Origin of the sequence: Streptomyces sp. RKAG293, from assembly GCF_023701745.1 — a bacterium.
Lineage (GTDB): Bacteria > Actinomycetota > Actinomycetes > Streptomycetales > Streptomycetaceae > Actinacidiphila.
This window is the reverse complement of record NZ_JAJOZB010000001.1, coordinates 4,997,501-5,109,089: the sequence shown is the minus strand read 5'-3', so window position 1 is coordinate 5,109,089 and position 111,589 is coordinate 4,997,501. Positions and strand designations below refer to the sequence as shown.

The 111,589-nt window shown below is 70.7% G+C and carries 113 protein-coding genes, 1 tRNA gene and 2 rRNA genes (2 of these 116 cut by a window edge); 54 read left to right on the top strand and 62 right to left on the bottom strand.

Annotated elements, in window-relative coordinates:
* A protein-coding gene (gene cdgB / locus LNW72_RS22790) for a diguanylate cyclase CdgB (protein WP_250977095.1) crosses the window boundary here: on the bottom strand, positions 1–1,033 show its 5' portion. Its footprint begins 599 nt before the window's first position; the window shows 1,033 of its 1,632 coding nt (coding positions 1–1,033); it begins with the start codon at positions 1,031–1,033; the stop codon falls past the left edge of the window.
* A 307-nt stretch (positions 1,034–1,340) separates the two neighbouring features.
* Between cdgB and LNW72_RS22785 the strand changes: the two genes are divergently transcribed.
* Positions 1,341–1,844: a flavin reductase family protein gene (locus tag LNW72_RS22785; RefSeq protein WP_250977094.1), complete on the top strand. Its 504-nt coding sequence runs from the start codon at positions 1,341–1,343 to the stop codon at positions 1,842–1,844.
* Between the two features lie 32 nt (positions 1,845–1,876).
* On the opposite strand, the gene arfB is transcribed toward LNW72_RS22785, so the two are convergent.
* Positions 1,877–2,305: an alternative ribosome rescue aminoacyl-tRNA hydrolase ArfB gene (arfB, locus tag LNW72_RS22780; RefSeq protein ID WP_250977093.1), complete on the bottom strand. Its 429-nt coding sequence runs from the start codon at positions 2,303–2,305 to the stop codon at positions 1,877–1,879.
* Positions 2,306–2,479: 174 nt separating this feature from the next.
* Between arfB and LNW72_RS22775 the strand changes: the two genes are divergently transcribed.
* Positions 2,480–3,055 carry a TerD family protein gene (locus LNW72_RS22775; RefSeq protein ID WP_138354105.1) on the top strand — a complete coding sequence of 192 codons (576 nt, stop codon included), beginning with the start codon at positions 2,480–2,482 and terminating at the stop codon, positions 3,053–3,055.
* A gap of 70 nt (positions 3,056–3,125) precedes the next feature.
* On the opposite strand, the gene LNW72_RS22770 is transcribed toward LNW72_RS22775, so the two are convergent.
* Positions 3,126–3,662, bottom strand: a complete 537-nt coding sequence (locus tag LNW72_RS22770) for a heme-binding protein (protein WP_250977092.1) — start codon at positions 3,660–3,662, stop codon at positions 3,126–3,128.
* Positions 3,663–3,936: 274 nt separating this feature from the next.
* Here LNW72_RS22770 and LNW72_RS22765 point away from each other — a divergent pair, with 274 nt between their 5' ends.
* The 6 genes from LNW72_RS22765 to LNW72_RS22740 all read left to right on the top strand — a co-directional run bounded on the left by LNW72_RS22765 (position 3,937) and on the right by LNW72_RS22740 (position 8,659).
* Positions 3,937–5,127: a sensor histidine kinase gene (locus tag LNW72_RS22765; RefSeq protein ID WP_250980269.1), complete on the top strand. Its 1,191-nt coding sequence runs from the start codon at positions 3,937–3,939 to the stop codon at positions 5,125–5,127.
* Between the two features lie 11 nt (positions 5,128–5,138).
* On the top strand, positions 5,139–5,798 hold the full coding sequence (locus LNW72_RS22760; protein WP_250980268.1) for a response regulator transcription factor: 660 nt from the start codon (positions 5,139–5,141) through the stop codon (positions 5,796–5,798).
* 132 nt (positions 5,799–5,930) lie between these two features.
* Complete coding sequence (locus LNW72_RS22755; protein WP_250977091.1) at positions 5,931–6,419, top strand: hypothetical protein; 489 nt, start codon at positions 5,931–5,933, stop codon at positions 6,417–6,419.
* Between the two features lie 55 nt (positions 6,420–6,474).
* The gene (locus LNW72_RS22750) at positions 6,475–6,873 is read left to right on the top strand and encodes an SHOCT domain-containing protein (RefSeq protein WP_250977090.1); all 399 of its coding nucleotides are present in this window, start codon (positions 6,475–6,477) and stop codon (positions 6,871–6,873) included.
* A 135-nt stretch (positions 6,874–7,008) separates the two neighbouring features.
* Positions 7,009–7,998: a zinc-binding dehydrogenase gene (locus LNW72_RS22745; RefSeq protein ID WP_250977089.1), complete on the top strand. Its 990-nt coding sequence runs from the start codon at positions 7,009–7,011 to the stop codon at positions 7,996–7,998.
* A 205-nt stretch (positions 7,999–8,203) separates the two neighbouring features.
* Positions 8,204–8,659 carry a tellurite resistance TerB family protein gene (locus LNW72_RS22740; RefSeq protein ID WP_250977088.1) on the top strand — a complete coding sequence of 152 codons (456 nt, stop codon included), beginning with the start codon at positions 8,204–8,206 and terminating at the stop codon, positions 8,657–8,659.
* A 108-nt stretch (positions 8,660–8,767) separates the two neighbouring features.
* On the opposite strand, the gene LNW72_RS22735 is transcribed toward LNW72_RS22740, so the two are convergent.
* Positions 8,768–9,988 carry an ATP-binding protein gene (locus LNW72_RS22735; protein WP_250977087.1) on the bottom strand — a complete coding sequence of 407 codons (1,221 nt, stop codon included), beginning with the start codon at positions 9,986–9,988 and terminating at the stop codon, positions 8,768–8,770.
* A complete protein-coding gene (locus LNW72_RS22730; protein WP_250977086.1) occupies positions 9,985–10,770 on the bottom strand; it encodes a response regulator transcription factor in 786 nt (261 codons plus the stop codon). Before LNW72_RS22730 ends, LNW72_RS22735 begins: the two co-directional genes overlap by 4 nt.
* A gap of 124 nt (positions 10,771–10,894) precedes the next feature.
* Here LNW72_RS22730 and LNW72_RS22725 point away from each other — a divergent pair, with 124 nt between their 5' ends.
* From LNW72_RS22725 to LNW72_RS22700, 6 genes are all read left to right on the top strand, one after another.
* The gene (locus LNW72_RS22725) at positions 10,895–11,383 is read left to right on the top strand and encodes a hypothetical protein (protein ID WP_250977085.1); all 489 of its coding nucleotides are present in this window, start codon (positions 10,895–10,897) and stop codon (positions 11,381–11,383) included.
* Between the two features lie 124 nt (positions 11,384–11,507).
* Complete coding sequence (locus tag LNW72_RS22720; RefSeq protein WP_250977084.1) at positions 11,508–12,572, top strand: peptidoglycan-binding protein; 1,065 nt, start codon at positions 11,508–11,510, stop codon at positions 12,570–12,572.
* Complete coding sequence (locus LNW72_RS22715; protein ID WP_250977083.1) at positions 12,569–13,342, top strand: ABC transporter ATP-binding protein; 774 nt, start codon at positions 12,569–12,571, stop codon at positions 13,340–13,342. The genes LNW72_RS22720 and LNW72_RS22715 overlap by 4 nt, the downstream gene beginning before the upstream one ends.
* On the top strand, positions 13,339–14,538 hold the full coding sequence (locus LNW72_RS22710) for an ABC transporter permease (protein ID WP_250977082.1): 1,200 nt from the start codon (positions 13,339–13,341) through the stop codon (positions 14,536–14,538). Before LNW72_RS22715 ends, LNW72_RS22710 begins: the two co-directional genes overlap by 4 nt.
* A gap of 68 nt (positions 14,539–14,606) precedes the next feature.
* Positions 14,607–15,020, top strand: coding sequence for an STAS domain-containing protein (locus tag LNW72_RS22705; protein WP_250977081.1), 414 nt, complete (start codon positions 14,607–14,609; stop codon positions 15,018–15,020).
* Positions 15,021–15,123: 103 nt separating this feature from the next.
* Positions 15,124–15,966 (top strand): alpha/beta fold hydrolase, encoded by an 843-nt coding sequence (locus LNW72_RS22700; RefSeq protein WP_250977080.1) that lies wholly within the window; start codon positions 15,124–15,126, stop codon positions 15,964–15,966.
* 119 nt (positions 15,967–16,085) lie between these two features.
* On the opposite strand, the gene LNW72_RS22695 is transcribed toward LNW72_RS22700, so the two are convergent.
* The gene (locus LNW72_RS22695; RefSeq protein ID WP_250977079.1) at positions 16,086–17,603 is read right to left on the bottom strand and encodes an LPXTG cell wall anchor domain-containing protein; all 1,518 of its coding nucleotides are present in this window, start codon (positions 17,601–17,603) and stop codon (positions 16,086–16,088) included.
* Between the two features lie 285 nt (positions 17,604–17,888).
* Positions 17,889–17,962 (bottom strand) — tRNA-Thr (locus LNW72_RS22690).
* 213 nt (positions 17,963–18,175) lie between these two features.
* Between LNW72_RS22690 and LNW72_RS22685 the strand changes: the two genes are divergently transcribed.
* From LNW72_RS22685 to LNW72_RS22675, 3 genes are all read left to right on the top strand, one after another.
* The gene (locus LNW72_RS22685; RefSeq protein WP_250977078.1) at positions 18,176–19,294 is read left to right on the top strand and encodes a sn-glycerol-3-phosphate ABC transporter ATP-binding protein UgpC; all 1,119 of its coding nucleotides are present in this window, start codon (positions 18,176–18,178) and stop codon (positions 19,292–19,294) included.
* Positions 19,295–19,557: 263 nt separating this feature from the next.
* The gene (locus LNW72_RS22680) at positions 19,558–19,971 is read left to right on the top strand and encodes a hypothetical protein (protein ID WP_138354090.1); all 414 of its coding nucleotides are present in this window, start codon (positions 19,558–19,560) and stop codon (positions 19,969–19,971) included.
* Between the two features lie 124 nt (positions 19,972–20,095).
* Positions 20,096–20,821, top strand: coding sequence for a nucleotidyltransferase family protein (locus tag LNW72_RS22675; RefSeq protein ID WP_138354089.1), 726 nt, complete (start codon positions 20,096–20,098; stop codon positions 20,819–20,821).
* A 247-nt stretch (positions 20,822–21,068) separates the two neighbouring features.
* Here the strand turns inward: LNW72_RS22675 and LNW72_RS22670 are convergent, their stop codons facing one another.
* From LNW72_RS22670 to LNW72_RS22645, 6 genes are all read right to left on the bottom strand, one after another.
* Positions 21,069–22,625 (bottom strand): DoxX family membrane protein, encoded by a 1,557-nt coding sequence (locus tag LNW72_RS22670; protein WP_250977077.1) that lies wholly within the window; start codon positions 22,623–22,625, stop codon positions 21,069–21,071.
* A 341-nt stretch (positions 22,626–22,966) separates the two neighbouring features.
* Positions 22,967–23,923, bottom strand: a complete 957-nt coding sequence (rlmB, locus tag LNW72_RS22665; protein ID WP_138354087.1) for a 23S rRNA (guanosine(2251)-2'-O)-methyltransferase RlmB — start codon at positions 23,921–23,923, stop codon at positions 22,967–22,969.
* A 137-nt stretch (positions 23,924–24,060) separates the two neighbouring features.
* The gene (cysS, locus tag LNW72_RS22660) at positions 24,061–25,455 is read right to left on the bottom strand and encodes a cysteine--tRNA ligase (RefSeq protein WP_250977076.1); all 1,395 of its coding nucleotides are present in this window, start codon (positions 25,453–25,455) and stop codon (positions 24,061–24,063) included.
* 193 nt (positions 25,456–25,648) lie between these two features.
* The gene (ispF, locus tag LNW72_RS22655) at positions 25,649–26,173 is read right to left on the bottom strand and encodes a 2-C-methyl-D-erythritol 2,4-cyclodiphosphate synthase (RefSeq protein WP_250977075.1); all 525 of its coding nucleotides are present in this window, start codon (positions 26,171–26,173) and stop codon (positions 25,649–25,651) included.
* Positions 26,163–26,876, bottom strand: coding sequence for a 2-C-methyl-D-erythritol 4-phosphate cytidylyltransferase (ispD, locus tag LNW72_RS22650; protein ID WP_250980267.1), 714 nt, complete (start codon positions 26,874–26,876; stop codon positions 26,163–26,165). Before ispD ends, ispF begins: the two co-directional genes overlap by 11 nt.
* 223 nt (positions 26,877–27,099) lie before the next feature.
* Complete coding sequence (locus tag LNW72_RS22645) at positions 27,100–27,582, bottom strand: CarD family transcriptional regulator (protein ID WP_033174074.1); 483 nt, start codon at positions 27,580–27,582, stop codon at positions 27,100–27,102.
* Between the two features lie 510 nt (positions 27,583–28,092).
* Between LNW72_RS22645 and LNW72_RS22640 the strand changes: the two genes are divergently transcribed.
* The gene (locus LNW72_RS22640) at positions 28,093–28,737 is read left to right on the top strand and encodes a DUF461 domain-containing protein (protein WP_250977074.1); all 645 of its coding nucleotides are present in this window, start codon (positions 28,093–28,095) and stop codon (positions 28,735–28,737) included.
* Between the two features lie 103 nt (positions 28,738–28,840).
* Here LNW72_RS22640 and LNW72_RS22635 read toward each other — a convergent pair whose 3' ends face one another.
* Together LNW72_RS22635 and LNW72_RS22630 are read right to left on the bottom strand one after the other, a co-directional pair.
* Positions 28,841–29,521, bottom strand: coding sequence for a response regulator transcription factor (locus LNW72_RS22635; protein WP_138354082.1), 681 nt, complete (start codon positions 29,519–29,521; stop codon positions 28,841–28,843).
* Positions 29,518–30,807, bottom strand: coding sequence for an ATP-binding protein (locus LNW72_RS22630; protein ID WP_250977073.1), 1,290 nt, complete (start codon positions 30,805–30,807; stop codon positions 29,518–29,520). Before LNW72_RS22630 ends, LNW72_RS22635 begins: the two co-directional genes overlap by 4 nt.
* Positions 30,808–30,989: 182 nt before the next feature.
* Between LNW72_RS22630 and phoU the strand changes: the two genes are divergently transcribed.
* A complete protein-coding gene (phoU, locus tag LNW72_RS22625) occupies positions 30,990–31,670 on the top strand; it encodes a phosphate signaling complex protein PhoU (protein WP_138354080.1) in 681 nt (226 codons plus the stop codon).
* A gap of 438 nt (positions 31,671–32,108) precedes the next feature.
* Here phoU and LNW72_RS22620 read toward each other — a convergent pair whose 3' ends face one another.
* Positions 32,109–32,867 carry a phosphoglyceromutase gene (locus LNW72_RS22620; RefSeq protein WP_250977072.1) on the bottom strand — a complete coding sequence of 253 codons (759 nt, stop codon included), beginning with the start codon at positions 32,865–32,867 and terminating at the stop codon, positions 32,109–32,111.
* Between the two features lie 124 nt (positions 32,868–32,991).
* Here LNW72_RS22620 and LNW72_RS22615 point away from each other — a divergent pair, with 124 nt between their 5' ends.
* Positions 32,992–34,257 (top strand): MFS transporter, encoded by a 1,266-nt coding sequence (locus LNW72_RS22615; protein WP_250980266.1) that lies wholly within the window; start codon positions 32,992–32,994, stop codon positions 34,255–34,257.
* Here the strand turns inward: LNW72_RS22615 and LNW72_RS22610 are convergent.
* The 3 genes from LNW72_RS22610 to mshA all read right to left on the bottom strand — a co-directional run bounded on the left by LNW72_RS22610 (position 34,241) and on the right by mshA (position 37,966).
* On the bottom strand, positions 34,241–35,926 hold the full coding sequence (locus tag LNW72_RS22610) for a glycoside hydrolase family 55 protein (protein ID WP_250977071.1): 1,686 nt from the start codon (positions 35,924–35,926) through the stop codon (positions 34,241–34,243). The two genes, LNW72_RS22615 and LNW72_RS22610, sit on opposite strands and share 17 nt — an antisense overlap.
* Positions 35,927–36,057: 131 nt before the next feature.
* Positions 36,058–36,603 (bottom strand): YbjN domain-containing protein, encoded by a 546-nt coding sequence (locus LNW72_RS22605; protein WP_250977070.1) that lies wholly within the window; start codon positions 36,601–36,603, stop codon positions 36,058–36,060.
* A complete protein-coding gene (gene mshA, locus LNW72_RS22600) occupies positions 36,596–37,966 on the bottom strand; it encodes a D-inositol-3-phosphate glycosyltransferase (RefSeq protein WP_374117312.1) in 1,371 nt (456 codons plus the stop codon). The genes LNW72_RS22605 and mshA overlap by 8 nt, the downstream gene beginning before the upstream one ends.
* A gap of 155 nt (positions 37,967–38,121) precedes the next feature.
* On the opposite strand from mshA, the gene LNW72_RS22595 reads away from it, so the two are divergent.
* From LNW72_RS22595 to LNW72_RS22585, 3 genes are all read left to right on the top strand, one after another.
* Positions 38,122–38,946 carry a class I SAM-dependent methyltransferase gene (locus LNW72_RS22595; protein WP_250977069.1) on the top strand — a complete coding sequence of 275 codons (825 nt, stop codon included), beginning with the start codon at positions 38,122–38,124 and terminating at the stop codon, positions 38,944–38,946.
* A 206-nt stretch (positions 38,947–39,152) separates the two neighbouring features.
* Positions 39,153–40,202 carry a C40 family peptidase gene (locus tag LNW72_RS41250; RefSeq protein WP_285369688.1) on the top strand — a complete coding sequence of 350 codons (1,050 nt, stop codon included), beginning with the start codon at positions 39,153–39,155 and terminating at the stop codon, positions 40,200–40,202.
* A 263-nt stretch (positions 40,203–40,465) separates the two neighbouring features.
* The gene (locus tag LNW72_RS22585) at positions 40,466–41,749 is read left to right on the top strand and encodes a response regulator (protein ID WP_250977068.1); all 1,284 of its coding nucleotides are present in this window, start codon (positions 40,466–40,468) and stop codon (positions 41,747–41,749) included.
* An 18-nt stretch (positions 41,750–41,767) separates the two neighbouring features.
* On the opposite strand, the gene LNW72_RS22580 is transcribed toward LNW72_RS22585, so the two are convergent.
* From LNW72_RS22580 to LNW72_RS22560, 5 genes are all read right to left on the bottom strand, one after another.
* Positions 41,768–42,109, bottom strand: a complete 342-nt coding sequence (locus LNW72_RS22580) for a DUF2516 family protein (RefSeq protein ID WP_250980263.1) — start codon at positions 42,107–42,109, stop codon at positions 41,768–41,770.
* Positions 42,110–42,245: 136 nt separating this feature from the next.
* Positions 42,246–42,803 carry a hypothetical protein gene (locus LNW72_RS22575; RefSeq protein WP_250977067.1) on the bottom strand — a complete coding sequence of 186 codons (558 nt, stop codon included), beginning with the start codon at positions 42,801–42,803 and terminating at the stop codon, positions 42,246–42,248.
* Between the two features lie 75 nt (positions 42,804–42,878).
* The gene (locus LNW72_RS22570; protein WP_250977066.1) at positions 42,879–43,331 is read right to left on the bottom strand and encodes a helix-turn-helix transcriptional regulator; all 453 of its coding nucleotides are present in this window, start codon (positions 43,329–43,331) and stop codon (positions 42,879–42,881) included.
* A 94-nt stretch (positions 43,332–43,425) separates the two neighbouring features.
* Complete coding sequence (locus tag LNW72_RS22565; RefSeq protein WP_250977065.1) at positions 43,426–44,739, bottom strand: RNA polymerase sigma factor; 1,314 nt, start codon at positions 44,737–44,739, stop codon at positions 43,426–43,428.
* A gap of 76 nt (positions 44,740–44,815) precedes the next feature.
* The gene (locus LNW72_RS22560; RefSeq protein WP_250977064.1) at positions 44,816–45,169 is read right to left on the bottom strand and encodes a YciI family protein; all 354 of its coding nucleotides are present in this window, start codon (positions 45,167–45,169) and stop codon (positions 44,816–44,818) included.
* Positions 45,170–45,377: 208 nt separating this feature from the next.
* Between LNW72_RS22560 and soxR the strand changes: the two genes are divergently transcribed.
* Together soxR and LNW72_RS22550 are read left to right on the top strand one after the other, a co-directional pair.
* A complete protein-coding gene (gene soxR / locus LNW72_RS22555; protein WP_250977063.1) occupies positions 45,378–45,833 on the top strand; it encodes a redox-sensitive transcriptional activator SoxR in 456 nt (151 codons plus the stop codon).
* Between the two features lie 107 nt (positions 45,834–45,940).
* Positions 45,941–46,495, top strand: a complete 555-nt coding sequence (locus LNW72_RS22550; protein WP_250977062.1) for a DinB family protein — start codon at positions 45,941–45,943, stop codon at positions 46,493–46,495.
* A gap of 45 nt (positions 46,496–46,540) precedes the next feature.
* Here the strand turns inward: LNW72_RS22550 and LNW72_RS22545 are convergent, their stop codons facing one another.
* Positions 46,541–47,575: an aspartate-semialdehyde dehydrogenase gene (locus LNW72_RS22545; protein WP_250977061.1), complete on the bottom strand. Its 1,035-nt coding sequence runs from the start codon at positions 47,573–47,575 to the stop codon at positions 46,541–46,543.
* Positions 47,572–48,486, bottom strand: a complete 915-nt coding sequence (locus tag LNW72_RS22540; protein WP_250977060.1) for a dihydrodipicolinate synthase family protein — start codon at positions 48,484–48,486, stop codon at positions 47,572–47,574. Before LNW72_RS22540 ends, LNW72_RS22545 begins: the two co-directional genes overlap by 4 nt.
* 149 nt (positions 48,487–48,635) lie before the next feature.
* Between LNW72_RS22540 and LNW72_RS22535 the strand changes: the two genes are divergently transcribed.
* A complete protein-coding gene (locus LNW72_RS22535) occupies positions 48,636–49,058 on the top strand; it encodes a GNAT family N-acetyltransferase (RefSeq protein ID WP_250977059.1) in 423 nt (140 codons plus the stop codon).
* Here LNW72_RS22535 and LNW72_RS22530 read toward each other — a convergent pair.
* The 3 genes from LNW72_RS22530 to LNW72_RS22520 all read right to left on the bottom strand — a co-directional run bounded on the left by LNW72_RS22530 (position 49,018) and on the right by LNW72_RS22520 (position 51,911).
* Positions 49,018–50,079 (bottom strand): phosphotransferase, encoded by a 1,062-nt coding sequence (locus LNW72_RS22530; protein WP_250977058.1) that lies wholly within the window; start codon positions 50,077–50,079, stop codon positions 49,018–49,020. The genes LNW72_RS22535 and LNW72_RS22530 overlap by 41 nt on opposite strands.
* 207 nt (positions 50,080–50,286) lie before the next feature.
* Positions 50,287–50,937: an HAD-IA family hydrolase gene (locus LNW72_RS22525; protein ID WP_250977057.1), complete on the bottom strand. Its 651-nt coding sequence runs from the start codon at positions 50,935–50,937 to the stop codon at positions 50,287–50,289.
* A gap of 65 nt (positions 50,938–51,002) precedes the next feature.
* Complete coding sequence (locus tag LNW72_RS22520) at positions 51,003–51,911, bottom strand: GntR family transcriptional regulator (RefSeq protein WP_250977056.1); 909 nt, start codon at positions 51,909–51,911, stop codon at positions 51,003–51,005.
* A gap of 234 nt (positions 51,912–52,145) precedes the next feature.
* Here LNW72_RS22520 and LNW72_RS22515 point away from each other — a divergent pair, with 234 nt between their 5' ends.
* Complete coding sequence (locus LNW72_RS22515) at positions 52,146–52,304, top strand: hypothetical protein (protein ID WP_187144965.1); 159 nt, start codon at positions 52,146–52,148, stop codon at positions 52,302–52,304.
* A 23-nt stretch (positions 52,305–52,327) separates the two neighbouring features.
* On the opposite strand, the gene LNW72_RS22510 is transcribed toward LNW72_RS22515, so the two are convergent.
* The 3 genes from LNW72_RS22510 to LNW72_RS22500 all read right to left on the bottom strand — a co-directional run bounded on the left by LNW72_RS22510 (position 52,328) and on the right by LNW72_RS22500 (position 55,398).
* Positions 52,328–53,572: a GNAT family N-acetyltransferase gene (locus LNW72_RS22510; protein ID WP_250977055.1), complete on the bottom strand. Its 1,245-nt coding sequence runs from the start codon at positions 53,570–53,572 to the stop codon at positions 52,328–52,330.
* A gap of 118 nt (positions 53,573–53,690) precedes the next feature.
* Positions 53,691–54,647: an asparaginase gene (locus LNW72_RS22505; protein ID WP_250977054.1), complete on the bottom strand. Its 957-nt coding sequence runs from the start codon at positions 54,645–54,647 to the stop codon at positions 53,691–53,693.
* Between the two features lie 118 nt (positions 54,648–54,765).
* Positions 54,766–55,398 carry an ABC transporter substrate-binding protein gene (locus LNW72_RS22500; protein ID WP_374117311.1) on the bottom strand — a complete coding sequence of 211 codons (633 nt, stop codon included), beginning with the start codon at positions 55,396–55,398 and terminating at the stop codon, positions 54,766–54,768.
* A gap of 198 nt (positions 55,399–55,596) precedes the next feature.
* Here LNW72_RS22500 and dtd point away from each other — a divergent pair, with 198 nt between their 5' ends.
* Positions 55,597–56,022, top strand: coding sequence for a D-aminoacyl-tRNA deacylase (gene dtd, locus LNW72_RS22495; RefSeq protein ID WP_250977053.1), 426 nt, complete (start codon positions 55,597–55,599; stop codon positions 56,020–56,022).
* 47 nt (positions 56,023–56,069) lie between these two features.
* Here dtd and LNW72_RS22490 read toward each other — a convergent pair whose 3' ends face one another.
* The 7 genes from LNW72_RS22490 to LNW72_RS22460 form a co-directional block, all read right to left on the bottom strand.
* Entirely contained in the window at positions 56,070–57,038 is a 969-nt protein-coding gene (locus tag LNW72_RS22490; protein ID WP_250980261.1) for a glycine cleavage T C-terminal barrel domain-containing protein, read from the bottom strand.
* A 19-nt stretch (positions 57,039–57,057) separates the two neighbouring features.
* On the bottom strand, positions 57,058–57,495 hold the full coding sequence (locus LNW72_RS22485) for a Fur family transcriptional regulator (protein ID WP_250977052.1): 438 nt from the start codon (positions 57,493–57,495) through the stop codon (positions 57,058–57,060).
* A gap of 109 nt (positions 57,496–57,604) precedes the next feature.
* Positions 57,605–58,168, bottom strand: a complete 564-nt coding sequence (locus tag LNW72_RS22480; RefSeq protein ID WP_250977051.1) for an FABP family protein — start codon at positions 58,166–58,168, stop codon at positions 57,605–57,607.
* 371 nt (positions 58,169–58,539) lie between these two features.
* Positions 58,540–59,556, bottom strand: a complete 1,017-nt coding sequence (locus tag LNW72_RS22475; RefSeq protein WP_250977050.1) for a hypothetical protein — start codon at positions 59,554–59,556, stop codon at positions 58,540–58,542.
* On the bottom strand, positions 59,553–60,440 hold the full coding sequence (locus tag LNW72_RS22470; protein ID WP_250977049.1) for a hypothetical protein: 888 nt from the start codon (positions 60,438–60,440) through the stop codon (positions 59,553–59,555). The genes LNW72_RS22475 and LNW72_RS22470 overlap by 4 nt, the downstream gene beginning before the upstream one ends.
* Entirely contained in the window at positions 60,437–61,285 is an 849-nt protein-coding gene (locus LNW72_RS22465) for a hypothetical protein (protein WP_250977048.1), read from the bottom strand. The genes LNW72_RS22470 and LNW72_RS22465 overlap by 4 nt, the downstream gene beginning before the upstream one ends.
* A 55-nt stretch (positions 61,286–61,340) precedes the next feature.
* Positions 61,341–62,084, bottom strand: coding sequence for a hypothetical protein (locus LNW72_RS22460; RefSeq protein ID WP_250977047.1), 744 nt, complete (start codon positions 62,082–62,084; stop codon positions 61,341–61,343).
* A 162-nt stretch (positions 62,085–62,246) separates the two neighbouring features.
* On the opposite strand from LNW72_RS22460, the gene LNW72_RS22455 reads away from it, so the two are divergent.
* Complete coding sequence (locus LNW72_RS22455; RefSeq protein WP_250977046.1) at positions 62,247–62,609, top strand: DsrE family protein; 363 nt, start codon at positions 62,247–62,249, stop codon at positions 62,607–62,609.
* 10 nt (positions 62,610–62,619) lie between these two features.
* Here the strand turns inward: LNW72_RS22455 and LNW72_RS22450 are convergent, their stop codons facing one another.
* The 8 genes from LNW72_RS22450 to LNW72_RS22420 all read right to left on the bottom strand — a co-directional run bounded on the left by LNW72_RS22450 (position 62,620) and on the right by LNW72_RS22420 (position 68,053).
* Positions 62,620–62,940, bottom strand: a complete 321-nt coding sequence (locus LNW72_RS22450) for a DUF3099 domain-containing protein (RefSeq protein ID WP_250977045.1) — start codon at positions 62,938–62,940, stop codon at positions 62,620–62,622.
* Between the two features lie 154 nt (positions 62,941–63,094).
* Positions 63,095–63,385 (bottom strand): DUF1416 domain-containing protein, encoded by a 291-nt coding sequence (locus LNW72_RS22445; RefSeq protein ID WP_138354054.1) that lies wholly within the window; start codon positions 63,383–63,385, stop codon positions 63,095–63,097.
* A gap of 45 nt (positions 63,386–63,430) precedes the next feature.
* Positions 63,431–64,270, bottom strand: a complete 840-nt coding sequence (locus tag LNW72_RS22440; protein ID WP_250977044.1) for a sulfurtransferase — start codon at positions 64,268–64,270, stop codon at positions 63,431–63,433.
* A 135-nt stretch (positions 64,271–64,405) separates the two neighbouring features.
* A complete protein-coding gene (locus LNW72_RS42125; protein WP_358789501.1) occupies positions 64,406–64,486 on the bottom strand; it encodes an Ms5788A family Cys-rich leader peptide in 81 nt (26 codons plus the stop codon).
* Positions 64,487–64,646: 160 nt separating this feature from the next.
* The gene (locus LNW72_RS22435) at positions 64,647–65,357 is read right to left on the bottom strand and encodes a DUF2993 domain-containing protein (RefSeq protein ID WP_250977043.1); all 711 of its coding nucleotides are present in this window, start codon (positions 65,355–65,357) and stop codon (positions 64,647–64,649) included.
* A 137-nt stretch (positions 65,358–65,494) separates the two neighbouring features.
* On the bottom strand, positions 65,495–66,787 hold the full coding sequence (locus LNW72_RS22430; protein WP_250977042.1) for a hypothetical protein: 1,293 nt from the start codon (positions 66,785–66,787) through the stop codon (positions 65,495–65,497).
* A 1-nt stretch (position 66,788) separates the two neighbouring features.
* Positions 66,789–67,082 (bottom strand): MoaD/ThiS family protein, encoded by a 294-nt coding sequence (locus LNW72_RS22425; RefSeq protein WP_250977041.1) that lies wholly within the window; start codon positions 67,080–67,082, stop codon positions 66,789–66,791.
* Between the two features lie 119 nt (positions 67,083–67,201).
* Positions 67,202–68,053 (bottom strand): alpha/beta fold hydrolase, encoded by an 852-nt coding sequence (locus LNW72_RS22420; protein ID WP_250977040.1) that lies wholly within the window; start codon positions 68,051–68,053, stop codon positions 67,202–67,204.
* Positions 68,054–68,262: 209 nt separating this feature from the next.
* On the opposite strand from LNW72_RS22420, the gene LNW72_RS22415 reads away from it, so the two are divergent.
* The 6 genes from LNW72_RS22415 (at position 68,263) to LNW72_RS22390 (ending at position 73,835) form a co-directional block, all read left to right on the top strand.
* Positions 68,263–69,042 (top strand): response regulator transcription factor, encoded by a 780-nt coding sequence (locus LNW72_RS22415; RefSeq protein WP_138354048.1) that lies wholly within the window; start codon positions 68,263–68,265, stop codon positions 69,040–69,042.
* 32 nt (positions 69,043–69,074) lie between these two features.
* The gene (locus tag LNW72_RS22410) at positions 69,075–70,097 is read left to right on the top strand and encodes a LacI family DNA-binding transcriptional regulator (RefSeq protein WP_138354047.1); all 1,023 of its coding nucleotides are present in this window, start codon (positions 69,075–69,077) and stop codon (positions 70,095–70,097) included.
* Positions 70,098–70,219: 122 nt separating this feature from the next.
* The gene (locus LNW72_RS22405; protein ID WP_250977039.1) at positions 70,220–71,341 is read left to right on the top strand and encodes a S1C family serine protease; all 1,122 of its coding nucleotides are present in this window, start codon (positions 70,220–70,222) and stop codon (positions 71,339–71,341) included.
* Between the two features lie 43 nt (positions 71,342–71,384).
* Complete coding sequence (locus tag LNW72_RS22400) at positions 71,385–71,633, top strand: hypothetical protein (protein ID WP_250977038.1); 249 nt, start codon at positions 71,385–71,387, stop codon at positions 71,631–71,633.
* Positions 71,634–71,676: 43 nt separating this feature from the next.
* Positions 71,677–72,411, top strand: coding sequence for a response regulator transcription factor (locus LNW72_RS22395; RefSeq protein ID WP_250977037.1), 735 nt, complete (start codon positions 71,677–71,679; stop codon positions 72,409–72,411).
* Entirely contained in the window at positions 72,408–73,835 is a 1,428-nt protein-coding gene (locus LNW72_RS22390) for a HAMP domain-containing sensor histidine kinase (RefSeq protein WP_250977036.1), read from the top strand. Before LNW72_RS22395 ends, LNW72_RS22390 begins: the two co-directional genes overlap by 4 nt.
* A gap of 22 nt (positions 73,836–73,857) precedes the next feature.
* Here LNW72_RS22390 and LNW72_RS22385 read toward each other — a convergent pair whose 3' ends face one another.
* Together LNW72_RS22385 and LNW72_RS22380 are read right to left on the bottom strand one after the other, a co-directional pair.
* Complete coding sequence (locus LNW72_RS22385; protein ID WP_250977035.1) at positions 73,858–74,013, bottom strand: hypothetical protein; 156 nt, start codon at positions 74,011–74,013, stop codon at positions 73,858–73,860.
* A 362-nt stretch (positions 74,014–74,375) separates the two neighbouring features.
* Positions 74,376–76,187 carry a bifunctional metallophosphatase/5'-nucleotidase gene (locus LNW72_RS22380; RefSeq protein WP_250977034.1) on the bottom strand — a complete coding sequence of 604 codons (1,812 nt, stop codon included), beginning with the start codon at positions 76,185–76,187 and terminating at the stop codon, positions 74,376–74,378.
* A 208-nt stretch (positions 76,188–76,395) separates the two neighbouring features.
* On the opposite strand from LNW72_RS22380, the gene LNW72_RS22375 reads away from it, so the two are divergent.
* The 9 genes from LNW72_RS22375 to pstB all read left to right on the top strand — a co-directional run bounded on the left by LNW72_RS22375 (position 76,396) and on the right by pstB (position 87,419).
* Positions 76,396–77,748 carry an MFS transporter gene (locus LNW72_RS22375; protein WP_250977033.1) on the top strand — a complete coding sequence of 451 codons (1,353 nt, stop codon included), beginning with the start codon at positions 76,396–76,398 and terminating at the stop codon, positions 77,746–77,748.
* 104 nt (positions 77,749–77,852) lie between these two features.
* Entirely contained in the window at positions 77,853–78,782 is a 930-nt protein-coding gene (mshD, locus tag LNW72_RS22370; protein WP_250977032.1) for a mycothiol synthase, read from the top strand.
* Between the two features lie 404 nt (positions 78,783–79,186).
* On the top strand, positions 79,187–81,391 hold the full coding sequence (locus LNW72_RS22365; protein WP_250980260.1) for an RNA degradosome polyphosphate kinase: 2,205 nt from the start codon (positions 79,187–79,189) through the stop codon (positions 81,389–81,391).
* Positions 81,372–82,595: a CHAD domain-containing protein gene (locus LNW72_RS22360; protein WP_374117310.1), complete on the top strand. Its 1,224-nt coding sequence runs from the start codon at positions 81,372–81,374 to the stop codon at positions 82,593–82,595. Before LNW72_RS22365 ends, LNW72_RS22360 begins: the two co-directional genes overlap by 20 nt.
* 6 nt (positions 82,596–82,601) lie before the next feature.
* Positions 82,602–83,045 (top strand): NUDIX hydrolase, encoded by a 444-nt coding sequence (locus LNW72_RS22355; RefSeq protein ID WP_250977031.1) that lies wholly within the window; start codon positions 82,602–82,604, stop codon positions 83,043–83,045.
* A gap of 284 nt (positions 83,046–83,329) precedes the next feature.
* Positions 83,330–84,457 (top strand): phosphate ABC transporter substrate-binding protein PstS, encoded by a 1,128-nt coding sequence (gene pstS / locus LNW72_RS22350; RefSeq protein ID WP_250977030.1) that lies wholly within the window; start codon positions 83,330–83,332, stop codon positions 84,455–84,457.
* Between the two features lie 93 nt (positions 84,458–84,550).
* Positions 84,551–85,531, top strand: coding sequence for a phosphate ABC transporter permease subunit PstC (gene pstC, locus LNW72_RS22345; RefSeq protein ID WP_250977029.1), 981 nt, complete (start codon positions 84,551–84,553; stop codon positions 85,529–85,531).
* The gene (gene pstA / locus LNW72_RS22340) at positions 85,528–86,601 is read left to right on the top strand and encodes a phosphate ABC transporter permease PstA (protein ID WP_250977028.1); all 1,074 of its coding nucleotides are present in this window, start codon (positions 85,528–85,530) and stop codon (positions 86,599–86,601) included. The genes pstC and pstA overlap by 4 nt, the downstream gene beginning before the upstream one ends.
* A 41-nt stretch (positions 86,602–86,642) precedes the next feature.
* Positions 86,643–87,419, top strand: coding sequence for a phosphate ABC transporter ATP-binding protein PstB (gene pstB / locus LNW72_RS22335; protein ID WP_250977027.1), 777 nt, complete (start codon positions 86,643–86,645; stop codon positions 87,417–87,419).
* A 232-nt stretch (positions 87,420–87,651) separates the two neighbouring features.
* On the opposite strand, the gene LNW72_RS22330 is transcribed toward pstB, so the two are convergent.
* Positions 87,652–88,644: an inorganic phosphate transporter gene (locus LNW72_RS22330; protein WP_250977026.1), complete on the bottom strand. Its 993-nt coding sequence runs from the start codon at positions 88,642–88,644 to the stop codon at positions 87,652–87,654.
* Positions 88,645–88,650: 6 nt separating this feature from the next.
* The gene (locus tag LNW72_RS22325; protein ID WP_138358477.1) at positions 88,651–89,271 is read right to left on the bottom strand and encodes a DUF47 domain-containing protein; all 621 of its coding nucleotides are present in this window, start codon (positions 89,269–89,271) and stop codon (positions 88,651–88,653) included.
* Between the two features lie 194 nt (positions 89,272–89,465).
* On the opposite strand from LNW72_RS22325, the gene LNW72_RS22320 reads away from it, so the two are divergent.
* Complete coding sequence (locus LNW72_RS22320; RefSeq protein WP_250977025.1) at positions 89,466–89,828, top strand: metal-sensitive transcriptional regulator; 363 nt, start codon at positions 89,466–89,468, stop codon at positions 89,826–89,828.
* Positions 89,829–89,991: 163 nt separating this feature from the next.
* Here the strand turns inward: LNW72_RS22320 and LNW72_RS22315 are convergent, their stop codons facing one another.
* Both LNW72_RS22315 and LNW72_RS22310 read right to left on the bottom strand, forming a co-directional pair.
* Positions 89,992–90,192, bottom strand: a complete 201-nt coding sequence (locus LNW72_RS22315) for a hypothetical protein (protein WP_250977024.1) — start codon at positions 90,190–90,192, stop codon at positions 89,992–89,994.
* A 133-nt stretch (positions 90,193–90,325) separates the two neighbouring features.
* Positions 90,326–91,192, bottom strand: a complete 867-nt coding sequence (locus LNW72_RS22310; RefSeq protein ID WP_250977023.1) for a hypothetical protein — start codon at positions 91,190–91,192, stop codon at positions 90,326–90,328.
* A gap of 196 nt (positions 91,193–91,388) precedes the next feature.
* Between LNW72_RS22310 and LNW72_RS22305 the strand changes: the two genes are divergently transcribed.
* On the top strand, positions 91,389–91,550 hold the full coding sequence (locus tag LNW72_RS22305) for a hypothetical protein (RefSeq protein WP_250977022.1): 162 nt from the start codon (positions 91,389–91,391) through the stop codon (positions 91,548–91,550).
* A 238-nt stretch (positions 91,551–91,788) separates the two neighbouring features.
* Positions 91,789–93,339: an FAD-binding oxidoreductase gene (locus tag LNW72_RS22300; RefSeq protein ID WP_250977021.1), complete on the top strand. Its 1,551-nt coding sequence runs from the start codon at positions 91,789–91,791 to the stop codon at positions 93,337–93,339.
* 48 nt (positions 93,340–93,387) lie between these two features.
* Here the strand turns inward: LNW72_RS22300 and LNW72_RS22295 are convergent, their stop codons facing one another.
* Both LNW72_RS22295 and LNW72_RS22290 read right to left on the bottom strand, forming a co-directional pair.
* Complete coding sequence (locus tag LNW72_RS22295; protein ID WP_250977020.1) at positions 93,388–94,062, bottom strand: phosphatase PAP2 family protein; 675 nt, start codon at positions 94,060–94,062, stop codon at positions 93,388–93,390.
* A gap of 186 nt (positions 94,063–94,248) precedes the next feature.
* On the bottom strand, positions 94,249–95,256 hold the full coding sequence (locus LNW72_RS22290; RefSeq protein WP_250980258.1) for a bifunctional lytic transglycosylase/C40 family peptidase: 1,008 nt from the start codon (positions 95,254–95,256) through the stop codon (positions 94,249–94,251).
* Between the two features lie 321 nt (positions 95,257–95,577).
* Between LNW72_RS22290 and LNW72_RS22285 the strand changes: the two genes are divergently transcribed.
* The 6 genes from LNW72_RS22285 (at position 95,578) to LNW72_RS22260 (ending at position 102,856) form a co-directional block, all read left to right on the top strand.
* Positions 95,578–95,886 (top strand): hypothetical protein, encoded by a 309-nt coding sequence (locus tag LNW72_RS22285; RefSeq protein WP_138358463.1) that lies wholly within the window; start codon positions 95,578–95,580, stop codon positions 95,884–95,886.
* 80 nt (positions 95,887–95,966) lie between these two features.
* A complete protein-coding gene (locus tag LNW72_RS22280) occupies positions 95,967–96,794 on the top strand; it encodes a hypothetical protein (RefSeq protein WP_250977019.1) in 828 nt (275 codons plus the stop codon).
* Positions 96,784–98,121 carry a hypothetical protein gene (locus LNW72_RS22275; RefSeq protein WP_250977018.1) on the top strand — a complete coding sequence of 446 codons (1,338 nt, stop codon included), beginning with the start codon at positions 96,784–96,786 and terminating at the stop codon, positions 98,119–98,121. The genes LNW72_RS22280 and LNW72_RS22275 overlap by 11 nt, the downstream gene beginning before the upstream one ends.
* Positions 98,118–99,662: an SCO6880 family protein gene (locus tag LNW72_RS22270; protein ID WP_138358457.1), complete on the top strand. Its 1,545-nt coding sequence runs from the start codon at positions 98,118–98,120 to the stop codon at positions 99,660–99,662. Before LNW72_RS22275 ends, LNW72_RS22270 begins: the two co-directional genes overlap by 4 nt.
* A 19-nt stretch (positions 99,663–99,681) precedes the next feature.
* On the top strand, positions 99,682–101,085 hold the full coding sequence (locus LNW72_RS22265) for an ATP-binding protein (RefSeq protein ID WP_164295100.1): 1,404 nt from the start codon (positions 99,682–99,684) through the stop codon (positions 101,083–101,085).
* A 1-nt stretch (position 101,086) separates the two neighbouring features.
* A complete protein-coding gene (locus LNW72_RS22260) occupies positions 101,087–102,856 on the top strand; it encodes a type IV secretory system conjugative DNA transfer family protein (RefSeq protein WP_374117309.1) in 1,770 nt (589 codons plus the stop codon).
* 47 nt (positions 102,857–102,903) lie between these two features.
* Here LNW72_RS22260 and LNW72_RS22255 read toward each other — a convergent pair whose 3' ends face one another.
* The 4 genes from LNW72_RS22255 to LNW72_RS22240 form a co-directional block, all read right to left on the bottom strand.
* Positions 102,904–103,986, bottom strand: a complete 1,083-nt coding sequence (locus LNW72_RS22255) for a LacI family DNA-binding transcriptional regulator (protein WP_250977017.1) — start codon at positions 103,984–103,986, stop codon at positions 102,904–102,906.
* 122 nt (positions 103,987–104,108) lie between these two features.
* Complete coding sequence (locus tag LNW72_RS22250) at positions 104,109–105,764, bottom strand: extracellular solute-binding protein (protein WP_250977016.1); 1,656 nt, start codon at positions 105,762–105,764, stop codon at positions 104,109–104,111.
* An 87-nt stretch (positions 105,765–105,851) separates the two neighbouring features.
* The gene (locus tag LNW72_RS22245) at positions 105,852–106,739 is read right to left on the bottom strand and encodes a carbohydrate ABC transporter permease (protein WP_250977015.1); all 888 of its coding nucleotides are present in this window, start codon (positions 106,737–106,739) and stop codon (positions 105,852–105,854) included.
* Positions 106,736–107,590, bottom strand: coding sequence for an ABC transporter permease subunit (locus LNW72_RS22240; RefSeq protein ID WP_250980256.1), 855 nt, complete (start codon positions 107,588–107,590; stop codon positions 106,736–106,738). Before LNW72_RS22240 ends, LNW72_RS22245 begins: the two co-directional genes overlap by 4 nt.
* A 309-nt stretch (positions 107,591–107,899) precedes the next feature.
* Here LNW72_RS22240 and LNW72_RS22235 point away from each other — a divergent pair, with 309 nt between their 5' ends.
* Positions 107,900–108,904: a hydroxyacid dehydrogenase gene (locus LNW72_RS22235; RefSeq protein WP_250977014.1), complete on the top strand. Its 1,005-nt coding sequence runs from the start codon at positions 107,900–107,902 to the stop codon at positions 108,902–108,904.
* Positions 108,905–108,925: 21 nt separating this feature from the next.
* Here LNW72_RS22235 and LNW72_RS22230 read toward each other — a convergent pair whose 3' ends face one another.
* The 3 genes from LNW72_RS22230 to LNW72_RS22220 form a co-directional block, all read right to left on the bottom strand.
* Positions 108,926–109,435, bottom strand: a complete 510-nt coding sequence (locus LNW72_RS22230; protein ID WP_250977013.1) for a GNAT family N-acetyltransferase — start codon at positions 109,433–109,435, stop codon at positions 108,926–108,928.
* A gap of 90 nt (positions 109,436–109,525) precedes the next feature.
* Positions 109,526–109,642: ribosomal RNA gene (gene rrf / locus LNW72_RS22225) — 5S ribosomal RNA — on the bottom strand.
* A 78-nt stretch (positions 109,643–109,720) separates the two neighbouring features.
* A 23S ribosomal RNA gene (locus LNW72_RS22220) occupies positions 109,721–111,589 on the bottom strand (it continues 1,255 nt past the right edge of the window).

Sequence of the window (111,589 nt, the reverse complement as noted above, 5' to 3'; positions counted from 1 at the left end):
GCAGCCCGGTCAGCGAGTCGTGGCTGGCGCGGTGGGCGAGCTGCATCTCGCGGCCCTTGCGCTCCTCGATGTCCTCGACGTGGGTCAGCAGGAAGCGCGGCCCGTCCGCCGTGTCCGCGACGACGGAGTTGCGCAGCGAGACCCACACATAGGTGCCGTCACGGCGGGCCAGGCGCAGCTCGGCCCGGCCGCCCTCGGCGGAGGTCCGCAGCAGCAGGCCGACGTCCTCGGGGTGGACGAGGTCGGAGAACGAGTAACGCCGCATCACGGAGGCGGGGCGGCCCAACAGCCGGCACAGCGCGTCGTTGGCGCGCAGCAGCTTGCCGTGCTGGTCGCCGCCCATCTCGGCGATGGCCATACCGCTGGGCGCGTACTCGAACGCCTGCCGGAAGCTCTCCTCGCTGGCGCGCAGCGCCTGCTGGTCGCGCTCCAGCCGGACCAGCGCCCGCTGCATGTTGGCCCGCAGCCGGGCGTTGCTGATGGCGATGGCGGCCTGGAAGGCGTACATCTGGAGCGCCTCGCACCCCCAGGGGCCCGGGTGCCGGCCGTTGGTGGGCTTGTCGACGGAGATGACGCCGATCAGCTCGCCGCCGATGTTGGCGGAGGCGTACATCGGGGCGTAGAGCCGGTCGTTGGGGTGCCACTCGTCCGGAAAGCGGGGCGGCGGGCCGTCGGTGTGCCACTGCGGGACGTCGTCGTCGACCAGGACCCAGCCCTCGGTGTGCGGTATGAACCGCAACATCCCCCAGCGCTCACCCATGTTCAGCCGGCGCTCCCACGAGGAGCGGGATCCGACGCGGCCGGCGAGCAGTGACTCGGCGGCGGCACTTCCGGCGAAGGCGGCGACGACCAGGTCGCCGTCCGGGCGCACCAGGTTCACGGCGCAGAGTTCATAGCCCAGCCCGTTGACCACCCCGTCGGCCACGGCCTGCAGAGTGTCGGCGAGACTTCGTGCCGTATTGAGGTCTGCTACGACCTGGTGCAGCTGACGCAGGGTCGCGAGACGGACATACGGCTCCGACTCGGTGTCCATGCCTCTCTCCGAGCCCTCGACAGCAACTCCTGGGATTTCTTGTCGTCCGATTGCCACGGCAACTGAATCACAGCGAGCAGTTCGGCCGGTACACAGGGTCAACAATTCCTGCCCCTTGTGACTCAAGTCACAGGAGTTTGTCCGGGCTTGACCACGGAGCGTATGGCTTTGGGCCTAGGACCCGGCTAGTACCGGCCTAGGCCGGGCCCGGGCCGGTCCTGGTCCTGAAGCCCGATGCGCGGGGCCAGAACGGGGACGTACCGTCCTTGGTGTGCTGCAGACATCCGCTGTCCCCCATCCTGGGATCATGGCCCACCCCGACGACTTCCGCGCCGCGATGGCCCGCCTCGCGGCCGGCGTCGTTCTCGTCACCGCTCACGACCCGGAGGACGGGCCCCGGGGCGAGGACGTCGGTATGACGGCCACCGCGTTCCTGTCCGTCTCGCTCGAACCGCCGATGGTACTGGTGAGCGTTCGCACGGACTCGCGAATGGACGATCTGCTGGAACGGCAGCCGCTGTGGGCGGCGTCCGTGCTCAGCGAGAGCCAGCGGCACATCGCGGGGCGCTTCGCGATGCGCGGCCGGATCAGCGACCGGCTGCTCTTCGAGGACGTCGCCTACTACCGGGGCACCCGATCCGGTGCACCGATACTCGGCGGGGCGCTCTCGGTGCTGGAGTGCGAGACGGAGCAGCGGATCACGGCCGGGGACCACACCCTCGTCATCGGACGGGTGCTCGCCGCGCAGACGCCGAGCGCCGCCGGCTCACCGCTCGTCTACTTCAAGGGCCGCTACCGGCAGCTCGACTGAGCCGACGGCCCAACGGCCCGGAGTTCCGGGGGTCAGTCCCAGGAACGCTGATCGCGGCCGCGCTTGGTCTCGCCGCGCTGCTTCTTGTGCCGCAGCCGCCGCTCGTTGATCCCACGCGGGATCTTCGTCGGACGGCGCGGTTTGGGCGGCGGAGCGGTGGCCGTCGCCAGCACCGACGCCAGCCGGACGAGCGCCGTCTCCCGGTTGCGCCACTGCGAGCGGTGCTCGGAGGCCTTGACCGTCAGCACGCCGGAGACGAGCTTGCCCGCGAGGCGCTCCAGCGCCCGGTCCTTCCAGACCGGCGGCAGGGATTCCGTACCGGCGAGGTCGAAGCGCAGCTCGACCTGGCTGTCACTGGTGTTCACATGCTGCCCGCCCGGCCCCGACGACCTGGAGAAACGCCACAGGAGCTCGGTCTCCGGGACGGAGACGGAGCCGCGAATGACAAGGGGACCGGACATGCGTCCTATGATCCCGTGTTCCGACGGCTCCCGTCACAGGGTTTTCCACGGTGGTTTCGGCCGCCGTGGCCAATCGTGAATCCTTCGAAGGGAACCAGACAGTCCTCTGACGGCGTTGTGACGGGTGACGGTAGCTTCGTCGGCAACAACCCATCTCCATGGAGGGGACTCCCAATGGCTGTAAGCCTGTCCAAGGGCGGCAACGTCTCGCTGACCAAAGAGGCGCCTGGCCTGACGGCGGTCACGGTCGGTCTCGGCTGGGACGTCCGTACCACTACCGGTACCGACTTCGACCTCGACGCGAGCGCCATCGCTGTGAACACCACCGGCAAGGTCTACTCGGACGGCCACTTCGTCTTCTTCAACAACAAGGCGACGCCGGACCAGTCCATCGTGCACACCGGCGACAACAAGACCGGTGAGGGCGAGGGCGACGACGAGCAGATCAAGGTCAACCTGGCGGCGCTCCCGGCCGACATCGACAAGATCGTCTTCCCGGTCTCGATCTACGACGCCGAGACCCGCAGCCAGAACTTCGGCCAGGTCCGCAACGCCTACATCCGCATCGTCAACCAGGCCGGCGAGGCGGAGATCGCCCGCTACGACCTGAGCGAGGACTCGGCCACCGAGACCGCGATGGTCTTCGGCGAGCTGTACCGCAACGGCGCGGAGTGGAAGTTCCGCGCGGTGGGCCAGGGCTACGCCTCCGGCCTCGTGGGTATCGCCACGGACTTCGGCGTCAACCTCTGACACCGGCCGCACCTCCCGACGGCCTCCGGATCGCACGCCGATCCGGAGGCCGTCGGCGTTCGTCCGGCGGTCACTTCCCGAGAGCCGCCACCCCGGCCCGCGCGAACTGCTCGTCCAGGTCACCGCTGGGCGCACCGGCGACCCCGATGGCCGCGATCGGCGCACCGCCGTCGGTGACGGGAGCGGCGCCGGCCAGGAAGAGGGTGCCGGGGATGTCCTTGAGGTTCGGGGCCTGGGCCAGCCGCTTGGCCAGCTCCGAGGTCGGGGCGTTCCAGGAGACCGCGGTGTACGCCTTGCGCTCGGCGGACTCGTAGGACTGCGGGCCCGCGCCGTCGCCGCGCAGGGTGACGACGGTGTTCCCGTTGCGGTCGACGACCGCGACGGTGACGTGCTGACCGGCCTTCTCGGCGGCGTCGAGCGCTGCCTGGGCGCCCTTGGCGGCGGCGTCGATCGTCAGATGCGTCGTCCGGACGGTCTGCGACGGCCGGACGTCGGCGGCCTTCGCGGCGGGCGCCGGGGCGGCGGACGCCGACACGCTGCCGAAGACGCCGGCGCCGAGAGCGGCGGCGGCGAGGGACCCGGCCAGAACACGAGCGGAAATCTTCACGGTCACTCCTCATCGGGGGAACTCGGACCCGTTCAGGCCCGCCCTCCGATCCTCATCCCGGCCAGGGCCGCCGAGGGTCGGCGAGCCGGCCCCTCACCGAGGGCATGATGGATGACGGGGCCGTCAACCGATCGGATGATGCGGGGCCGGCGGGGCCGGGCGATAAAGGGAGACGGGGGCAGGAGCGGCCGACGACGAGGAGATCCACGTGAGCACCACCCCGCGACCGGCGGCGGAGACCGCCGACCCCGATGCGGGCTGGCTCACCCTCGTCATGCACTCCGCGTTCGTCCTGCTGCTGGGTGCCTCGCTGACCCGCTTCGTGGTGCACCATCCGGGCGCCGCGCGGGTGCCGTGGGTGATCGGTCTGAGCGTCGCGCTCGCCGTCCTGTACGCGCTCGGTCCGGCCGCCGGACGGGCCGGGCCCTCGGCCCACCGCCTGTGGCTGGCGGCCGTCGTCGTCGCCTGGGTGGTGATCGTGCTGCTGGCGCCGAGCTTCGCCTGGTGTGCGATCCCGCTCTTCTACACCGGGCTGCGGACCCTGCCGGCACGTGCCGCGATCATCCTCGTGGCCGCTCTCACCGTCCTGGTCGTCATCTCCCAGCTGCGGCTGGCCGACGGCTTCGACCCCAACCTCCTCCTGCTGCCGCCCGCCGTCGCGGGCCTCGCCACCGCCGTCTTCCTGCACATGCAGCGGCAGGCCACCCGTCAGCACGCGCTCATCGACGACCTCGTCAGGACCCAGCGGGAGCTCGCGGCGACCGAGCGGCGCGCGGGCGCGCTGGCCGAGCGGCAGCGGCTGGCGATGGAGATCCACGACAGCCTGGCGCAGGGCCTGTCCAGCCAGCAGATGCTGCTGCAGGCCGCCGCCCGCACCTGGGACACCGACCCGGCGACCGCCAGGACGCACCTCACCACCGCGACGTCGATCGTCGCCCGCAACCTCGCCGAGGCCCGCGCCTTCGTGCACGACCTCGCGCCCGCCGACCTCGCCGACGGCGGCACCCTGCACGACGCGCTGCGGGCGCTGGCCGAACGCGAGTCGGCGGAGAGCGGCCTGCCGGTCCGCTTCCACCTGGACGGAAGCCCTGACGGGACGGCCTCAGCGGGCTCGGGCGGGACGGGCTCGGGTGGGCTGCCGGCCGCCGCGCAGGCCGCGCTGATGCGGATCGCGCAGGGCGCGCTGGCCAATGTGCGCGAGCACGCCGGCGCCTCGGCCGCCGTGATCACCCTGTCGTACCTCGGCGACCAGGCCGTCCTGGACATCGCGGACGACGGCCGCGGCTTCGACCCCGCCGACCGCGCGGGCCCCACCTCCGGCACCGCCGCCGAAGGGGCGGGCCGCGGCCACGGCCTGCCGGCGATGCGCGCCCGGCTCCGCCAGTTCGGCGGCACCCTGACCGTCGAGAGCGGCGCGGGCGAAGGCACCGTCGTCACCGCCACGATCCCCCTGGAGCACCAGTGACCGCCGCCGCCCTGCCGGAACCCACCCCCGCGCCCGCCCCCGTGCGGCTGCTGGTCTGCGACGACCACGCCGTCGTACGCGCCGGGCTCCTCGCGCTGCTCGCCAGCGCGGGCGACATCGAGGTGATCGGCGAGGCCGGGACGGGCGAGGAGGCGGTCGTCATGGCCGCCCGGCTGCGCCCGCAGGTCGTGCTGATGGATCTCCAGCTGGGGGCCGGGATCGACGGCGTCGAGGCCACCCGGCGGATCACCTCGGCCGTCGAGGCGCCCGACGCGGCCCCGCACGTCCTGGTGCTGACCACGTACGACACCGACGCCGACATCACCCGCGCCATCGAGGCCGGGGCGACCGGCTATCTGCTGAAGGCGGAGCGCCCCGAGGAGCTGTTCGCCGCGATCCACGCGGCGGCCCAGGGCCGCACCACGCTCTCGCCGCCGGTCGCCAGCCGCGTCATGGCCCGGATGCGCGCCCCGCGCCCGAACCTCACGGAACGCGAGCTGGACATCCTCGCCCAGCTCGCGCAGGGCCTGGGCAACCGCGACATCGCCCGCGCGCTGTTCATCAGCGAGGCGACCGTCAAGACGCACCTGGGCCGCATCTACGACAAGCTCGGCGTCGACACCCGCGCCGGAGCGGTGTCCGTGGCCAAGGAGCAGCGGCTGCTGCGCTGACCCGGAGCGGGCGGCGGTTGCTGCGCCGACCCGGAGCGGGCGGCGGTTGCTGCGCCGACCCGGACCGGGCCGCGCCCACGCGTCCATCCGACGCGTCATTCCGCGGTCGTACCGCGTGCGACGATCGACAGTGTGATCGACCTCGGCTACGCCCTCTCCCGCCGCTTTCCCGACCCCCCGCAGACGGACTACCGCACCGCGACCGTCCACTCCCTGCGTCACGACCTGTTCTGCGGCGATGTGTACCTCGCGAAGGGCGAGCGCGAACTGTCCACAGCCTGGGGATGGGTCCCGGTGCTCGACTTCGCGTGGGCGATGTGCGACATCGTCGAACGGCTGGACCAGGACCCGCGCGGCAGCCGCGCCTCCCGCTCGCAGTACGCCGAGTTCGACTTCACCGAGTCCACGGACCGGCTCCGCTTCGCGCGGCGCTTCGGCTACGTGGACGTCGTCGCCGACTGGGCCGAGGACGAGCCGCCGCTGTCGCTGCACCACACGACGTTCCGCCGCGAGGCACGCGATTTCCTGCACGACCTGATCGCGGATCTGACCGACATGCACGACGGCCTCGGCGACAACCCGGCCGTCTGGGACCTGCGGGCCCGCTTCCCGCGCGTGTGACCCATTCGGGTCAACCCCGGATGCGCCAGCTCTGACCAGGGCTTCTCCTTGAGTCATGGAAAACTACCCGATGCTCGACCTCTTCTGGACGATGCTTCTGCTGTTCTTCTGGGTGCTCTGGTTCTTCCTGCTGTTCCGGATCATCGGCGACCTGTTCCGCGACCGCGAGCTCGGCGGATGGGCCAAGGCGGGCTGGATGATCCTGGTCATCGTGCTGCCGTTCGTCGGCGTGCTGGTCTACGTCATCGTGCGCGGCAAGGGCATGAGCCAGCGCGACGTCAAGCAGGCGGAGGCCCAGCAGACGGCCTTCAAGCAGTACGTGCGCGAGGCGGCGGGTTCTTCGGACGACAGCGTGGACCAGCTCCACAAGCTGTCCGAGCTGAAGAGCCGCGGCGACCTCACCGAGGATGAGTACGCCCAAGCCAAGCAGAAGCTCCTGGCCAGGTCGTCGTAACGCGGTACGGCAGACGTCAGGGCCTCCCGGCTTCCTCCGGATCTCCGGCCTTGACTTGAACCTAGGTTCAAGTCCAAGGATGAGCGGTGCTGCGCCATCAGGCGCCCGCACCGCCCGAAGATCCGGAGAAACGCCATGCGCGCCGCCCGTCTGCACGCCTTCGGCCCCGCCGAGAACCTGACGTACGAGGAGACGGCGACCCCGGTGCCGGGTCCCGGGCAGGTGCGGATCGCCGTCCGCGCGGCCGGGGTCCACGTGATCGACACCGTCTTCCGCCAAGGCGACCCGAAGAGCCCGTACCCGCTGCCCGAGCTGCCGACGATCCCCGGCCGCGAGGTCGCCGGCACGGTCGACGCGCTCGGCGAGGGCACCGACGCCCGCTGGCTCGGCCGCCGCGTCGCGGCCCACCTCGGCATGGTGCCCGGCGGCTACGCCGAGACCGCGGTCACCGACACCGGCAAGCTGCACGAGCTGCCGGAGAACGTCGACTTCGCCGAGGGCATCGCCATGATCGGCACCGGCCGCACCACGCTCGGCATCCTGCGGTTCGCGGACCTGACCGACCAGGACGTGGTGATCGTCACCGCCGCGGCGGGCGGTATCGGCACCCTGCTCGTCCAGTACGCCAGGAACCTCGGCGCGACCGTCGTCGGAGCGGCGGGCGGCCCGGCCAAGGCCGAACGGGTCCGCGGCCTGGGCGCGGACGTGGCCGTCGACTACAACGCCCCCGGCTGGACCGACCAGGTGCGTACCGCCCTCGGCGGCCGGTCCGCGACCGTCGTCTTCGACGCCGTCAGCGGCCCGCTCGGCCGCGCCGCCGTCGACCTGCTCGGCAAGGGCGGCAGGCACCTCGTCTACGGCTGGTCCGCCGGCGGTCCGCTGGACCTCGGCGAGGAGGAGCTGGCCACCCGCGGGATCACCTCGCGGACCGTGATCGGCCCGGCGATGATGAAGGCGATCGGCGGCCCCGAGGGCCTGCGCGCCCTGGAGGAGGCGGCCCTCGCGGAGGCCGCGGCCGGCCGTCTCGTACCGGCGGTGCAGCGCTTCCCGCTGGCGGAGGCCGCCGCGGCGCACCGGGCGCTGGAGACGCGCGCCACGATGGGCAAGGTCGTGCTGGTCCCGTAGCCGCCGCGACCTGCGCCGCCGCATTCTTCGCCGTCGCATCCTTTGCCGTCGCATCCTTTGCCGTCGCATCCTTTGCCGCAGGTCCCGCGCGCTCCCCGGTGCTCCCCTGGCGGGAGCCCTGCCGGGGAGCACCGGGGAACTCCATGGGGTCCCCGGGGAGTTCCCTGGGCGAGATCGAAAGCCAATGCGTCGAGGAGACACCACCATGGCCCTGTGGAACCGCTTCAAGGAGTCCGCGCAGACCATGCAGACCCAGCTCACCGCCAAGAAGAACGACCTCAAGAGCGGGGCGTTCCGCGACGCGAGCATGGCGATGTGCGCGCTGGTCGCCGCCGCCGACGGTCAGATCGACCCGTCCGAGCGGCAGCGCGTGGCGTCGCTGATCGCGGGCAACGACGTACTGCAGAACTTCCCGGCCGAGGACCTGCAGCGCCGGTTCGACGCCTACCTCGGCAAGCTGACCGCCGACTTCGACTTCGGCAAGGTCGGGATCCTGCAGGAGATCGGCAAGGTCCAGAAGAAGCCGACCGAGGCCCGCGCCGTCATCCAGATCGGCATCGTCATCGGCGGCGCCGACGGTGACTTCGACAAGACCGAGCAGGGTGTCGTCCGCGAGGCGTGCTTCGCGGTGGGCATCGACCCCAAGGAGTTCGACCTCTAGGAGCCCCAGGGCGCCAGAGCCTCGAGGACCTCGGGTCCTCCAGAGTCTCCGGGGCCTCCAGGACCCCGGGTCCTCCGGGGTCTCCGGGTCCTCCAGGTCCCCCAGGCCTCAGGTCGGATTCCAGCCGGCCACGCGGACCGTCAGGCCGCCGCCGGGATTCGCGGCGGCGGTGGCCACGGCTCCGTGCGCGCGGGCGATCGAGGCGACGATGGACAGCCCGAGTCCCGCCCCCTCCCCCGGCCGGTGCCGCCGGGCCTGCATCCGGCGGAAGGGCTCGAAGAGCTCGGGCACCGCCGCGGCCGGCACCTCGGGGCCGGTGTTGGTGACCTCCAGGCCGTCCGCGCCGACCGTGACCCGCACCTGCCCGCCCGGGTGGTTGTAGCGGATCGCGTTGCTCACCAGGTTGTGCACCAGATGCCCGAGCAGCACGGCCTCGCCCTGCACGGTCAGCGGCCGCAGTTCGGTCCCGACGGTGACCCCGTGCTCGCTCGCCTGGTCCGCGAGCGCCTTCGCCACGCTCGCCGCGGTCGCGTCGAGCGCGATCGGCCCGACCCGCTCCAGCCCCTGGTCGCTGGCCGAGAGCAGCAGCAGTCCGTCGATCAGCTTCTCGCTGTCATCGGCGACGTCGATGAGTTTGCCGCGCAGACGCGCCAGCCGTTCCGGATCCAGGTCCGGGTCCGCCAGTCCGATCTCGGCCGCGGCACGCTGCACGGCCAGCGGCGTCCGCAGCTCGTGGGCCGCGTTGGCGACGAACCGCTGCTGGGCGGAGACCAGCTGCTCTATCCGGTCGAGCATGGTGTCGAACGTGTCGGCGAGCTGCTTCAGCTCGCCGGGCGGCGCCTTCAACTTGATGCGCTCGTGCAGGTTCTCCCCGGACAGCCGGCGGGCGGTGGACGTGATGACGCCCACCGGGCGCAGCACCCGTCCCGCCATCCACCAGGCCAGCGCCACCGACAGCACGGCGAAGACGGCGAGCGAGACGAGGGAGACGGTCAGCAGTTTGCTGAGGGCCGCGCTCTCCGCCGCCGTCGTGATCATCTTCGTCGCCGCGTGCACGTTGGCGGGATCGAACGTCACCCCCGGCATCGGCACCGCGGGCTGGGCCTCGGCGAACTGCCTGGTCGGCAGGGCGTACGGGGCGCGCACACCGTTGCTGGGGACGGCCGTGGTGACGGCGAGGCTGATGGTGGAGTAGAGCCCGCTGCGCACCAGCGAGTACACCAGGGCGATCAGCACGCCGCCGGCCAGCACCAGGAGCCCGCCGTACAGACTCGTCAGCCGGGCACGTTCACTGCTCAGCCGCCACAGCCGCAGTCGCAGCCGGCTCATGACCGCTCCCCGGAGGCGGAGTTCGGGTTCTGGTCCCCGGAGGCGGGACTGGGGTGCCGGTCCAGGGAGGCGGGATCCGGGTCATGGCCCCCGGAGGCGGGGCCCGGGTTCTGGTCCACGGGAACGTCGGCGATCCGGTAGCCGACGCCCGGCACCGTCTCCACCACCTGCGGCTCGCCCAGCTTGGTGCGCAGCTTGCTGAGCGTCACCCGGACCGCGTTCGTCCGGTAGCTGGTGTCCTCCTCCCACACCTGCTCGATCAGGTCCTCTCCGCTGACGACCGCGCCGTCCGCGCGCATCAGTACCTCCAGCACCGCGAACTCCTTCCGGGACAGGCTCAGATACCGGCCGTCGCGGCTCGCCTGGCGGCGCGCGCCGTCCATGACGAGGCCGGCGCGTTCGATCACCGGGGGCAGCGCGGGGTGTACGCGGCGGCCCAGCGCCAGGACCCGGGCGAGCAACTCGTCGTAGGCGAACGGCTTGGTGAGGTAGTCGTCGGCGCCCAGGCCGAGCCCCGCCACCCGGTCGCGGACGGTGCCCGCGGCGGTGAGCATCAGCACCCGGGTGAGCAGCCGCTGCTCCACCACCCGGCGGCAGACCTCGTCGCCGTGCACCCCGGGCAGATCGCGGTCCAGGACGAGCACGTCGTAGGCGCCGAACCGGAGTTTCCGCAGCCCTTCCGCGCCGTCCGACGCCACGTCCACCGCGATGGCGTCACGGCGCAGCCCGTCGGCCACCATTTCGGCCAGGAATTCCTCGTCCTCCACCAGCAGAACACGCATGTGCCCCTGTTTACCCGATGGGGACCTTTCGGCGTTGTAAAGGACCTCGCTTAGAGAAACGAGAGCTCTGCGGCTGTCAATCTCTTCCCGTCACTATCCGGAACCGTCGAAAAGTGAGAATCCCATGAGAAATCGTCACCGTGTTTCCGCCGGCGCCGCGGCACTGGCCGCTCTCGCCCTGTTCGCCTCCGCCTGTTCTGGCTCCGATTCGGACTCCGACGCGAAGGGATCGCCCGGGAAGAGCTCGGCCGACACCGCCGCCGACAAGGCGCTCAAGTTCCGCAAGTGCCTGCGGGACAACGGCATGGACGTGCAGGAACCCAAGCCGGGCGAGGACCCGCGGGGCATGACGATCGGCAGCAACGGCAGCGAGGCGTCCATGAAGAAGGCGATGGACGCCTGCAAGCAGTTCAGCGCGAATCCGTCGGGAGAGATATCCCAGGCGGACAAGGACAAGGCTCTCAAGTTCGCCCAGTGCATGCGTAAGAACGGTGTCGACATGCCCGATCCGAACTATGGCGGCGGTGGCGGGATGCAGAAGGCCATGCCGATGCCGCAGGGCGCGGAGAAGGAGAAGTTCGACAAGGCCAACAAGCTCTGCTCCGTCGACTGACGGCCGGCGGAACCGACGCCATGCGCAAGAACACGCACGGAACGCACGGAACGCACGGAACGCACCCAACGCACGGAACACAGAGCACGCCGCAGAGCACGCAGGGACGGACGGGAATACGTCGATGAAGCGCAAGAGAATCGTTCTGGCCGCCGTGGCGGTGGTCGTGGTCGTCGCCGGGGGCGGCGTGGCGGTCACCGCGCTGGCCGCCCCCGACAAGGGGGTGACCCAGCAGAACTCCGGCCTGCCGCCGGCGACCGCCCCGATCGCGCGCGGCGATCTCAGCGACAGCACCCAGAAGCAGGGCACGCTCGGGTACTCCAAGGAGCGCAAGATCAACGCGGGCGCCATGGGCACCATCACCTGGGTCGCCGGCGCCGGCTCCTCCGTCGCCCGCGACGGCAGGCTGTACGAGGTCGACGGCAAGCCCGTACGGCTGATGTACGGCACGACCCCCATGTACCGGACGCTGAAGACCGGCGACAAGGGCGACGATGTCCGGCAGTTGAAGGAGAACCTGCGCGCCCTCGGCTTCGGCTCCGGTCTGGCCGACGACGACAAGTTCACCGCCGGCACCGCCGATGCCGTGAAGCGCTGGCAGAAGGACCACGACCTGCCGAAGACCGGCACGACCGGCCCCGACCAGATCGCCTTCTCCGCCGGTCCGGTACGGATCAAGTCGGCGGACTCCACCGTCGGCGACCAGGCCGGCCCCGGCAAACCGGTGCTGACCACGACCAGTTCCGAGCGGATCGTCGAGTTCAAGCTGGAGGTCGCCGACGGTCAGCTGGCGCGGACCGGCACCAAGGTCACCGTCGACCTGCCGGGCGGCGGGACCGCGCAGGGCAAGGTCTCCTCCATCGGCAAGACCGTCGAGGAGGGCGAGGACCCGCAGGACAAGACACCCAAGATCTCCGTCACGGTCACCTTCGACGACCCGTCCAAGGTCGGCGGCCTCGACAAGTCCCCGGTGACGGTGAACCTGACCGGACAGACCCACAAGGGCGTCCTGTCCGTACCCGTCAACGCCCTGCTGGCGCTGCCCAGCGGCGGCTTCGGCGTCCAGGTCGTGGAGAACGGCAAGGCGCGCGATGTCGCCGTCGAGCTCGGCATGTTCGGGCAGGGGCGGGTCGAGGTCAGCGGCGGCGGGCTGCGCGAGGGCATGAAGGTCGGGGTGCCGTCGCTGTGAGTCCCATCCGTACCGCTCCGAACACCGTCGTGGAACTCGTCGGCGTCGGGAAGGAGTACCCGGGCGGCGTCGCGGCGCTGCGCGGCGTGGACCTGACGATCGACGACGGTGAACTCCTCGCCATCGTCGGCCCGTCCGGCTCCGGCAAGTCCACCCTGCTGCACATCGTCGGCACCCTCGACCGGCCGTCCTCCGGCTCGGTCGCCATCGCGGGCCACGACGTCGCCACGCTCTCCGACCGCAGGCTCTCCGCGCTGCGCGCCCAGCATGTCGGCTTCGTCTTCCAGGCGTTCCATCTCGTGCCCGGCATCAGCGCCCAGGACAACGTGGCCGAGGGGCTGCTCTACTCGGGCCTGCCGCGCGCCGAACGCCGCCGCCGGGCCGCCGCCGCACTGGAGCGCGTCGGCCTCGCGGACCGGATGGACCACAAGCCGCACCAGCTGTCCGGCGGGCAGAAGCAGCGCGTCGCCATCGCGCGCGCCGTCGTCGGCGAACCCGATCTGCTGCTCGCCGACGAGCCCACCGGCGCCCTGGACTCCGCCTCGGGCGAGGCGGTCATGGAGCTGCTGCACGACCTCAACAAGGAAGGCGCGACCATCGCCGTGATCACCCACGACAGCGAGATCGCCGACCGGCTGCCCCGCCAGGTGCGGATCCGCGACGGCCGGGTCGTGGCGGACACCAGGCAGACCCCTACGAGTGGCGGGACGGGCAACGCACCCGACTCCGCGCCCGGCACCGGGACCGACGCCGGAGCGGTCGCCGTATGAGGCGCACCGCACTCTCCCCCGCCCGGCTCAGCGCCCGCGATGTGTTCCACGTCGGATCCGCCGGACTGCGCGGCCGTCCCCTGCGCGTCGTCCTGTCCGCGCTGGGCATCGCCCTCGGCATCGCGACGATGATCGCGGTGGTCGGGATCTCGTCCTCCAGCAAGGCCCAACTCATGCGGGAGCTCGACCGGTTGGGCACCAACATGCTCGTCGTGACCCCCGGCGACGCGCTGTTCACCGGCCAGGACGCCCGGCTGCCGAAGGAGGCCCCCGGCATGATCGGCCGGATCCCGGGCGTCGAGCAGGTGGGTGCCACCGGCGACATCAAGCAGTCGGTACGCCGTTCCGAGAAGATCCCCGAGGGCGACACCGGCGGCATCGCCGTCAAGGCGACCACGGAAGAGCTGCTGAAGACCCTGCGCGGCTCGGTGCGCAGCGGCAGCTGGCTCAACAAGGCCACCGGCAGGTACCCGTCCGTCGTGCTCGGCAGCGTCGCCGCCGACCGCCTCGGCATCACCGCCCCCGGGCAGCAGGTGTTCATCGGCGGCCGGTACTTCACCGTCACCGGCATCCTCGACCCGCTGCCGCTCGCCCCCGAGATCGAACGCTCCGCCCTCGTCGGGTGGGACGCGGCAGAACGGCTGCTGGGCTTCGACGGCCATCCCACGTCCGTCTACGAACGGTCCACCGACGCCGCGGTCGCCGCCGTACGCGACCTGGTCCCGCGCACCGCCAACCCGCAGAACCCGCAGGTCGTGAAGGTCACCGATCCTTCGGCGGCACTGCAGGCGAAGGCCGCCACGGACGGCGCGTTCACCAATCTGCTGCTCGGTCTCGGCGGGGTCGCCCTGCTGGTCGGGGGCGTCGGGGTCGCCAACACCATGATCATCTCGGTGCTGGAACGCCGTTACGAGATCGGCTTGCGCCGCTCCCTGGGCGCGACCAGGGGCCAGATCCGCATCCAGTTCGTCACCGAGTCCCTCATGCTCTCCGGGCTCGGCGGCCTCGCGGGCATCGCCCTCGGCTCACTCGCCACCTTCGTCTACGCCACCACCGGCGGACTGCCGTGGGTGGTGCCGCCGTGGGCCGTCAGCGGCGGCTTCGGCGCCACGCTCATCATCGGCACCGTCGCCGGCCTCTATCCGGCGGTCCGCGCGGCCCGCCTGTCGCCGACCCTGGCCCTGCACGCCGCGTAGGGCCTGTCCGGCCGAGCCCGTACGCCTCGCGTACGCCTCCCGTGGAACCTCACCGGAAGGAAGCCCCCGTGCATCTCATACCCCCGGATCACCCGAGCCCCGCCTTCGCCGTCCACATCCGCACCGGCACCCGCGGCACCGCGCCGATCGTCGAACTCCACGGCGAGATCGACCTCATGGCCGCGCCGTACATCAGCCGACGGCTGGACGGACTCGCCCGCAGGGAGCGCGGGGGCGGGGGCGGAGGCAGGGCCGTCCACCCTCCCGACCTCGTCATCGACGTCACCGGCGTCACGTTCATGGACTGCCGCGGGCTATCGGTACTCGTCCACGCCCACAACCTCATCAGCGCACAGCACGGCCGGCTGCACCTCACCGGCGTCCGCCCGCACCTCCGCAAGCTCCTGCACCTCACGGGCCTGGACGGGACCTTCGCCGTCCAGGACGCTCGCGTCGGCCGCGTATCAGCGCCCTGTCGGTGACGCGGGCCACAGTGGGGTCGTTGCCCGGATCCGCCAGGGGCCACCAAGACCTGACGGATCCGGGCGGCGCCGGCCAGGACCCCGGAACGCCTCAGGAGGACCGATGAACGCGCCGTCGACGAACGCGCCCAGGACCGACACGCTCAAAGTGCCCGGAGCCACCCTCCACTACGAGATCCGCGGCTCCGGTCCCGTCCTGCTCATGATCCACGGCGGCTCCGGCGACGCCGGCGTCTTCGAGGGCGTCGCCGGAGCCCTGGCCGACCGCTGCACCGTCGTCACCTACGACCGGCGCGGCAACTCCCGCAGCCCGGTGGACGGCCCGCCGCAGGACATGAGCGTCGAAACCGACAGCGAGGACGCCCGCCTCCTCCTCGCCGCCCTGACCGACGAGCCCGCCGACGTGTTCGGCAGCAGCTCGGGCGCCATCGTCGCCCTCGACCTGCTCACCCGGCACCCGGACCGCGTCCGCATCGCCGTCCCCCACGAACCCCCGTTGTTCGGTGTGCTCCCCGACGCCGAGGAGCACGTCGCCTTCCTCAGGAACGTCCACGCCATCTACCTCCGCGACGGCGTCGGCCCCGCGATGGAGGTCTTCGGCGCCCGCATGGGCCTGGACACCGAAGGCCCCCTGCCCCACACGGGGCTCCCCCCACGGATCCGCGACCTCGTCACCCGGATGTCCGCCAACACCGACCACTTCCTGGCCCACGAGCTCCTGCCGGTCACGAATCACCTCCCGGACCTGACCGCCCTGGCCGCCGTGACCCCCCAACTGGCCCTGGCCGGCGGCCGCGACTCCCGCGGCTTCCTCCCCTACCTCCCCAACACCGTTCTGGCCACCCGCCTGGGCATCTCCATCACCGACTTCCCGGGCAACCACGCCGGCTACCTCCCCCACGCCCCGGCCTTCGCCACCCAACTGGCCACGCTCCTCACCCGCTGACCGCTTCGCGGCGGCCCGGGTGGCGCCCCGGGTGGCGGCCGTGGTGAACGCGAGAGGGGCCCAGCGCCGAAGCGCTGGACCCCTCGATCCGTTCCCGGATCCGCCTTCAGCGGGATCCGTCAGTTGTGGCGCGCCTTCCGCCGCCGCGCGACGACCAGAGCCGCGGCCCCCGCGGCCAGCAGCGCGGAGCCACCGAGGGCGAATCCGGTGGCGTCACCGGAACCGCCGGTCTCGGCCAACTCCGTGCCGCCCGTGGCCGGGGAAGCGGACGGCTTGACGCCGCCGTTCGGGACCGTGCCCGCGGGACGGGGGTCCACGATCCGGACCATTCCGGTCGACAGGTCCTGCGGGTGCTCGAAGCGCGGATCGACGACCATCGCCGTCAGCACGGCCTGCACCGACCGGGACGCCTTCGCCGTCGCGCGGACCGTGAACGTCAGAGTGCTACGCCCCTTGCGCACCGGGCAGGTGACGTCCGGATCGGCCGGGACCGTCCCGGCCTTGCAACCGGCCGGCAGTGTCACGGTGACCCCGGCCGGAAGGCCATGGGCCGCCGGGTGCTTCTTGTCGGCGCGCTGCCCCAGGTCCAGCAGGACCGATCCGTCCTGGACCGCGTTCACCGTGACGGGGAACGCGGCGCTCCCGCCCGCCGGGACGCTGATGTCGCCCACCGAGATCGTGCTCAGCGGCCCGGTCGACAGATCGTGGCCCACAAAGATGTAGTCGTAGCCCGTGGAGGCCTGTGCGGCACCGGGGCCGCTGTACGCCGAGCCGTAGTCGGAGTTCAGGGCGAACCGGGCGCCGACCGGCGCCTTGGCGTCGACGGTCAGCGTCTCCGTCACCGTGACGTCGCCTCCCACCGGAAGTTCGCAGGAGGAGACCAGGGGCGACCCGTTGGCCTCCGCGGGTGTCAGGACCCTGCACGAGGCGCGGGCGGATGACGCGCTCACCTTCAGATGAGCCCAGGAGGGCAGCCCCCACCCTCCTTCGTCGCGACCGACGGAGAAGTTCATGAATTCGTAGACGGAACCGGCCTGGGAGGCCCGCAACTTGGTGGTGTAGACGACGGACTTGCCCGGCTGGACATCACGCAGTCCGCTGTGGGTGAGTGTGGCGGCCGAGTTGCCCGAGAAGAGCCGCACCATGCCGAAGCTGGGGTCGGACTCAGCTCCACCCCCGGTACTTCCGTAACTGGCCTGCGGCAGGACCCAGGTGCTGTCGGGGACGGTGGCCGCGACGTCCAGTCCGAACGCGAACGTCTGGTCGCCCGCCGCCGTGACACACGAGAAGGAGTCGGGCTCGGTCCCACTGGCGGCATCCTTCGTGCACCCTGCGGGCACGACCACCTTCACACCCCGGGGCAGTCCGGCCAGCCGGTGCTCGGGCTCACCACCGGGCGTCGCCTGACTGAAGCTGACCCACGTCGTCCCGGGTCCGGGAGCGTCCTTGACGGAGACCGGTACCGCGATGACGCCGCCGGTGAGCCCGGCGGCCGGCATCCCGTGCTCATCCGGCTGGCCGACGGAAACGACCGGCCCAGGAGCCGCGAGCGCGCCTCCCGCCCAGATCAGCGAACTTGCTGCGAGAGTGCCGCCGGCCACGGCGGCCACCGCCAGGCGGCGTAAGGACAAGGACATGAAGCTTCCTGCCAGGGTGTCAGATGGTGCCCGACGTCTCCCAGCCGACGCCCATGCGATCAACTGTTCGACACGAAGAAATCAATATCTAGCACACGCCACGAATCGCCCGCCCCGATTTCCCCAACAGAGCACCCACGGCACCTCGGCCCCACGCCCTCGCACAACCACGGCCGGCGGACACCGCGCACGCAGACGGCCCCGGACAGGGTGTCCGGGGCCGTCCGTGGCGCTTCTGCAGAGCCGCGGGGCCACTGGGTGCGGCTCGGGCGGGGTGGTACGGGGAGCCCCCTGTCGGATTCGAACCGACGACCTTCGCTTTACAAGAGCGGTGCTCTGGCCAGCTGAGCTAAGGGGGCACGGGTCCGCGGCCGGTGGTGCGGGTGCGGGGCCAGGAGAAGTGTACTCAAGGCGGGGGGTGCCGGGTGTGGGGAAAGTCGGGGACCGGGGGCTACTGACAAAGGGGCAGGCGGCGGGTAGCGTCACCGTCAGTTCGCATATGGCGGACTAGACCAATCCTTCCTTTACTCGGATCGTCCGGCACGTTCCTGCCGGTGAGGGGTGCAACAGCTATGGCTACTGTCACGTTCGACAAGGCGACCCGTATCTACCCGGGCTCGGAGAAGCCCGCGGTGGACGGCCTGGAGATCGAGGTCGGGGACGGCGAGTTCCTGGTTCTGGTCGGTCCGTCCGGCTGTGGGAAGTCGACCTCCCTGCGCATGCTCGCGGGTCTCGAGGACGTCAACGGCGGAGCGATCCGCATCGGTGACCGCGACGTCACCCACCTGCCGCCGAAGGACCGGGACATCGCGATGGTGTTCCAGAACTACGCGCTGTACCCGCACATGACCGTCGCGGACAACATGGGCTTCGCGCTCAAGATCGCCGGCGTGAACAAGGCGGAGATCCGCAAGCGCGTCGAGGAAGCCGCGAAGATCCTGGACCTGAGCGACTACCTGGCGCGCAAGCCGAAGGCGCTCTCCGGTGGTCAGCGCCAGCGTGTCGCGATGGGCCGCGCGATCGTGCGTGAGCCGCAGGTGTTCCTCATGGACGAGCCGCTGTCGAACCTCGACGCGAAGCTGCGTGTGCAGACCCGTACGCAGATCGCCAGCCTGCAGCGCCGCCTGGGCGTCACGACGGTCTACGTCACCCACGACCAGGTCGAGGCCATGACGATGGGCGACCGCGTGGCCGTCCTCAAGGACGGGCTGCTGCAGCAGGTCGACACCCCCCGCAACATGTACGACCGCCCGGCGAACCTGTTCGTCGCCGGCTTCATCGGCTCGCCGGCCATGAACCTCGTCGAGGTCCCGATCACGGACGGCGGCGTGAAGTTCGGCAACTCGATCGTCGCCGTCGAGCGCGACGCCATCGCGGCCGCCGCCGACAAGGGCGACCGCACGGTCACCGTCGGCGTCCGTCCCGAGCACTTCGACATCGTGAACGGCGAGGCCAAGTCGCTGTCGAAGGACGAGCCGGCCGGCCTGGCCGTCACGGTCAACGTCGTCGAGGAACTGGGCGCGGACGGCTTCGTCTACGGCAGCGCCGAGGTCAGCGGCGAGCACAAGGACCTGGTCATCCGGGTCGGCGGCCGCGAGATCCCGGAGAAGGGCTCCGTGCTGCACGTCGTGCCGCGCGGTGGCGAGGCCCACGTGTTCTCGACCTCCACCGGCGAGCGCCTCAGCGACTGACGCCGGTCCGGGGCACCGATCAGTCCGGGCTTATAAGCAGTACGGAACGGCCGTTCGCGCAACCTGCGGGCGGCCGTTCCGCGTTGCGTCGGCGGTGCGTCCGCGGTGCGTCCGCGTCGATCATTCCGGTGTCGACAAATACCTGCACACACCGGTCCTTTCGACCCTGTTCGTCAACCGGCCGCACCCGTATCAGCGATTCCCCTCACCCGGCAGGGTGACTAAATGTCGCCAAATCATCACCCATCGCTACGATCGCGAGCGTGAACCAGGTAGCTCGCCGCATCGGCAAGACATTCGCGCTCGTACTCCCGGTCGTCCTCGTGCTGTCCGGGACCCTCGCCGTCACCCGCGTCCCGTGGGCGACCTCGGCCTCCGAGGCCCAGGTGCTCACGGCCTCGCACGACAAACCGGAGATCGTGCCGTCCTCGAAGGAGCCGCAGGAGGTGCTGCGCACCCGACTGCTGGACGAGCTCCAGGACAAGTCCGCGAGCACGGTACTGACCGACCTGCAGGCGGAGATGGCCACCAGGCCGTCACTGGCAAAGTACTGCACCTCGATCGCCCGGTCGCTCGGCCGCGCCGCCGTCGCCAAGTACGGTCCGGTCCGCGCCCAGTCCTTCTCGCGTCCGGTGTGCGACACCTCGTTCGCGACCGGCGTCGCCTCCGTCTACTGACCATGACAGGCGTCCCCTGCCGCCCGGGGACGCCGTCATCACGAGATCGGCCAGATCCACTGGATCCACGAGTTCCCCGACATCCACAAGATCCACGAGTTCGAGGTCCCGTAGGGTGCCCAGCATGACGAACGGCGCTCCTACCGTGACCCAGGCCGTCCTCCTCGCCGGAGGGCAGGGGTCGCGACTGCGGCCCTACACCGACGACCGTCCCAAGCCGATGGTCGAGATCCCGGGCACCGGGACACCGATCATCGGCCACCAGCTCGACTGGCTGGCCGCCGAGGGCGTCACCGACGCCGTCGTCTCGTGCGGCCACCTCGCCGAAGTGCTCCAGGAGTGGCTGGACGCGGCCCGGTTGCCGCTGAACGTCACCACCGTCGTCGAGAAGGAACCGCTGGGTCGCGGCGGCGGGCTCAAGTACGCCGCCGCGTCGCTCCCGCGCCCCGACGAGCCCTGGTACGCCACCAACGGCGACATCTGGACCCGCTTCTCGCTGCGCGAGATGGCCGCGTTCCACCACGAGCGCGCCGCGGTCGCCACGCTGGCGCTGGCCCGCCCCCGGATCCCGTGGGGCGCCGTGGAGACCAACGAGTTCGGGCAGATCCTGGACTTCATCGAGGCGCCGCCCTCCCCGTTCCTGATCAACGCGGGCGTGTACGTCTTCGATCCGGAGTTCACCGGGCTGCTGCCGGACCTCGGCGACCATGAACGCACCACGTTCCCCCGGCTCGCGCGCGAACGCCGCCTCGCCGGCTTCCCGATCCCGCAGGGCGCGTACTGGCGGGCCATCGACACGGCGAAGGACCTCACCGAGGCCGCCAAGGAGCTGGCCGCCCTCAGCCGTTGAACGCGGCTCTCAACCGTTGAGCGTGGCTCTCAGCCAGCCGCCGCAGCGCTGGTTGAGCGTGGCTCTCAGCCAGCCGCCGCGGCGCTGAGCGGGCTGCTGCGGCCCTTGCGCACGTTCCACCACCTCCGGGCCGTCCTGGCCGCCCGCTTCCCTCCACGGCGCCCACAGGCCCTCCTACGCACATGGCGGTGGCCCGCACCCCCGAAGGGTGCGGGCCACCGCCATGTCGTCCTGCGAACCCGACCCGTCAGGCCGAGCCGCCGGTGCCTCCGCCGTCGCCGACCGGACCGGACCGGCCGAGCAGCAGGCCGGCGGGCGATCCGCTGCCCAGGAGGCCGCCGATCGGGTCGTGGACGGTACCGCTGCTGGTCGTCGGGGACGTCGTCGGACGGTGCGACTGGTGCGGGGAACTGGGCTGCGTCGGCCGCGAGGAGGACTCGCGCGGCTTGCTGCTGCTGCCGCTGCCGCTGCCCGTGCTGCCGCTCTTGTGGGTGCTGCTCGGCGACGCCGAGGGCGACTTGGACGGCTTCTTCTTGTTGGCGCCGGCGGACTTCGACGGCTTCGGGGTGGGCTTGTGCTTGCCGGGGGTGGCCGTGCCCGACACCTCGGGCAGCGGCGTGCCCGGCAGGTTGTTGACGGGGATGCGCGCCGGGGTCGGCACGTCCGTGTGCGTGCTGGACGACCGCACCGCGGCACCCAGCACCGATCCGCACAGCAGCGTCAGGCCGACGAAGATCGTGGCCAGCACCACACCGCGGCGCAGCACCCGCCTGCGCAGGTCCCACAGTTCGGCGCGCGGCCCGAGCCGCCGCCACGCCTCGCCCGCGAGGCGGCCGTCCACGGAGTATACGGGGGCGCCCGCGATGATCAGCGGGCTCCAGGCGGCGAGGTAGATGAAGTCCGGCGCGTCGTAGACCGGGACCGTGCGCCAGGTCACCGTCACCAGCAGTGCCACGGAGAGCGCGGCGGCGAGGGACGCGGCGACCCGCTGCCACAGCCCGCAGATCGTGAGGACGCCGACGATGACCTGGAGGAAGGCGATGGTCAGCCCGGCGCCCACGGGGTGGGTGAGCGCGAGGTCGCGCAGCGGCGCCGCGGCGGCCCACGGGTGCAGTGACGTGAGCCACTTGACCATCGAGCCGCGCTCGCCGCCGTCGAAGTACACGGGGTCGCAGAGCTTGCTCATGCCGGCGTAGACCGAGATGAAGCCGAGGAAGACGCGCAGCGGGAGCAGGACGACGCCGAGGTTCATCCGGTGCCCGGGGTACCAGGCGTGCCGGATCGGTTCGGCATTGCGGCCGCGCCGGATGCCGTCCTTCTCGCCGGGTCCGGCCGCGAGGCCCTTGCCACGGCCGTCACCGCGCCCGTCACCGAACTGGTCGTCGTAGCCGTCGTAGTCGTCGTCGAAGGCGCCACGGGCCGGCCGGACGCCGCGCAGCAGCTCGGGTTCCGGCATGCGCGGGCCGACGACGCCTGGCGTCGCCGCCTCGTCGATGTCGATCCGCGGCAGCAGCTGCGTCGAGCCGGCGGGCGTGTCGGGGCCGGAGCGTCCGGAGCCGGATTCCGCGCCCGCGTGGCCCGCGTGGCGGACCGCCTGCAGGAGCCGGCCGGCAGCCGGGTCGCCGGGCTCGGTCCGGCCGGACCACACCACTGGTGCGGCCCGTCGCCTGACGGAGCTGGGAATGACGGGGATCCGCGCGGTCTCGTCGAGGCTCAGGGCACGGGCCGAGGTCACGCCGAGCCGGACGCGGAAACTCGCGTGGTTGACGATGACCTGGGCCGGGTCGCTCGGGACCTTGAGCATGCTCAGGGCAGGTTCGTCGAACCCGGGCGTCCCACCCCCCGTAGGAGTGCGGGGTGTTCTGGTGTCCACACTCCACTAACCGAGTGACAGACGTTTAGGACACTGCCGACGCACCGATGGATGTCCGAGACCCGTCAAGATCAACAGCATCGGGGCGCTGGCCGGGAAGGATGCGGGGCCGACCCGAAAAGATCGGGACCCGGTCCGGAAGTGATCCGGACCGGGTCCACGTCGGCGTCCACGCAGGTCGGTCACGCACGAACAACCGCGCACGTGACGTCACCCACAAGAAGTCACCGCAAGAAGTCACCCGCAAGGGGTCACGCGCGGCGGCCAGGGGGTCACGCGCGGCGGCGGGCCGCCTCGTACAGGACGATGCCGGCGGCGACGCCCGCGTTGAGGGACTCCGCGCCACCCGGCATCGGGATGCGCACCAGGAAGTCACAGGTCTCGCCGACGAGGCGGGACAGGCCCTTGCCCTCGGAACCGGCGACGATCACGACGGGACCGGCGAGCGCGTCCAGCTCGTGCAGGTCCGTCGCACCGTCGGCGGCGAGGCCGACGACGACCAGACCGGCCTTCTGGTAGGCCTCCAGCGTCCGGGTCAGGTTGGTGGCGCGGGCGACCTGGACGCGGGCGGCGGCGCCCGACGAGGTCTTCCACGCACCGGCGGTCATACCCGCCGCGCGGCGCTCGGGGACGACGACGCCGTGACCGGCGAACGCGGCCATGGAACGGACGACCGCACCGAGGTTGCGCGAGTCGGTGATGCCGTCGAGCGCCATGATCAGCGGGGCCTCGTGGCTGTTGGCGGCGGTCTCCAGCAGGTCTTCCGGGTGCGCGTACTCGTACGGCGGGATCTGCAGGACCATGCCCTGGTGGTTCAGGCCGTTCGTCATCCGGTCCAGCTCGGGGCGCGCGGCCTCCATGAGCGGGACACCGCGGTCGGTCGCGAGCTTGATGGCCTCGCGCACCCGGTCGTCGGTGTCGATGTACTGCTGGACGTAGACCGCGGTCGACGGGATCTCGGCGCGCAGCGCCTCGACCACCGAGTTGCGGCCGACGACCAGCTCGGCCGTGGACTTCGCGCCACGGCCCGACGGGCGGCGCGACTGCGAGGAGACGGTCCGCTTGGCCACGGCCTTCGCGACGCGGTTCTTCTTGTGGCCCTTGCGGTCCGAGGCGGGCGGGGTCGGGCCCTTGCCCTCCAGAGCCTTACGCCGGTGACCGCCGGTGCCGACCTTCATGCCCTTCTTGTTGGAGGTACGGCGGTTCCTGCGCTGGCTGTTCCCGGCCATGGGGCACTCTCACTTCTTCGCTGCTGAAAAGGTACTGACGTATATGGGGACTGGGCTGTTCGGGCGGAGCTGGTACGGCGGACGGGTCTGGTACGCCGGCGGACGGCACGGTGACGCGCTCGGGCACGGTGACGCGCTCAGCGCGAGCCGAGCGACCACCGGGGTCCGGACGCGGTGTCCTCGATGTCCAGCCCCGACTGCTGGAGCTGGTCGCGGATGGCGTCGGCGGTCGCGTAGTCCTTACGCTCCCGGGCCGCCTGCCGCTGTTCCAGCACCAGCCGGACGAGTGAGTCCACGACGCCGTGCAGGTCGTCACCGTGCCCGCCGCCGGCCCACTGCTCGTCGAGCGGGTCCAGTCCCAGTACACCGAGCATCGCACGGACCTCGGCCAGACGCGCGATCGCGGTTTCCTTGTCGTCCGCCGTGATGGCCGAATTGCCCTGCCGGACGGAGGTGTGGACGATGGCCAGCGCCTGCGGGACGCCCAGGTCGTCGTCCATCGCCTCGCCGAACGAGATCGGCACCTCGGAGGCCGGCGCGACCGGGCCGCACTTCTCGACGACCCGCTGCGCGAAGCCCTCGATGCGCGCGAACGCGGACTCCGCCTCGCGCAGTGCTTCCTCGCTGTACTCGATCATCGAGCGGTAGTGCGGGGTGCCGAGGTAGTAGCGCAGCACGATGGGGCGCCAGCGCTGGACCATCTCGGAGACGAGCACCGAGTTGCCGAGCGACTTGCTCATCTTCTCGCCGCTCATGGTGACCCAGGCGTTGTGCACCCAGTAGGCGGCGAAGTCGTCGCCGAAGGCCTTGGCCTGGGCGATCTCGTTCTCGTGGTGCGGGAAGATCAGGTCGATGCCGCCGCCGTGGATGTCGAACGCGGTGCCCAGGTACTTGTGGGCCATCGCGGAGCACTCCAGGTGCCAGCCGGGCCGGCCGCGGCCCCACGGGGTCTCCCAGGAGGGCTCGCCGGGCTTGACCGACTTCCACATGGCGAAGTCGCGCGGGTCGCGCTTGCCGGTCTCGACGACGTCCTGGGCCCCACGCAGTTGGTCCAGGTCCTGGTTGGACAGCGACAGGTAGTCGGGGAACGAGCGCACGTCGAAGTAGACGTTGCCGTCGGCGACGTAGGCGTGACCCCGGTCGATGAGCTCGCGCATCATCTCGACCATCTCGGGGATGTGGCCGGTCGCCCGCGGCTCGTAGGTGGGCGGCAGGCAGCCCAGCACGTCATAGCCGCTGTTGAAGGCCCGCTCGTTCTCGTAGCCGATCGCCCACCACGGGCGGCGCTGCTCGGCCGACTTCCAGAGGATCTTGTCGTCGATGTCGGTGACGTTCCGGATGAAGGTGACGTCATAGCCGCGGTAGGCGAACCAGCGCTGCATGATGTCGAAGTTCAGGCCCGACCGGATGTGCCCGATGTGCGGGGCCGCCTGCACGGTGGCACCGCAGAGGTAGATCGAGACACAGCCCGGCGTGAGCGGGGTGAAATCACGGATCTGCCGAGCGCTGGTGTCGTACAGGCGAATAGTCACGCCAACAAGGGTAGTGGGCGAAACGCCGTGCCAAGTGCGCTCCGCGCGGGTTGCCGGGGGGGAGCGGGCCGGACGATCTTCCGGACGTGGCTCCTGCCTGCGGGGGTAGCCCCCTCAAGGCCTGGTCGGACCCGGAATCCGGTCCGGAACCGGCTCCGGATCCAGCACTGGATCAGCCCCGCGGAGGCCCGCTTCAGACCACCCGGGCCGGGTCCGCCCGCAGCACCAGCGCGGTGGCGATGGCCGCCAGGCCCTCGGCGCGGCCGGTGAGGCCGAGTCCGTCGGTCGTCGTGCCGGAGACCGAGACGCGGGCGCCGATCGCCTCGGAGAGGACCTTCTGGGCCTCGTCGCGCCGCTTGCCGATCTTCGGGCGGACGCCGATCACCTGGATCGCGACGTTGCCGATCTCGAAGCCGGCCTCGCGGACGATGCGGGCCGCCTCGGCGAGCAGCGTGACGCCGGACGCTCCGGCCCACTCGGGCCGTCCGGTGCCGAAGTGTGCGCCGAGGTCGCCGACCCCGGCCGCGGAGAAGAGCGCGTCGCAGGCCGCGTGCGCGGCGACGTCGGCGTCCGAGTCGCCGGCCAGGCCGTCACCGGCGTCCGGCCAGTACAGGCCCGCGCACCACAGTTCGCGGCCGGCCTCGAAGGCGTGCACGTCCGTGCCGATGCCGACGAGCGGCAGCCGCAGTGACGGGAGCGGGTTCGGTTCAGAAGCCATCGGTGGCCCTCCTGCGGGCGAGTACGGCCTCGGCGAGCACCAGGTCCAGCGGCCTGGTCACCTTGAAGGCCTCTTCGTGGCCGGGCACGACCACGACCTGGACGCCGGTCCGCTCGACCATGCCCGCGTCGTCGGTGGCGCCCTCGCCGTCGCCCGGCACCGTCGCGTGCGCCGTGGCCAGCACGTCCCGCCGGAAGCCCTGCGGGGTCTGGACGGCGCGCAGCAGGGCGCGCTCGGGCGTGCCGGTGACGACGTTCGTGCCGGGGTCGATCTGCTTGACGGTGTCGGCGAGCGGCAGTCCGGGAACGACGGCCGGGGCCCCGTCCCGTACGGCGGCCACGACCGCGTCGACGATCTCGACGGGCACCAGCGGGCGCGCGGCGTCATGGACGAGGACGATGTCGACGTCCTCGGGGAGCGCGGCCAGGCCGAGCCGGACCGACTCCTGGCGGGTCCCGCCGCCGGCGACGATCCGGATGTCCTTGCCCTCGGGCAGCCCGTGGCTGTCGAGCATGGCCTGGACCTCGGCCACACCGTCGGACGGCGCGACCACGACGACGAGGGAGACGGCGCGGGAGCGGGTCATGGCGCGCACGGCGTGCACCAGCATCGGGATGCCGCCGAGGGAGCGCAGCGCCTTGGGGGTGCCGGGGCCGAGGCGGACGCCTCTTCCGGCGGCGGGGATGACAGCTGCGGTACTCAGAGGTTTGTGTCCTTGGCCGAGGTGGGTATCGGCTCAACGTGTGACGCTGCGGACCCCTTCCGTGAGAAGTCCGCAGGGTTGCGCACGCCGAGACGTCGGAGCAGAACAAAAGCAGAAGACGGTGAACAGCGGTAACAGCGGAACAGAACGATCAACGATCCGCGTCAGGACACAAGCATGCCGCAGCACCCGGCCGGAACCGGGTACCGCGGCAGAACTCGCGTCAGGACGCGAGGACCTCGTCGAGCAGAGCCTCGGCCTTGTCCTCGTTGGTGTTCTCAGCGAGCGCGAGCTCGCTGACCAGGATCTGCCGCGCCTTGGCGAGCATGCGCTTCTCGCCGGCGGACAGCCCGCGCTCACGCTCACGACGCCACAGGTCGCGGACCACCTCTGCGACCTTGATGACATCGCCGGAGGCGAGCTTTTCCAGATTTGCCTTGTAGCGGCGGGACCAGTTGGTCGGCTCTTCGGTGTACGGCGCGCGAAGCACCTCGAAGACCCGGTCCAGCCCCTCCTGACCGACCACGTCGCGCACGCCGACGAACTCCGCATTGTCCGCGGGTACGCGTACCGTCAAGTCGCCCTGGGCGACCTTGAGCACCAAGTAGGTCTTGTCCACGCCTTTGATCTGGCGAATTTCGATAGCCTCGATCAGCGCGGCCCCGTGATGGGGATAGACCACGGTGTCGCCAACCTTGAACGTCATGTGACAGGTACCCCTTCCGTGGCTATCCAGGGTAACACGTGAACGGCCTCTTCTGAATGGCGTTTTCGCAGGTCAGGGCATATCTCGGGGCTTGACAACCCCTACCGGAACGTGCTGGAGGGGCGTACCGAGCAGGGGTATTCGCAGGTCGGAGCCGGTATACGACGGGGGTGAAACGCACCCGTTACACCCAACGGCGCGCCGACGGAAGGGGTGTTACATCCCCATTTGTCGATCTCCGAAGAGTGGATCTTCGCTACTCCGTTCGGACCTCGTTGACGCGATGATCCAATTTTCCGAAGTCGCGGAACGGACGCGATCGGTGCACGATAAATGGATCTTGCCCGGTCCGCCGGAATCCCGTGGCGGAATGCCGGAATGCAATCCCGGCCACCCCGGTCGGGTGAGACCGCCCCGCCGAGGGGCGGCCCGGTGCGGAGGCGGGACGAAGGCTGAGTAATGTAAGCCCGCTGGAAGATCTTCCCTACCTGTCTAGGAGATGCCGCCGCCGTGAGCAGCAGCCTTCGACGCGGTGCCCTCGCCGCCGCCCTCGCGCTCTCGATTGCCCCGCTCGCCGCCTGCGGCGCCGGCAACAACGCGCAGACGCACGAGGTCCGCCCCGACAATGCCGCGACCACCGTCGGCGACATCCAGGTGCAGAACGCCGTGATCCTGACGGAGAAGGCCGGTTCCGGCCCCGCGTCGGTCTCGGCCCGCATCTACAACAACGGAAACGGTGACCAGACGCTCCAGTCGCTGAAGGTCGGCGACGCCCTGACGGCGACCCTGTCCGGCACCGCCGGCAGCAAGACCGTCACCGTCCCGGCGCACGGCTCGGTGCTGCTCGGCGGGGAGGGCAACGCCGCCGCGACGATCCCGAACAGCAACGAGGCGTTCAAGGACGGCGACTTCCAGCGCATCGCGCTGACGTTCAGCGCGACCGGTGAGGTCGCCCTCGATGCGAACGTGCTGCCCGCCGCCGGCTACTACGAGCAGTACGGCCCCAGCAGCGCCCCGTCGCCGGCCGCCGAGCCGTCCGCCAAGACCACTCCGACGTCCACCGGGACCCCGGAGAACAGCGGGAAGGCCACCCCCACGGGCACCGCCACCGGGACGGGCACGCCGACCGGTACGGCCACGCCGACCAAGAGCTGACCGCGCGATCCGCGCACGACGACGGGCCCGGCAGCGTGTGCTGCCGGGCCCGTCGTGATGTGCGGGGAAGCGGGCGGGTCCGCGGAACGGCCCGCCGGCGAGGCTACGGCTCGAACTTGTAGCCCAGGCCACGGACCGTGACCAGGTAGCGCGGCGCGCCCGGGTCCGGCTCGATCTTGGCGCGCAGCCGCTTGACGTGGACGTCGAGCGTCTTGGTGTCGCCCACGTAGTCGGCGCCCCACACCCGGTCGATGAGCTGCATACGGGTCAGCACGCGGCCCGCGTTGCGCAGCAGCATCTCCAGCAGGTCGAACTCCTTGAGCGGGAGGTCGACCTTTCCGCCGGAGACGGTGACCACGTGGCGGTCGACGTCCATCCGTACCGGGCCGGCCTCCAGGGCGGCCGGGGACAGCTCCTCCGGCTCGCCGCGGCGGCGCAGGACGGCCCGGATGCGGGCCACCAGCTCGCGGGAGGAGAAGGGCTTCGTCACGTAGTCGTCAGCGCCTATTTCCAGGCCGACGACCTTGTCGATCTCGCTGTCCTTGGCCGTCACCATGATGACCGGGACATTGGACTTGAGCCTGAGCTGGCGGCAGACCTCGGTGCCGGGCAGGCCCGGCAGCATGAGGTCGAGCAGTACCAGGTCGGCGCCGTTGCGTTCGAACTCGTCCAGCGCGTCGGGCCCGGTCGCGGCTATGGCGACCTCGAAGCCCTCCTTGCGGAGCATGTACGACAGCGCGTCGCTGAAGGACTCTTCGTCCTCTACGACGAGTACACGGGTCACGGAAGGACCTCCGGGGCAGGGATGTGATCGGAATAGTTCTCGTAGAACTGCTGGTCTCCGGCGGGGCGGCCCCCGCCACCGGGGGACTCGTCGTCCTCCGGTTCGGTGCCGAGCAGGGCGTGATCGCGTGCCACGCCGGCCTCGGGCAGCCGCAGGGTGAAGGTGGAGCCCTGTCCCTCGGCGCTCCACACGGTGACCTCCCCGCCGTGCGAGGCGGCCACGTGCTTGACGATGGACAGGCCCAGACCCGTGCCGCCGGTGGCGCGGGAGCGCGCCGGGTCGACGCGGTAGAACCGCTCGAAGATCCGGTCCCGGTCCTTCTCCGAGATGCCGATGCCGGCGTCGGTGACCGAGATCTCGATGAGGTCGCCGCCCGGGGAGGGGATCCGACGGCCGGCTATCCCTACGCGGGTGCGGGCCGGGCTGTAGTTGACGGCGTTCTCGACGAGGTTGCCGAGAGCTGCCGCGAGCTGGCCGCGGTTGCCCCAGATGTGCAGGTCAGGGGCGGATCCGGTGGCCATGGTGATCTGTTTGGCGTTCGCCTGGTGGCGGCAGCGGTCTATGGCCTCGGCGACGAGATCGTCGACGTCGACCGGTTCCGCGTCGTCCAGCGGGTCGTCGTTCTGGACCCGGGAGAGATCGATGATCTCCTGGACGAGGCTGGTGAGGCGGGTCGCCTCGATCTGCATCCGCCCTGCGAAGCGGATGACGGCCTCTGGGTCGTCGGAAGCGTCCATCACGGCTTCGGAGAGCAGTGAGAGCGCGCCGACCGGGGTCTTGAGCTCATGGCTGACGTTCGCGACGAAGTCACGGCGTACGGCCTCGATCTTGCGGGCCTCGGTCAGGTCCTCCACGAGGAGGAGGACCAGCCGGGAGCCGAGCGGTGCGACTCTGGCGGAGACCGCCAGGCCCTCGCCGCGACCGGCTCCTCTTCGTGGCAGATCCAGTTCGACCTGGCGTATCTCGCCGTCCCGCCGGGTCTCACGGGCCATCTGCAGCATCTGGTCGACGGCCAGGCGGCCGCCGCGGACCAGTCCGAGGGCATACGCCGCCGAGCTGGCCTTGACCACCGTGTCGCCCTCATCGAGGACGACCGCCGAGGAACGCAGTACGGAGAGGACGGTGTCCACTCCGGGCGGCAGTACGCCGGCGCCATCGGGTCGCAGGGCCGTGCGGGTGGGGCGGGCTTGTTCCCGCTCACTCCAGCGGAACGCGAGCACAGCGATCACACCGGTACACAGACCGGCTATCGCACTGGCTGCGGCAAGAGCCGCGTTCACGTCCATACCCCCAGGTTAGGCGGCCATAAGGGGTGCTCCACAGCCTTGAGAGCTACCTCTCGAACGCCCGTTGCCAAGAGTTCACCTTGACGTAGGCGCTGATTCACTCGGGATGCTCGAGCGGTACGCGTACGCCCATCAGCGTGGGAGCGTGGAGGAGACGCCTCTGTTTGGACGGAAGGACAGCGATGCGGGACGCATATCACGAGGAGCTCGACTCGATCGGTGAAGGGCTGGTCGAGATGGCCCGGCTCGTCGGATCCGCCATCGGCCGGGCCACCACCGCGTTGCTGGACGCGGACCTGAACATCGCCGAGAGCGTGATCGCGGCCGATGAGAAGGTCGACGCGCTGCAGCGCGACCTGGAAGCACGGGCGATCACCCTGCTGGCCCGGCAGCAGCCGGTCGCCACCGACCTGCGCATCGTCGTCACCAGCCTGCGGATGAGCGCGGACATCGAGCGGTCGGGCGACCTCGCCCGGCACATCGCGAAGGTGGCCCGGCTGCGCTTCCCCGAGTCGGCCGTACCGAACGACCTGCACAGCACCATCCTGGAGATGGGCCAGCTCGCGCAGCGCCTGATGGCGAAGGCCGCCGAGGTCATCGTCACCAAGGACGTCGACGACGCGCTGCAGCTGGAGGCGGACGACGACCGCATGGACGAGCTGCACCGCACGCTCTTCCAGCACCTGCTGGACGACCGCTGGAAGCACGGCATCGAGACGGCGGTCGACGTGACCCTGTGCGGCCGCTACTACGAGCGGTTCGCCGACCACGCCGTATCGGTCGCCAAGCGCGTCGTCTACCTGGTCACCGGTGAGCACGCCGACGAGCTGACGCCGCCCGCGACGCAGGTCGACGGGGTCTGACGGCCGAACGGATCAAGGTCCGGGGTTCGGGACCGTCGGGCGGGGGGCCCGAACGGTCCCGCCCCGCGCCCTGCCGTGCCTCCGCGCGCCGTTGATGCGCCCGCCTCCGGGCGCGTTCAATGGGTGCTGATGCGCCCGCACGTGGCGGCTTCGACTGCGTGCGGTAGCCCAGCCGAGGAGGGTACTTATGCAGGATTCCCCCACCCCGCCGACCATCCGGGACCAGCCGTCACTCGACCGTCCCCCGCAGCTCGTGCGGGTACAGCTGCCGGTGCTCGGAGCGTGCGGCTGCGGTGCGAGCTGCGGGTGCGGGTGCCAGTCCGGCGGCGCCTGCCAATGCGGCGGCTGCACCTCCTGAGGCCCTGACGACCACCCCTAGCGGGACGAAGGGCCCCACCCGGATCCGGGTGGGGCCCTTCGCGCGTCCGGCGTCCTTCGCTACTTCTTCTTGCCTTGATTCTTGACGGCCTCGATGGCGGCCTTCGCGGCGTCCGGGTCGAGGTAGGTGCCGCCCGGGTTCAGCGGGCGGAAGTCGGCGTCGAGCTCGTAGGAGAGCGGGATGCCGGTCGGGATGTTCAGACCGGAGATGTCGGCGTCGGAGATGCCGTCGAGGTGCTTGACCAGACCGCGCAGGCTGTTGCCGTGCGCGGCGACCAGGACGGTGCGGCCGGCCAGCAGGTCCGGGACGATGCCGTCGTACCAGTACGGCAGCATGCGCTCGACGACGTCCTTGAGGCACTCGGTGCGGGGACGGATCTCGCTCGGAATCGACGCGTAGCGCGGGTCGTCGCTCTGCGAGAACTCCGTGCCGTCCGCGAGGGGCGGCGGCGGGGTGTCGTAGGACCGGCGCCAGAGCATGAACTGCTCCTCGCCGAACTCGGCGAGGGTCTGCGCCTTGTCCTTGCCCTGGAGCGCACCGTAGTGCCGCTCGTTGAGCCGCCAGGAGCGGTGCACCGGGATCCAGTGCCGGTCCGCGGCTTCGAGGGAGAGCTGCGCGGTGCGGATCGCACGCTTCTGCAGCGAGGTGTGGACGACGTCGGGGAGCAGGCCGGCGTCCTTGAGCAGCTCGCCGCCCCGGACCGCCTCCTTCTCGCCCTTCTCGTTCAGATTGACGTCCACCCAGCCGGTGAACAGGTTCTTAGCGTTCCATTCGCTCTCGCCGTGGCGGAGGAGGATCAGCTTGTACGCAGCAGCCATGGCCCGAGCCTAATGGAAATCCCCTGGCGCCTCCTCACCTGTCCACGGTAATCTCCCCCGGTCGCAAGTGACCATTACACAGGGGGCCTGAGTGCCGGACGTCGGACGGGCTGTGCGCGAAACCATGTCGGGGCTTCCGCGCCAGTTCTGGTGGCTGTGGACCAGCACGCTGGTCAACCGGCTCGGCGGATTCGTCGTCACCTTCCTCGCCCTCTACCTGACCGTCGACCGGGGCTTCTCCGCCTCCTACGCCGGCCTCGTCGCCTCCCTCTACGGGCTCGGCGGATCGATCGCCTCCGTCGTCGGCGGCGTCCTCGCGGACCGCGTCGGGCGGCGCGCCACCATGCTCGTCGCCCAGCTCGGCACGGCCGCGGTCACCGCCCTGCTCGGCTTCGTCACGCACCCGGTGGCCATCGCGGCGGTCGCCGGGCTCGTGGGCGTCACCAGCAACGCCTCCCGGCCCGCCCTCCAGGCGATGCTGGCCGATCTCGTACCGCCCAAGGACCGGGTGCGGGCCTTCGCCCTCAACTACTGGGCCATCAACATCGGCTTCGGGGTCTCGGCGGGCGTCGCCGGGCTCATCGCCGCCCAGGGCTACGTCTGGCTCTTCCTGGGCGACGCGCTGATGACCCTGCTGTGCGCGGTCGTCGTCTTCGTGAAGGTCAAGGAGACGCTGCCGGCCGTCGAGGCCTCGGCGACCGTGGACGAGGAGCCGGCCGGGCTCGGCCAGGTGCTGCGCGACCGGCGGTTCATGGCTCTGGTCGGGCTGACCTTCCTGCTCGGGACCGTGGGCCAGCAGGGGGCCACGACCCTGTCGGTCGACATGGGCCGCTCCGGGTTCACCGCGAGCCAGTACGGGCTGGTCATCGGCCTCAACGGACTGCTGGTCGTGCTGCTCCAGATCCCGGTCACCCGCATGATGACCGGCCGCAGCCCGGGCGCGCTGCTCGCGGCCGGCACCCTGCTGATGGGCTGGGGCTTCGGCCTGACCGCCTTCGCCGGCTCCGTCGGCTTCTACGCCCTCACCGTCACGGTCTGGACGCTCGGCGAGATCGTGCACGCCCCCGCCTCGATGTCGGTGGTCGCCGACCTCGCGCCGGCGCGGGCCCGCGGCCGCTACCAGGGCATGTTCTCGCTCTCCTGGTCCGCCGCGTCCTTCGTCGGCCCGCTGGCCGGCGGCTTCGCCCTCGACCACTGGGGCGGCGACGCGGCGTGGGGAGCCTGCGCGGTCGTCGGCACGGTCGCCGCGGCCGGGTACTGGGCGCTGCTGCGGACGCGGGGAACGGTCAGGACCGCGGAGGTACTGGTGGAAGTGGTGGAGGTGGAGGGGCCGGTGCCGGCCTCCGGGCCGGCACCGGCATCCGCTGCCGCCGTCAGGAGCAGCCGTTGAGGTGGCGCTGGGCCTCGTAGAGGTTCGGCGGGGTGACCGCCGGGGTGCCGTAGGACTCCAGGCGGGAGTGGAGCGGGCCGGTGAAGTCCGGGACGTCGATCTGGCCGAACGGGGTGACCTCGGAGATGCCCACCGTGGCGCTGTACGGGGCGATGTCGTCGATCTTGATGCAGCCCGCGCGGCCGTTGGCGACGGTGACGTTCCAGTGGGTGAAGCGGGCGCCGTAGAGCGGCCCCGCGCTGGCGTCGCCGCCGTGCTGGCCGTCGTTGACGACGGTGATCTCGGTGCGGAGGTTGGCGAACGGCAGCCCGCGGTGGGTGTCGAACGTCCCCATGTCCATCCGCCCGCGCGACCAGACGTTGTAGCTGGACAGGCCCTCGACGTTGATGCCGTGCAGCTGGGTGCCCGCCGGGGCGGGGATGACGGTGCGCTGGTCGATGGCGAAGTCCTCGATCAGGTTGTCGTGGGAGCCCTCGCGGCAGCAGTACGGGTGGTGGCTGCCGCGCCCGGAGACGCGGGTGCGGCGGAGCGTCGAGGCCTTCGCGGCGACGAGCAGGAAGCCGTTGTCGACGTTGACGGCATGCACGTCGTCCGCCCAGCAGTCCCAAGCGCACTGCAGGACCAGGCCGTTGTAGCCCGTGTCGAGCAGATGCTGGGCCTGCGGGGTCTCCACCATCTCGATGGTGAGGCCCTCGACACCGGAGTTGACCACGGGGTCGATGAGCGTCGTCAGCTTCGGGGCCCAGCCCAGGCGCGTGTCGAGCGGCAGCGGCCGGTCGAGGGTGACGCGGTGGCCGCGGATGCCGGTGACGCGGGCCGGCCACTCGTAGGGGACGTACGAGAGCACCTTGGTCTTGTCGGACCAGTCGTAGCTGGCGGCGCCGTCCACGTCGCCCGCCATGTGGTCCAGCAGGCTGTGCGCGGCGTCGTCCGCGAGCTGGAGCAGGACGCGGTCGCCGCGCCGGAGGCGGGACGGGTCGTCGACGGTGACGGTGAAGTCGCCCTGCTTCGCGACGGCCGTGATGGTGGCGAGGGTCTGCCACTCATCGCGCTTGTTGCCGGTCCAGCCCTCGAACGGCCAGGCCTTGGCCTTGATCGCGTCGGTGAGGGTGCGGTAGCGCTCGCGCGGGCAGACCCACACCAGGCCGCCGGCCCAGGACCAGGACGACTTGTTGCCGCCGTAGCGGCTGCCGTAGGCGCCGATGATCTCGGTGAGCGAGCGCGTCGCGAAGAGCTTGGTGGTGCCGCTGCCTTCGCCGCGCAGGGTGACGTTGCTCCAGCCGAGCTGGATGACGTCGTCGATCCGGTAGGTGCCGCGCGGCAGCAGGACCGTGCCGCCGCCGCGCTTGCCGACGTCGGCGATGGCCCGGTTGATGGCGGGTGCGGCGTCGGCGGAGCCGTCCGGCTTGGCGCCGTACTGCAGGACGTTGGCGCGGACGGGGCGGCGGGGGAAGTTCCGCTCGCCGCCGTTGTAGCCCGCGCGGGCGACGTTCGGGATCTGCGGGTGGGTGTAGGGCGCGGCCTTGAACTCCGCCCAGAGGGGGGACGGCACGCCGGTCGACGGCGGTGCCGCCGCGAAGGCGGTGCGGCCGCCGAGCGCGGTGGCGGCCACCGCCGCCGTGCTGACCTGAATGGCTCCCGTGAGCAGTCTCCTACGACTGATCGTCATGACCCCGCCTTTCACGTATCTGAACGCTATTCAGATGTGCGACGGCATGAGGGTGCCATGCCCCTACGGGCGACGGGAAGGGGTCGGACCGTATTAGGTGGTGGAGCTGCAGCTCGTGCGCCGCCGTGCGGTCAGTCGTCCGTCGCCGGCGGTTTGTCAGCGCCGGTCAGATGTGTGAACGCGTCCAGGTTGCGCGTCGACTCACCGCGCGACACGCGCCAGGCGTACTCCTTGCGGATCGAAGCCGCGAATCCGAGTTCGAGGAGCGTGTTGAACGAGCCGTCCGCGTTCTCCAGGACCGCGCCGAGCAGCCGGTCGACCTCGTCGGCGGTCACGGCGGTGAGCGGGATCCGGCCGGTGAGATAGACGTCGCCGAGCCGGTCGATCGCGTAACTCACCCCGTACAGCCGGAGGTTGCGCTCCAGCAGCCAGCGGTAGACCGCTTCCTGGTTCTCGTCGGGGTGCCGGACGACGAACGCGTTGAGGGAGAGCGTGTGCTTGCCGACGATCAGCGAGCAGGTAGTGGACAGCTTGCGGGTGCCGGGGATCTTGGCGACGAAGGTGCCGGGCTGCGGGCTCTCCCACTCCAGCCCGGCCTCCTTGAGCGCCCGCTCGACGGTGTCGCGGGCGGCCTGCTCGGCCTGTCCCGCTCGTGCTGTCTGCCGCTGCTCAGCCATGAGCCGATCGTAGGTGACGGCGGTGTTCCTGCATCGCGTCGGTGTAGACGTCGGCGGTCGACGCCGCCGCCCTCCCCCAGCCGAACGCCTGGGCGTGCCGGGCGGCGGCCTCCCCCAGCTGTTCGCCGAGGTGCGGCTGGTCGATGAAGCGGCGCAGCGCCCGCGCGTAGTCGGCCGGGTCGTGGCCGGGGACCAGGAAGCCGGTCTCGCCGTCCCTGACCGCCACCGACAGCCCGCCGACGGCCGCGGCGATCACCGGGGTGCCGCAGGCCTGCGCCTCGATCGCGACCAGGCCGAAGGACTCGCTGTACGAGGGCATCACCAGCACCGTCGCGGCCCGGTACCAGTCGGCGAGCCGCTGCTGGTCGACCGGCGGCTGGAACCGTACGACGTCGCTCACACCGAGCCGCGCGGCCAGTTTGTGCAGCCGCTCCGGCTTGCTGAGGCCGCTGCCGCTGGGGCCGCCGACCACCGGGACGACCAGCCGCTCGCGCAGTGAAGGGTCCTCGTCCAGGAGGACCGCGATGGCGCGGAGCAGCACGTCAGGGGCCTTGAGCGGCTGGATGCGGCCCGCGAACAGCGGGATCACGGCGTCCTGCGGCAGACCGAGGCGGTCCCGGGCGGCGGCCCGGCCGTCGGCCGGGCGGAACCGGTCCAGGTTCACCCCCGGATGGACGACGGCCACCTTGGCCGGCTGCGCGCCGTAGTGGCGGACCAGCTCGTCCGCCTCTTCGTCGGTGTTCGCGATCAGCCGGTCGGCGGCCTCCACGATCTGGGTCTCGCCGATCACGCGGGCGGCCGGCTCGGGGGTGTCGCCCTCGGCGAGCGCGGCGTTCTTGACCTTCGCCATGGTGTGCATGGCGTGCACGAGGGGGACGCCCCAGCGCTCGGCCGCGAGCCACCCGACATGGCCGGACAGCCAGTAGTGCGAGTGCACGAGGTCGTAATGGCCGGGGCGGTGGCCGGCCTCGGCCTGCATCACCCCGTGGGTGAAGGCGCAGAGCTGGGCGGGCAGCTCCTCCTTGGCCAGCCCCTCGTAGGGGCCGGCGTCGATGTGCCGGACGAGGACGCCGGGGGCGAGCTCCACCGTGGGCGGCAGGGCGCCGGTGGTGGCGCGGGTGAAGATCTCGACCTCGATGTTGATCTCGGCGAGGCGCTTCGCGAGCTCCACGATGTAGACGTTCATCCCGCCGGCGTCGCCGGTGCCGGGCTGGTCGAGGGGCGAGGTGTGCACGCTGAGCATCGCCACTCGGCGTGGCGCGTTGCGGCCGTGGGCGGGCCAGCGCAGTCGGCGCGACTGCGCGTGACCACGCGATTGCGCGTAGCCGCGCAGGGCACCGAGCCGTGCCATGTGCTGGGTCACGCCGCTCTCCATTCGGCCGGACGGGTCCGTTCAACCGTGGAACGCCGGAACGGACCGTTCCCATTTCCGCTTTGCCGAACTTTTTCGTGGGATGCGGGGGCCGGGCCCGATGCACGCGCGCCTGCGCCCGTGGTGCCAGCACCTAAAGTCGGACCATGGCGAGACCCGTCGGCACCATCACCCGAGGCACCACCAATCCGAACCGGCTGCGCCGGATGGACCGGTGGATCGCGTTCGCGCACGGGGCCGAGCTGCGGCGGGCGGCCGATCCGGTGGCGGTGGACCTCGGGTACGGGGCGGCGCCGTGGACGGCCGTCGAGCTGCTGGGGCGGCTGCGTACCGTCCGGCCCGATGCCGAGGTGGTCGGGCTGGAGATCGACCCGGCCCGGGTCGCCGCGGCGGAGCCGTACCGGCGGGACGGGCTGACGTTCGCGCACGGCGGCTTCGAAGTGACGCTGCCCGGAGGCACCACCCGGAGCGGGCCTGGGGGAGGTCGACGGCCGGTGCTGATCCGGGCGGCGAACGTGCTGCGGCAGTACGACGAGGACGAGGTGCCGGCCGTCTGGGACCGGCTGCGGGCCCGGCTGGCGCCCGGCGGGCTGCTCGTGGAGGGCACCTGCGACGAGATCGGCCGCCGGCACGTGTGGGTGGCGATCGGGCCGGAGGGGCCGCGCACGGTGACGTTCGCGACCCGGCTGGGATCGCTGGACCGGCCGTCCGATCTGGCGGAGCGGCTGCCGAAGGCGCTGATCCACCGGAACGTCCCGGGCGAACCGGTGCACGCGTTCCTGTCGGAGTTCGACCGGGCGTGGGCGACGGCGGCGCCGTTCGCGTCGCTCGGCGCGCGACAGCGCTGGATCCGCAGTGTGCGCCTCCTGGCGGAGAGCGGCTGGCCCGTCACGGACCGCGCGGACCGCTGGCGGCAGGGCGAGGTCACGGTGCGCTGGGAGGCGCTGGCGCCGCGCGGGGCGCAGGCCTGACACGTCCTGGCGCCGCGCGGCTCTGACACGCCCTGGCGCCGCGCGGGGCGCAGGTCCGACACGCCCTGGCGCGGCACCGGGCGTGGTTCCGGCCCGCACGACCTCGCCGCCAATTCCCTTCTGCCTCTGTCGCATTGCGGCACCCCGTGGCACCATCCCCACCCATGTGCCAATCCTGACGATCCGTCAGATTCGAGGTGGTGACGATGGCGGCGAAACCATCGCGCAGCGCGACCGTCCTGTGTACGGCCCTGCTCTGCGCGGCAGCGACGCTGGCGGTGCCCGGGGCGGCGCACGCCGACCGGCCCAGGACGCTCGCCCAGGTGCAGGCCGAGGTGAACACCCTCTACCGCCAGGCGGAAGCCGCCACCGAGTCGTTCAACGCGGCCGAGGAGAAGGTACTCGCGCAGCAGCAGAACCTGGTCTCCCTCGCCATCTCGCTGGACAGCGCCCAGACGCGGCTCGGCACGCTGAACGACCAGGTGGGGGCGATGGCGCGGGCGCAGTACCGCGGCGGTGGGATGCCGGACGAGATACAGCTCGCGCTGTCCTCCGACCCCGACACGTTCCTGGACGACGCGAGCCTGGCGGAACGCGGGGCGCGGGCCGCGAACACCACCATCAGCGACCTCAAGTCCACCAAGGCGGCGCTGGACGGCTACGCCCACGCGGCCACCGCCGAATGGGAGGCCCTGGTCGAGACCCGGAAGAAGTCCGCGGCCGCCAAGGCCCGGGTCGAGTCGCGGCTCGCGCAGGCGAAGGCGCTGCTGGCCTCGTTGAAGGAGCAGGAGCGCCTGCGGCTGCAACGGCTGGAGGACGAGACCGCGTACCAGGCGCAGTTGGCGTGGACGCGGAGCGACGAGGCGAAGAAGCTGGCACAACTGCCCAAGGCGGCGGGCGACGCGAGCGCGCAGGGCCGGCGGGCGGTGGCGTTCGCGGCGGCGCAGATCGGCAGGCCGTACGAGTGGGGCGCGGACGGGCCGTCCTCGTACGACTGCTCCGGGCTGACCCAGCAGGCGTGGGCGGCGGCGGGCCGGAACATTCCACGGACGTCGCAGGAGCAGTGGCGGCTGCTGCCGCACGTGCCGGTCGACCTGATGCGTCCCGGGGACCTGATCATCTACTTCGACGACGCCAGCCACGTCGGGATGTACGTCGGGGACGGCGCGATCGTGCACGCCCCGCGGCCCGGCCGGAACGTCACCATGGCGGGGGCGGGCTCCATGCGGATCCTCGGCGTGGTCCGTCCCGGGTGACCGTCCCGGGTGACCGTCCCGGGTGACCGTCCCGGGTGACCGTCCCGGGTGACCGTCCCGGGTGACCGATGTTGCACATGTTGTGAATGAAGTACGGAGGCCGGGTGACGTTTGTCATGCCCGGATCGTCGTATCGGAGCTGAAATCCCCTCCTGACCGCTGCATATGACACAGGCGGTTTACCTCGTGGCCTCCCGCCACACCGCGCGCTGCCGCTATGGTCGCCTGTCAATGACCCTCGGGGGGAGGGAAGGATCAGTCCGATGACCGCAACAGAGGTACCGCGCGCCGGTGAGGCGGACGGCTTCGCCGTGCTGCCCGTGCCCCGGCAGCGCCAGGACGCCTCCGTGCCGGCGCTGACGCTGCTGGTCATCGGTGACGATCCGGCGGGCACCTTCACCGCGCCCGAGCTGCTCGACGGCGCCGGGACCCGGGTGCGCATCCGCAGGGCCCGCAATCTCACCGAGGCCGAGCGGCTGCTCACCGACGACGTGCACTGCGTGCTGCTGGTCCTCGACGGCGACGGGCTGGAGAGCCTGCGCCGGCTGCTGCGCCTCGCGCCCAGCACGGCCGTCCTCGTGCTGACCGGCGATGGTGCGGGCGAGGTGGGCGAGCCCGGTGAGGCGGTACGGATCGGCGCGCAGGACCATCTCTCGCGCGACGAGCTCGACGGCTCCCATCTGACCCGGGCGATCCGTTACGCCGTCGAGCGCAAGCGCGCCGACCTCGCACAGCGCCAGCTCACCGAGACCCGGCTGCTCGCCCAGGAGAACTCCCGGCTGGAACGCGGACTGCTCCCCACCCCCCTGCTGGACGGCGCGGATCTGCGGTTCGCGGCCAGGTACCGGCCGGGGCGCAGCCGCGCACTGCTCGGCGGCGACTTCTACGACACGGTGCGCACCTCGGACGGCACGGTGCACGCGATGATCGGCGATGTCTGCGGGCACGGCCCGGACGCGGCCGCGCTCGGTGTCGAACTGCGGATCGCCTGGCGGGCGTTGACGTTCGCCGGGCTCAGTGGCGACCTGCTGCTGAGCACCCTGCAGAAGGTGCTGGAGAACGAGCGCGCCGACGACGAGATCTTCGCGACGCTCTGCACGCTGGACATCGCGCCGGACGGCGGGCGCGCCGATCTGTATCTGGCCGGGCACCCGGCCCCGCTGCTGACCGGCGCCGACGGAGTGCCGCGGCTGCTGCCGTACGAGGCGGGCGGCCCGGCGCTCGGGCTGCTGCCGCAGGCCGCGTGGAGCCGGATCGAGGTCGAACTGGGCACGTCCTGGAGCCTGATGCTCTACACCGACGGGCTGATCGAGGGCCGGATCGGCCAGGGCACCCAGCGGCTCGGCCAGGACGGGATGATCGGGATGATCACCCGCCAGCTGGCCGGCGGGCTGCGCGGTGAGGACCTGCTGGACGCGGCCGTCACCGAGGCACGCGAGCTGAACGGCGGGGAGCTGACGGACGATGTGGCCGTCGTGCTGCTCGACCGCGTCGCCCCGGCCCGGATCCTCGGCCTGCCGGCCCAGATCCAGCGGTCCAGCGGCTGAACAGGGTCCCCGCGGCCTTCAGCGGCTGAACGGTCCGTACGGGCCGTCGCTGCTGCTGCCGCCACCGCGCCGGCCGCCCCGGCCGCCGCCGGAGACCTGCTTCAGGGCCGGGCGGACGTCGACCATGTAGACGATCACCGCGATCAGGCCGATGACCGGCAGGAACGAGAAGATCGAGAAGAACTTCATCACCACGGCGGCGAGCCCGAGAACGATCAGCCAGAACGGCTTGGTCTTCTTGTCGGCCGCGCGGTAGGCGTCCTCGCGGCGGACCGCGGAGTCGATGAACGCGAAGAGCGCGAAGAGGAACAGCGCCCATGACAACAGGGCCAGAACCCCGAAGAACCCCGTGATCAGCACGCCGTCCACCGCCTTGTCCGTATGGCCGGGCTCGTCCTTACGCCCGGGAAACCGTCGCCGCCACCGTACCGGTACTGCAGGGACAACGGGCCGGGCACGCGCTGCGTGCCCGGCCCGTCCTGCTGTGCGGCGTCCCCTACTCGGCCGGCTTGGCCGCCGGCTTCTTGGCGGGGGCCTTCTTCGCGACGGGCTTCTTCGCCGGGGCGGGCACCGAGGCCTCCGCCGCGGTGGCGGGCTGGGCGGCCGGCCGCGGGTCGGGCTCGACCGCTACGGCGATCTCCTCGATCTCGTCGGCCACGTCGCCGCGCCAGGTCGCCACGGCGCCCTTGCCGCGCTCGGCCAGCGTGCCGTAGGTCTCCTGGACCTTCACGGCCGCCTCGGCGGCCCGGCCGACGCCCTGGAGCGCGAAGTCCTGGACGGACTCGCCGATCTTCTTCAGGTCCAGCTCGACGGAACCGAAGGCCTCGGTGACCTTCGTCTGGGCGTCCTTGGCCTGCGCGGTGACGCGGTCCTGGATCACCTTCGCGTCGGCGTTGCGGATCTTCTCGAACCGCTCAGGGGCCTCGGCGCGGATCTTCTCGATCAGCGCGGGCACCCGCTGCAGCTTCTCGGCGGCGAGGTCGGCGGTGCCGGCCACCGCGTAGAGCGGAGTCGGGTCCTTGAGCGTCTTCACAATGTCATCGGTGATCGCCATGAGGGTCCTCCCGGACGGGGTTGTCGGCGCGTGGTCATGCGTACGGTCTGCTGGGCGCGCTGCCATACGCGCCGGTCAAGCGGTCTTCGGCTGCACCGGGGCCGCCGGCATCGGGTCCGCCGGCGACGGGTCCGCCGGCATCGAGCCCGCCGGCATCGGTTCCGCGGGCACCGGCTCCTCCACCACGGCGTTCTCCTTGCGGAACGACTCGTAGATCTGGATCAGCACCTGCTTCTGCCGCTCGTTGATCGTCGGATCGGCCAGGATCGCCGCGTGGACCTCCAGCTCGTCCCGGTCGCGCTCCTCGAGCATTCCGGCCTGGACGTACAGGGTCTCCGCGGAGATCCGCAGCGCCTTAGCGAGCTGCTGCAGGATCTCGGCGCTGGGCTTGCGCAGCCCGCGCTCGATCTGGCTGAGGTAGGGGTTCGAGACCCCGGCGGCGTCCGCGAGCTGCCGCAGCGACAGCTGCGCATTGCGCCGCTGCTCCCGCAGGTACTCGCCGACGTTGCCGACGTTCAGTGAAGCCATGTCCCGATGCTGCACCATCGTTGCTAACTATTGCAAGCACATCGCTTGCAAAAGGCTCGATTGCTCCGTGTGAGAGCCGTCACGGCCTAACGCCTCACCCCGCCGGGGCGGTTCCGGCCCTTCGGCGGTCGCACTCCGCCACCCGCTGTTCCAGCAGGGTGCGCTCGCGGGCGTTGCGGGTGAGGGCGGCGGCGCGGGTGAACTCCTGACCTGCCTCCTCGTAGCGGCCGAGCCGGGCGAGGAGATCGCCGCGGACGGTCGGCAGCAGGTGGTAGCCGGCCAGGGACGGCTCGGAGGTCAGCGTGTCGACGAGCTCCAGCCCGGTGGCCGGTCCGTACGCCATGGCGAGGGCGACCGCGCGGTTCAGCTCCACGACGGGTGACGGAGCGCGCGCGGCGAGCTGTTCGTAGAGCCCGGCGATCGACCGCCAGTCGGTCTCCTCCGGGGTGCGGGCGCGGGCGTGGCCGGCGGCGATCGCGCCCTGCAGCGCGTACGGGCCGGGCAGCCCGCCGAGCACGGCGGCCCGCTCCAGCGCGGCGAACCCGCGGCGGATGAGCAGCAGGTCCCAGCGCGAACGGTCCTGGTCGAGCAGCAGGACCGGCTCGCCCTCCGGTCCCGTTCTGGCCGCCGACCGGGACGTCTGGATCTCCATGAGCGCGACGAGGCCGTGCACCTCGGGCTCCTTCGGCATGAGCCCGGCCAGCACGCGGCCCAGCCGCAGCGCCTCCGCGCAGAGCGCGGGACGCATCAGGTCGTCGCCTGCGGTCGCCGCGTACCCCTCGTTGAACACCAGGTAGATGACCTCGAGGACGGACGCCAGCCGGTCGCCCAGCTCCGGCCCGGCCGGCACCTCGAAGGGCACGCGGGCCTCGGCGAGCGTCTTCTTGGCCCGCACGATCCGCTGGGCGACCGTCGACTCCGGGACGAGGAACGCGCGCGCGATCTCCTCGGTCCTCAGCCCGCCCAGCAGCCGCAGCGTGAGGGCGACGCGCGCCTCGGTGGAGAGCACCGGATGGCAGGCGGTGAAGACCAGCCGCAGCAGATCGTCCTCGATGTCACCGTCGAGAACGGCCTCGACGTCGGCCGCCTCACCGCGCCCCGCGGTCTCCATCTCGTGCCCGAGCACGTCGATCTTGCGGGCGAGCCGTTCCTTACGGCGCAGGAGGTCGATCGCGCGGTGCTTCGCGGTGGCCATGAGCCAGGCGCCCGGATTGTCCGGGACGCCCGACCCGGGCCACTGCTCCAGCGCCGCGACGAGGGCGTCCTGCGCCAGCTCCTCGGCGAGGCCGATGTCGCGTACCAGCCGTACGAGACCGGCGATGAGCCGCGCCGACTCGATCCTCCATACCGCCTCGATCGCACGGTGGGCGTCGGAGCGGGCGCTGGGGCGGGCGCTGGGTTCCGTCATGGCGACCCATCAGAGCACCCTCGTCAGTGCGACGGCAACCTTCCCCGGGAGGAGTGCGGCGGGCCGCCGGAGGCGGTCAGTCGTTCGGCCCCTCGATCTGCCGGATCTCCGACACGATCTCCCATTCGTCACCGTGGATCCGCAGGAAGCGCGAGGCCCATTCCAGCGCCTCCTCCTTGCTCTTCACCTCGATCATCGCGTACCCGCCGATGACCTCCTTCGCCTCGGCGAAGGGCCCGTCGATCACGGTCAGCTTGCCGCCGGAGAGCTGGATGCGGGTGCTTTCCGCGGTCGGCCGCAGACCGCCGGTGTCGAGGAGCACCCCGGCCTTCGTCATCTCCTCGATGAGCTTGCCCATGTCCTCCATCAGCTGCTCGCTGGGGACCATGTCGGTGTTCTCTTCGATCCTCAGCATCATCATGTAGCGCATCGCGATGGCTCCTTCTCGTACGTTTTCCGTCTTCCGAACCCTGCTCCTACTGATGCGTCGAACGGGAGACGTCAGGATCGACACGTCCGCGAAAGTTTTTTCCGGGTGGTGTCGGGAGGGGTCGGCGACCCCTCCCGACAGGGGTCCGCGGGCCGTCCACGGGCCGATACCTCAACGTTGGTTCAAGTCGGGCGCTACTGTGACGGCCATGACCCAACTCCCCTGGAACGCCAAGGAAGCCACTGTCGGTGAACTCTCCGACCGCAGCGGCGTCCCCCCGTCCGCGCTGCGCTTCTACGAGCGCGAGGGGCTCATCCGCAGCCGGCGCACCTCGGGGAACCAGCGCCGCTACAGCCGCGACACGCTGCGCCGGGTCGCGTTCATCCGGGTCTCGCAGCGGGTCGGCATCCCGCTGGCGCGGATCCGCGAGGTCCTCGGTCTGCTGCCGGAAGGGCGGACGCCGAACCGCGCGGACTGGGCGAACGTCTCGGAGTGCTGGCGCGACGACCTGAACAGCCGGATCGCCCAGCTGGAGCAGTTGCGGGACCACCTCACCGACTGCATCGGCTGCGGCTGTCTGTCGATCGACAAGTGCCAGCTGGCCAATCCGCACGACGCCCTCGGCGAGCAGGGGCCGGGCCCGCGCCGGCTGCTCGGCACCTGACACCTTCCCCGTGTCCGCGTGCAGATGCCGGTGCGTGGATGCGGACAGAACCTGACCGCATGGGTTCCTAGAGTCGAGACATCGAGACCGAACGAGAGGTGGCCGTCATGCCGACACTGGTGCGCACGGGAAAGACCGGCGAACAGGGCGAACGGGATGCCCTGCTGGCCTTCCTGGAGGCACAGCGCGGCGCCCTGCGCCGGGCCGTCCTCGGCCTGACCGACGAGCAGGCCGCGTCCCGGCCGAGCGCGAGCGAGCTGTCGCTGAGCGGGTTGATCAAGCACGCGCTGGGCTGCGAGGACAACTGGGTCCAGACCACGCTGATGGGGCGGCCGCCCGCCCGCAAGCGCGACGAGTCGAACTGGCACGAGGACTTCCAGCTGGTCGGCGACGAGACCGTGGCCGGGGTGCTGGAGGAGTACGAGGCCGTGGCACGGCAGACCGAGCAGACCATCCTCGGCCTGCCGGACCTGGAGCGAAGCGTCCCGCTGCCGGAGGCGCCGTGGTTCCCGGCCGGCATGCGGGTCAACGCCCGCTGGGTGCTGCTGCACCTCATCGAGGAGGCGGCCCGGCACGCCGGACACGCGGACGTCATCCGCGAGTCGCTGGACGGGAAGACGTCGTACGTGCTGATCGCCGAGGAGAGCGGCAAGGCGTTCTGACGGCGGTCAGCACGTACGCGTCAATGCGTCGGGCGCGCGCCGGGCTCAGCGCGCGGCGGTCAGTTCCGCCGCGACCAGCTCCGCGACCTGGACGGCGTTGAGGGCCGCGCCCTTGCGGAGGTTGTCGCTGGAGCAGAAGAGGGCGAGGCCGTTCTCCGCGGTCTCGTCCCGGCGGATCCGGCCGACGAAGGTCGGGTCCTGGCCGGCCGCCTGCAGCGGGGTGGGGATCTCGGAGCGCTCGACGCCGGGGGCGGCGGCCAGCAGCTCGTAGGCGCGCTCGACGCTGATCGGCCGCTCGAAGCGCACGTTGACCTGCAGCGAGTGCCCGGTGAAGACCGGCACGCGCACACAGGTGCCCGAGACCTTCAGCTCCGGGATCTCCAGGATCTTGCGGCTCTCGTTACGGAGCTTCTGTTCCTCGTCGGTCTCGAAGCTGCCGTCGTCGACGATCGAGCCGGCCAGCGGCAGCACGTTGAACGCGATCGGGCGGGCGTAGACGCCCGGCTCCGGCAGCTCGACGTTCTCGCCGCCGAAGGCGAGCGCGGCGGCCTGGTCGGCGATCTTGCGGATCTGGCCGTCGAGCTCGGCGACACCGGCCACGCCGGAGCCGGAGACGGCCTGGTACGTGGTGGCGATCAGGGCGGTCAGGCCGGCCTCGTCGTGCAGCGGGCGCAGGACCGGCATGACGGCCATCGTCGTGCAGTTCGGGTTGGCGATGATGCCCTTGGGGCGGTCCGCGATCGCGTGCGGGTTGACCTCGGACACCACCAGCGGGACCTCGGGGTCCAGCCGCCAGGCGGAGGAGTTGTCGATGACGACCGCACCGGCCGCGGCGACCTTGGGCGCCAGCGCCCGGGAAGCGGCGCCGCCCGCCGAGAACAGGACGATGTCCAGCCCCGAGTAGTCGGCCGTGGCGGCGTCCTCGATGACGATCTCGCCGTCCTGCCATGGCAGTGTGCTCCCGGCCGAACGGGCCGAGGCGAACAGCCTCAGCTCCTTCACCGGGAAGGCGCGCTCGGCGAGCACCTTGCGCATGACTCCGCCCACCTGGCCGGTCGCTCCGACGATTCCGATCCTCATGACGCCTCTCCGATCAATGCGTGCGTACGGACCCGAGTATCCCCCGCCGCGTCCCATGCCCGGAGAGCCGTCTCAAGCGATGGGCCGCCGGCCGGCAGCAGCGGCAGCCGAACGCCGGGTCCGGGGATGCGGCCATGGGCGTGCAGCACGGCCTTGACGACGGTGGGATTCGGCTCGGCGAACACCGCCGCCGCGAGGGCCGCCAGCCGGTGCCCCAGCGCCCGGTCGCCGGTCCTGAACAGCTCCACCCAGCGGTCGGTCAGCAGGTGCGCGGAGGCGAGCACGGCGCCGGCCGCGCCGAGGGCGAGCAGCGCGGGCGCGAAGACGTCGTCGCCCGCGAGGACGGCGAAGCCGGGCAGCTCGGCGCCGAGCAGCGCCACCGTGTCCTGGTCGATCCCGCCGACCGCGTGCTTCACCCCGACGACGCCGGGGAGGGCGGCCAGCCGCAGCAGCGCCTCGATGCCGAGGGTCTGCCCGGTGCGGTACGGAATGTTGTAGATGATCAACGGCACCGGGCTGTCCGCCGCCAGCGCCTCGACGTGCGCGATCACCCCGGCCTCGGAGGGCCGGGTGAAATACGGCACGGGAACGAGCGCGGCCGCCGCCCCGGTACCCGCGAGCGCCCGCAGCTCCTCGCCGGAGCGCCGGGTGTCGTTCGATCCGGCGCCCACCGTCAGCCAGGCCCCGCGCTCGCGGCACACCCTGCCGACGATCGCGGTGACCGTGCCGCGCTCCTCCGCGTCGAGGGTCGCGGCCTCGGCGGTGGTGCCGAGCGCGACGAGTCCGGCCGCGCCCCCGTCGAGGGCGCTGTGCGCGAGACCTTCCAGCGCGGCGGCGGCCACCGTCCCGTCGGCGTCGAAGGGCGTGACCAAGGGCACGTGGATGCCGCCGAGCGGCCGGTCTAGGTCCATCCGTCGAGCGTGACGCACATCGACAGTCAAGGTCCAGTTAATAGTTCTCCGCATAACAGGTAAGCAACGCTGCACCGACGTGCGGCACCGCCCCGGGCCGTCCCGATATCGGGTCGACGCCGCCGCCCCCGCCTGGCAGCCTCGCCGCCATGGACGACGACACCTATGAGATCTCGACGGACCCCGCCCGGCTGGATGCCGCCCGCATCCACCACTGGCTCTCCACCGACGCCTACTGGGCGCTGGGCCGGAGCCGCGAGAAGCAGGACAGCGCGATCGCGAACTCACTCAACTTCGGCCTCTACGACACCGCCTCCGGCACCCAGCTCGCCTACGCCCGCGTCGTCACCGACCACACCACCTTCGCCTGGCTCTGCGACGTCTACGTCGACCCCGCCACCCGCGGCAAAGGCCTCGGCGTAGCCCTGGTGACCGCCGTCCGCGACCACCTAGCCCCCTCAGGCCTCCGCCGCATCCTCCTCGCCACCGCCGACGCCCACGGCGTCTACGCCAAGCTCGGCTTCGAACCCCTCACCGACCCGTCCAAGTGGATGGCCCTCGGCCTGCAGTGACGGGCGCGGCGTGCCGCCGGTGCCAGGCCTCGAAGGCGGCCTCCACGGCCACCCGGGAGGGGACTTTGTCCAGACCCAGCGGCTCCTGCGCGGCCCGCAGCGCGCGCACGACGACGGCGGTCACCTGGCCCAGTTGCGCGTAGTCGAGTGCGGCGTCCAGGCCCGTCGCCCCACGGATGACGTCCGTGATGACGGACTGGACGCGCTTGTAGTCCAGATAGTGCGGCAGATCCCCGTCGGCCCCCCGCGATGCCTCCTCCCCCACCGCCCGCTTCCAGCGCGCGATCATCTCGCGCCGCTGCGCACTCGGATAGCGCATGAGGTGCAGATGCGTGGCGAGGTCGTACAGCGGATCACCGATCAGGGCGAGTTCCCAGTCGATGGTCCACAGCGCGTCGGCGTTGTCCACGATGAAGTTCTCGCAGTGCAGGTCCCCGTGAAGCAGTCGGGACGGGCGCGGGGTCAGTTCCGGCAGCCGGCCCTCGAAGGCGCTCAGCGCGTCCTCGCGGACATCGAGGTCGGCCAGCAGACCTGAGAACCTTTCACGGTGCGGCGCATAGACGTGTTCGAGAGTGAAGTGCACGACCCGGCGCAGGAATCCGGTGGAACTCTCCGCCCGGGGCAGCCCGTCACACTTGCACAGGCGAAGCCGTTCCGCCGGAAGCCGGGCGGTGTCGCACGCCACGAGGTGCTGGAACAGCTTCTCGATCTGGTCGAGAAATCCCGCACCGACCGTTCTGCCGCCGCTCGTGCTCCGCAGACTGCCCAGCGTCCGGCCCTCGATGAAGACCGTGGTGGACATGTGTTCGTCGATGAAGGCGACCGGCGGGATATGCGGGATACGGCCCTGGAGCGCGGAGATCAGCTGGTCCTCCGAAGAGAACAACCGCAGGTCGAACCAGAAGACCCCGGGCCTCGGTTCACGCAGCTTCAGCCGGTGGAACCCCAGGCCGGGCCGGGACACGGCGTCCGGCCTGACCGCGTAGGTCACATTGTGGTAGCCCGGAAAGGGGCCCTCCACCCGGTCCGATCCCGCTGGGGGACGGAGCCTCGCCACTGTCGTCGTGGTCACCGGATTCCTAGGGTGTCTGACGGTGTCGGAGAACTGCTCATGAGAAATGTGATGAGAACCGTCCGCCCCACGCGGCGTGTGTGGCGTCGACAGTAGTGGCCGAGCACCGTCCCACGTCACCCTTAACGGACCCCGTACGCACTTAACGAACCACGGTTACGGCTGCCGGCGTTCTTCGAAGAGATGCACGAGCGCGTCGGTGATGTGCCTGGCTCCGGCGTCCTCCAGCTCCCGCTGCTTCCTGGCGTCGTTCGCATAGCCAAGGAACGTGACACCGGCTCCTTGAGCCGCGCTGCAGTCGTCGGCCGAGTCGCCGATCATCAGGCAGTCGCGAGCCCGTGCGCCCGTAGTCCGCATCGCCTCTTTAAGGCAGGACGGATCGGGCTTCATCAGGAGGGTGTCTCCGAGCCGCCCGTGCACATGAGCGCCGAAGAACTCGGCCAGCCCCATGCGCCTCAGATACAGATTAGCCGCGGCGGCGGAGTTGTTGGTCGTCACCGCGACTTTCTTGCCGTGTCCGACAAGCCACACGACCAGTTCATGCGCGTGTTCGGTCGGCACGGCGGAGCCGGCGGCCCGGACCTCCTCCGTGGTGAGGAGCCGGTCCAGCTCGGCGACCCGATGGGCCGAAGGGGTGCCCTCGTATGCCCGCGCCGTGTCCCGCAGCACCTGGAGCGGGTTGTCCGGGTCGCTCAACGGCGGTGCCAGCCCCCAGCTGTCGATGCTGCGCCGGAGAACGCGGGCCACTTCGTGCGCCTTGTGGTTGCCGAAGAGGCTGGCCAGCGGACCGTCGAAATCGAACAGCACACATCCCGCGGCGGCTATGAGTTCTCGACGGGCCCGCCGGCCAACGGCGGAGGACGGGCGGAAGGTCACTCGAAGAGTCTCAACGGCTCGGCAATGGTTGACCAGATGGAATCGAACCAATCCTGCGACCGCCTCACGTATTCGGCGCTGTACGGGTCGGGGCCGGCCCCGGCCGCGGAGTAGTGGAAGAGGGTGGCCCCGAGCCCCAGGAAGTCGTAGATCTCCATGTCCTTCCCGCGGTAGGACACGGTGCGCTCGACGACCTTGTAGTAGCCGAAGAGCGCTTCCGTCCCGTTGAGCAGGTAGAGCTTGTTCACCGGGCTGACCGGCACGGATCTGATCTCGACGGACACCTCCGTGACCAGGCCCAGGTCCGCCAGCCGGCCCACGGATCCCTGCAGGCCGAGTGCGTGGCTCTGCGCCAGCCGCCGCAGCCGCTCCATCGGGCGACCGTCACCCGCGTCGCCGACGAGCCGCGGAACGGCCAACCGGGCGCCCGGCTCCGGCAGCAGCAGCCGCACCGTCACGGACTGCGGAGGGTCGATCTCACCTGCCTGGATGCTCCGGAGCGGGCCCTGCAACGCCGAGTTCAGGGTCTCCGCGGTGAGCGAGAAGGAGTCCAGGGTGACCCGGGGCTCGCGGAACGCGGCTTCGAGATGCTCGGCCAGTTCCACCCCCGCAGGCCCGGGCCCCGAATGCGACCGCCCCTCGTGGTCCGGCCGGGACGGGGTCCCACCGCGCAGGACGTACGACCCCCGGCCGCGCTGGGAGTCGATGTATTCATCCTTGCGGAGCTCGTCCAGGGCCCGTTGAACGGTGGCCCGGGACACCTTGAACCGCCTGCTCAGGGCGTCCTGGGTCGGGATCTGATCGCCTGCGGCCAGCACACCGCTGTCCATCTCGGCACGTAGTTCATCCGCGATGCGCCGGAACGGCGGCACCGCCCCATCGGTCCCCGAGCTACTCGGACTCATGCACTCCAGGCTACAACTCTCCATCAACTTATGGGAGTTGACTGACTCGAGTTTGTGGATCTCAGTCAACTGGGGAAAACACGAAGTAGTAGCTCAGTCGACTTCTGACTTGCAGACGAGTTGTCGAAGTTGGCGCAACGGGGGTCAGCGTCATCAACCGTCCAACGGCGTACGGGACATACCGCCACCACCCGCCTTCTGCCACCGCTCAGCGCCACGAAGGAGGGACCTGCCATGCCCGTTCTCGGATTCGCTTTCGAGCAGTTCGTCCAGTGGAGGTACGGCGCCGCCTGGGCTGTCGTCTTCGGACTGATCGCCCTTGACCGCAAGGACCGGGGTACGACCTACACCTGCATCGCGCTCACCGGGATCGCCATCCTGATGGCGCAGTAGGCCGCCCCCGTGGGGCCCGGCGGTCAGAAGCCGTCCGGGGTCCAGGGGCGGCGGGGGGTGCGGAAGAGGGTGTCCGCGCGGGTTGCCGCTCCGGGGCGTTCCTCGGTGACGCGGCCCAGGGCGGTCAGCCGCAGGACGGATTCGTCGCCCAGGTACAGCGTTCCCAGCTCGGCGATGTCGAGGGAGAGGTCGGCGTCGTCACGGGTCGGGGTGCAGACGGCCCCGCCGTCGGCGTCCGTCTCCAGGCGGAAGCGGCCGCCGGCCAGGTCCGCGGCGTCGTGCAGGTCCAGGACGAGGGAACCGGCGCCGGTGTACGTGCGGGCCTCCAGGGCGCGCGGGGTGTCGAGGACGCGGAGCCACATGAAGTCGGCGTTCGTCTCGGTCCTGGCGGCGCGCGGGTCGCCGAGCAGCAGGGGCAGGATGTCGTCCGGGGCGCGGTAGCCGGACTTCAGCTCGGTGACCCAGTCGACGGAGAGCAGGTAGCGCCACAGCGCGAGCTCGGCGGCCGGGGAGGCCGCGATCAGCTTGCCCGTCTCCAGCGTCACGTTGGGGAACTTGTTCGACCACCGGTGTTCCTTGATCGTGTACGTGGCCAGGCCGTCGACCCGGCCGGCGGCGTCCCGGTACACCGCGTAGAAGAGTTCCTTCCAGGGGTTGGACGGGAAGACCAGCTGCCCGGTGTCCAGGTCCCACCACCGGTCGGTGCGGTCGATCGCGCCGGGCGTCAGCCGCCGGACCCGCTCATGGAGTTCGGGGCCGATCTTGCGGACCTCGGCGGGCGTCATCAGATCGACCCGGCCCTCGGCGGGCCCCGCCCAGCGGCGGTCGAGACCGGACCGGGGGACGTCGACGTCCCACTCGTTGATCCACGTCGCGGGGCCGAAACCGTAGCGGCCGTAGATCGGGTACTCGGCGGCGATCAGGATCGCCACCGCCTCGCCGCGCTCCTTGGCGTCCGTCAGGTCGCGCGACATCATGCGGGTCGCCAGCCCGCGCCTGCGGTGCGTCGCGGTGACCGAGACGTTGGTGACGGCGCTGGCGGCGAGCAGCCCGCCGCCCGGCACGGTGAGCTCACGCGGCATGCTGCGGAAGGTGGCCACGCAGCGGCCCTCGTCGAACACGCCCTGGGTCCGCTCCAGGTCGATCCCCGGCCTGCGGGCCGCGACCTCCTCCGGGGCGACGGTCGGCGGCATCAGGAACGCGTTGTTCAGTGCGCGGAGCCATTCCGGCAGATCGGATTCGGCGAGGGTGCGGAGGTCGGGGCTCATCTCCCGAACGTAGGCGGCCGCGGGGCGACGCGCATCCGGATTTTCGGCGGAGGAGGGGCGGTTGACGTGACCGGTCCGCCGGGCGACGGCGGATTGCCCGCCGGCGCCCGGCCGGTCCTCAGAAGACCGCGCGCACCTCGCCGACCCGTTCCCCGCCGCCCAGCAGCGGCGAGTCGGCGATCCGGGCGAGCACCGGCGAGTCCACTCCCATCAGCTCCAACGCCCTTGCCAGCACCGGCCCGAGCGCCCGTCTGCCGCCGTCGTCGATCTTGAAGGCCAGCGCCCGGCCGTCCGGCAGCGCCACCGCCTGGACGGCCTCCGCGCCCACCTTGGCGAGCGCGCCCGGGATCTCCCGCATCAGCCAGGTGTCCGACCGCCGGGTGCCCGCGACGTACTCGGGGTGCGCCCGCATCGCGTCGGCCACCTTCCGCTCCGGGGTGCCCTCGGGCGCGCCGACGCAGCGGGCGAAGGCGCGCGCCAGCCCGGTGAGGCTCAGCGCCGCGACCGGCGCCCCGCAGCCGTCGACGCCCACCCGCTCGACCGGTTCGCCGCTCAGGTCGGACAACACGTCCAGCACCAGGCGTTGCAGCGGATGGCCGGGGTCCGGATACGTCTCCAGGGGCCAGCCGTTGACCACGCAGGCGGTGAGCATCGCGGCGTGCTTGCCGGAACAGTTCATGAGGATCCGCTCGCGGCCGCCGCCGGCCCGCAGCCACTGCTCGGCCGCCTCGACGTCCACGGGCAGGTCCGGGGGGTTGCGCAGCGCCGACTCGGTCAGGCCCGCGCCCGCCAGGATCTTCCTTACGCCCTCCACATGGAACGGCTCCCCCGAGTGGCTGGCCGCGGCGAGCGCCAGCAGTTCGCCGTCCAGGGCGACCCCGGCCCGCAGCATCGCCGCCGCCTGCATCGGCTTGTTGCACGACCGGGGAAAGACCGGCGACGTCACGTCTCCGAGCGTCGGCCCGACGCGGCCGTCCGCGTCCAGCACGACCAGCGAGCCGCGGTGCAGCCCCTCCACGAAGCCCGACCGGACGACCTCCGCCAGCACCGGATGCGGACGCTCCACCGCGCTCAAACCCGCGCCCCGGCCCGCGCCCCGGCCCGAGCTCCGGTCTGCGCCCCGGCCCGCGTCCCGGCCCGCGTCCCGGCCCGGGTCCCGGTCTGCCGCTGCGGGTGTCCCGTCATCATCGCCGTCAGCCCTCGGCGAGCAGGTCGTCCACGCTTGCTTCCCCGTCACGGTATCTGCGGGTGATCTCCGCGCTGCAGCCGTCGACCGTCCGCTGGAGGGTCTGCCGGCGCCGGGAGACCTGCTGCTCATGGCGGACGAGTCGGCCCATCCCCTCGTGCAGGTCCTGGTCCGTCCGGGCGTCGAGGTCCGACAGTTCGACCTCGGCGAGCATCTCCTCGGCGAGCCGCCGCACCCGCTCGGTGAGCGGCGTGCCCAGCGTCACGTGCCGGGCGGAGGAGCGGTGCCGGGACGGCGCGTCGGTGAGGATCTCCGGCAGCCGGTCCAGCAGCGGAGCGTCCGGTGCCGTGCGGCGCCCCAGCTCCGCCCGCAGGATGTCGATCCGGCCGTGCAGCAGCCGGCGCAGATACGACAGATCCGCTTCCTCCTGCTGCGCGTCGCGTCGCAGGGTGCGCAGGGTGCCGAGGCCCAGCGCCCCCATCTCGGGCTCCGGGACGTCCGCGGCGAGCGGGCTGCGCGGACCCGGGGGCCGCGGCCCCAGTGCGTCGGCCTTCAGCATGTGATGGCCCTTCTCGATGGGCGCGGTCGGTGCGATCGGTGCGGTGGTACCGGATGTCTCTCCAGCGCCGGGTGTGGTCATGCCTGTCGTCCCCTCGTCGCGGCCGGAGCCGCCCAGGTTCCGATGGTCCCACTGCCTGCGGACACCCCGCAGCGACTCTGCACCCGAACGGCCCCGACGGCGGGCGTGCTTGGCGTCCAACCGGGCGTACGACCTGCGGTCGCGTGCGCCCCCTCACCCGTGCGAGTGGTGTTGGCACATGCACGGGACAATGCCCGTATGCGAGCGGTTGCCCAACGGGTCAGTGAAGCGAGTGTCGTGGTCGGCGGAGAGACGGTCGGGTCGATCACCGGACCGGGATTGTGCGTTCTGGTGGGGGTGACGCACGAGGACACCCCGGAGAAGGCGGCGCAGCTGGCCCGCAAGTTGTGGAGCCTGCGCATCCTGCCGGACGAGAAGTCCTGCTCGGACATCGGCGGCCCGCTGCTCGTCATCAGCCAGTTCACGCTTTACGGTGACGCCCGTAAGGGGCGCCGCCCCACCTGGAACGCCGCCGCGCCGGGCGGGATCGCCGAGCCGCTCGTCGACGAGGTGGTGAAGCAGCTGCGCGCGCTGGGCGCGGACGTGGAAACGGGCCGGTTCGGCGCGGACATGAAGGTCTCGCTGACGAACGACGGCCCGTTCACCCTGGTCATCGACATCTGATCGACATCTGATGACGCGGCGATCACCGCGGCGGTCACCGCAGTGGACTACGGCGCGACGACGATCTCCTGCGACGCGACCGTCGTGTCGGCCAGCAGCGTCGCGTCCGCCGCCGTGTTGCGCTTCACCAGGGCCAGCGCGATCGGGCCCAGCTCCCAGTGCCGGGCGGAGGACGTGATGAAGCCGATCTGCCGGCTCTCCTCGCCCTCGGAGGCGATCCGGACCGGGGACCCGTGCGGCGGGAGCTTCACCTCGCTGCCGTCCAGGTGCAGGAAGACCAGGCGGCGCGGGGGCTTGCCCAGGTTGTGCACCCGGGCGACCGTCTCCTGTCCCCGGTAGCAGCCCTTCTGCAGGTGGACGGCGGTCTCCAGCCAGCCCAGCTCGTGCGGAATGGTGCGGTGGTCGGTCTCCAGGCCCAGCCGCGGCCGGTGTGCCTCGATCCGCAGCGCCTCCAGCGACAGCGACCCGATCGGCCGGCCCGCGCCGGCCGCGAAGGACTCCAGCTCGGCGCGCGGCACGAAGACGTCCCGGCCGTAGGACGTCTCGCGGACGGCCCAGCCCTCCGGGACGGCCGTGATGGCGCCCGCGGGCAGATAGACGATCGCGTACTGCTCCGACGCGTCGGCCGCCTCGACCTTGTAGAAGAACTTCATGCTCTCCAGATAGGCGAGCAGGGCGCCCTGTGTGCCGGGCTCCACGTGGATCCAGGTCGTCGTGCCGTCGTCCACGAGGTAGAGCGCGTGCTCGATGTGACCGTGCGCGGTGAGGACCAGCGCCTCGGTGGCGTGGTGGGCGGGAAGCTGCTCGACGTGCTGGGTGATCAGCAGGTGCAGCCAGGCGAGACGGTCCTCGCCACTGACGGTGAGGACGCCGCGGTGCGACAGGTCCACGAAGCCCGTCCCGTCGGCGAGCGCGCGCTGTTCGCGGAACAGGTCGCCGTAGTGTCCGGCGACACCCTCGTCCGGCCCCTCTGCGGGGACGGCACCGGGAAGCGACAGCAAGGGACTCTTCGACATGGCGGTCATGGCGATAAGCCTACGACCCGTCGGCGGAAGCCTTCGCGGTGCAGGCGGCGCAGCGGCCGAAGATCGCGAAGTGCTTCATGTCCGTCTCGAAGCCGAACGCCTCGCGCAGCCCCTCGGTGAGCGGTTCGGCGAGCGTCACCTCGGCCTCGGTGACGGAGCCGCAGTCCCGGCACACCAGGTGCATGTGGTGGTGCCGGTCCGCGAGGTGGTACGTCGGGGCGCCGTGTCCGAGGTGGGCGTGACTGACCAGGCCCAGCTCCTCCAGCAGCTCCAGCGTCCGGTAGACGGTGGAGATGTTGATGCCGGAGGCGGTCCTGCGTACCTCGGTGAGCAGCTCGTCCGGAGTCGCGTGCTCCAGAGCGTCCACGGCCTCCAGGACAAGCTGCCGCTGCGGGGTCAGCCGGTAGCCGCGCTGCCGCAGATCGCTCTTCCAGTCGGTGGTCACCACAGCCCCCAGTGTAGGGCTGTGGATCCCGGCTGCCGCGAGGGCCGAAGCGGGGCTTCGGCGGGGGTCCCGCCTGGCGGGTCCTATCCGGCGGGTCCCACCGCTGCGGGTCCTACTTGAAGAAGGCGATCCCGTCGTCGGGGAGGTCCTTGAGGTCCTTCGCCCACTCACGCGGGTCCACGACCTTCTTCAGGTGCGCGGACATGTACGGGCGCAGCGTGACGGCCGGGGTGGCCTTCTCGCCGACCCACATCAGGTCGCTGTGGACGTAGCCGTAGAGCCGCTTGCCGCCGGAGTACTCCGGGGCCTCGGGCAGCCGGGCGACGGCGTCCGTGACGATGTCGATCTGCGGCTTCTGGTCGGCCAGCTCGCCGGTCCAGATCTCGATGACGCCCTCGTCACGGGTGATGGTGACATCGACCTTGCGGTCCTTGTCGATCCGCCAGAAGCCGCTCTCGTTCTCCAGCGGGCGCAGCTTCTTGCCCTCGGCGTCCAGCACCCAGGTGTGGGAGGTGTACTCGAGGAAGGAGCGGCCGTCGTGGCTGAACGTCACCTCCTGCCCGAAGTTGCACTTCTCGGCGCCGGGGAAGTCGTACACGCCCGCGCCCTCCCACCTGCCGAGGAGGAAGACGAGCGGGACGAGGTCCGGGTGAAGGTCGGACGGGATCTCGATCATGGTGTGGTGCCCTGTTCCGTTGTCCGTGCGGCCGAGGTCAGCGCTGGCCCTGGTACAGCTTCGCCACCGCGAAGACGGAGAACGCGGCGACGCCGAGGCAGACCAGGACGAGCAAGGCGTCGAAGATGTACTCAATACGCACGAGTGTGCTCCTCGGGCAGGCAAGCGGTAATGGACCGGGGACGAGTCTAGTCGGCGGCCACGGGGACGGCGCTGTGAGGTGCGTCCCCGTGGCCGTGGCGGGCCGGGACGGGCCCGGATGGCCGCTACGTGGGCTTCTTCGGCGGGCTCCGGCCGCTTCAGCCGCTTCAGCCGCTTCGGCCGCTCCGGCCGCTCCGGCCGCTCCGGCCGCTCCGGCCGCTCCGGCCGCTTCAGCCGAGGAGCTGAGCCTGGAGCGTGATCGTCTGCCGGAACGGCACCACCGGCATCGTGTCCTTGTGGGACAGGACGACGACGCCGATCGTGTCGCCCGCGGAGATGAACGCATACCGCACCCGGGTCCCGTGCGGGCCCTGCCCTTCGAACGCGTACAGGATCGACGCGCCGGCCTCGCCGGCACCCAGCGCGGAGTCGAGGTCACTCCGCACGTCGGGCGCCTGTGCCAAGTGGGTGGTGTTGAAATCGATGCGGTAGCGATCGCTGTACGCCGCACTGGAGAACTGCAGCAGGTAGGTCTCGGCGCGTGTGCCGTCCGGCATGGTCCAGGCGCGGGCCGCGATGTGGCGCAGCCCCTCCTGGGTGAGGAACCCGCGCTGCGGGGCCTGGGTGTCCTTGTCGAACAACGTGAGGTACTTGTCGGTGGGCAGCCAGCCCTTCGCGCCGGGGAACGCCGGATCGGGCGTGGCGCCCTCCGGGGCGGGCAGCAGGAGCGATCGCAAGTCCGCGTAGTGGCGACCACCGCGGTTGAGCTGGTCCTCACCCACCGCCGGCTTGCCTGCGGGCAGTTTCGGCAGGGCGAGCGGCTGATAGGTCCAGCGGCCGTCGTCAGGTGTCTCCAGCCCTGGGATCCTGGTGCGCTCGGGCTGGGTGATCCCGTAGGCGACGCCGCCGCCGAGCGCGCCGAAGACCAGCACGGCCGACGTCCAGCGCAGCACCGCGCGGAGCACACGGCGCGGCTTCTTCGGTTCGACGGGCAGCACGGGGGCGGCCCAGGGGTCCGCCGACGGCGGGGCCACCGGGAGGGGCGGCACCGGCGGAACGCCTTCGGCAGCGGGCTCAGGCTGCGGCTCGGGCTCCACGGCCTGGGGTTCGGCGTCCTGGGTTTCGGCGTCCTGGGGTTCGGCGTCCTGCGGTTCCACGTCCTGCGGCTTCTCGGCCTGCGGTTCCACGTTCTGTGCTTCCACGTCCTGCGGCTTCTCGTCCTGCGACGCGATCGACTGGTCGGTCATGCCGACACCCCCGGGTCCTGGATGCGGTCGAGCTGCTGCTTGAGCAGGTCCGCCGCTTCGGTCTTGTGCAGCGGAACGGTGCCGGTCAGGGTCATCGTCACCATCAGGTCGCCCTCGGTGGCCTGGCAGGACATCGCATCGAGCTTCTCGCCCGGCTCGGTCGGCGGCAGCACACAGCGCGCCTTGTCGTGACCCGCGATCTTCGGGCCGTTGCGGAACACCCCGAGCGCCTTGGTGAATTCGTTGAAGTACTCGTTGCGCTCGGCAGCGGCCTGCTTGTTCGTCACCTGGACGATCTGTATCTCGATGACGTAGTCACCGCCGTCGGCGCTGTACGTCCGCATGCCGGCACCTTGCAGGTGGAGGTCGTCGATGGACTTCTCGACCGCGCTGCGGTTCTTCTTGGACAGCCTGCTGACGCTGGACTTCATCATCGTCACGGCCTGCTTGCCGTCCAGTTCGACGTCGTTGCCGAACTCTCCGACGTCCGGACCCGCTTGGTAGGTGTCCGGCAGCGGCAGCAGCAGCTTGCCGAGACGTCCGTAGTGGCTGCCGCCCGACTTCGCCCCGAACTCACCGGTCTTGGCCGGGACGGGGGCCTTCCAGGGAGCGGCGGAGGTCTTGTTGTCCGGCGCGTCGTCATGCTGGAGAACCGCGTAGCCGATGCCGCCACCGGCCGCCACGGCGACGAGGGCCGCCGCGATGCCGAGCGCCAGAGCGCGGCGCTTCCTGGGCGCCGGGGTGGCTTCGGTCTCGGGTGCGACCTCGGGTGACGCCTCGGGTGCGGTCTCGGATGACACCTCAGGTGCGGTCTCGGGTGCGGTCTCGGATGACACCTCAGGTGCGGTCTCGGGTGCGACCTCGGGTGACGCCTCGTCGTTCACAGTCGCTCCAACTGCCGCTTGGAAATGTCCATGATGGTCGCGGTGCTGATCGGGTCCCCCGAAAAGATCCAGACGTCCATGAAGATGTCGCCGCGCCGGGCGAGCCCCCGCGCCTTGTACAGCGGCTCGTAGCCCTCCTTGGTCTCGGGCTTGGAGTAGACCCAGACCCGGCCGTCGAGGTCGCCGGGGATCGCCGTCCCCTCATTCTCAGCATGCTTGGCATCCGTCATGTAGCCCTGCTGGCCCTGCAGCATCTGGACGGCGAAGGTCGTCGTCTGGTCGCGGAACTGGACCAGATGGATATCGGTGGTGGTGTGGTTGTCGCTGTCCCAGCCCGTCACCACGGCACGCCGGAATCCGTTCGTGCTCAGCTCCTGGAACATGTGATCCGGATTGTTGTATCCGTCCGCATAATCCGCGAGCAGCAGCCATCCGTCGCCGGAGACCGGCACTGCCGGGTCCTTCGCGCCCTTCGGCCGCTCCAGGAGCAGCTTGCGCAGGTCGCCGTCGGTCTTCACCAGGTGGTCGTCGGCGACCGTGAGCGGGGCGGCCGGGGCCGCGGCGCCTGCCGGCTGGACGAGCTTGGGCTGGGCGAGCGGCGGGAGCGGGGTTTCCGGGCGGTCCTGCTGGATCTTGTAGCCGGTGCCGGCGCCCGCGAGGACGCCGAGGACGGCCGCGACCGCGATCAGCAGCGTGGTGCGGCCCCGGCGGCGCGGCTTGCGCTCCACCTCCGCCTCCGCCTGCGGCTTCTCCTCCGCCTGCGGCTCGACGGGGAGTTCCGCCTCGGTCGGCGGTTCCGGTGGGGGTTCCGGAGCGGGCTCGGGCGCAGGGGTGTCCTCGGACATGGTGATCTCCACGTGGGTGGTGCGAGAAAAAGGAGGAAGGGAAGGAAGGACGGGCTCAGCGGCCGGTCTTGAGGCGCTGGTACTCCGCGTCCAGCAGGTTCTGCAGCAGCTTCGGATCCGCGGCCTTGCCGCCCGTCACGGTGATGGTGATGTGCACATCGCCCTGGTACGAGATGGCCAGCAACGAGTCCGTGCTCTCCTCGGAGCCGGACTTCAGGTGGTAGGCGCGGGCCGGATAGCCGCCGGTGAGGGGCAGCTTGTCGCCCTCGTAGTAGTGGGCTTCGTAGTACGCGGCGGCCGAAGCGGCGTCCGCGAAGCGGCTGAGCTTCACGGTGACCTCGGCGCCGCCGCCCGCGGTGAGATACGTGCGGTAGGCGCCGGACTTGAAGCCGTAGCGGTCCAGCGCGCTCTTCATGGCCGCTTCGTCCTCCGCACCGCTCGCGAGGTCGGCCGCGGAGAGCGGGCTGCCCGCCTCGTCGCCGTAGACCTCGGCGTCCTTCGGCGGCGCCAGCAGGAAGAAGCGCAGGTCACCGGTGTGCGCGCCCTGGCTGACCTGGCCCTTGACGGTGGACGTGGCGGACGGGGCGGGCGTGGCCGAGGCGGACGACGCGGACGGATCGGCGCTCGGAGAGCCCGGCACCGAAACGGTCGGTGCCGGGGACGACGGAGCGGCCTCGTCGGCATGGCCGGACGAGGAGCCGAGCGCCACCACGACTCCGGCGGTCACGCCGACCAGCGCGAGCATTCCGATCCCGGCGGACACCGCGATGACGGCGCCTCGACGGCGTACAGGTTCCACAGGAAGCCCCCCCGGGCACAAACACAGCACTCGCACGCGTGTCGCATTGTGAGTGGAACCGCATTATGTCCAGCCGACACGTCGGCGCCCCAATCCTTTTGCCGTGACATGGGACACAGGTGGGGCCAACGGGGCTGGTGGGAGAGCCGCTAGCCTGAGCCCATGGCGAAGAAGCTCGTGATCAAGGTGACAGCGGGCGCGGACGCGCCCGAGCGCTGCTCGCAGGCGTTCACGGTGGCGGCGGTCGCGGTGGCCAGCGGTGTGGAGGTCTCGCTGTGGCTCACCGGTGAGTCCGCGTGGTTCGCGCTGCCGGGCCGCGCCGCGGAGTTCGAACTCCCGCACGCCGCACCGCTGCCGGACCTGATCGACGGGATCCTCGCCGGCGGCGGCATCACACTGTGCACGCAGTGCGCGGCCCGCCGGGACATCGCGGAGAAGGACGTCATCGAGGGCGTACGGATCGCGGGTGCTCAGGTCTTCGTGCAGGAGGTCATGGCCGACGGCGTGCAGGCCCTCGTCTACTAGGCCGGACCGCCTACTGGGCCCTGTCGTCCAAGTCCCCGCCGTCCGGCCGCTTTCCCGCGGCCTTCGCCCGCGCCGCCTCCTCGTCCCGGATCCAGGAGTCGTCCGCCGGTTCGTCCTCCAGCCAGCTGTCGGCGGGGTCGTCCCAGAAGTCGCCGGGCTCGCGCCGGTTCCCCACGATGGCGGCGAACGGCGGGATCACCATCGCGACCACGCACATCGCGACGGCGGCCGGCACCGACCACAGGCGCACCACGGCCCACGCCAGGACGAACAGCAGGATGCAGCTGCCCATCATGGCGAAATACCAGTGGCGACGCCGGCGCGCGTACATACCTCCACGGTACGTCCGAGCAGCACGAACAGGCAGCATGAACAGGCAGCACGAAGGGCCGCACCCAGAGCGTCCAACCCAGGGGTGCGGCCCTTCGGCCGTTCGATCCGTCAGTCCTTCAGTGCCTCAGCGGTTCAGCCAGTGCCTCAGCGGTTCAGACGGCGATGGCCACATCGGCCGCCGCGCCCTGCTGGGCCACGACCGTACGGTCCACCGTGGCGCCCGGGACGAGGGCGCGCAGCGTCCAGGTGCCGGGTGCGGCGAAGAAGCGGAACTGTCCGGTCGCCGAGGTCGGGACCTCCGCGGTGAACTCGCCGCCGCCGTCGAGCAGCCGGACGTAGCCGCTGATCGGCTCGCCGTCACGGGTTACCGAACCCTGAATGATCGTCTCGCTCGCCACGTCAACTCCTGCCAAGTCCGGGCCGCCGGCCTTTGCTCCACACATGTCTGATCCTTTGAGGGGTGGTCTGGAACGGGTCTGTAACCGGACTCAGGCGTTGGCGCCGAGCTCGATCGGGACGCCGACGAGGGAGCCGTACTCGGTCCACGAGCCGTCGTAGTTCTTGACGTTCGGCTGGTCGAGCAGCTCGTGCAGCACGAACCAGGTGAGCGCGGAGCGCTCACCGATGCGGCAGTACGCGATGGTGTCCTTCGCCAGGTCGACGTTCTCGTCCTGGTAGAGCTTGGTGAGCTCTTCGTCGGACTTGAACGTGCCGTCGTCGTTGGCGTTCTTCGACCACGGGATGTTGCGGGCGCTCGGGATGTGGCCCGGGCGCTGCGACTGCTCCTGCGGGAGGTGGGCCGGGGCGAGCAGCTTGCCCGAGAACTCGTCGGGCGAGCGGACGTCGACCAGGTTCAGCGTGTTGATCGCGGCGACGGCGTCGTCACGGTACGCGCGGATCGAGGTGTCCTGCTCCTTGGCCCGGTACGTGGTCGCGGCCCGCTCGGGGACCTCGACGACCAGGTCGCGGGAGTCGAGCTCCCACTTCTTGCGGCCGCCGTCGAGCAGCTTGACGCTGTCGTGGCCGTAGAGCTTGAAGTACCAGTACGCGTAGGAGGCGAACCAGTTGTTGTTGCCGCCGTAGAGGACCACGGTGTCGTCGTTGCCGATGCCCTTGGCCGACAGCAGGGCCTCGAAGCCGGCCTGGTCGACGAAGTCGCGGCGGACCGGGTCCTGCAGGTCGGACTTCCAGTCGATGCGCACGGCGTTACGGATGTGGTTCTTCTCGTAGGCCGAGGTGTCCTCGTCTACCTCGACGATTACCACCTTGGGGTCGTCGATGTGGCTCTGGACCCAATCGGCGTCCACGAGGACGTCACTGCGGCTCATTTTGTTCTCCTCCGGGGCAGTACGGATGCGCCAGAACGGGGCGCGACATTGCGCAGAATGTGAGAGAAACGCCGGGGAGGCAGGCGCACACGAACGGCCGTCGGGCCTGGTCCGGTACGTAGAAGGCTGCCGCCCCTATGGCATGCGACAGAGACTGGCGGCGACGCGGCACAGGTCGACTGCCCGCCGCTTCGTGAGATCCGCCTGTCGCTTCATGACCCCGATCGTAGGGAAACCTCCCCGAAAGTGTCACCAGCGTGTCATATACCGAGACAAGATTGTCCGGATACTGGGACAGATGAAGGGTCGGGCCTTACGCGGCAGGGCCGGGAGCCGTTCTGCCGCCGATTTCGACTGAGGCGCGGACGCCGCCGTCTCAGCTCGCGAGAACGACGTTCGTCCCGGACGCGGCCACCGATATGCCGCTCGGGGTCGTCACGACCGACTGCACCTTGATGCCGGTGGGCAGTCCCACCAGGCTCCGCGTGAAGTCGATCTTCTCGCGGATCAGCTTGTCGAGGCCGGGAATGGAGCCGACACCAGGGATCACATCGGCGTGCAGTCGCACCGTGTCGCCGTGCTCGACGCTGATCACGCTGGTGACGCTGCGCTTGACCGTCCCGATCAGCGGCATCGTCACGCTGCCGGTCACCTTCACCCGGCCCCTGCCGTCCTTGCTCTCGCCCCCGTACGCCACCGTCACTCCGGGGGGCGCGGCAGCCGACAGGTCCGCGTAGGTGATGAACGCCGAGCCGTCCGCCGTGTCGGCCACGGCCCGCTGGTAGTTGCCGGAGAGGTTCACCCCGCGCAGGTCGGCGGTGAAACTGTCGATCCGCAGCCGCTCGGCGCCGGTGCCCGCCTGGATGTCGTGCGCGGTGATCCTGACGTCGTCGAGCTTGTCCGAGGCGACCTGCGTCAGGAACGGGAAACCCTTGATCGAGATGTCGGGCTTCGAGCTCAGGCCCTGGGTCTGCTGGGCGCGCTCGGCCGCCTTGTCCTCGGCCACGGAGACGGCGATGCGGTCGGCCGCGACGAACAGCCCGCCGAGAACGACGAGGACGATCAGCAGTATTCGTGCGGCTCGCATGGCTCTCCCCCGGTTCAGGCTTGATCGACCGACCCTAACCCGCCTTCCCCCGGCGCCCGGGTGGACCGCTGTCGTTTGTCGTGAGGTTGTGACAGCGGCCCTCCCGGGCCCGGGGTCCGGATTCCGGTGGCGTTCCGTCAGCCGGTGAGGACCCGGCCCAGTACGTACACGACCGGGGCCGCGGCCGTCAGGGGGAGCGCGACGCCGGCGGTGAAGTGGACGAAGCGCGACGGGAAGTCGTAGCTGGCGACCCGCAGCCCGATGACGGCGCAGGCACCGGCGGCCAGGCCCAGCAGCGCGCCCTGGGTGCCGAGGTCGGTCAGCCGGCCGGTGACGATGCCGCTGCCGGCGGCGGCCAGCACGGCCACCACGACGGAGGCGGCGCCGGGCAGCGGCAGGGCGCGGGCGAGCGTCGCGACGGCGACCGCCACCGCGCCGACCACCACCGGATCGCTGCCGCCGGGTGTCCAGGCGACCGCGAGGAAGCCGGTGGCCAGGACGGTCATCAGCGTGGACGCCGACGTGGCCGTCAGCGACGACAGCCGCTCGTCCGTCGTCCCGCGGTGGCGCATCTGCAGCACGAGGACCAGCAGCAGCCAGGTCCCCAGCGTGCCGACGACCACGGCGGGCACGTTGTCGCCGTCCGTCGCGAGCAGCGCGATGTCCGCCGTGACGCCCGCGAGGAAGGCCAGCACGATGCCCTGCCGGGCCGGCCACATGCCGTTCAGCCGGAACCACCCGGCGGCGGTGACGCCCTGCAGGACCGCCACCACGAGCGCGAGCCCCGGACGGCCGACCACGGCCCCGCCCGCGATCAGCAGGGCGAGAACGGCGGTCAGCGCGGCCGGCTGCATCCCGGGCGCGATGATCGGCGAACCGGTGCGCTGCCCGGCGGCGGGCGCCGCGGCCCGGCCACGGGCGGCACGCCTGCCACCGGCACGCGGCTCGGCGGCCGCGGGATCCGGGACGGTCTGCGCCGGCTGGGACGGGAAGTCGTCGATGGCCGCCAGCACGGCGGTGTGGTCGCCCTCCCCCGCCGGGTCGTGGGACGGGTACTGCCCGTACTGGTCGTACTGCGCCTGGGGGGCGCCGTGCTGGTCGTGCTGCTGGTCGCCGTACGGCTGCCGCGCGGGAGCGTCGTAGCCGGGCTCCGCGTAACCGCCGCCGTACCGCTGACCCTGCGGCGGGCTCTGCGGCGGGCTCTGCCGGCCGTACTGATCGCCGGGGACCTGGTTCTGCCACACCGGCTCGGCGGACGGCATCGGCCCGGGGTGCGCCTGCGGCTGCCCGGCCGCGTACGGGTCGTACGGCTCGTACGCGTTCGGATTCTGCTGATGGCCCTGCTGATGGTTCTGCTGATGGTTCTGCTGATGGCCCTGTTGATGGTTCTGGTTCTGCTGCGGGTTCTGGTCCCAGTCGGAGGAGGTCATGTCACCCACCCGCGAACGGCGGAAGGACCTCGACGGTGCCGCCGTCGGCCAGGGCCACGCCCGCGTGGTCCCGCGTCCCGACGGGGTCGCCGTCGACCAGGAACGAGCACCGCAGCAGCACCCGCGCGAACTCCGGCTGCCGCGCGTGCCGTTCGCGCGCGGCGGCGAGCGCCTCGGCCAGCGTGGCGGCGCGGTACGGCTCCTCGGCCGTGCCGGCCGCTGCCTTGGCCGCGGCCCAGTAGCGGATCGTGCCGGCGCCTGGGGCGGGCGTCACCGGAATGTCGCTTGCCGCCATAGCGGCTCCTTGTCGTTGTCTTTGCGGTCGCACGGGTCCCTGCGGCCCCCGCGAGGTACAGCCGCCGTCCATGATGACACCCGCCCGGGGGCCGGGATGTGAGCCCCGGCGCGAGCCGGTCAGACCGTGCCGAGCCAGGCCCCGACACGGCGCAGCAGAGCGTCGTCGGCCGCGTTCTCCGCGTGGCCGAACCCCGGCTCGATCCACAGCTCGGCCGCGTCCCCGGCGGCGCCCGCCAGCGACCGGGGGTGGTCCAGCGGGAAGTACGCGTCCCGGTCGCCGTGCACGATCAGCAGCGGCGTCGGAGCGATCAGCGCCGCGGACTCGATCGGCGAGAGCGGCACCGGGTCCCACTCGCGCGGGTGGATGCGGGTCCCGAGTCCGAGGCGTGAGACGAGCCGGCCGGTGGGCCGGGTGACCACCCAGTGCAGCCGCCGCATCGGCGCCGTCCCGCGGTAGTACCAGCGGGCCGGTGCGCTCACCGAGACGACCGCGTCGGGTGCGCCGCCCAGCCGTCCGGCGGACGGTGCCGCCGCGGGCCGCGCCGCGTGCCGCAGCACGACGGAGCCGCCCATCGAGAAGCCGACGGTGACCACCCTTCGGTACCCGAGGCGGCGCGCCCACCCCACGGCCGCGTCGAGGTCGAGCACCTCCAGATCGCCGACGGTGGACCGGCCGCCGGAGCCGCCGTGGCCCCGGAAGGAGAAGGTGATCACGCCCGCGAACTCGGCGAACACCTCGGCCGCCCGGCGGATCGCGGGCCGCTCCAGAGCCCCCGTGAAGCCGTGCGCCACCACGATCGCGCAGCCTTCGTACGCCGGGTTCCCCGCGCCGGAAGTTCCGCCGTCCGACGGCCGGTGTTCGGCCTCGATTCGTACGCCGTCCTCCGTCAACAGAACCGCACGCCGACCACCCGAAGTGATCGATGAAACACACAAAGGCCCGTTCAGGGACTCACCGAGGCTCTCCATGTGGGCTATTCTCCTGGGGAAGAGGATCCGGGCAGCGTCGCCCCCGGGTCCTTTCGTGCTTTCTGAACCAGGTTTTCCGACCACATGTTGAGACACCGCTATCTGAAACACCGCTTCACCAGGTACGTCCTCGCAGGGACCGAGGAGGGTTCGCAAATGGGCAAGCAAAGTGTGCAGCAGCAGTACCGGACGACCGACGGGAGCAACAAGTGAGCTCTCTCCTGCTCCTGACGAACGCGCTCCAGCCGTCCACCGAAGTACTTCCCGCGCTCGGACTGCTGCTCCACAGCGTCCGCGTGGCACCGGCCGAAGGACCGGCCCTGGTGGACACCCCCGGCGCCGACGTCATCCTGATCGACGGCCGCCGTGACCTGCCCCAGGTCCGCTCGCTGTGCCAGCTGCTCCGCTCCACCGGCCCCGGCTGTCCGCTGGTCCTGGTCGTCACCGAGGGCGGCCTCGCCGCCGTCACCGCCGACTGGGGCATCGACGACGTCCTGCTCGACACCGCGGGTCCCGCCGAGGTCGAGGCACGGCTGCGGCTCGCGATGGGCCGCCAGCAGATCGGCGTCGACGACAGCCCGATGGAGATCCGCAACGGCGACCTGTCGGTCGACGAGGCGACGTACAGCGCGAAGCTCAAGGGCCGGGTCCTGGATCTGACCTTCAAGGAGTTCGAGCTGATCAAATACCTCGCGCAGCACCCGGGCCGGGTCTTCACCCGCGCGCAGCTGCTGCAGGAGGTCTGGGGCTACGACTACTTCGGCGGCACCCGAACGGTCGATGTCCACGTACGGCGACTGCGCGCGAAGCTCGGCCCTGAGCACGAGTCCCTGATCGGTACCGTCCGGAACGTCGGCTACCGCTTCGTCACCCCGGAAAAGGTCGAGCGGGCCGCCGAGGAAGCCGCGAAGGCGCAGGCCCAGGCCCAGGCGCAAGCCGAGGCCCAGGCTCAGGCCCGAGCGCGTGCGAGCGCCGACCGATCCGCGTAACGGACGGGGTGGACCCGCGTAGACTGCGGCCCGTGGCAAAGGTGACGCGTGACGATGTGGCCAGGCTGGCGGGTACGTCCACCGCCGTCGTCAGCTATGTCATCAACAACGGACCCCGGCCGGTCGCCCCGGCCACCCGCGAGCGGGTGCAGGCGGCCATCGCGCAGCTCGGTTATCGCCCGGACCGTGTGGCCCAGGCGATGGCCAGCCGCCGTACGGACCTCATAGGCCTGATCGTCCCCGATGCCCGTCAGCCGTTCTTCGGCGAGATGGCGCACGCGGTCGAGCAGGCGGCGTCCGACCGCGGAAAAATGGTCCTCGTCGGCAACTCCGACTATCTGGACGACCGCGAGATCCACTACCTCCGCGCGTTCCTCGGCATGCGGGTCTCCGGGCTGATCCTGATCAGCCAGGGCCCGAGCGCGAACGCCGCCGCCGAGATAGAGGCGTGGGACGCCCGTATCGTCCTGCTGCACGAGCGGCCGGAGGCGATCGACGAGTACGCGGTCGTCACCGACGACATCGGCGGAGCGCAGCTCGCCACCCGCCACCTGCTGGAACACGGCCACGAGTACGTGGCGTGCCTCGGCGGCACCGAGAAGACCCCGGTCCTGGGCGACCCCGTCACCGACCACGTCGAAGGCTGGCGGCGGGCCATGCGGGAGTCCGGCCGTTCCATCGAGGGCCGGCTCTTCCAGGCCCCCTACAACCGCTACGACGCCTACCAGGTCGCCCTCGGCCTGCTCGCGGGCCCGGACCGGCCGCCGGCCATCTTCTGCGCCACCGACGACCAGGCGATCGGCGTGCTGCGCGCCGCGCGCGAGCTGCGGATCGACGTGCCGGGCGGGCTGGCCGTCGCAGGCTTCGACGACGTGAAGGAAGCGGCCCTCACCGACCCGCCGCTCACCACGGTCGCCTCGGACCGCGAGGCGATGGCCCGCGCCGCGGTGGACCTCGTCCTGGACGACTCGCTGCGCGTCAACGGCACCCGTCGCGACCGGCTGCGGCAGTTCCCGTCCCGGCTCGTCGTACGGGCCTCCTGCGGCTGCCAGTAGGGCCCCGCTAAAGGCCCGTGCCCCTTGGGGCCACTGACCTTTATATCGGGCATACCTACTTCTGTCGGGCTTCTCAGCGGACGCTCAGGAACCTCTCATGTTGCCGCCGCACAGTCAGTGACATGACCGATCACACGCAGCGCAGCAACAGCGACTACGACCCGAACGCGGCCTATCCGCAACCGCCGGCGTACGAGCCGGAGCAGCCCGTGACGACCCCGTCCGGGGTCACCGTGTGGCCCAGCGGACCGCACACCGCACACCAGGCGCCCGGCGCGGGCAGCGGTGCCGGCGGGATGTATCCCCCGCCGCCGCCCGGCGCACAGCCCTCGCCCGGTCCCTCCCCCGTCCCGACCTCCCGGCGCAAGGTCCGCAAGCCGATCGCCCTGTTCGCCGCGGTGGCGATCGCTTCGGGCGTCGTCGGCGGCGGAACGGTGGCGCTGATCGGCAACACCACCTCGCACCCCACCGTCAGCACCGCGGCCGCCGCCGTGAACGCCAGCTCCAGCAAGACCGGCGTGGCCGGCGTCGCCTCCGCGGTCAGCCCGAGCATCGTCGAGATCGGCGCGACCTCGAACGCCGGCCGGTCCACCGGTGCCGGCGTGATCATCACCAGCGACGGCGAGATCATCACCAACAACCACGTCATCGCGGGCGCCACCAGCATCAAGGTCACCTACAGCGATGGAAGGACGGCCACCGCGAAGGTCGTCGGCACCGACGCCAAGAAGGACCTCGCCCTCATCAAGGTCGACAACGCCAGCGGCCTCACCGCTGCCAAGCTCGGCAACTCCGACGGCATCGCCGTCGGCGACCAGGTCGTGGCCATCGGTTCGCCCGAGGGCCTGACCGGCACCGTCACCAGCGGCATCGTCTCCGCCCTCAACCGCGACGTGACCGTCTCCACCGACGAGAGCCAGGGCCGGGGCCAGGGCCAGGGCGGCAGCGGCGGCTCCGACCAGTGGCCGTTCAGCTTCGGCGGCAACCAGTACAACGGCGACACCGGCAACTCCACCACCACCTACAAGGCCATCCAGACCGACGCGTCCCTCAACCCCGGCAACTCCGGCGGCGCGCTGATCAACATGAACGGCGAGATCATCGGCATCAACTCCGCGATGTACTCGGCCGCTTCGTCCGGCTCCTCGGGCAGCAGCGCCGGCAGCGTCGGCCTCGGCTTCTCCATCCCGATCAACACCGTGAAGGCCGACCTCGACTCACTGCGCAGCGGCGGCACCAACTGACCTGCGGTCCGCACCCGAGCTCCAACCCTGGGGAGGCAGTCCCATGACCACCAACGCCATCACCGTCAACGTCAACCGTGCCCGGCACGCCCTCGCCGCCGCCGTCTCCTGGGGCGCGGGCGCCCCCGCACCCGAAGCCGCCGTCCGCACCGGCCCCGCCGACCTCGACCTGCTGCACGGAATGCCGGTCACGCCGGCCGCCCCGCAGCCTCCCCGCGCCGCCGAAGTCGCCACCCCGGCACCCGTCCGACGCGGCTCCGCACGCCACCGCCCCGCCGCCGTGCGAGGCTGATAACCGTCCCCGCCCCCTTCACCACCACGAGGTCGCGACCCCCATGAGCCCCGGCGAGAACGGCGAGGCCCCCGCCCGCATCCTGATCGTCGACGACGAGCCCGCCGTCCGCGAGGCGCTGCAGCGCAGCCTCGCCTTCGAGGGCTACGACACCGCCATCGCCGCCGACGGCATGGCGGCCCTCGACCAGGTCGACGGCTACCAGCCGGACGCGATCATCCTCGACGTCCTGATGCCCCGCATGGACGGCCTCACCACCGCCCGCCGGCTCCGCGCCACGGGTGTGACCGTGCCCATCCTGATGCTCACCGCCCGCGACACCGTCGGCGACCGCGTCACCGGCCTCGACGCGGGCGCCGACGACTACCTCGTCAAGCCCTTCGAACTCGACGAACTCCTCGCCCGGCTGCGCGCCCTGCTGCGCCGCAGCGCCTACGCGGCCGCGGCGGCCGCAGCCGACGAGGACAACGCCCTCACCTTCGCCGACCTCCGCATGGACACCTCCACCCGCGAGGTCACCCGCGCCGGCCGCCCCGTCGAACTCACCCGCACCGAATACACCCTGCTGGAGATGTTCCTCGCCCACCCCCGCCAGGTCCTGACCCGCGAGCAGATCCTCAAGTCCGTCTGGGGCTTCGACTTCGAGCCCTCCTCCAACTCCCTCGACGTCTACGTCATGTACCTCCGCCGCAAAACCGAGATCGACGGCCTCCCCCGCCTCGTCCACACGGTCCGCGGCGTCGGCTACGCGCTGCGGGCGCCGGACGGCAAGTCATGAAGCGGTTGCCACTCCGTTCGCGGTTGGCGATCCTCACGGCCGCCGCGGTGGCGGTGGCGGTGGCGGCGGTGGCACTCTCGTGCTGGCTGCTCACGAAGCAGCAGCTCACCGAGCAGCTGGACAGGTCGCTGCGCCAGGCTGACGCGGTTCCTCAGATCTCTCGATCGATCAACCAGAACGGATGCCTGGCCACCCCGCCGGTGCAGGACGTCGGCCCGGGGCACTATCCGTTCATCAACACGACCAACACGTCCGCCCAAGTGGTCCAGCGCAACGGCAAATCGTGCTGGGTCGAGGGCACCGCCGCCTTCCCCGTGACGAAGCCCGACCAGGCCATCGCCGCTGATCCCCTCAAGCCCGACGGCACTCCGCGTGCCGTCACCCACAACGTGACGACCGCGGACGGTACCGAGCTGCGCGTCTACACCATGGGCACCAACCTGGCCCTCGACCGACAGCCGCTCGCTCTGTCCGTGGCCCGCCCGCTGTCCGAGATCACCGACCCCCTCAACACCCTCGCGTGGGTGCTGCTCGCGGTCGCCGGCATCGGCGTCCTCGGGGCCGGCGCCGCCGGATTGCTGATCGCCCGCGCAGGGCTGAAGCCCGTCGACCGCCTCACCGAGACCGTCGAACACATCGCGCGAACCGAAGACCTCAGCGTCCGCATCCCCGTCGAGGGGGAGGACGAGATCGCGCGGCTCTCCGAGTCGTTCAACGCGATGACGGCGGCGCTGGCCTCGTCCCGCGACCGGCAGCAGCAGTTGATCGCGGACGCCGGGCACGAGCTCCGCACCCCGCTCACCTCCCTCCGCACCAACATCGAACTGCTGGAACGCAGCGAGGCCACCGGGCGGCCCATCCCCCCGGCGGACCGCAAGGCGCTGCTGGCCAGCGTCAAGGCGCAGATGACGGAGCTGGCGGCGCTCATCGGCGACCTTCAGGAGCTCTCACGCCCCGACGGGGCGCCCACGCTGCAAGTGGTGGCCCTGCACGAGATCGCGGAGGCCGCGCTGGAACGGGCCAGACTGCGCGGACCCGATCTGACGATCCGGGCCGAGCTGGCGCCCTGGTACGTCCGCGCGGAGCCGGTCGCTCTGGAACGCGCGGTGGTGAACCTGCTGGACAACGCGGTGAAGTTCAGCCCGCCGTCCGGCTCGGTCGAAGTACGCCTGGACCACGGCGTGCTGACGGTCCGCGACCACGGCCCCGGCATCCCGGAGGACGAACTCCCGCACGTCTTCGAGCGCTTCTGGCGCTCCCCGTCCGCCCGCAGCCTGCCCGGCAGCGGCCTGGGACTGTCCATCGTGGCCCGCACCGTCCAGCAGTCCGGCGGCGAGGTGAGCCTCCGCCCGGCCGGCGGCGGCGGCACCGTGGCCACCGTCCGCCTCCCGGGCGCCCCCACGGCCCCGCCCGGCCTGACATGAACCGGGACGACCACGGGCGTCGTCAGTCCTCCGTCACATCCCAGCCCCGATGCGCGGCAACGTCGGGGAGCGCCCTGACGACGCGCGGCACGCTTCCGGCAAGCACCCAGTCGAATTCGGAGAGCACCGTCTCCACCGTCTGTCCCGAAAGTTCGCCCTTGCCCGGGTCCGGTCTCATGGCGGCGGCGAGAGTTCCGGCGATGAGCGCGAGGGAGTGCCCGGCATAGAACTCCTGCCGGTCGGAGTCGTCCTCGTCGAGCTCCGGAGCGACTTCCAGCTCCTCCAGCGCCTCCGCGCAATCGTCCTGGTCCGCCCGGCCGCCGGCCGCCTCCCAGCACAGTTCGAGCAGTTCCTCGAACCTTTCCTGGAACTCGGCGTTCCCCTTCAGGAACGCCTGGCGTGTCGATCAACTTCAGGCAGCCCATGCGCGGACCCTGCGACCCCGAGCAGCAGAAGGCCCGGGCCGCGGAAGGGTCTCTTTCCGCGGCCCGGGGGTCTGTTACGGCTACCCCGACGTTCTCAACTCCGGCGTGGGAACTACTACTTCACCACCGTGACCCGGTCGGCCGCCGGCGGCGCCAGCGGGCTGGCAGCCGACGAGTTGGCCGTCAGGTAGGCGTTGAGCGCAGCCAGGTCGTCGCCCCCCACCAGCGGGTTCTTCCCGGCGCCGAGAGCGGCGAACCCGTCCCCGCCGCCCGCCAGGAACGAGTTCATGGCGACGCGGTAGACACCAGCCGGATCGATCGGGACCCCGCCGAGCTTCACCGTGTCCGCGACGACGCGGTCCGCGCCCGTCTTCGTCAGGTCGAGCGTGTACGTCAGCCCCGACGACACCTGAAGGATCTTGGGCGATGCCTGGTTCGCCCCGCTGACCTGCTGCTGCAGAGCCGCGATGACCTGGGCGCCGGTGAGATCCGCGAGGTTCACCGTGTTGCTGAACGGCTGGACGGCGAAGCCCTCCCCGTAGGTGACGACGCCGGGGCCCTCGGTGCCCGAGGGCGCGTAGACGAGGTCGGTGCGGATGCCGCCCGGGTTCATGAGCGCGATCGCCGTCTTGGGGTCGAGCGTCTTGCCGTAGGCGAGCTGCGCGTCGGCGATGACGTCGCCGAGCGGCGACTCGTTGCCGTCGGCGTCGTTCGCCTTGATGTCGGCGCTGATGTAGCCGACCGTGCGGTTCGCGACCGGAGCGGCCAGCGCGCGCCAGTGGTCGACGAGCTTGGTGAGGTCCGCCGCCTTCGGCTGGACGCGGTCCACGACGTGGTTCGAGCCCTTGACCGACGTGCGGACGATGTCCTGGGTCCGGCGGTCGTACTTCATGTCCAGCTCGGTGAAGAGCCGGCCGAACGAGGAGGCGCTCGTCACCAGCCGCGGGTTGCCGGCCGGGTCGGGGATGGTGCAGACGTAGGCGTTGTGCGTGTGGCCGGTGACGAGGGCGTCCACGTCGGCCGAGGTCTTCTTGGCGATGTCGGCGATGGGCCCGGACAGCCCGGAACCGGGGCCGCCCGCATCGCAGTTGTAGTTGTACGCGGGCGACGCGGGGAAGCCGCCCTCGTGGATGAGCGCGACGACGGCGTTGATGCCCTTGCGCTTCAGTTCCTTGGTGTACTTGTTGATCGTCTCGGCCTCGTCGAGGAACTTGAGGCCCTTGACGCCGTCGGCGGAGACGATGTTCGGGGTGCCCTTGAGCGTGACGCCGATGAACCCGACGCGTACGCCGTTCACGTTCTGGATCGAGTAGGGCGCGAGCAGCGGTTTGCCGGTCTTCTCGTTGACGACGTTCGCCGAGAGGATCGGGTAGTCCGCGCCCTTGAACTTGCGGCCCTTCTCGTAGCAGCCGTCGGTCGGGTGGCAGCCGCCGTTCTGCAGCCGCAGCAGCTCGGCCTTGCCCTCGTCGAACTCGTGGTTGCCGACGCTGGTGACGTCCAGGCCGAGCTTGTTCATCGCCTCGACGGTCGGCTCGTCGTGGAAGAGCCCCGAGATCAGCGGGCTCGCCCCGACGATGTCACCGGCGGCGACGGTGATCGAGCGGTCGTGGCCCTTGCGGGCGGTGCGCAGGCTGGACGCCAGGTACTCGACGCCACCCGCGTCGATGGTCTTCGTGGTGCCGTCGGCCTGGAGTTCGGTGACCCGGCCGGACGAACCGGCGGGCGGCTCCAGGTTGCCGTGGAAGTCGTTCAGCGCGAGCAGCTGGAGGTCCACGGTGCGGCTGTCGTGGCCGCCGCCACCGTGGCCGTTCCCGCCGTGGCCGCCGCCGTAGCCACCGTGGCCGCTGTGCGCGGGCGCGGCGGCGGCGAGCGCGCCGATGGCCGCGAGCCCGGCGGCAGCGGCGGTCAATCTACGTGCCAGAGACATGGGTTCCCTCTGAGTCCTCAAGGTAAAGAGCCGTCCAGGTGTGGCCGATTTGGGGGAGCCTAGGGTCAACGCGCGTAGCGCGACAGGCGTTCGAGGGTTAAAAGCTGATTTCGACTCGCGGAACTCCGCGGAGCTCCGGCGGCCGGCCGTCGCTCCTCCCTCCACCCTCCGGCTCATCGTCCCAGTATGCGAAACACCCTGTCTCAGCATGCAGTACGGCGGCATAGTTGTGTGCACCACCGACCGAGGAGGCGCACCCAGCGATGCAGACGCCCAACTCCCCTCAGCCACCGGCCCGGACGTCCCAGCTGAGGCCCCGCTGACGCCCCCGCACGCGAAGCGCTGGCTGATGCTCGCCCTGGGGACCGCCGCGCAGACCTCGGCCTGCGCGTTCGTCTACGCGATCCCGTCCCTCGCCGACGAGCTGCGCTCCGCTGAGCACCTCACCCTCACGCAGGTCGGCCTGCTGGCCGCCTGCCCGACGGCGGGGCTGGTGCTGGCCCTGATCGCCTGGGGCGCCGCCGCCGACCGCTGGGGCGAGCGCGTCGTCATCTCCTCGGGGCTGGGGCTGGCGGCGGTGCTGCTCGGGGTGGCCACGACGATCGGCCCCATGACGGCGTTCGGCCTGGTCCTCGCCCTGGCGGGCGCGGCCTCGGCCTCCGTCTACTCGGCGAGCGGCCGGCTAGTGATGGGCTGGTTCGGCACCGGGGAGCGCGGGCTGGCCATGGGCATCCGGCAGACCTCCACGCCGCTCGGGATGGCGATGGCGGCGCTGACCATGCCGCCGATCGCCGCCGCGTACGGGGTGCGGGGCGCGATCGCGTTCCTCGCCGTGGTCTGCGGGGTGATCGCGGTCCTGATCGCCGTGTTCGCCGCCGACCCGGCCCGCGCCGCGAGGAGCGCGGGCACGGCCGTCCGTACCGCCAATCCGTACCGCGGTTCGAGGGTGCTGTGGCGCATCCACGGCTCCGGCGCGCTGCTGGTCGTCCCGCAGTTCACGGCGGGCGCCTTCGCGCTGGTGCTGCTGGTCGACGCACGCGGCTGGTCGCCGGTCGCGGCCGGGCAGCTGGTGGCGCTGGGCCAGGGGCTGGGCGCGGTCTCCCGGATCGTCGTGGGCCGCTGGTCGGACCGGGTCGGCAGCCGGATGCGGCCGATGCGGCAGCTCGCCCTGATCACCGCCGCGGTCATCGGGGCCACCGCGCTGACCGCGGCCTTCCCCTCCCCCCTCACCGACGTCGCCCTGGTCCTGGCCATCGGCATCACGGCCAGCACCAACGGGCTGTCCTTCACGGCCACCGCCGAGGGCGCCGGGCCCGCCTGGTCCGGGCGCGCGCTGGGCATCCACAACACCGGCCAGAACCTGACGGCCGCCCTGGTCCCGCCCGTCATCGGCGCCCTGATCACCGACGCCGGCTACTGGCCCGGCTTCGCCGTCGCCGGGGCCGCGGCCTGCGTCGCGGCCGTCCTCGTTCCGTCCCGTGACCCGGTGGCCGGCGAAGCGGACCTGTCCACGGCGGATACCACCGCGTTCGCAGGTGCTGGGGAGCCCTCCCAGCGGTGACGAGGGAGCCTGGCAGGCCTTCCCCCGCCTCCGGCGGGGGCACCCGTCCGCCAGGCGACGCCTGGGCCCCCACTATCCGCCGGACAGGCTCTACGCTCGGGTTCATGACCGACGCCGCGCAGCCCAGCACGCCCACCCGCCGGATCGAGACCGTGGACGCGCTCGCGCCCGACACCGCGCGGGACGTCCTCGCGCTCCTCGGCGAGGCGGCGGCGAGCGACGGGCAGTGGGCGGTCTCCGAGCAGGGCCGGCTCAATCTGCGCGGCGGCGCGCGCCCCGGTGTGCGGCACCTGCTGCTGTACGTGGGCGACGAGCTGGCCGGCTACGGGCAGCTCGAGGACACCGATCCGGTCGAACCGCCCGCCGCCGAATTCCTCATCAGCGCCTCCCGCCGCGCGCACGGCCACGGCCAGGCGCTCGGCCGGGCGCTGCTCGACACCAGCGGCAAGCGGCTGCGGGTGTGGGCGCACGGCGGCCACCCGGCCGCCCGGCACCTGGCCGTACAGCTCGGGCTGAGCCTGTTCCGGGAGCTGCGGCAGCTGCGCCGCCCGCTCGACGGCGGTCCCGCGCTGCCGGAGCCGGTGATCCCGGCGGGCATCACCGTACGGACCTTCGTCCCCGGGCAGGACGACGCCGCCTGGCTGGCGGTGAACGCCGCCGCGTTCGCCCATCACCCCGAGCAGGGCTCGCTCACCCAGCGTGACCTGGACGACCGCAAGGCCGAGCCGTGGTTCGACCCGGCGGGCTTCTTCCTCGCGGTCCGCGGGGATGACGTCGTCGGCTTCCACTGGACGAAGGTGCACCGCGCCGACCGGCTCGGCGAGGTGTACGTCGTCGGCGTCCACCCGGACGAGCAGGGCAGCGGCCTGGGCAAGGCGCTCACCGCGATCGGCCTGCGGCACCTCGCGGACCAGGAGAAGCTGCCCACCGCGATGCTCTACGTGGACGCGGACAACATCCCGGCCGTCACCGTCTACGAGCGGCTGGGCTTCACGACCCATGAGACGGACCTGATGTACCGCACGGAGAGCTGAGCCCGAGGTAGCGGACGGAGAGCTGGGCCCGAGGTACCGCACGGAGAGCTGAGCCCGAGGTACCGCACGCGATCCGGAGGTACCGCACCGCCGTCCTCCCGGCCCGCCCGACACCGGACCGGAATCGTTCCGAGCCGGTACTGAGACTTTGTGCACCACGGAGTCGCCCCCCGCTGTCCGGCCCGTCATGTTCTCGTTACCGCTGATTCAGACTGGCTTGCGAGCATCACGGAATGCAGCCCGCTGCCCCTCCCCCCAAGCCGCAGCACCCCCCACCGCCCGACCTGCCGCTTTCCCGTTCGGCACGGGACAATGAACGGACGGCGCCAGGGCGCTCCCCGAGGGCACCCGGCAGGCCGTACGACGTGTTCGACGTGCCGGAACCGGAGGAGGGCTCGTACTCCATGGCCTCGATGAATCAACCCGGTGTCCCCGGTCAGCCCAAAGCGGCAGGCACGGTCAGCACCGCATTCCGCCCCCAGGTCGTCCCGGACGTGGAGGCCGCCGTCGGCCCCGCCACCGAGGGTGAAGCCGACGGTGATCTCCCCCAGGGCCGCTTCCTGGACCGGGAGCGCAGCTGGCTCGCGTTCAACGAACGCGTGCTGGAACTCGCCGAGGACCCGGCCACGCCGCTCCTCGAACGGGCTAACTTCCTCGCGATCTTCGCCAGCAACCTCGACGAGTTCTTCATGGTCCGCGTCGCCGGTCTCAAGCGCCGCATGGCGACGGGTGTCGCCACCCGTTCGGCCTCCGGCCTGCAGCCCCGCGACGTACTGGACCTGATCCTCACCCGGTCCCGCGAGCTCATGGCCCGGCACGCCGCCTGCTTCCAGAACGACATCGCACCGCAGCTGGCCGACGAGGGCATACACGTCATCCGCTGGGCGGAGCTCACGGAGAAGGAGCAGGCCCGCCTGTTCACCCTCTTCCGCCAGCAGATCTTCCCCGTGCTGACGCCGCTGGCCGTCGACCCGGCGCACCCGTTCCCGTACATCTCCGGCCTGTCCCTGAACCTGGCCGTCGTCGTCCGCAACCCGGTCTCCGGGCACGAGCACTTCGCCCGGGTGAAGGTGCCGCCGATCCTCTCCCGCTTCCTCGAGGCGAGCCCGCAGCGCTACGTCCCGCTGGAAGACGTCATCGCCGCGCACCTGGAGGAGCTCTTCCCCGGGATGGAGGTCCTGGACCACCACATGTTCCGGGTCACCCGCAACGAGGACCTGGAGGTGGAGGAGGACGACACCGAGAACCTGCTCCAGGCCCTGGAGCGGGAACTGATGCGGCGCCGCTTCGGGCCGCCGGTGCGCCTCGAAGTGGAAGAATCGATTGCTCCGCGGGTGCTCGACCTGCTCGTGCACGAGCTGAAGATGAAGCACACCGAGGTCTATCCGCTGCCCGGCCCGCTCGACCTGACCGGGCTGTTCGCGATAGCGGGCCTGGACCGGCCGGAGCTGAAGTACCCCAAGTACATCGCCGGCACCCACCGCGACCTGGCCGAGGTCGAATCGGCGTCGGCGCCCGACATCTTCGCGGCGCTGCGCGAACGCGATGTGCTGCTGCACCACCCGTACGACTCCTTCTCGACCTCCGTCCAGACCTTCCTGGACCAGGCGGCGGCCGACCCGGACGTACTGGCGATCAAGCAGACGCTGTACCGCACCTCCGGCGACTCCCCGATCGTGGACGCGCTCATCGACGCGGCCGAGGCGGGCAAGCAGGTCCTCGTCCTCGTCGAGATCAAGGCCCGCTTCGACGAGCAGGCCAACATCAAGTGGGCCCGGAAGCTGGAAGAGGCGGGCTGCCACGTCGTCTACGGCCTGGTAGGGCTGAAGACGCACTGCAAGCTGTCGCTCGTGGTCCGCCAGGAGGGCGACACGCTGCGCCGCTACAGCCACATCGGCACCGGCAACTACCACCCCAAGACCGCACGGCTCTACGAGGACCTGGGGCTGCTCACCGCCGACCCGCAGGTCGGCGCGGACCTCTCGCACCTGTTCAACCGGCTGTCGGGCTACTCGCGCCGCGAGGTCTACAACCGGCTGCTGGTCGCGCCCCGCAACCTCCGTGACGGCCTGGTCTCCCGGATCATGGAGGAGATCACCCACCACCGGGCCGGGCGCCCCGCGTACATCCGCATGAAGCTCAACTCCATCGTCGACGAAGGAATCATCGACGCCCTCTACCGCGCCTCGCAGGCCGGTGTGCCCGTCGACATATGGGTACGCGGCATCTGCGCGGTCCGGCCGGGTGTCGCCGGACTCTCGGAGAACATCCGGGTCCGCAGCACCCTGGGCCGGTTCCTCGAACACTCCAGGGTGTTCATCTTCGGCAACGGTGGCGAACCCGAAGTCTGGTTCGGCAGCGCCGACATGATGCACCGTAACCTCGACCGCCGCATCGAGGCGCTGGTCAGGGTCGCCGACCCGGCCCACCGCGCCACCCTCAACCGCCTGCTGGAGACCGGGACCGCGGACGACACCGCGTCCTGGCACCTCGCGGCGGACGGGAACTGGACCCGGCACGGCACCGGCCCCGACGGCCAGCCGCTGCGCAATGTCCAGGAGATGCTCATCGACGCCCGGAGGCGCCGGCGTGGCCCAGCGACACCGTGACACCGCGTACGCCCAGGCCGGCCAGCCGGCAATCGTCCTCGACGGGAAGCCGGCCGGCGCGGCCGCCCTCGGCGCGCTGAGCGCCGGGGAGGTGGTCTCCGGCTACCTCCATGAGCAGGCGTCCACGTTTTTGCGCGCGCTCAGCCTGCGCGCCGAGGACGAGGAGGCCGCCGGCCTGCTGCTGCGCCGGTCCGCCCGCCGGATCGCCGCGACCCTGCACACGTACGGCACGCTCACCGACCCGGGCTGGGCCGATCCGCTGCGCACCGAGCTCGGCTGGGTCTCGACGTCCCTGGCCCATGAGCACCAGTACGCGGCCCGGCTCGCCCGGCTGCTGTCCGCCCTGCACCGGCTGGCCTCGGAACCCGACCAGCCGGCCCTCGACACGGGCGACCCCGGCAATCCCGACGACCCGGCCCTGCCCGCGGAGCCCGCCATCGGCACGCAGGGGCCGCTGGCCGTCGGGGCGGCCCGCGCGGGCGCGCTGCTGGAACGGCAGCTGACGCTGGCGCGCACCCGGGCGCACTCCGCCGCACTGCAGGCGCTGGGCTCGTCGCGGTTCCACGCGGTGGCCGACGCCGTGGCCGTACTGGCCTCCGAGGTGCCGCTGACCGCGGCGGCCGACGCACCCGCCGCCGTGCGGCTGCCCCCGCTCGCGGGGCTGGCGCACCACCGGCTCTCCGAGGCGGCGGCCGCGCTGCCGCTGGCGCGCGCCGGACACCCGTACAACGCGGACGCCGTGCGCGCCGCGCTCGGCCCGGAGCTGACCAGCGACCTGCAGGACGCACCGTGGCACCAGGCCCGCACCCTGCTGCGGCTCAGCCGCTACGCCGCCGAGGTCTGCCCACCGGACGAACCCGCCGCCCACGGCTCGAGCGGCTCCGACGCCGCCCGGGATGCCGCTGCTGGCACCGGTGAGAGCCTGCACGACCGGCTCAAGACCGCGGCCCGGCTGCTGGAGGGGCACCGGGAGGCCGCCGAGTCCGCCAACGCCGTGGCGACCGCCGCCCGCACCCCGCGGATCGCCCCGGCCACCGCGTACGCGCTGGGCGTGCTCCACGCCGACCAGCGCCAGGAGGTCGAGGCGGCCCGCTTCGCCTTCGCCCGGCTCTGGCAGCGCACCTCGGTGCCGTCCGGCGCCGTCCCAGCCGTCCCAGTTGTCTCAGCTGTCCCCGTTACCCCCGCCGTCCCCGGTTCGAGGTGAGCCACGATGCTGCGTTCCCCGGGGGAGCCATCCCCCGTCCTGGCCGCCGGCGCGGTCCTCTGGCGCCGTTCGCCCCATGACGACGGCGTGGAGATCGCGCTGATCCACCGCCCCAAGTACGACGACTGGTCGCACCCGAAGGGCAAGCTCAAACGCGGTGAGGACCCGGTGGCCGCCGCGCTGCGGGAGGTCCGCGAGGAGACCGGCATGGAGTGCGTGCTCGGCGCGCCGCTGCCGACCGCCCGCTATCTCGCCGACGGACGCCCCAAGGAGGTCCGCTACTGGGCCGCCGAGGCCGTCAGCGGCACCTTCGCCGTCAATGACGAGGTCGACCGGCTCATCTGGCTCCCCCCGGCGGCGGCACGCAACCGTCTCACCCACGAACGCGACCGCCCGCTCGTCGACGCCATGCTGCGGGCCATCCGGCCCGGCGCCGCCCGGCGGCGGTAGCCGGCCCGCCCCCCGACCAGCCCTGACCAACTCTGACCAGGGCTTTCCCGGGTCGACACCATGCGTCACAGGAATCCCTCGGGCCCCGCGGAGCGGCATCGGCGACAGCCCGCCCCGCACTGATAGACGAGGTTCACCTTGCGTTCACCCTCTCCCGTTGGTCGATTCACTTCCCCTGCCTAATTTCGGCCTTACCGGTGAGCATCACGCTGCGCCGGGTGGATGCAGACCTCCATACCTCTGCTTCGCCGTCCACCGGCGGGCTCCTGGAAGGAACACAGAAGGTGAAGCTTTCCCGTAACAGCGGACTGCGCGCCCTGACCGTCGGCGCGGTCGCGGTTTCCAGCGCGTTGGTCCTGACCGCCTGTGGTTCCGACAACAACACTTCGCCCGGCGACGCCAAGACCTCCGACGCCGCGAAGAGCTCCATCGCCTGCGCCAAGGGCGGCCAGCTGCTCGCCTCCGGCTCCAGCGCGCAGAAGAACGCGATGGACGTCTGGGTCAAGAACTACATGGCGGCGTGCCCCGGCACGAACATCAACTACAAGAGCTCGTCCTCGGGCGAGGGCGTCACCCAGTTCAACCAGGGTGCCGTCAGCATCGCGGGCTCCGACTCCCCGCTGAAGCCCGAAGAGGTCACCGCCTCGAAGACGATCTGCAAGGGCGGCCAGGGCATCGACCTCCCGATGGTCGGCGGCCCGATCGCGATCGGCTACCACCTGCCGGGCGTCGACAACCTGGTCCTGGACGCGCCGACCCTCGCGAAGATCTTCAACTCGACGATCACCAAGTGGGACGACGAGGCGATCAAGAAGCTCAACCCGACCGCCAAGCTCCCCAGCAGCAACATCCAGGCGTTCCACCGCTCGACGGACTCGGGCACCACGGACAACCTGACCAAGTACTTCAACGCGACGGCCAAGGCCGAGTGGCCCTACGAGCACGCGAAGGCGTGGAAGGGCAAGGGCGGCCAGTCCGCCCCCGGCTCCGCCGACATCGCCTCGAACGTGAAGCAGGCCGAGGGCACCATCGGCTACTTCGAGCTGTCGTTCGCCACCGCGAACAACCTGCAGACGGTCAAGCTCGCCACCGGCGCCGCTGCCCCCGTCGCGGCCAGCTCGGAGAACGCCTCCAAGGCCATCGCCGAGGCCAAGGTCACCGGCACCGGCACCGACCTGTCGCTGAAGCTCGCCTACGACACGAAGGCCGAGGGCGCCTACCCGCTGGCCCTCGTCACGTACGAGATCGCCTGCGACAAGGGCAACAAGGCCGACACGCTCGAGCTCGCGAAGTCCTTCCTCACCTACATCGCGAGCGAGGACGGCCAGAAGGGCCTCTCCGGCATCGGCTACGCCCCGCTGCCGACGGAGATCGCCACCAAGGTCCGCGCCCAGATCGCGACCCTCTCCTAGTACGCGCGGCCGGCCCCGTACCGCACGGGGCCGGCCGCACATCCGGTGCACCGCCGCCGGGGGAGCCATCCCCCACCCAGACCGGAGAACCTCATGGACATAACACCGACAGACACGGCACTGCCTCCCCCCTCCCGGGGTTCCGTCACCCGCATCGGAGACCGCGTGTTCAGCGGTCTCGCCCGCGGGTCCGGCATCTTCCTCCTGGTCGTCATGGCCTCGATCGCGGTCTTCCTCACGATCCGCGCGACGCACGCCATCTCCCAGGACCACGCGAACTTCTTCACCAGCTTCGAATGGGACGCCAACGCGACCCCGCCGGTCTTCGGCATCGGCGTCCTGATCTACGGCACGATCGTCAGCTCCGTGATCGCGATGGGCCTCGCGGTCCCGGTCGCGGTCGGCATCGCGCTGTTCATCTCGCACTACGCGCCGCGCCGGCTGGCCACCCCGCTCGCCTACGTCGTCGACCTCCTCGCCGCGATCCCGAGCATCATCTACGGCCTGTGGGGCGCGATCTACCTCGTGCCGCACCTGAAGGGCCTGAACCTCTGGCTCGACGAGTACCTCGGCTGGACCGGAGTCTTCGACAAGACCGACCCCGAGGGCGCGGCCCGTTCGCTCTTCACCGTCGGCATCCTGCTGGCGATCATGATCCTGCCGATCATCACCAACGTCAGCCGTGAGGTCTTCCGGCAGGTGCCGAAGATGCACGAGGAAGCGGCGCTCGCGCTCGGCGCGACCCGCTGGGAAGTCATCCGGATGTCGGTGCTGCCGTTCGCCCGCTCCGGAATCATCAGCGCCTCGATGCTCGGCCTCGGCCGCGCGCTGGGCGAGACGATGGCCGTGGCCACGGTCCTGTCGGCCTCCCCGGTGCTGTCCGCGAAGCTCCTCGACCCGGTCGGCGGGACCTTCGCGCAGAACATCGCCGCCAAGTTCGGCGAGGCGTCACCGTTCGGACGTGACGCGCTGATCGCCTCCGGCCTCGTCCTGTTCGTCATCACGCTGCTGGTGAACGGCGCGGCCCGCCTGATCATCGCCCGCCGCAAGGAGTACTCGGGGGCCAACGCATGAGCCACACCATCGCCGACAAGGCGCCCGTCGCGGTCCCGGCGACCCGCCGGCTGTCGCAGCGCCGGATGCCCCGCTGGGCACCGGCCGCCATCGCCGCCGCCGCGATCCTGCTCGGCATCGGCATCGGCCTCGCGGCCGGGCTGGAGAGCCGGATCCAGTGGGGCATGATCGCGCTGCTGCTCTTCGTGGCCGGCACCTACGCGGTGACCACGGCCGTCGAGGGCCGCCGGCAGGCCAAGGACCGCGTCGTCACCAGCCTCGTCTGGGCCTGCTTCATCGTGGCCATCGTGCCGCTGTACTCGCTGATCGCGACGACGATCTCCAAGGGCCTCAAGGTCCTGGACGGCAACTTCCTGAGCCACTCGATGGGCGGGGTCATCACGATCCAGCCCGGCGGCGGCATCTACCACGCGATCATCGGCACCATCGAGCAGGTCGGCATCGCGACGCTGATCGCCACCCCGATCGGTCTGCTGACGGCGGTCTACCTGGTCGAGTACGGCAAGGGCAAGCTCGCCAAGGCCGTCACGTTCTTCGTGGACGTCATGACCGGCATCCCGTCGATCGTCGCCGGTCTGTTCATCCTGACCGTGTGGGTCCTGATGCTGGGCAACGGCCCGTCCGGCTTCGCCGGCTCGATGGCCCTGACGATCCTGATGCTGCCGGTCGTGGTCCGCTCGACCGAGGAGATGCTCAAGCTCGTTCCGAACGAGCTGCGCGAGGCGTCCCTCGCGCTGGGCGTCCCGAAGTGGCGCACCATCCTCAAGGTGGTCCTGCCCACGGCCATCGGCGGCATCACGACCGGCGTCATGCTGGCCGTCGCCCGCATCACCGGCGAGACCGCGCCGATCATGCTGCTGGTCTTCGGCAGCCAGATCATCAACAACAACCCCTTCGAGGGTGGTCAGTCTTCCCTGTCGTACTACGTCTTCGAGCAGTTCCAGAACGGCAACGACGCGTCCTACGACCGAGCCTGGGCCGCGGCCCTGGTACTGATCGCCTTCGTCATGATCCTGAACATGGTGGCTCGCGGCATCGCCCGCTGGAAGGCCCCCAAGACCGGTCGCTGACGCGACTACCCCCAGCGACATTTCGGATTGAGAGCCCCACCATGGCCAAGCGCATCGACGTAAGCGGCCTCTCCGCTTACTACGGCAACCACAAAGCGATCGACGACATCTCGATGACCGTCGAGCCCCGCTCCGTGACGGCCTTCATCGGCCCGTCCGGCTGCGGCAAGTCCACCTTCCTGCGGACCTTGAACCGGATGCACGAGGTCACCCCCGGTGGCCGCGTCGAGGGCAAGGTCATGCTGGACGACGAGAACCTCTACGCGTCGGGCGTCGACCCGGTCGCGGTCCGCCGGACCGTCGGCATGGTCTTCCAGCGCCCGAACCCGTTCCCCACCATGTCGATCTTCGACAACGTGGCGGCCGGCCTCAAGCTCAACGGCATGCGCCGCAAGAGCGAGCTGGAGAACGTCGTCGAGAAGTCCCTCAAGGGCGCCAACCTCTGGAACGAGGTCAAGGACCGGCTGAACAAGCCCGGCTCCGGCCTCTCCGGCGGCCAGCAGCAGCGCCTCTGCATCGCCCGCGCCATCGCGGTCGAGCCGCAGGTCCTGCTGATGGACGAGCCCTGCTCGGCGCTCGACCCGATCTCCACCCTCGCGATCGAGGACCTGATCGGCGAGCTGAAGGCGCGCTTCACGATCGTGATCGTGACGCACAACATGCAGCAGGCGGCGCGCGTCTCCGACCGCACGGCCTTCTTCAACCTGTCGGCCATCGGCCAGCCCGGCAAGCTCATCGAGCTGGACGACACCGAGCGGATCTTCTCCAACCCGTCGGTCCAGGCCACGGAGGACTACATCTCCGGCCGCTTCGGCTAGGCCGGCACCTGACCCCTCGCGAGCCGAAGGGCGCGCCGGTGTCGAAAGCGACGAGACCAAGCGAGGTACGAGCGCAGCGTCGAGGAGCGTCGACACCGGGTCAAGCGCCCGGAGGCGAGTGAGGAACAACAGCCCTGCGGTGCTGCATGGCGGTGCCACCGCAAGGCGAAGGGCCCGCCCCCGTGAGGGGGGCGGGCCCATTTCTTTTGTGCTGGTGCGTGCTGCCTGCCGGTCAGAAGATCAGTGCGATGATCCAGTAGCAGACGGCGGCGACGATGGCCGCGGCCGGCATCGTGATGAACCAGCCGGCCACGATGTTCTTGGCGACACCCCAGCGCACGGCCTTGACCCGCTTCGTCGCGCCGACACCCATGATCGCCGAGGTGATCACATGCGTCGTCGAGACCGGGGCCTGGAAGACGTACGAGGTCGTGTACAGGATCGAGGCGGCGGTCGTCTCGGCCGCGAAGCCCTGCGGCGGGTCCAGCTCGATGATGCGGCGCCCCAGCGTCCGCATGATCCGCCAGCCGCCGGCGTACGTGCCGAGCGACAGCATCGCCGCGCACGCGAACTTCACCCAGGTCGGGATCGAGTCGCCGTTCTGCACATCGGCGATGGTCAGGGCCATCACCACGACGCCCATCGTCTTCTGCGCGTCCTGCAGACCGTGGCCCAGCGCCATCGCCGCCGCCGAGACCGTCTGCGCGATCCGGAAACCGCGCTTGGCCTTGTGCGGGTTGGACTTACGGAACATCCACAGGATGGCGAGCATCACCAGATAGCCGACCACCAGGCCGACCACCGGCGACAGGAACATCGGGATGACGACCTTGTCGAGCACCCCCGACCAGATGACGGTGATGCCGCCCGCGAGGGCCGCGCCGACCATCCCGCCGAACAGCGCGTGGCTGGAACTCGACGGTAGTCCGAAGTACCAGGTGACCAGGTTCCATACGATCGCGCCCACCAGGGCCGCGAACAGGACGGCCATCCCGGACCGTCCCTGCGGCGTCTCGATGAGCCCCTTGCTGACCGTCTTGGCCACGCCGCTGCCGAGGAAGGCACCGGCCAGGTTCATGACGGCGGCCATGGCGAGCGCCGCCTTCGGCGTCAGCGCGCGCGTCGACACCGACGTGGCGATGGCGTTCGCCGAGTCGTGGAACCCGTTCGTGTAGGTGAATCCGAGCGCGACGCCAATGGTCACGATCAGTGCAAAGGTGTCCACAGAAGGTCAGGACTCCTTGACCGCGATGGTCTCCACGGTGTTCGCGACATGCTCGAACGCGTCCGCGGCCTCTTCCAGTACGTCCACGATCTGCTTGAGCTTCAGCACGTCCATGGCGTCGTACTTGCCGTTGAACAGGTGTGCGAGCAGCTTGCGGTGGACCTGGTCCGCCTGGTTCTCCAGGCGGTTGATCTCGATCCAGTACTCGGTGAGGTTGGACATCGTCCGCAGGTTCGGCATCGCCTCGGCGGTCAGCACCGCTGCCCGCGCCAGCACCTCGATCTGCTGCTCGACACCCTTCGGCAGCTCGTCCACCTGGTAGAGAACGACGAGGTCGACGGCCTCTTCCATGTAATCCATGATGTCGTCGAGACACGATGCGAGGTTGTAGATGTCCTCACGGTCGAACGGGGTGATGAAGGAGGAGTTCAGCTGGTGGAAGATCGCGTGGGTCGCGTCGTCCCCCGCGTGCTCCGCCGCCCGCATCCGTTCGGCGATCTCGATACGCGTGGCCGAATCGGCCCCGAGCAGTTCCATGAGGAGCTTCGAACCTGTGACGATGTTGTCCGCGGATGCGGCGAACATGTCATAGAAGCTCGTCTCCCTGGGGGTCAGACGAAAGCGCACGTGAGGTCCTCGGGGTGCATCGGATTCGGTCTCGTCAGGTCTCGTTGATGCTAGGCGCATCATCCGGCCACGGCTAACCGGCGTCACCCAGTGTCGCCCATCGGACAGACTGCCCCTCACCGGGGATCCGTCGTACAAGGTACCGATTCGGTAAGATATACCCACCAGGGGTATTTTCGGGCAGGGAGAGCGGGATGACGACCACCGAGACCGACCAGGCCCACGAGGCCGCGGAGACCGTGCCGAGCACCGCGGCACCGCACAGCCCGCCCGGCCCGCACGGCTACAGCAACCACAAGGACGCCCACCTCAAGCGGCTGCGCCGGATCGAGGGTCAGATCCGCGGACTCCAGCGCATGGTGGAGGAGGACGTCTACTGCATCGATGTCCTCACACAGGTTTCGGCCTGTACCAAGGGCCTGCAGTCCTTCGCCCTCCAGCTGCTGGAGGAGCACCTGCGGCACTGCGTCGCCGCGGCCGCCGCCGAGGGCGGGCCCCAGATCGACGACAAGGTCGCCGAAGCGACCGCGGCCATAGCCCGGTTGCTGCGCACCTGAGCCCCGGCCGGCAGCCGGGCCCGTAGCGTTCCCACGGACCCGGCCGGCGACCGAGACGAATATCTCCACGGTGGTCCGGTGCTGCGCTCATGCGGTGCTGCGGTCATACGGCGCTGCGGTTGTTCGGTGCTGCGGTCGTTCGGTGCTGCGGTCGTTCGGTGGTTCAGCTCGGGCGCCGGGCCGCCTGTGCGGGGATCCGCACCGACTGACGCTCCGTCGTCCGGTCCACTTCGAGCACCTCGTCGATCCGGGCGAAGCTCAACCGCTCCTCACCGGCGGCGGAAGCCGCGATCATCAGCTCGCCGCACAGCTCGATCTCCGCGAGGGCCACGAAGTCCTGACTCGGACCGTTATGCGTAGACATGTGCGTTTCGCGAGACAAAGCCACGTGCACCACCTCCTCGTCCTCGAGCAGTGGCCGGTTTCATCGGCCACTGGTCAGAGTAGGCACCCGCACACGGTCCGCGCATGGCACGGAAGGACCATTTCGCCCACCGTCATTTCGGAGGTGCAGTAACGATCTTCCCGTTGTAAATATCGGCCGGTTTCGGCAGAACGACGGTCACCGGCGTACCGAACGCGTCGAACAACGTGGTCGACGTCACCGTCACATCGCTCGGCGCGGACGGCCTGGCCGCGCCCGCCGCACCCGCCGCACCGCTGAACGTGAAGCGCTGGCTGACCTTCCGCGGCCGCCCCTGCGCGTCGAGGTACACATCGAACGGCACCTGCGTCACGGAGAATCCCCTGGCCGCCGCCGCGAGCGGCTGCCGGGCGGCCGGCGAGGCGCCGCGGGCCGCGCGGGCGATGTCCGTCACCCCCCGGAAGTGCCGCACCTTCACCCCGTGGAACATCTCGTCGCCGACCAGCTCCACCTTCTGCGCCCCGCGCAGGAGTTCGGCCGCCGCCAGCGGATCGGTCGCGCCGCCGGTCACGAGGTTGCCGTCGGACAGCCGCGTGGTGTCCACCCGCACCCACTTGTCGGCGGGCACGCCGGCGCCGCGGTCCTTCATGTACAGCGACCCCGGCGTCAGCAGCTCGGTGACCGGGTGGTGCTCCTCGGCCCCGGCGGCGTCCTTGGGGAGGGTGACCCGCAGCTCGCCCCGGCCCTTGCCGTAGTCGAAACCGCCGGCCCCGGTGATCACCACCCGGGTCCCGCCGCTCGCCATCTCCATCGACGTGCTGACCTTCGAACTCCCCGCCCGGATCAGGGCGTCGGCCGCCCGGCGCACGGATTCGCCGGAGTCCGCCCCCAGTCCGTCGGCGGCCGCGCCGTCCCCGGCACAGCCGGTCAGCACCGTCACCCCGCACACGAACCCCGCCGCGGCGGCGGCCGTCATCATCCGCCTGCGCTGCATCACCATCGCCCGCTACCCCCTGGGAATCCCGCCACCGGCCTCGCCCGGCTAACGACGGGCCGCCCGCCCCCGTAACGGCGCCCGCCCCGAAGCGCGGGGGAAGCCCGGGTCGCACGGGAGCGCGCGAGGGAGCGGCCACCGGCCGCGAGCGGGTGGAGTCAACCCCTCCACGACCCGCCGCCGTGTCCCGTACCGTGGTTGTGTGCTCATCCAGCCCATCGCCGCCCCGTCCGGAACCCACCACACGACGGTCACCGACCAGGGCTCCTTCGCCAGCGCCCGCTGTTCCTGCGGTTGGAAGGGTCCCGCCCGCCGAGCCCGCGACCGTGCCCGCCGGGACGCCGAGGCCCACACGGGCGGATGACGCCCCCGAGGTCCCCGCCGTCCCCTGTCGGTTCTCCCGGCGCATCCTCCCCGGCCTGGACTCCCCCGGCCCGCGCCACTCGCGCCCATTCCGGCACCCGCACCCTTTTCCAGCACTCGCACCCTTTTCCAGCACTCGCACCCTTCCGGCACCCGCGGCCCCTTGCGTACGGCACGCGGCGGGTAGGAGGGTGAGCAGTCGCCCGCCGACGGCGGGCCCCGGGCAGGAGGCTGCGGCCGTGAACCGACGAGATGCGCTCCGCGCCGGATACGGCGTCGCCGCGTCGACGTGGCTGGCCGGCTGCAGCGCGGGCGACAGCGCCGACGCGAAGCCACCGGGTCCCTCCCGCACCCCGGCCCCCACCGCCCCGGGCGGGACCGCCACCTCCGCCACCCCCAGCTCACCGCCGGACTGGCCGGCCCTGGCCAAGGGCCTGGGCGGCGCGCTGATCCGCCCCGACGACAGCGCGTACGACACCTCCCGCCGGCTCTACAACACCCGCTTCGACGGGCTGCGCCCCGCCGCCATCGCCTACGCCTCGGGCCCGGACGACATCCGCGAGTGCCTGGACTTCGCACGCCGCTCCCGGTCGGTCCGGCTGTCGGTCAGGAGCGGCGGCCATTCGTACGGGGGCTGGTCCAGCGGCGGCCAGGACCACCTCGTCCTGGACGTGTCCCGGCTCAACGCGATCAGCACCAACGGAACGGCCGCCACCGTCGGCGCCGGCGCGAAACTCATCGATGTGTACTCCCGGCTCGGCGAGCACGGCAGGACCGTCCCCGCCGGCTCCTGCCCCTCGGTCGGCGTCTCCGGGCTCACCCTCGGCGGCGGCCATGGCGTGCTCAGCCGCTCGTACGGTCTGACCTGCGACAGCCTCACCGGCGCCACCATCATCACCGCCGACGGAAAGCAGCTGGACTGCGACGCGACCACGAACTCCGACCTCTTCTGGGCGCTGCGCGGCGCCGGCTGCGGCAACTTCGGGGTCGTCACCGAGCTCCGCTTCGCGACCCACCCCGCGCCGTCCGTCGTGACCGGGTACGCGACCTGGCCGTGGAGCCGGGCGGCGGCCGTCGTCCGCGCCTGGCAGGAGTGGGGACCCGACCAGCCGGACCACATCTGGTCGGCGCTGCATCTGGAGGGGCCGGCGGGCGGCGCTCCGACGGTCTCCCTCGCCACCCTGTCGACGGGCTCGCGGTCCGATCTGGCCAACGCCGTCGACCGGCTCGCCGGGACCGCGGGAGGCGGGTCGCCCTCCTTCTCTACGCATCCGCGCTCCTACATGGAGGCGATGTTCTCGTACGCCGGCTGCTCGGGCCTGACCACCGCCGAGTGCCATCTGCCGCCCAAGGGCCGGCTGCAGCGCGAGACGTACACCGCCCGTTCCGACTTCTACGACCACTCGCTGTCGCCCGCGGGCATCCAGGCCCTGCTCGGCCAGGTCGAGCGGCTCGGCTCGCTCTCCGGCGACGGCGCCGGCAGCGTGGCACTGACCGCCCTGGGCGGCGCGGTCAACCGGGTCGACCCGGGCGCGACGGCGTTCGTGCACCGCCGCTCCCGTTTCCTGGCGCAGTACATCGCCTCGGACGGCCTCAGCCGGACGACCTGGCTGGACACGCTGTACGGGGCGATGCGCCGTTACGCCTCGGGCGCCGCCTACCAGAACTACGCCGACCCGGCCCTGAAGGACTGGCGCCAGGCCTACTACGGCAGCGCCGCGGCCCGTCTGGCGGACGTGAAGAAGAAGTACGACCCCGACAGGCTCTTCGACTTCCCGCAGGCCGTGTAGGCCCGCCGCGAGCCCCGGGCACGGTTGCGTCCGGGCGGGCCGGCGGGCTCAGGCCGCCAGGTCCTTGTCGTACGCGGTGGGCACCGGGTACGCCTCACCGCGCCGCGCCGGGGACCGGACGAGCCCGCGCACCCGGGACCGGCTCATCGCCGTCGTGACGGGCGTCAGCAGGGCCATGGCGAGCGGTGCCAGCAGCAGCGCCGTGGCCGTGCCGAGGGCGAAGCCGCCGATCACGTCGGTCGGGTAGTGCACGCCCATGAAGACCCGGCAGAAGCCCTCGGCGAGCGCGATCAGTATGGCGACGACACCCACCTTGCGGCTGACCATGAACAGCCCGACGGCCATGGCCATCGTGAGCGTCGCGTGATCGCTCACGAACGAGAAGTCGGACTTCCCCTTGATCAGGACGTCGAGCCCCTCATGGTCCACGAAGGGCCGGGGACGCTCCACGAGGCCGCGCACCGGGATGTTCAGCAGCAGCGCGATCCCGGCGGCGAGGCCGGACCACACCACCCCGGCGACCGCGGCGGGCGCCTGCTCGCTGCGCCGCGCGACCCGCCACCAGCACCAGCCGGCCAGCAGCAGCATGAGCACGATCAGCCCGTATTCGCCGATGAACTCCACGGAGCGGTCGACCCAGTGCGGGGAGTCCTTGGCAAGGCCGTTGATGTCGCGCAGCAGGCCCACGTCAGGGTTCGAGCCGTCGGTTGCGTGCTCTGCCATGTGGTGGTGCCCCTTACCTGATCCATACTCCGGCCCCGCTGCTGGCCTCCAGGCCATGAACGCCGTTTCTTCGCGCCATTGTCCCTGTGCAACGGCGGACACGGTACGTAGCGTTCCGGTCTCTACCGGATGATCACCAGGAAGTTATCCAAGAGAGATCGGACGGCGCATCCCCAGGCCAAAGCCTCACGCAGAGCCCGTAGTCGGCAGCGCCTGCGCGCCGTCCTCCGTCACGCGGGTCCCGCCGATGAAGTCCGGTGTGTCGATCTTGTCGAAGCGAATGACCGCGCCGGTGTACGGGGCGTTAATCATGTACCCACCCCCGACGTACAGTCCGACGTGGTGGATCGACCGGGGGTCGTTGAGGTCGGTGGCGAAGAAGACCAGGTCGCCCGGGAGCAGTTCGTCCCGCTTCGGGTGCGGCCCCGCGTTCCACTGGTCGTTGGCCACTCGCGGCAGCTCGATGCCGACCGATTCGTAGGCCGCCTTCGTCAGCCCGGAACAGTCGAACCGCCCGTTCTGGTCGGCCGTCCCGTTGCCGCCCCACAGATACGGCGTGCCGAGCTTGCCCTGCGCGTAGTAGATCGCCGCCGCGGCCTGCTGGGAGGGCGCCACGCGGCCCACGGGCGCGGCGAAGCTCTTCTCCAGTGTCCTGATGGTCTTCACGTAGTTCTGCGTCTCGCGGTACGGCGGGATCCCGCCCGCGTGGATCACCGCGTACGCGCCCGCGTTGTACGCCGCGAGCATGTTGTCGCTGTGGTCCCCGGGCACGTCCTTCACGTACTTGGCCAGCTCGCAGTCGTACGAGGCGGCCGACGGGATCGCGTCCTCCGGATCCCACACATCGCGCTTCCCGTCCCCGTTCCCGTCCACCCCGTGGGACGCCCAGGTGCCCGGGATGAACTGCGCGATACCTTGCGCGGCGGCGGCGCTCTGCGCCTGCGGGTCCCAGCCGCTCTCCTGGTACAGCTGTGCGGCCAGCAGCGCCGGATTGATCTCCGGGCAGAGGTTGCCCCACTTCTGCACGATCGACTGGTACATCGCCGGCACCGAGCCCTTGGCGAGGGTGACCGACCCACCGCTCCCGCCCGCCAGCCCGGCGGCGGCCGAGAACGTGCCGATCACCAGCAGCGCCAGGAACGAAAGGCACAGCCCGAAGCCGAGAGTGACGGTGAGCCAGACCTTCTTCGCCATCAGCCATGCCCCCTCAGGAGTGATGTACGGGCTGCGGGGCACCGATGGTGACGGTGCGCCAGACTTTCCGCAGCATTCGTCCGCGCCTTCGTTCCAATCGTTGCCCTACGGTGACGCTCGTGATACACAGAGTAGTCGTCTACGTCCCATCGAACACCGGTCCGTGCAACATTCTGGACGCTGCGGTCCGGATCACACGGGGGATCCGTCGAGAAAGTCGCCGAGTCGACAAGAACCGGTTGACACATCGGCCAAGATAGACCCTGGACCCTTGCGCCCCGGCGAGGGCTCCAACTGACCGAGCGGGGTGGTGAGTTCCATATGTTCTTGGCAGCCACAAAGGGCGACATCAACACCATTATCGGTGGCATCGCCCCCAACTGGGGGCCCTTCGGGTCCCTCGGGAACGAAGCACGCGTGATGATCGAAGTGGTCATGGCGGTAGCGATCCTGCTCTGCCTCGCCATCGCGATCTGGGGCGCGGCCAAACAGCGGATCGGCGCGACGGCCCTCCGCGACACCTTCAGCGCCGAACAGGGCAAGGGTCTGATCATCGCCGGCCTGACCGGCGTGTTCATCATCGGATCCCTCGGCACGCTGTTCACCATCGTCTACGGCATGGCCGTGTAGTCGTGTAGCCCAGAGCCAGCCTGTCCCATGTCCCCGGGAGCCCGTCCCAGGCTCCCTCCCCCACCCGAGGCTGCGTGCTGATGCCCACTCACCCCAGCAGCGATACCGGCCAGGACGGCCCACCGACGCGCACCCGCATGCCCGAAGGGCACGGCGGGCACGGCGCCGCGCCACGCCGCACCAAGCCGAGCCGCGCCCTGGTGACGGTCCTCGGCGTCGTCGTCGTCCTCGTCGCCGTGATCGTCCTCGCCAACCGGGGCGGTGGCAACACCGCCTCCGACGGCGCGTCCTCCGGCGGCACCAAGGGCACCAACGCGAACCCCACCGCCCCGACCGGCGACAAACCGGTCACGGGCAACAACGCGGGGATCGCGTCGGGCTTCGCGAAGTCGGAGCAGGGGGCACAGTCCGCGGCGGCGAACTATGCGGTGGCGCTGGGGGGTGACGGGATGTTCTCCACGGACCGCCGCTCCCAGATTGTGGGGGCGGTGTACGCGCCCGACGTCGCGGCGAAGAATCGCGCGGACCTCGACAAGGTGTACTCGGACCCGGCGTTCCTGCAGCGGATCGGCCTCCAGACAAACGGCACCGCCTCTCGGGGCCTGACCTTCGTCTCGCGGGTGAACCCGGTCGGAACCAAGACCGAGAAGTTCGACGGCGACTCCGCCACGGTGGCCGTCTGGTACTCCGCCCTCTTCGGCCTGGCCGGCGAGGGCTCGACCAACCCGGTGTCCGAGAGCTGGTACACCAACACCTTCCAACTGCGGTGGGTCAACGCGGACTGGAAGATCGTTTCCTTCACCCAGAAGGACGGCCCCGCACCAGTGGGTCGCGACCAGGCCGCATCATCGGCGAAGGAGATGTCCGACGCGGTGAACGGGTTCGGAGGGTTCACCTATGCCCGGTAGTCGACGCAGTCTCCGTGCCCTCTCGATCGGCTCAGTGGTCGCTGGCGTTCAGACCATGGCGATCCTGCTCGCGTCCCGTGCCTTCGCGGCACCGACGCCGACGCCCACGCCTACCACCTCCAGCGATCCCTGCGAACTGATCCGAGGCCCGGCCAAGGACTACTGCGAGAAGGGCAAGGGCGGCGGAAGCGGTGTCCCCAACCCCCTCCCCGACACCCTCGACCCCCTCAGCGCCCTCGCGAAGGGCTGTGCCGACGCCGCCTCCTGGGTGATCACCAAGCTCTCCAAGGCGATCACGTCCACCACGCAGGTGGACTTCACCAACACCACCTTCCTGCGCCAGTACGCCGTCGTGTTCGCCGCCTCGACGATCCTCACGCTCGTCCTCTGGCTGCTGGCCGTCGCCAAGCGGGCCGTGCGCGGGGTGCCGCTGACGGAGGCGTTGACGGAGGCCGTCGGGTTCCTGTGGCTGACGGTGCTGGCCTCGGCGTTCACTCCGCTGGTCCTCTACACGGTGGTGTCGGCGACGGACGCGGTGACGGATGTGATCGCGGCCGGCACGTCGTCGAACACCAACACGTTCTTCGGCAACTTCTCCGCGGCGCTCGCCAAGGGCCAGGACATCGGCGGCGGCCCGATCATGCTGATCGTCGTGTCGATGGTGTCGGTGCTGGCCGCCGGCGTGCTGTGGCTGGAGCTGGTGATCAGGGCCGCGCTGCTCTACGTCGGCGCGCTGCTCGGCACCGCGGTGTACTCCGGGCTGGTCGACAAGAACATGTGGGGCCATGTCCGCCGCTGGGCGGGCATCATGATCGCGGTCATCCTCGTCAAGCCGGTGATCGTGATCGTGCTGGGCCTGGCGGGGGCGCTGAGCGCGTCCGACGGGCCGAACTCGTTCTCCGCCGTCGTCTCGGGACTGGCGATCATCCTGCTGGCGATCTTCGCGAGCTTCATGATCTACCGCTTCGTGCCGGGCTTCGGCGACGACGTCGTGAGCCTGAAGAACAACCGCAAGGAAGCCGGCGGCGCCCAGGCCGCGGCCGTGATCTCCTCGCCCGCCGCTCTGGTGAAGCAGGGGATCAAGACACACAGCGCGCGCGGCGGTCCGCAGGAGCAGGCAACCAGTGGGGGCGGCAAGCCGTCCAACCCGGTGTCCGGCGGCGTGGCCGCCCACGGCAGCCGCAACGGCAACCCCGGCCCGAGCGGCGGCGGAGGCGGTGGCGGCGGTTCGAACGGCGTCCCCGCGGCGCCCGCGCCCCGCACCACACCGGACCGCGGGAACAACAGCAACGGCAACGGAAACAAGCACGGAGGTGATCGCCGGTGACGTCCCAGCCCTTCACCCAGCCGCGCCGCACATATCTGATCGGCAAGGCCCGCCCGAACGCGATCGTCGGCAAGAACCGGGAGACCGGCGAGATCGCGCTGATCGTCGTCGGCGCGTTCCTGGGCATGATGTGCGGCCTGCTGGTCCCGATACTTCCGTTGCGCATCCTGACGCTCGTCGGGTGGCCACTGCTGGCGTTCGCCGCCGTCTACATGCCGTACCGGCGGCGGACGTTCTACCGCTGGTTCGAGATCAACCGCACCTACCGCCGTACGCTGCGCCGCTCCCCCGCCTACCGGTCCGCGGTCTCCGAGGCCGGTATCGGGCTCGACGGGCGGGAGGTCGAGGTCGGGCCGCCGCCCGGCATCGGCCGGATCAACTGGCTGTCGGCGCCGTTCGGCCCCGACGAGATCGCCGTGCTGCTGCACATCGACCGCAGGACCGTGACCGCCGCGATCGAGATCGAGGGCCCCGGCGTCGGGCTGCGCGACAGCGAGGACCAGGAAGCCCTGGTGGAACGGTTCGGCACGCTGCTCAAGCACGTGGCGAACGGCGACGGCTACGTCACCCGCCTGCAGATGCTGGCCCGTACGCTGCCCGCCGACCCGGACGCGCACGCGAAGGACGTCTCGCTGCGCGGCGACCCGCAGGCCGAGTCCTGGCTCAAGGACTCCTACGAGCAGCTGCAGTCGATGGTGTCGACCTCCTCCGAGCAGCACCGCGCCTACCTCGTCGCCTGTATGCACTTCACCCGCGAGCTGGCCGCCGAGGGCCACGCGCTGGCCCGCGCGACCGTCACCCGCCGCTCCGAGGTCGACAAGGACGCGGGGCTCGCCGCCGTCATGGCCCGTGAGCTCACCGACATCTGCGCCCGGCTCGCCGAGGCGGACATCCGGGTCCGCCAGCCGCTCGGCCAGGCCCGGCTGTCGTCCCTCGTGCACTCGATGTACGACCCGGACCACCCCATCGACCACATCCAGGCGATGACCCGGCGCAACGCCTGGCCGGCCGAGCTGGACGCGACGGAACCGACGTATCTGCAGGCCAAGACCCGCGAGTCGTCCACCCGCGCGCCCTGGCACCACTCCACCGCCTGGGTGAAGGAATGGCCGATGACACCCGTCGGCGTCAACTTCCTCGCCCCGCTGCTCGTCCACACCCCGGACGTGATCCGCACGGTCGCGGTCTGCATGGACCTGGAGCCGACCGACGTCGCCATCGAGCGGATGCTGACCGAGAAGACGAACGACGACGCGGACGCCAGCCGCGCCGCCAAGATGAACCGGGTGATCGACCCGCGCGACGTCGCCCACCACGGCCGCGTCGACCAGCGCGGCGAGGACCTCGCCAGCGGGGCCGCCGGAGTGAACCTCGTCGGCTACATCACCGTGTCCTCCCGCTCCCCCGAAGCCCTCGCGCGGGACAAGCGCACGATCCGCGCCTCAGCGGGTAAGTCGTATCTGAAACTGGAGTGGTGCGACCGTGAGCACCACCGTGCGTTCGTGAACACGCTGCCGTTCGCGACCGGAATCCGCCGCTAACAGGAGGCCCATCATGCCCATGCTGGACCCCCTCGCCGCGCTCACCGACGCGTTCACCGGCTTCCTGTTCGGGAAGGTGGAGTCGACGCGGCTGCCCGTCCGCACGTCCACCGGGCAGGCGCAGGCCGTGTACCTGCCCACCGCGGCCCCCGGCCTCGGCGACTCCGGCGTGATCATCGGCCGCGAGGTGTACTCCGGCAAGGGCTACATCTACGACCCGTTCCAGCTCTACGGCCAGCAGCTGCCCGCCCCGCACTGGCTGGTGCTCGGCGAGTCCGGCAACGGCAAGTCCGCGCTGGAGAAGACGTACGTGCTGCGCCAGCTGCGCTTCCGCGACCGCCAGGTCGTCGTGCTGGACGCCCAGGGCGAGGACGGCGTCGGCGAGTGGAACCTGATCGCGAAGGCGCTCGGAATAACTCCCATCCGCCTGGACCCGATGGCCGCCCTCAACGGCGGCATCAAGCTCAACCCGCTGGACCCGGCGATCGCCGCGACCGGGCAGCTCGCGCTGCTCCGCACGATCATCGAGGTCGCGATGGGGCGCGCCTTGGACGAGCGGTCCGGCTTCGCCCTCAAGGTCGCCCACGCGTATGTCACGGAGACCACCACCGAGCGGCAGCCGATCCTCACCGACATCGTCGAGCGGCTCCGACATCCCATGCCGGACTCCGCCGAGGCGATGAACGTCGATGTCGACGACGTCCGGGCGTGGGGCCTGGACGTGGCCCTCGTGCTGGACCGGCTGGTCGACGGTGACCTGCGCGGCATGTTCGACGGCCCGACGACCAACGGCATCGACCTGGACGCGCCACTGATCGTCTTCGACCTCTCCCACATCGACCGCAACTCGATCGCCATGCCCATCCTGATGGCCATCGTCGGCGTGTGGCTGGAGCACACCTGGATCCGGCCCGACCGGGTCAAGCGCGTCTTCCTCGTCGAAGAGGCCTGGCACATCATCAACAGCCCGTTCGTGGCCCAGCTCTTCCAGCGGCTGCTGAAGTTCGGCCGCCGCCTCGGCCTGTCCTTCGTCGCCGTCGTCCACCACCTGTCGGACGTCGTGGACGGCGCCGCGGCCAAGGAGGCCGCCGCGATCCTGAAGATGGCCTCGACGCGGACGATCTACGCCCAGAAGGCCGACGAGGCACGCGCGACGGGCCTGGTCCTCGGTCTGCCCCGGTGGGCGGTGGAGATCATCCCGACGCTCACCCCCGGCATCGCCGTCTGGGACGTCAACGGCAACGTCCAGGTCGTCAAGCACCTGATCACCGAGTCCGAGCGCCCGCTGGTCTTCACGGACAGCGCGATGACGCAGTCGTCCGTCGACCACACGGCCCAGGTCGAGGCGGAGGCGGTGGCCGACGCGGCCGCGGCCGCGGAGGTCTCGCTCGCGAAGCAGTTGGCCGACGACGCGGTGGCCTGACGTGGCGGCGGAGCGACGCGGGACCGCCGAGCGGCGGGCCGAGGGCGGTGTCCCGGACGGACTGATCCTCGGGATCCTCGGCTTTCTGCTGGGCATGACCATCATGGTCTGGACGGCCACCGGCATCGCGGGGCTGTTCGCCCACGGCCAGTGGCCCACCGCGGTGCACTTCACCCGCACCCCGCTGGCGATGCGGCACCTCATCGGCGACCCGCACGACATCCCCGGCGCCTGGCCGGAGTCCCCGCCGCCCGAGCTCCCGGGCTCCGGGCTCTTCTGGGGCATCTTCATCGGCCAGTTGATGGTCCTCTTCGTCCTGACGGTCTTCCTGATCGGCGTCCTCACCCGGTACCGCGTGGTGCGCGCCAACCGCCGCGAGGCCCGCGCGGCGGCGAAGGCAGCCCAGGACACCGCCGGAGGGGAGCGGTCCGAGGACACCGGCGCCGTTCCCCGCCCCCGGCGACGCGAACCCGACCGTGAGCCGAACGGTCAGCGTGACAGCGAGCCAAAGAACGAGCCAGAACCCGAGCAGCGGCCCGAGCCGGCGCCCGCCGTACCGACGGCGTACGAGGCGCAGCCCCCCGACGCCGCCCCCGCGCCGCTACAGGGCCACGGCACCCCCGTCCAGCCGGAGTTCGCCCCTGTACCGGCCGGCCAGGGGGCTCCCGGCCCGCAGATCGCCGCCGTCCCCACGGGACCGGGACACGGGATACCGCCGCTCGCCCCGCCCGCGGCCGATCCACTCGCCGGCGGCGAACTGACCCGTACCTACGCCCTGTTCGCGGCCCCGCGCGGCGACAAGGCCAAACGGGCCGTGGAGCCCGCGATCCTGAACGCCGCCGGCGCGGTGATCGTCACGACCGCCGACGCCGAGACGTACCGCAGGACCGTCGGCAACCGCAGCAAGCTGGGCCCGGTCACCGTCTACGATCCCGCGCACCTGATCGACCTTCCGGGACGCCTGCGTTGGGCCCCGCACACCGGCTGCGAGGACGCGCCGAAGGCGGCGACCCGCGCCGCGGCGCTCCTCGCGCCGCTGCGGCCCACCAGCAGCCTGGACTCCCTGACGTTCTCTGCTGCCGAGACGCTGCTGCGCTGCTGGCTGCACGCGGCCGCCGTCGACGGTCTGCCGTTCCGTCAGGTGCACCGCTGGGCGGCGGGCGGCGCCGCGGGCGGCGAGGCGGTCCGGATCCTGCGGACCGCACGAACGGCCGCGCCCGGCTGGAGCGGCGAGCTGGAGTCGATACTCCACGCCCACCCGGAGCGCCGGGACGCCGCGCAAGCACTGATACACCGGGGGCTGGAGTGCCTCAACTCCATCCATATCAGGGACGCCTGCAATCCCGGTCGAGCCGGAGCACCGGATTGGGAGTCGTTCGTCTCCGAGAGGGGAACGCTCTACGTGGTGGGTGAAGCGATCGAGGATCCACGAGCCCGCCCGGGTGCGATGCCACTGCTGACCGCACTCGTATCGAGCGTGGTCGAGCACGGCCGGTCCATGGCTGCGAGGTCATCTGCCGGTCGGCTCGACCCACCAATCACGCTGGTCCTCGACGACATCGCGGCGCTGGCTCCGATCCCGGAGCTGCCCGCGCTGCTGGCCACCGGACAGGCCGACGGGCTTCCGGTGCTCGCGGTGTTCCGTTCGCCGGAACAGGCCAGGGACCGCTGGCGGACGGCGCTCTGGCAACAGGCCGACGTACGCCTGTCATTGGGCGATCCGTTCGGCGCCATCGCCGACGAGATCCCGGACGCGGTCCGGCTCGGCTAGGGCCTGTCCGGCCGATCACGAACGGCCCCTTCCGGCCGGCAGGACGGTCAGCCCCGCGGCGCCCGCCCCACCGAATCGCGCACCACGATGTGCGTGCCCAGCAGATGGCGGCGCTGCGCCGGCCCGCCCGACACGTCCTCGGACAGCGCGATCCTGACCGCCTCGCGGCCCAGCTCGTACGAGGGGATGTGCACGGTCGTCAGCGGCGGGTTGAGGTCCTGCGCGAAATGCTCGTTGTTGTAGCCGACGACCGACACGTCCTCGGGCGTCCGCAGCCCGGCGTCGCGCAGCGCGGCCATCGCGCCCGCCGCGACCAGGTCGTCACCGGCGAAGACCGCCGTGAACTCCGGCCGCCCGCCGGACACCGCGATCATGGACCGGACCGCCGCATAGGCGTTGTCCCGCCCCATGCCCGATCCGGAGACCTGCGCCGGCTCCGGGTCCAGACCGTGGTCCGCGAGCGCCCGGCGGTACCCGGAGAGCCGGGGCTCGAAGGTGCTGTGGCCCGGGATCCGGCCGAGGAACAGGATCCGCCGGTGCCCGGCCGACAGCAGATGGCTGGTGATCGCATAGGCACCCGCCTCGTTGTCGTACTCGACGACGAGCACCGGCATGTCGGGCGTGGGCGCCGGACGGCCGCACAGCACCAGCCGCGACCCGGCCGCCGACAGCGCGTGCGCGTACTCGTTCAGCCGGACCCGGTACGGCTCGTCCTCGACCGCGCCGCCGACCAGCACCACCACCTCGGCACGCTGCTCGCGCATCATCTGCACGAGCGCCAGCTCCCGCGCGATGTCCCCGCCGTGGCTGCACACCAGGCACAGCCGGCCGCGGGCCGCGGCCTCCTGCTCGACGCCCTGCGCGACCTCGGCGTAGAACGGGCTGTCGACGGCCTGCACGATGACCGCGACGGTCTTCGGACCGGTCCCGGCCAGCGCCCGCGCCCGCGCGTCGATGACGTAGTCCAGGTCCTTCACCGCCCGCAGCACCTTCGCGCGCGCCGCGGCGGACGTCGGATAGTTCCCGGCCAGGACCCGCGAGACCGTCGCGACCGATACGCCCGCCCGCTCGGCGACGTCCCGGATGGTCACCCGACGCTGACCTCCGGCCCGTGATGCTGCTTCCGTCATGCCCGCATGCCCGCCGTCCGATTCCGTGCGCCCCACCCCACGCTGCCACCCAGCGTAGTCGTGCCACGCCCGGCGGCAGCGCCCTCCACACCCACTGATCCGCAGAGCGCAGCCACGGCCGCTCAGGTGTTGGCGGCGTAGTCCTCCGCCAGCTCGTCGGCCATCTTCGCGCGGCCGTCGTTGCGCATCTTCTTGACCACCGCGTCCCATTCGCCGATCGGTTTCCGCCCGGCCACGATGCTCATCACGCTGTCCCTCAGATACTGGTCGACATTGGCGCCGACCCGGCTCAGCGTCGCCGACTGCAGTCCGAAGCGCGGATTGCGGACCATCAGCGGCATGGCCTTGACCTGCCAGGCGTGGTTGATCCTGGCCGCCTCCGGCCGGCCGGGGATGAAGAGCACCTGCGGCGCGTCGCACAGGTACTTGAACGGCAGGTTGGTGTTGCCCTCCAGCAGCCCCAGGTCGTTGAGCTTCGGCGACCCGTCGGCGCCGCGGCTGAAGTGGGTGCCCTCGATGCCGAAGTGCAGCAGCTCGTACTCCTTGCTGCCGAACGGCGACGCGAGGTAGTCCAGCACCCGCAGCATGAGCTTGATCCGGTCCTTCGACGCCTTCTTCAGCACGGTGTAGCCGAAGATGTTGCGCGCCTGCTGGATCGCCGGCTTCGCGCCGCCCGAGCCACTCGCGTCGTACGGCAGCGCCACGTCCAGGTCGAACTTCCCCTTGATGCCCTGGACGTTGCTGATCAGCGCGCCGAAGCCGTCCGTCATCGAGCCGACGGTGCCGTTGTAGAACTGCGTCTTGAGGTCCACCTGCGAGGTCGCCGAAGCGTTCGGCTCGAACAGCCCCGCCGCCCGCAGCTTCGCCATGTACTCGATGGACGCCCGGAATTCGGGGGTGGCGTACGCGTCGGTGAACGTGCCGCCCTCCACCTTCCACTCATAGGGCGCACCGAACGCCAGCGCGTGCACATTGAGCCCGAACACGCTCTGCTGCGAGGCGCCCAGCGCGTACGACCTGCCCTTCGTCGCCGCCTTCGCCACGGCCAGGAAGTCGTCCGCGGTCCAGCCGTCCTTCATCCCGGCCCCGGCGAACACGTTCCTGTTGATCCACAGCTGGTTGCCGGGCTTGGAGCGCTCCACCGGCACCCCGAAGATCCGGCCGCCGATACGGCCCATGTCCTGCCAGGCGTAGGTGGGGATGTTCGCCAGGTTCGGGTACTGCTTGACGGCGTCGCCCGACAGGAAGTCCGACAGGTCGGCGCACTTGGACTGCACGAACTCGGCCTCGCGCGGCAGCACGTACCCGCCGCCGATGTTGATGATGTCCGGCAGGTCGTCGCCGGCCATCAGCGTCGCCATCTTGTTGGGGTAGTCCGAGTCCGGGACGACCGTGTATTCGATCTTCACGCCCAGCGCCTCGTTGACGGCCGTCCAGAACGTGTTCTGCGCGGCCGCCTTGGGCGGCGTCCCGTACGTGATCGTCAGCACCTTGATCGTGCTGCCGTCACCCGGCTTGGCGGCCACCGCCTGCACCAGGTTCTTCGGGTACGAGGTGAAGCCGGCCTGCACCCCGTTCGCCGAACCCGGCAGGTCGGGCACCGGGCCCTGGAAGGGCAGATGCGTCGGCCAGGCGCCCAGCTTCTTCCCCGCGTTGGAGACGTCGTGCCCGCCCGAGGCGGACGAACAGGCGGTGAGTACGGAGGGGACCGCGAGGGCGGCGCCACCGGCGGCGATCGAGCGCAGCAGGGTACGCCGCGAGTACGACGAGGGACTCAACGGAGGTGTCCTTTCGGAAGGGACTCGCTAAGGAGGACTCGCAAAGGTGAGCTCGCCGAGGTGGGCTCGCCGAGGTGGACGAGGAGCTCAGCTCTTGATGGCGCCGGTGAGCACGCCCTTGGTGAAGTACTTCTGCAGGAAGGGGTAGACGATGAGGATCGGCACCGTGGCCACGACGAGCACCGCCATCTGGATCGTCTGCGGCGCGGACACCATGCCCGCCTCGCTCACCCCGGTGTCGGCGATCTGCGCGCCGTTGATCACATACGTCCGCAGCACCTGCTGCAGCGGCCAGTGGTCGGAGTTCAGATAGATCGACGCGTAGAACCAGGCGTTCCAGTACGAGACCGCGTAGAAGAGCCCGACGACGGCCAGTGCCGCCTTGGAGAGCGGAAGGACGATCTTCCGCAGCACCGTCCAGTCCCCCGCCCCGTCGAGCCGGGCCGCCTCGTACAGCTCCTCGGGCACCGACTGGAAGAAGCCGCGCAGCACGATCAGATTGAAGACGTTGATCAGCACGGGAGCGACCAGCGAGGAGTAGCTGTCCAGCATTCCCAGCCCCTTGACCAGCAGGAAGCCGGGGATCATGCCGGGCGGGAAGAGAAACGTGAAGAGGATCAGCAGCAGCACCGGACGGCCGCCGAAGACTCCCGGGCGGCTCAGCGCGTAGGCCAGTCCGATGGTGCACGCGAGGCTGACCGCCGTACCGACGATCGTCACGCCGGCGCTCACCATCAGTGCGTGCCCGACGATCCCGCCGTCGAAGATCTGGTGGTAGGCGCGCAGCGTCGGGTGCTGCGGCCACAGCACCCAGCCGCCGTTGTCCACGACCTCCTGGTTGGAGGCCAGACTGGTCGAGACGATGATCAGGAACGGGACGAGGACCAGCGCCACGACCGCCGTCAGCGCCACGGCCTTCGCCGCCCGCGTGACCGGCCGCGGCTTCTCCATCCAGCTGGGTCGGACGGCGCTCATCGGTACACCCCCTGCTCCCCGAGACGATGGGCGATCTTGTTCGCCGTGTAGACCAGCGCGGCACCGACCAGGCCCTTGAACAGCCCCGCGGCGGCGGCGAACCCGAAGTCGCCGCCGATGATGCCCTTGTAGTAGACGAAGGTGTCGATGATCTCCGCCGCCTCCGGCCCCACGGCCGGGCGCTGCAGCAGCATCTGCTCGAAGCCGACGGAGAGGACGTCGCCGAGCCGCATGATCAGCAGCAGCACGACGATGGGCCGTACGGCGGGCAGCGTGACGTGCCAGAAGCGCCGCCACGGCCCGGCGCCGTCGATCGCGGCCGCCTCGTACTGCTGCTCGTCGACCTGGGCGAGCGCAGCGAGGAAGATGATCGTTCCCCAGCCGGCGTCCTTCCAGATCACCTGCGCCACCACCAGCGGCTTGAACGCGTCGGGGTTCCCGATGATGTCGACGCTGTGCAGCCCGGCGTCCCCGAGCGCGCTGTTCAGCAGACCGGTGTCGCCCAGCAGTTGCTGGAAGAGCGCGACGACGATGACCCAGGACAGGAAGTGCGGGAGATACGCGACGCTCTGCACGAAGCGCCGGACGCTGTCCCTCGTCAGGCCGTGCAGGAGCATGGCGAGCGCGAGCGGGACGGGGAAGTAGAACGTCAGCTGCAGCAGCGCTATCCACAGGGTGTTGACAACGGACGCCCAGAAGTCGGCGTCTTCGAACATCCGCTGGAAGTTCTCCAGCCCGATCCACTGGCTGGCCCACAGCCCGTCGAACGGCACGTAGTCCTTGAACGCGATGACGTTGCCGGCCATCGCGCCGTAGTGGAACAACAGGAAGTACGCCAGTCCCGGCAGCATCAGCAGCAGCAGGACCCGGTCCTTGCGAAACCGCTTCCCTCGCGAGTCCCGGCGGGGCGGCCCACCCGGCTCCACCGCCCGCCCCTCCCGTTCCTGCTCCTCGAAGGGCGCTGCGACCGCATGACTGCGGTCCGTGGCGCCCTGGTCGGCTATCGCCATCGCGTCCTCCCTGACGGTCGAGGTGGGAGGAAACTAAACCGGTTACTACGTGAGGTCAAGACCTTGAACCCGTGTCGTTCTTGACCTGAGGGGCTGACCGTTCTAGCCTCCGATCAACATCAGGTAACCGTTTACATCGTGGGGGTTGTCATGCCGGACCGACCGACCGCCGTCCTGGCCATGCGCGCGGACGTGGTCGACCTGGTGCTCCCCGCCGATCTGCGAGCCCGGCTCGAGGGCTGCGTACGACTCCATCCCGACGTCATCACCAGCGGCTTCGACACCCTCGCGGCCCGCACGGCGCTCCGCGCCGCGGATCTGCTCATCACCGGCTGGGGCTGCCCGGTCATCGGCCCGGACACCCTCGCCGCGGCCCCCCGGCTGAGCGCCGTCATCCACGCCGCCGGCACCGTCAAGGACCATGTGCACCCGGCCGTCTGGCAGCGCGGAATCTCCGTCTCCTCCGCGGCCGACGCCAACGCGGGCCCCGTCATCGAGTTCACTCTGGCCACCATCGTGCTGGCCGCCCGCCGCACCCTCGGCGCCGCGGCCCAGTACGCCCGCGGCGACCTGCCCGGCTTCGGCGAACGCCAGGGGGGCGACGGTGCGACCATCGGCGTCATCGGGGCTTCCCGTATCGGCCGGGGCGTCATCGACCGCCTCACGACCGCGACCGCCGGCTATCGCGTACTGCTCGCCGACCCGTACGTATCGGCGCAGACGGCCGACGAACTCGGCGTCCAGCTCGTGGAGTTGGACGAACTGTGCCGGTCCTCGGACATCGTCACCGTGCACGCCCCGGACCTGCCCGAGACGCACCATCTGCTCGACGCCCGGCGGCTGGCCCTGCTCCGCGACGGCGCCGCACTCATCAACACCGCCCGCGGCCGGCTCATCGACACCGACGCCCTGGTCCGCGAATGCTCCACCGGCCGTTTCGACGCCTACCTCGACGTCTCGGAACCGGAGCCGCTCCCCCACGGCCACCCGCTGTTCGGCCTCCCCAACGTCCTGGTCACACCGCACATCGCCGGCTGCCAGGGCACCGAGGTCCGCCGGCTCGGCGCTTACGCCGTCGACGAAGTACGGCGCTGGACCCGGGGCGAGCGCCTGTTGGGCGAGGTCAGTGCGGCCGACCTGGAGCGCATCGCGTAGCCACGTCGTGCGGGCCTCTGCTCAGGAGGGGCGGGGGAGCTCCATCTCGTACTCGGTCTGCGACTCGTCGAGCGGGAACGCCATCGTCTCGCCGGTCCTCGTGAACCCCAGCCGCGCGTAGAAGGCCTGCGCCCGCGCGTTGTCCTCGTGCACCCACAGCCGGACCCGGCCGATCTTCTCCGGCAGCTCCCACGACCAGTCGATCGCGGCCCGCAGCATCCGCTCGGACAGCCCGTTGCCCCGGCCTTCCGGTGCCATGTAGACGCCCACAATGTGGGTCTGCGGGACCGGGAACGCCGCTCCGACCTCCACCAGCACGGTTGCGGAACCCACCCACTCGCCGGCCTCGTTGACCGCAACGAACCCGGGGGTGGTTCCTCTGCGCTGCCACGTCTCCTCGGGGAAGGCCGCTTCGGTCTCGTAGGTGTTGACGAAAGCCACGCTGCTCGCCGGGTCCAGAAGCGCGGCCAGCCTCAGCTGCTTCCGCTGCTGCCACTCGTGCGGGCGGGTGGCACGTATCTCGTATCCCATGCGGCGATCGTGTCAGCCGTCCGGGCAGCATCGCAACGCAAAAAAACCTCAGGCCCGGGATCAGAGATCCCGGGCCTGAGGCCAATGATTGTTCGGCGGCGTCCTACTCTCCCACAGGGTCCCCCCTGCAGTACCATCGGCGCTGAAAGGCTTAGCTTCCGGGTTCGGAATGTAACCGGGCGTTTCCCTAACGCTATGACCACCGAAACACTATGAAGTTAACCAACCGGGTGTTATCACGGTTCGTTACTTCAGAACTACACAGTGGACGCGAAGCAAAAATAGTTAGACAAGCCCTCGGCCTATTAGTACCAGTCAGCTCCACCCGTTACCGGGCTTCCACATCTGGCCTATCAACCCAGTCGTCTACTGGGAGCCTTAACCCCTCAAAGGGGGTGGGAATACTCATCTCGAAGCAGGCTTCCCGCTTAGATGCTTTCAGCGGTTATCCTTTCCGAACGTAGCCAACCAGCCGTGCCCTTGGCAGGACAACTGGCACACCAGAGGTTCGTCCGTCCCGGTCCTCTCGTACTAGGGACAGCCCTTCTCAATATTCCTGCGCGCGCAGCGGATAGGGACCGAACTGTCTCACGACGTTCTAAACCCAGCTCGCGTACCGCTTTAATGGGCGAACAGCCCAACCCTTGGGACCGACTCCAGCCCCAGGATGCGACGAGCCGACATCGAGGTGCCAAACCATCCCGTCGATATGGACTCTTGGGGAAGATCAGCCTGTTATCCCCGGGGTACCTTTTATCCGTTGAGCGACGGCGCTTCCACAAGCCACCGCCGGATCACTAGTCCCGACTTTCGTCCCTGCTCGACCCGTCAGTCTCACAGTCAAGCTCCCTTGTGCACTTACACTCAACACCTGATTGCCAACCAGGCTGAGGGAACCTTTGGGCGCCTCCGTTACTCTTTAGGAGGCAACCGCCCCAGTTAAACTACCCACCAGACACTGTCCCTGATCCGGATCACGGACCGAGGTTAGACATCCAGCACGACCAGAGTGGTATTTCAACGACGACTCCACCATGGCTGGCGCCATGACTTCACAGTCTCCCACCTATCCTACACAAGCCGAACCGAACACCAATATCAAGCTATAGTAAAGGTCCCGGGGTCTTTCCGTCCTGCTGCGCGAAACGAGCATCTTTACTCGTAGTGCAATTTCACCGGGCCTATGGTTGAGACAGTCGAGAAGTCGTTACGCCATTCGTGCAGGTCGGAACTTACCCGACAAGGAATTTCGCTACCTTAGGATGGTTATAGTTACCACCGCCGTTTACTGGCGCTTAAGTTCTCAGCTTCGCCACACCGAAATGTGACTAACCGGTCCCCTTAACGTTCCAGCACCGGGCAGGCGTCAGTCCGTATACATCGCCTTACGGCTTCGCACGGACCTGTGTTTTTAGTAAACAGTCGCTTCTCGCTGGTCTCTGCGGCCACCCCCAGCTCAGGAAGCAAGTTCCCTCACCAGTTGTGGCCCCCCTTCTCCCGAAGTTACGGGGGCATTTTGCCGAGTTCCTTAACCATAGTTCACCCGAACGCCTCGGTATTCTCTACCTGACCACCTGAGTCGGTTTAGGGTACGGGCCGCCATGAAACTCGCTAGAGGCTTTTCTCGACAGCATAGGATCATCCACTTCACCACAATCGGCTCGGCATCAGGTCTCAGACTCAATGTGTGACGGATTTGCCTATCACACGTCCTACACCCTTACCCCGGGACTACCACCGCCCGGGCTGGACTACCTTCCTGCGTCACCCCATCGCTTACCTACTACAGAATCGGGTCGCCGGCTCCACCACTCCCCTCAACTCCGAAGAGATCAGGGCGGCTTCACGGGCTTAGCATCCTCTGGTTCGATACTGGGCGTTTCAAAGCGGGTACCGGAATATCAACCGGTTGTCCATCGACTACGCCTGTCGGCCTCGCCTTAGGTCCCGACTTACCCTGGGCAGATCAGCTTGACCCAGGAACCCTTAGTCAATCGGCGCACACGTTTCCCACGTGTGTATCGCTACTCATGCCTGCATTCTCACTCGTGTACCGTCCACGACTGGCTTCCGCCGCCGCTTCACCCGGCACACGACGCTCCCCTACCCATCCCCGCACCCGTTAGGGCTTCGCACGGGAATGACACGACTTCG

Coding starts and splice junctions, on each gene's coding strand:
- phoU (WP_138354080.1), top strand. CDS start 30,990: ATGCGGGACGCATATCACGAGGAGCTCGACTCGATCGGTGAAGGGCTG.
- ispF (WP_250977075.1), bottom strand. CDS start 26,173: ATGGCTTCTGAACCGAACCCGCTCCCGTCACTGCGGCTGCCGCTCGTC.
- soxR (WP_250977063.1), top strand. CDS start 45,378: ATGACCCAACTCCCCTGGAACGCCAAGGAAGCCACTGTCGGTGAACTC.
- LNW72_RS22385 (WP_250977035.1), bottom strand. CDS start 74,013: ATGAGACCGGACCCGGGCAAGGGCGAACTTTCGGGACAGACGGTGGAG.
- LNW72_RS22700 (WP_250977080.1), top strand. CDS start 15,124: ATGAACGCGCCGTCGACGAACGCGCCCAGGACCGACACGCTCAAAGTG.
- LNW72_RS22630 (WP_250977073.1), bottom strand. CDS start 30,807: ATGGACGTGAACGCGGCTCTTGCCGCAGCCAGTGCGATAGCCGGTCTG.
- LNW72_RS22395 (WP_250977037.1), top strand. CDS start 71,677: ATGAGCCCCGGCGAGAACGGCGAGGCCCCCGCCCGCATCCTGATCGTC.
- LNW72_RS22310 (WP_250977023.1), bottom strand. CDS start 91,192: ATGGTGATGCAGCGCAGGCGGATGATGACGGCCGCCGCCGCGGCGGGG.
- LNW72_RS22405 (WP_250977039.1), top strand. CDS start 70,220: ATGACCGATCACACGCAGCGCAGCAACAGCGACTACGACCCGAACGCG.
- LNW72_RS22515 (WP_187144965.1), top strand. CDS start 52,146: ATGCCCGTTCTCGGATTCGCTTTCGAGCAGTTCGTCCAGTGGAGGTAC.
- LNW72_RS22290 (WP_250980258.1), bottom strand. CDS start 95,256: ATGGCGAAGAAGGTCTGGCTCACCGTCACTCTCGGCTTCGGGCTGTGC.
- LNW72_RS22615 (WP_250980266.1), top strand. CDS start 32,992: ATGTCGGGGCTTCCGCGCCAGTTCTGGTGGCTGTGGACCAGCACGCTG.
- LNW72_RS22725 (WP_250977085.1), top strand. CDS start 10,895: ATGAGAAATCGTCACCGTGTTTCCGCCGGCGCCGCGGCACTGGCCGCT.
- LNW72_RS22765 (WP_250980269.1), top strand. CDS start 3,937: ATGCACTCCGCGTTCGTCCTGCTGCTGGGTGCCTCGCTGACCCGCTTC.
- pstC (WP_250977029.1), top strand. CDS start 84,551: ATGGACATAACACCGACAGACACGGCACTGCCTCCCCCCTCCCGGGGT.
- LNW72_RS22520 (WP_250977056.1), bottom strand. CDS start 51,911: ATGAGTCCGAGTAGCTCGGGGACCGATGGGGCGGTGCCGCCGTTCCGG.
- pstA (WP_250977028.1), top strand. CDS start 85,528: ATGAGCCACACCATCGCCGACAAGGCGCCCGTCGCGGTCCCGGCGACC.
- LNW72_RS22315 (WP_250977024.1), bottom strand. CDS start 90,192: ATGTCTACGCATAACGGTCCGAGTCAGGACTTCGTGGCCCTCGCGGAG.
- LNW72_RS22720 (WP_250977084.1), top strand. CDS start 11,508: ATGAAGCGCAAGAGAATCGTTCTGGCCGCCGTGGCGGTGGTCGTGGTC.
- LNW72_RS22355 (WP_250977031.1), top strand. CDS start 82,602: ATGCTGCGTTCCCCGGGGGAGCCATCCCCCGTCCTGGCCGCCGGCGCG.
- LNW72_RS22450 (WP_250977045.1), bottom strand. CDS start 62,940: ATGTACGCGCGCCGGCGTCGCCACTGGTATTTCGCCATGATGGGCAGC.
- LNW72_RS22540 (WP_250977060.1), bottom strand. CDS start 48,486: ATGGACCTAGACCGGCCGCTCGGCGGCATCCACGTGCCCTTGGTCACG.
- LNW72_RS22695 (WP_250977079.1), bottom strand. CDS start 17,603: ATGTCCTTGTCCTTACGCCGCCTGGCGGTGGCCGCCGTGGCCGGCGGC.
- LNW72_RS22750 (WP_250977090.1), top strand. CDS start 6,475: ATGGAAAACTACCCGATGCTCGACCTCTTCTGGACGATGCTTCTGCTG.
- LNW72_RS22620 (WP_250977072.1), bottom strand. CDS start 32,867: ATGGCTGCTGCGTACAAGCTGATCCTCCTCCGCCACGGCGAGAGCGAA.
- LNW72_RS22710 (WP_250977082.1), top strand. CDS start 13,339: ATGAGGCGCACCGCACTCTCCCCCGCCCGGCTCAGCGCCCGCGATGTG.
- LNW72_RS22595 (WP_250977069.1), top strand. CDS start 38,122: ATGGCGAGACCCGTCGGCACCATCACCCGAGGCACCACCAATCCGAAC.
- LNW72_RS22275 (WP_250977018.1), top strand. CDS start 96,784: ATGCCCGGTAGTCGACGCAGTCTCCGTGCCCTCTCGATCGGCTCAGTG.
- LNW72_RS22320 (WP_250977025.1), top strand. CDS start 89,466: ATGACGACCACCGAGACCGACCAGGCCCACGAGGCCGCGGAGACCGTG.
- LNW72_RS22570 (WP_250977066.1), bottom strand. CDS start 43,331: ATGGCTTCACTGAACGTCGGCAACGTCGGCGAGTACCTGCGGGAGCAG.
- LNW72_RS22440 (WP_250977044.1), bottom strand. CDS start 64,270: ATGAGCCGCAGTGACGTCCTCGTGGACGCCGATTGGGTCCAGAGCCAC.
- LNW72_RS22375 (WP_250977033.1), top strand. CDS start 76,396: ATGCAGTACGGCGGCATAGTTGTGTGCACCACCGACCGAGGAGGCGCA.
- LNW72_RS22365 (WP_250980260.1), top strand. CDS start 79,187: ATGGCCTCGATGAATCAACCCGGTGTCCCCGGTCAGCCCAAAGCGGCA.
- mshD (WP_250977032.1), top strand. CDS start 77,853: ATGACCGACGCCGCGCAGCCCAGCACGCCCACCCGCCGGATCGAGACC.
- LNW72_RS22545 (WP_250977061.1), bottom strand. CDS start 47,575: ATGAGGATCGGAATCGTCGGAGCGACCGGCCAGGTGGGCGGAGTCATG.
- LNW72_RS22550 (WP_250977062.1), top strand. CDS start 45,941: ATGCCGACACTGGTGCGCACGGGAAAGACCGGCGAACAGGGCGAACGG.
- LNW72_RS22535 (WP_250977059.1), top strand. CDS start 48,636: ATGGACGACGACACCTATGAGATCTCGACGGACCCCGCCCGGCTGGAT.
- LNW72_RS22230 (WP_250977013.1), bottom strand. CDS start 109,435: ATGGGATACGAGATACGTGCCACCCGCCCGCACGAGTGGCAGCAGCGG.
- LNW72_RS22435 (WP_250977043.1), bottom strand. CDS start 65,357: ATGCGAGCCGCACGAATACTGCTGATCGTCCTCGTCGTTCTCGGCGGG.
- LNW72_RS22265 (WP_164295100.1), top strand. CDS start 99,682: ATGCTGGACCCCCTCGCCGCGCTCACCGACGCGTTCACCGGCTTCCTG.
- LNW72_RS22510 (WP_250977055.1), bottom strand. CDS start 53,572: ATGAGCCCCGACCTCCGCACCCTCGCCGAATCCGATCTGCCGGAATGG.
- LNW72_RS22465 (WP_250977048.1), bottom strand. CDS start 61,285: ATGTCCGAGGACACCCCTGCGCCCGAGCCCGCTCCGGAACCCCCACCG.
- LNW72_RS22565 (WP_250977065.1), bottom strand. CDS start 44,739: ATGACGGAACCCAGCGCCCGCCCCAGCGCCCGCTCCGACGCCCACCGT.
- LNW72_RS22685 (WP_250977078.1), top strand. CDS start 18,176: ATGGCTACTGTCACGTTCGACAAGGCGACCCGTATCTACCCGGGCTCG.
- dtd (WP_250977053.1), top strand. CDS start 55,597: ATGCGAGCGGTTGCCCAACGGGTCAGTGAAGCGAGTGTCGTGGTCGGC.
- LNW72_RS22380 (WP_250977034.1), bottom strand. CDS start 76,187: ATGTCTCTGGCACGTAGATTGACCGCCGCTGCCGCCGGGCTCGCGGCC.
- LNW72_RS22400 (WP_250977038.1), top strand. CDS start 71,385: ATGACCACCAACGCCATCACCGTCAACGTCAACCGTGCCCGGCACGCC.
- LNW72_RS22235 (WP_250977014.1), top strand. CDS start 107,900: ATGCCGGACCGACCGACCGCCGTCCTGGCCATGCGCGCGGACGTGGTC.
- LNW72_RS42125 (WP_358789501.1), bottom strand. CDS start 64,486: ATGAAGCGACAGGCGGATCTCACGAAGCGGCGGGCAGTCGACCTGTGC.
- LNW72_RS22605 (WP_250977070.1), bottom strand. CDS start 36,603: ATGGCTGAGCAGCGGCAGACAGCACGAGCGGGACAGGCCGAGCAGGCC.
- LNW72_RS22775 (WP_138354105.1), top strand. CDS start 2,480: ATGGCTGTAAGCCTGTCCAAGGGCGGCAACGTCTCGCTGACCAAAGAG.
- pstB (WP_250977027.1), top strand. CDS start 86,643: ATGGCCAAGCGCATCGACGTAAGCGGCCTCTCCGCTTACTACGGCAAC.
- LNW72_RS41250 (WP_285369688.1), top strand. CDS start 39,153: ATGGCGGCGAAACCATCGCGCAGCGCGACCGTCCTGTGTACGGCCCTG.
- rlmB (WP_138354087.1), bottom strand. CDS start 23,923: ATGGCCGGGAACAGCCAGCGCAGGAACCGCCGTACCTCCAACAAGAAG.
- LNW72_RS22285 (WP_138358463.1), top strand. CDS start 95,578: ATGTTCTTGGCAGCCACAAAGGGCGACATCAACACCATTATCGGTGGC.
- LNW72_RS22610 (WP_250977071.1), bottom strand. CDS start 35,926: ATGACGATCAGTCGTAGGAGACTGCTCACGGGAGCCATTCAGGTCAGC.
- LNW72_RS22430 (WP_250977042.1), bottom strand. CDS start 66,787: ATGACCTCCTCCGACTGGGACCAGAACCCGCAGCAGAACCAGAACCAT.
- LNW72_RS22500 (WP_374117311.1), bottom strand. CDS start 55,398: ATGACCACACCCGGCGCTGGAGAGACATCCGGTACCACCGCACCGATC.
- LNW72_RS22240 (WP_250980256.1), bottom strand. CDS start 107,590: ATGCTGCCGGGACTGGCGTACTTCCTGTTGTTCCACTACGGCGCGATG.
- LNW72_RS22420 (WP_250977040.1), bottom strand. CDS start 68,053: ATGGAGAGCCTCGGTGAGTCCCTGAACGGGCCTTTGTGTGTTTCATCG.
- LNW72_RS22425 (WP_250977041.1), bottom strand. CDS start 67,082: ATGGCGGCAAGCGACATTCCGGTGACGCCCGCCCCAGGCGCCGGCACG.
- LNW72_RS22390 (WP_250977036.1), top strand. CDS start 72,408: ATGAAGCGGTTGCCACTCCGTTCGCGGTTGGCGATCCTCACGGCCGCC.
- LNW72_RS22280 (WP_250977019.1), top strand. CDS start 95,967: ATGCCCACTCACCCCAGCAGCGATACCGGCCAGGACGGCCCACCGACG.
- LNW72_RS22455 (WP_250977046.1), top strand. CDS start 62,247: ATGGCGAAGAAGCTCGTGATCAAGGTGACAGCGGGCGCGGACGCGCCC.
- LNW72_RS22785 (WP_250977094.1), top strand. CDS start 1,341: ATGGCCCACCCCGACGACTTCCGCGCCGCGATGGCCCGCCTCGCGGCC.
- LNW72_RS22745 (WP_250977089.1), top strand. CDS start 7,009: ATGCGCGCCGCCCGTCTGCACGCCTTCGGCCCCGCCGAGAACCTGACG.
- LNW72_RS22575 (WP_250977067.1), bottom strand. CDS start 42,803: ATGGCGATCACCGATGACATTGTGAAGACGCTCAAGGACCCGACTCCG.
- LNW72_RS22245 (WP_250977015.1), bottom strand. CDS start 106,739: ATGAGCGCCGTCCGACCCAGCTGGATGGAGAAGCCGCGGCCGGTCACG.
- LNW72_RS22445 (WP_138354054.1), bottom strand. CDS start 63,385: ATGTGTGGAGCAAAGGCCGGCGGCCCGGACTTGGCAGGAGTTGACGTG.
- LNW72_RS22645 (WP_033174074.1), bottom strand. CDS start 27,582: ATGACGTTCAAGGTTGGCGACACCGTGGTCTATCCCCATCACGGGGCC.
- LNW72_RS22560 (WP_250977064.1), bottom strand. CDS start 45,169: ATGCGCTACATGATGATGCTGAGGATCGAAGAGAACACCGACATGGTC.
- LNW72_RS22255 (WP_250977017.1), bottom strand. CDS start 103,986: ATGACGGAAGCAGCATCACGGGCCGGAGGTCAGCGTCGGGTGACCATC.
- LNW72_RS22740 (WP_250977088.1), top strand. CDS start 8,204: ATGGCCCTGTGGAACCGCTTCAAGGAGTCCGCGCAGACCATGCAGACC.
- LNW72_RS22735 (WP_250977087.1), bottom strand. CDS start 9,988: ATGAGCCGGCTGCGACTGCGGCTGTGGCGGCTGAGCAGTGAACGTGCC.
- LNW72_RS22730 (WP_250977086.1), bottom strand. CDS start 10,770: ATGCGTGTTCTGCTGGTGGAGGACGAGGAATTCCTGGCCGAAATGGTG.
- LNW72_RS22670 (WP_250977077.1), bottom strand. CDS start 22,625: ATGCTCAAGGTCCCGAGCGACCCGGCCCAGGTCATCGTCAACCACGCG.
- LNW72_RS22295 (WP_250977020.1), bottom strand. CDS start 94,062: ATGGCAGAGCACGCAACCGACGGCTCGAACCCTGACGTGGGCCTGCTG.
- arfB (WP_250977093.1), bottom strand. CDS start 2,305: ATGTCCGGTCCCCTTGTCATTCGCGGCTCCGTCTCCGTCCCGGAGACC.
- LNW72_RS22480 (WP_250977051.1), bottom strand. CDS start 58,168: ATGATCGAGATCCCGTCCGACCTTCACCCGGACCTCGTCCCGCTCGTC.
- LNW72_RS22675 (WP_138354089.1), top strand. CDS start 20,096: ATGACGAACGGCGCTCCTACCGTGACCCAGGCCGTCCTCCTCGCCGGA.
- LNW72_RS22490 (WP_250980261.1), bottom strand. CDS start 57,038: ATGTCGAAGAGTCCCTTGCTGTCGCTTCCCGGTGCCGTCCCCGCAGAG.
- LNW72_RS22475 (WP_250977050.1), bottom strand. CDS start 59,556: ATGACCGACCAGTCGATCGCGTCGCAGGACGAGAAGCCGCAGGACGTG.
- LNW72_RS22585 (WP_250977068.1), top strand. CDS start 40,466: ATGACCGCAACAGAGGTACCGCGCGCCGGTGAGGCGGACGGCTTCGCC.